This is a genomic window from Rhodopseudomonas palustris, assembly GCF_007005445.1.
Lineage (GTDB): Bacteria > Pseudomonadota > Alphaproteobacteria > Rhizobiales > Xanthobacteraceae > Rhodopseudomonas > Rhodopseudomonas palustris_G.
In genome coordinates this window covers 3,853,962-3,965,346 of record NZ_CP041387.1, presented here as the reverse complement: position 1 = coordinate 3,965,346, position 111,385 = coordinate 3,853,962, and the positions used below count along the sequence as shown (strand labels likewise).

The 111,385-nt window shown below is 65.7% G+C and carries 113 protein-coding genes, 2 tRNA genes and 1 pseudogene (2 of these 116 only partly in view); 77 read left to right on the top strand and 39 right to left on the bottom strand.

The genetic code is table 11. The features are described from left to right. The 20 genes from FLL57_RS18250 to nifW form a co-directional block, all read left to right on the top strand. On the top strand, nt 1-290 hold the 3' portion of the coding sequence (locus FLL57_RS18250) for a nitrogen fixation protein NifZ (protein ID WP_013504441.1). 10 nt of this gene lie to the left of the window's left edge; the window shows 290 of its 300 coding nt (coding positions 11-300); its start codon lies off the left edge, out of view; it ends in the stop codon at nt 288-290. Beyond that, on the top strand, nt 290-523 hold the full coding sequence (locus tag FLL57_RS18245) for a nitrogen fixation protein NifZ (protein ID WP_013504440.1): 234 nt from the start codon (nt 290-292) through the stop codon (nt 521-523). The genes FLL57_RS18250 and FLL57_RS18245 overlap by 1 nt, the downstream gene beginning before the upstream one ends. 37 nt (nt 524-560) lie before the next feature. After that, nucleotides 561-761: a putative nitrogen fixation protein NifT gene (gene nifT, locus FLL57_RS18240; protein ID WP_013504439.1), complete on the top strand. Its 201-nt coding sequence runs from the start codon at nt 561-563 to the stop codon at nt 759-761. A 2-nt stretch (nt 762-763) separates the two neighbouring features. Further along, nucleotides 764-1,042, top strand: a complete 279-nt coding sequence (locus FLL57_RS18235; protein WP_013504438.1) for a hypothetical protein — start codon at nt 764-766, stop codon at nt 1,040-1,042. Nucleotides 1,043-1,057: 15 nt separating this feature from the next. Next, nucleotides 1,058-1,960, top strand: coding sequence for an SIR2 family protein (locus tag FLL57_RS18230; RefSeq protein ID WP_047307717.1), 903 nt, complete (start codon nt 1,058-1,060; stop codon nt 1,958-1,960). 720 nt (nt 1,961-2,680) lie between these two features. Continuing rightward, nucleotides 2,681-3,577: a nitrogenase iron protein gene (nifH, locus tag FLL57_RS18225; RefSeq protein ID WP_142883621.1), complete on the top strand. Its 897-nt coding sequence runs from the start codon at nt 2,681-2,683 to the stop codon at nt 3,575-3,577. A gap of 71 nt (nt 3,578-3,648) precedes the next feature. Next, on the top strand, nt 3,649-5,112 hold the full coding sequence (gene nifD, locus FLL57_RS18220; RefSeq protein WP_013504435.1) for a nitrogenase molybdenum-iron protein alpha chain: 1,464 nt from the start codon (nt 3,649-3,651) through the stop codon (nt 5,110-5,112). Nucleotides 5,113-5,185: 73 nt separating this feature from the next. Then, nucleotides 5,186-6,745: a nitrogenase molybdenum-iron protein subunit beta gene (nifK, locus tag FLL57_RS18215; RefSeq protein WP_013504434.1), complete on the top strand. Its 1,560-nt coding sequence runs from the start codon at nt 5,186-5,188 to the stop codon at nt 6,743-6,745. 38 nt (nt 6,746-6,783) lie between these two features. Continuing rightward, complete coding sequence (nifE, locus tag FLL57_RS18210; RefSeq protein ID WP_013504433.1) at nt 6,784-8,247, top strand: nitrogenase iron-molybdenum cofactor biosynthesis protein NifE; 1,464 nt, start codon at nt 6,784-6,786, stop codon at nt 8,245-8,247. 10 nt (nt 8,248-8,257) lie between these two features. Next, nucleotides 8,258-9,631 carry a nitrogenase iron-molybdenum cofactor biosynthesis protein NifN gene (gene nifN / locus FLL57_RS18205; protein WP_013504432.1) on the top strand — a complete coding sequence of 458 codons (1,374 nt, stop codon included), beginning with the start codon at nt 8,258-8,260 and terminating at the stop codon, nt 9,629-9,631. Between the two features lie 55 nt (nt 9,632-9,686). Then, nucleotides 9,687-10,085: a nitrogen fixation protein NifX gene (gene nifX / locus FLL57_RS18200; protein WP_013504431.1), complete on the top strand. Its 399-nt coding sequence runs from the start codon at nt 9,687-9,689 to the stop codon at nt 10,083-10,085. A gap of 1 nt (nt 10,086) precedes the next feature. Continuing rightward, nucleotides 10,087-10,551 carry a NifX-associated nitrogen fixation protein gene (locus tag FLL57_RS18195; RefSeq protein WP_013504430.1) on the top strand — a complete coding sequence of 155 codons (465 nt, stop codon included), beginning with the start codon at nt 10,087-10,089 and terminating at the stop codon, nt 10,549-10,551. Nucleotides 10,552-10,568: 17 nt separating this feature from the next. Beyond that, complete coding sequence (locus FLL57_RS18190; protein WP_011160145.1) at nt 10,569-10,775, top strand: CCE_0567 family metalloprotein; 207 nt, start codon at nt 10,569-10,571, stop codon at nt 10,773-10,775. Between the two features lie 56 nt (nt 10,776-10,831). Next, on the top strand, nt 10,832-11,143 hold the full coding sequence (fdxB, locus tag FLL57_RS18185) for a ferredoxin III, nif-specific (RefSeq protein WP_013504429.1): 312 nt from the start codon (nt 10,832-10,834) through the stop codon (nt 11,141-11,143). 17 nt (nt 11,144-11,160) lie between these two features. Beyond that, nucleotides 11,161-11,871: a nitrogen fixation protein NifQ gene (locus FLL57_RS18180; protein WP_013504428.1), complete on the top strand. Its 711-nt coding sequence runs from the start codon at nt 11,161-11,163 to the stop codon at nt 11,869-11,871. A gap of 368 nt (nt 11,872-12,239) precedes the next feature. Beyond that, nucleotides 12,240-12,560 carry a HesB/IscA family protein gene (locus tag FLL57_RS18175; protein ID WP_013504427.1) on the top strand — a complete coding sequence of 107 codons (321 nt, stop codon included), beginning with the start codon at nt 12,240-12,242 and terminating at the stop codon, nt 12,558-12,560. 27 nt (nt 12,561-12,587) lie between these two features. Further along, complete coding sequence (nifU, locus tag FLL57_RS18170) at nt 12,588-13,577, top strand: Fe-S cluster assembly protein NifU (RefSeq protein ID WP_013504426.1); 990 nt, start codon at nt 12,588-12,590, stop codon at nt 13,575-13,577. Beyond that, the gene (gene nifS / locus FLL57_RS18165) at nt 13,574-14,806 is read left to right on the top strand and encodes a cysteine desulfurase NifS (protein ID WP_142883620.1); all 1,233 of its coding nucleotides are present in this window, start codon (nt 13,574-13,576) and stop codon (nt 14,804-14,806) included. Before nifU ends, nifS begins: the two co-directional genes overlap by 4 nt. Next, complete coding sequence (gene nifV / locus FLL57_RS18160; RefSeq protein ID WP_013504424.1) at nt 14,799-15,992, top strand: homocitrate synthase; 1,194 nt, start codon at nt 14,799-14,801, stop codon at nt 15,990-15,992. The genes nifS and nifV overlap by 8 nt, the downstream gene beginning before the upstream one ends. A gap of 29 nt (nt 15,993-16,021) precedes the next feature. Then, a complete protein-coding gene (gene nifW, locus FLL57_RS18155; RefSeq protein WP_013504423.1) occupies nt 16,022-16,372 on the top strand; it encodes a nitrogenase stabilizing/protective protein NifW in 351 nt (116 codons plus the stop codon). A gap of 20 nt (nt 16,373-16,392) precedes the next feature. On the opposite strand, the gene FLL57_RS23635 is transcribed toward nifW, so the two are convergent. After that, entirely contained in the window at nt 16,393-16,521 is a 129-nt protein-coding gene (locus FLL57_RS23635; RefSeq protein WP_013504422.1) for a hypothetical protein, read from the bottom strand. Nucleotides 16,522-16,710: 189 nt separating this feature from the next. On the opposite strand from FLL57_RS23635, the gene FLL57_RS18150 reads away from it, so the two are divergent. Genes FLL57_RS18150 through FLL57_RS18135 form a run of 4 tightly spaced genes read left to right on the top strand, consistent with a single transcriptional unit; the run spans nt 16,711 to nt 20,337 of the window. Beyond that, nucleotides 16,711-17,556, top strand: a complete 846-nt coding sequence (locus FLL57_RS18150; protein ID WP_011160137.1) for an electron transfer flavoprotein subunit beta/FixA family protein — start codon at nt 16,711-16,713, stop codon at nt 17,554-17,556. Nucleotides 17,557-17,580: 24 nt separating this feature from the next. Next, entirely contained in the window at nt 17,581-18,687 is a 1,107-nt protein-coding gene (locus FLL57_RS18145) for an electron transfer flavoprotein subunit alpha/FixB family protein (RefSeq protein ID WP_013504421.1), read from the top strand. 12 nt (nt 18,688-18,699) lie between these two features. Continuing rightward, complete coding sequence (locus FLL57_RS18140; RefSeq protein ID WP_142883619.1) at nt 18,700-20,007, top strand: FAD-dependent monooxygenase; 1,308 nt, start codon at nt 18,700-18,702, stop codon at nt 20,005-20,007. Between the two features lie 33 nt (nt 20,008-20,040). Further along, nucleotides 20,041-20,337 (top strand): ferredoxin family protein, encoded by a 297-nt coding sequence (locus tag FLL57_RS18135; RefSeq protein WP_013504419.1) that lies wholly within the window; start codon nt 20,041-20,043, stop codon nt 20,335-20,337. Nucleotides 20,338-20,659: 322 nt separating this feature from the next. On the opposite strand, the gene FLL57_RS18130 is transcribed toward FLL57_RS18135, so the two are convergent. Together FLL57_RS18130 and FLL57_RS18125 are read right to left on the bottom strand one after the other, a co-directional pair. Next, on the bottom strand, nt 20,660-21,247 hold the full coding sequence (locus tag FLL57_RS18130) for a DUF2478 domain-containing protein (RefSeq protein ID WP_142883618.1): 588 nt from the start codon (nt 21,245-21,247) through the stop codon (nt 20,660-20,662). A gap of 180 nt (nt 21,248-21,427) precedes the next feature. Then, nucleotides 21,428-21,883, bottom strand: coding sequence for a cupin domain-containing protein (locus FLL57_RS18125; protein ID WP_142884247.1), 456 nt, complete (start codon nt 21,881-21,883; stop codon nt 21,428-21,430). A gap of 104 nt (nt 21,884-21,987) precedes the next feature. Here FLL57_RS18125 and FLL57_RS18120 point away from each other — a divergent pair. Both FLL57_RS18120 and metA read left to right on the top strand, forming a co-directional pair. After that, nucleotides 21,988-22,481: pseudogene (locus FLL57_RS18120) on the top strand (PLP-dependent transferase); the annotation flags it as partial. Between the two features lie 13 nt (nt 22,482-22,494). Then, the gene (metA, locus tag FLL57_RS18115; RefSeq protein WP_142883617.1) at nt 22,495-23,496 is read left to right on the top strand and encodes a homoserine O-succinyltransferase MetA; all 1,002 of its coding nucleotides are present in this window, start codon (nt 22,495-22,497) and stop codon (nt 23,494-23,496) included. 70 nt (nt 23,497-23,566) lie between these two features. Here the strand turns inward: metA and FLL57_RS18110 are convergent, their stop codons facing one another. Next, complete coding sequence (locus FLL57_RS18110) at nt 23,567-24,925, bottom strand: lipopolysaccharide biosynthesis protein (protein WP_234713243.1); 1,359 nt, start codon at nt 24,923-24,925, stop codon at nt 23,567-23,569. Nucleotides 24,926-25,027: 102 nt separating this feature from the next. Here FLL57_RS18110 and FLL57_RS18105 point away from each other — a divergent pair, with 102 nt between their 5' ends. Continuing rightward, nucleotides 25,028-25,540 carry a hypothetical protein gene (locus FLL57_RS18105; RefSeq protein ID WP_349627439.1) on the top strand — a complete coding sequence of 171 codons (513 nt, stop codon included), beginning with the start codon at nt 25,028-25,030 and terminating at the stop codon, nt 25,538-25,540. Nucleotides 25,541-25,559: 19 nt separating this feature from the next. On the opposite strand, the gene FLL57_RS18100 is transcribed toward FLL57_RS18105, so the two are convergent. Together FLL57_RS18100 and FLL57_RS18095 are read right to left on the bottom strand one after the other, a co-directional pair. Then, on the bottom strand, nt 25,560-27,089 hold the full coding sequence (locus tag FLL57_RS18100) for a glucosamine inositolphosphorylceramide transferase family protein (protein ID WP_142883616.1): 1,530 nt from the start codon (nt 27,087-27,089) through the stop codon (nt 25,560-25,562). Nucleotides 27,090-27,115: 26 nt separating this feature from the next. Beyond that, complete coding sequence (locus tag FLL57_RS18095; protein WP_142883615.1) at nt 27,116-28,312, bottom strand: glycosyltransferase family 4 protein; 1,197 nt, start codon at nt 28,310-28,312, stop codon at nt 27,116-27,118. A 282-nt stretch (nt 28,313-28,594) separates the two neighbouring features. Here FLL57_RS18095 and FLL57_RS18090 point away from each other — a divergent pair, with 282 nt between their 5' ends. From FLL57_RS18090 to FLL57_RS18080, 3 genes are all read left to right on the top strand, one after another. Next, nucleotides 28,595-30,712, top strand: coding sequence for a GumC family protein (locus FLL57_RS18090; protein WP_142883614.1), 2,118 nt, complete (start codon nt 28,595-28,597; stop codon nt 30,710-30,712). A gap of 104 nt (nt 30,713-30,816) precedes the next feature. After that, the gene (locus FLL57_RS18085) at nt 30,817-32,106 is read left to right on the top strand and encodes an O-antigen ligase family protein (RefSeq protein WP_013504410.1); all 1,290 of its coding nucleotides are present in this window, start codon (nt 30,817-30,819) and stop codon (nt 32,104-32,106) included. Further along, on the top strand, nt 32,100-33,134 hold the full coding sequence (locus tag FLL57_RS18080) for a glycoside hydrolase family 5 protein (protein WP_013504409.1): 1,035 nt from the start codon (nt 32,100-32,102) through the stop codon (nt 33,132-33,134). The genes FLL57_RS18085 and FLL57_RS18080 overlap by 7 nt, the downstream gene beginning before the upstream one ends. A 3-nt stretch (nt 33,135-33,137) precedes the next feature. On the opposite strand, the gene FLL57_RS18075 is transcribed toward FLL57_RS18080, so the two are convergent. From FLL57_RS18075 to FLL57_RS18065, 3 genes are all read right to left on the bottom strand, one after another. Further along, the gene (locus tag FLL57_RS18075) at nt 33,138-34,058 is read right to left on the bottom strand and encodes a WecB/TagA/CpsF family glycosyltransferase (RefSeq protein WP_142883613.1); all 921 of its coding nucleotides are present in this window, start codon (nt 34,056-34,058) and stop codon (nt 33,138-33,140) included. Nucleotides 34,059-34,284: 226 nt separating this feature from the next. Then, nucleotides 34,285-35,268 (bottom strand): UDP-glucose 4-epimerase GalE, encoded by a 984-nt coding sequence (gene galE / locus FLL57_RS18070; protein ID WP_142883612.1) that lies wholly within the window; start codon nt 35,266-35,268, stop codon nt 34,285-34,287. 28 nt (nt 35,269-35,296) lie between these two features. After that, nucleotides 35,297-36,562: an O-antigen ligase family protein gene (locus FLL57_RS18065; RefSeq protein ID WP_013504406.1), complete on the bottom strand. Its 1,266-nt coding sequence runs from the start codon at nt 36,560-36,562 to the stop codon at nt 35,297-35,299. Between the two features lie 247 nt (nt 36,563-36,809). On the opposite strand from FLL57_RS18065, the gene FLL57_RS18060 reads away from it, so the two are divergent. Further along, nucleotides 36,810-37,085, top strand: coding sequence for a tripartite tricarboxylate transporter substrate-binding protein (locus tag FLL57_RS18060; protein ID WP_235677166.1), 276 nt, complete (start codon nt 36,810-36,812; stop codon nt 37,083-37,085). Between the two features lie 122 nt (nt 37,086-37,207). Next, complete coding sequence (locus FLL57_RS18055) at nt 37,208-38,173, top strand: S1C family serine protease (protein ID WP_142883610.1); 966 nt, start codon at nt 37,208-37,210, stop codon at nt 38,171-38,173. A 214-nt stretch (nt 38,174-38,387) separates the two neighbouring features. On the opposite strand, the gene FLL57_RS18050 is transcribed toward FLL57_RS18055, so the two are convergent. From FLL57_RS18050 to FLL57_RS18035, 4 genes are all read right to left on the bottom strand, one after another. After that, nucleotides 38,388-39,476 (bottom strand): BMP family ABC transporter substrate-binding protein, encoded by a 1,089-nt coding sequence (locus FLL57_RS18050; protein ID WP_142883609.1) that lies wholly within the window; start codon nt 39,474-39,476, stop codon nt 38,388-38,390. Nucleotides 39,477-39,554: 78 nt separating this feature from the next. Further along, complete coding sequence (locus tag FLL57_RS18045; RefSeq protein WP_142883608.1) at nt 39,555-40,472, bottom strand: ABC transporter permease; 918 nt, start codon at nt 40,470-40,472, stop codon at nt 39,555-39,557. Further along, nucleotides 40,459-41,550 (bottom strand): ABC transporter permease, encoded by a 1,092-nt coding sequence (locus FLL57_RS18040; RefSeq protein ID WP_142883607.1) that lies wholly within the window; start codon nt 41,548-41,550, stop codon nt 40,459-40,461. Before FLL57_RS18040 ends, FLL57_RS18045 begins: the two co-directional genes overlap by 14 nt. Next, nucleotides 41,534-43,099, bottom strand: a complete 1,566-nt coding sequence (locus FLL57_RS18035; protein WP_142883606.1) for an ABC transporter ATP-binding protein — start codon at nt 43,097-43,099, stop codon at nt 41,534-41,536. Before FLL57_RS18035 ends, FLL57_RS18040 begins: the two co-directional genes overlap by 17 nt. Before the next feature lie 171 nt (nt 43,100-43,270). Here FLL57_RS18035 and FLL57_RS18030 point away from each other — a divergent pair, with 171 nt between their 5' ends. From FLL57_RS18030 to FLL57_RS18015, 4 genes are all read left to right on the top strand, one after another. After that, nucleotides 43,271-43,543 (top strand): hypothetical protein, encoded by a 273-nt coding sequence (locus FLL57_RS18030; RefSeq protein WP_235677165.1) that lies wholly within the window; start codon nt 43,271-43,273, stop codon nt 43,541-43,543. Between the two features lie 108 nt (nt 43,544-43,651). After that, nucleotides 43,652-44,140, top strand: coding sequence for a hypothetical protein (locus FLL57_RS18025; RefSeq protein WP_142883604.1), 489 nt, complete (start codon nt 43,652-43,654; stop codon nt 44,138-44,140). Nucleotides 44,141-44,378: 238 nt separating this feature from the next. Beyond that, nucleotides 44,379-45,935, top strand: a complete 1,557-nt coding sequence (locus tag FLL57_RS18020) for a Do family serine endopeptidase (protein WP_142883603.1) — start codon at nt 44,379-44,381, stop codon at nt 45,933-45,935. Nucleotides 45,936-46,243: 308 nt separating this feature from the next. Beyond that, nucleotides 46,244-47,551, top strand: coding sequence for a DUF2254 domain-containing protein (locus FLL57_RS18015; RefSeq protein ID WP_142883602.1), 1,308 nt, complete (start codon nt 46,244-46,246; stop codon nt 47,549-47,551). Between the two features lie 95 nt (nt 47,552-47,646). Here the strand turns inward: FLL57_RS18015 and FLL57_RS18010 are convergent, their stop codons facing one another. After that, nucleotides 47,647-49,869 carry an alpha,alpha-trehalose-phosphate synthase (UDP-forming) gene (locus tag FLL57_RS18010; protein ID WP_013504396.1) on the bottom strand — a complete coding sequence of 741 codons (2,223 nt, stop codon included), beginning with the start codon at nt 49,867-49,869 and terminating at the stop codon, nt 47,647-47,649. A gap of 477 nt (nt 49,870-50,346) precedes the next feature. Here FLL57_RS18010 and FLL57_RS18005 point away from each other — a divergent pair, with 477 nt between their 5' ends. After that, entirely contained in the window at nt 50,347-50,757 is a 411-nt protein-coding gene (locus FLL57_RS18005; RefSeq protein WP_047307467.1) for a BA14K family protein, read from the top strand. Nucleotides 50,758-50,873: 116 nt separating this feature from the next. Here FLL57_RS18005 and FLL57_RS18000 read toward each other — a convergent pair whose 3' ends face one another. Continuing rightward, nucleotides 50,874-52,256, bottom strand: a complete 1,383-nt coding sequence (locus tag FLL57_RS18000) for a hypothetical protein (RefSeq protein WP_142883601.1) — start codon at nt 52,254-52,256, stop codon at nt 50,874-50,876. A 372-nt stretch (nt 52,257-52,628) separates the two neighbouring features. Here FLL57_RS18000 and FLL57_RS17995 point away from each other — a divergent pair, with 372 nt between their 5' ends. The 4 genes from FLL57_RS17995 (at nt 52,629) to FLL57_RS17980 (ending at nt 56,975) form a co-directional block, all read left to right on the top strand. Beyond that, nucleotides 52,629-53,498 carry an ADP-polyphosphate phosphotransferase gene (locus FLL57_RS17995; protein ID WP_013504393.1) on the top strand — a complete coding sequence of 290 codons (870 nt, stop codon included), beginning with the start codon at nt 52,629-52,631 and terminating at the stop codon, nt 53,496-53,498. A gap of 82 nt (nt 53,499-53,580) precedes the next feature. Next, nucleotides 53,581-54,342 (top strand): enoyl-ACP reductase FabI, encoded by a 762-nt coding sequence (fabI, locus tag FLL57_RS17990; RefSeq protein WP_047307464.1) that lies wholly within the window; start codon nt 53,581-53,583, stop codon nt 54,340-54,342. 24 nt (nt 54,343-54,366) lie between these two features. Continuing rightward, nucleotides 54,367-55,782, top strand: a complete 1,416-nt coding sequence (locus FLL57_RS17985; RefSeq protein ID WP_142883600.1) for a bifunctional enoyl-CoA hydratase/phosphate acetyltransferase — start codon at nt 54,367-54,369, stop codon at nt 55,780-55,782. Further along, on the top strand, nt 55,779-56,975 hold the full coding sequence (locus FLL57_RS17980; protein ID WP_142883599.1) for an acetate/propionate family kinase: 1,197 nt from the start codon (nt 55,779-55,781) through the stop codon (nt 56,973-56,975). Before FLL57_RS17985 ends, FLL57_RS17980 begins: the two co-directional genes overlap by 4 nt. Here FLL57_RS17980 and FLL57_RS17975 read toward each other — a convergent pair whose 3' ends face one another. Then, the gene (locus tag FLL57_RS17975) at nt 56,976-58,178 is read right to left on the bottom strand and encodes a GGDEF domain-containing protein (RefSeq protein WP_142883598.1); all 1,203 of its coding nucleotides are present in this window, start codon (nt 58,176-58,178) and stop codon (nt 56,976-56,978) included. Between the two features lie 190 nt (nt 58,179-58,368). Beyond that, nucleotides 58,369-59,280: a PaaI family thioesterase gene (locus FLL57_RS17970; RefSeq protein WP_041807551.1), complete on the bottom strand. Its 912-nt coding sequence runs from the start codon at nt 59,278-59,280 to the stop codon at nt 58,369-58,371. Between the two features lie 127 nt (nt 59,281-59,407). Between FLL57_RS17970 and FLL57_RS17965 the strand changes: the two genes are divergently transcribed. Continuing rightward, on the top strand, nt 59,408-60,160 hold the full coding sequence (locus tag FLL57_RS17965) for a thermonuclease family protein (protein WP_142883597.1): 753 nt from the start codon (nt 59,408-59,410) through the stop codon (nt 60,158-60,160). Here the strand turns inward: FLL57_RS17965 and FLL57_RS17960 are convergent, their stop codons facing one another. Continuing rightward, nucleotides 60,161-61,066: a ketopantoate reductase family protein gene (locus FLL57_RS17960; protein ID WP_142883596.1), complete on the bottom strand. Its 906-nt coding sequence runs from the start codon at nt 61,064-61,066 to the stop codon at nt 60,161-60,163. It lies immediately after the preceding gene. 87 nt (nt 61,067-61,153) lie between these two features. Here FLL57_RS17960 and FLL57_RS17955 point away from each other — a divergent pair, with 87 nt between their 5' ends. Beyond that, nucleotides 61,154-62,197 (top strand): GMP reductase, encoded by a 1,044-nt coding sequence (locus FLL57_RS17955; RefSeq protein WP_047307459.1) that lies wholly within the window; start codon nt 61,154-61,156, stop codon nt 62,195-62,197. Between the two features lie 15 nt (nt 62,198-62,212). On the opposite strand, the gene FLL57_RS17950 is transcribed toward FLL57_RS17955, so the two are convergent. Beyond that, the gene (locus tag FLL57_RS17950; RefSeq protein WP_142883595.1) at nt 62,213-63,070 is read right to left on the bottom strand and encodes an HpcH/HpaI aldolase/citrate lyase family protein; all 858 of its coding nucleotides are present in this window, start codon (nt 63,068-63,070) and stop codon (nt 62,213-62,215) included. 208 nt (nt 63,071-63,278) lie between these two features. Here FLL57_RS17950 and FLL57_RS17945 point away from each other — a divergent pair, with 208 nt between their 5' ends. Continuing rightward, nucleotides 63,279-64,445: an acyl-CoA dehydrogenase family protein gene (locus tag FLL57_RS17945; RefSeq protein ID WP_142883594.1), complete on the top strand. Its 1,167-nt coding sequence runs from the start codon at nt 63,279-63,281 to the stop codon at nt 64,443-64,445. A gap of 159 nt (nt 64,446-64,604) precedes the next feature. Here FLL57_RS17945 and FLL57_RS17940 read toward each other — a convergent pair. Beyond that, nucleotides 64,605-64,679 (bottom strand) — tRNA-Thr (locus FLL57_RS17940). Between the two features lie 185 nt (nt 64,680-64,864). Next, nucleotides 64,865-65,311, bottom strand: coding sequence for a nuclear transport factor 2 family protein (locus tag FLL57_RS17935; protein WP_142883593.1), 447 nt, complete (start codon nt 65,309-65,311; stop codon nt 64,865-64,867). A gap of 74 nt (nt 65,312-65,385) precedes the next feature. Here FLL57_RS17935 and FLL57_RS17930 point away from each other — a divergent pair, with 74 nt between their 5' ends. Then, on the top strand, nt 65,386-65,595 hold the full coding sequence (locus tag FLL57_RS17930) for a hypothetical protein (RefSeq protein ID WP_142883592.1): 210 nt from the start codon (nt 65,386-65,388) through the stop codon (nt 65,593-65,595). Nucleotides 65,596-65,796: 201 nt separating this feature from the next. Here FLL57_RS17930 and FLL57_RS17925 read toward each other — a convergent pair whose 3' ends face one another. Continuing rightward, nucleotides 65,797-66,093: a hypothetical protein gene (locus FLL57_RS17925; RefSeq protein WP_142883591.1), complete on the bottom strand. Its 297-nt coding sequence runs from the start codon at nt 66,091-66,093 to the stop codon at nt 65,797-65,799. A gap of 240 nt (nt 66,094-66,333) precedes the next feature. Between FLL57_RS17925 and FLL57_RS17920 the strand changes: the two genes are divergently transcribed. The 10 genes from FLL57_RS17920 to FLL57_RS17875 all read left to right on the top strand — a co-directional run bounded on the left by FLL57_RS17920 (nt 66,334) and on the right by FLL57_RS17875 (nt 73,557). Further along, entirely contained in the window at nt 66,334-66,627 is a 294-nt protein-coding gene (locus FLL57_RS17920) for a DUF3551 domain-containing protein (RefSeq protein ID WP_142883590.1), read from the top strand. A gap of 158 nt (nt 66,628-66,785) precedes the next feature. Next, the gene (gene murA, locus FLL57_RS17915) at nt 66,786-68,075 is read left to right on the top strand and encodes a UDP-N-acetylglucosamine 1-carboxyvinyltransferase (RefSeq protein WP_013504378.1); all 1,290 of its coding nucleotides are present in this window, start codon (nt 66,786-66,788) and stop codon (nt 68,073-68,075) included. 19 nt (nt 68,076-68,094) lie between these two features. Further along, entirely contained in the window at nt 68,095-68,544 is a 450-nt protein-coding gene (locus FLL57_RS17910) for a DUF2948 family protein (RefSeq protein WP_047307451.1), read from the top strand. A gap of 129 nt (nt 68,545-68,673) precedes the next feature. After that, entirely contained in the window at nt 68,674-69,969 is a 1,296-nt protein-coding gene (gene hisD, locus FLL57_RS17905; protein WP_013504376.1) for a histidinol dehydrogenase, read from the top strand. Further along, nucleotides 69,966-70,457, top strand: a complete 492-nt coding sequence (locus FLL57_RS17900) for a UPF0262 family protein (RefSeq protein ID WP_013504375.1) — start codon at nt 69,966-69,968, stop codon at nt 70,455-70,457. Before hisD ends, FLL57_RS17900 begins: the two co-directional genes overlap by 4 nt. 55 nt (nt 70,458-70,512) lie before the next feature. Beyond that, a complete protein-coding gene (locus tag FLL57_RS17895) occupies nt 70,513-70,980 on the top strand; it encodes a low molecular weight phosphatase family protein (protein ID WP_142883589.1) in 468 nt (155 codons plus the stop codon). A 319-nt stretch (nt 70,981-71,299) separates the two neighbouring features. Then, nucleotides 71,300-72,457, top strand: a complete 1,158-nt coding sequence (locus FLL57_RS17890) for an AAA family ATPase (RefSeq protein ID WP_142883588.1) — start codon at nt 71,300-71,302, stop codon at nt 72,455-72,457. Between the two features lie 93 nt (nt 72,458-72,550). After that, complete coding sequence (locus FLL57_RS17885; protein ID WP_142883587.1) at nt 72,551-73,174, top strand: Maf-like protein; 624 nt, start codon at nt 72,551-72,553, stop codon at nt 73,172-73,174. Then, nucleotides 73,164-73,346: a DNA gyrase inhibitor YacG gene (yacG, locus tag FLL57_RS17880; RefSeq protein WP_142883586.1), complete on the top strand. Its 183-nt coding sequence runs from the start codon at nt 73,164-73,166 to the stop codon at nt 73,344-73,346. The genes FLL57_RS17885 and yacG overlap by 11 nt, the downstream gene beginning before the upstream one ends. 135 nt (nt 73,347-73,481) lie before the next feature. After that, a tRNA-Phe gene (locus tag FLL57_RS17875) sits at nt 73,482-73,557 on the top strand. Between the two features lie 215 nt (nt 73,558-73,772). Here FLL57_RS17875 and FLL57_RS17870 read toward each other — a convergent pair. After that, nucleotides 73,773-74,279, bottom strand: a complete 507-nt coding sequence (locus FLL57_RS17870; RefSeq protein WP_142883585.1) for a DUF6650 family protein — start codon at nt 74,277-74,279, stop codon at nt 73,773-73,775. A gap of 10 nt (nt 74,280-74,289) precedes the next feature. After that, entirely contained in the window at nt 74,290-74,484 is a 195-nt protein-coding gene (locus FLL57_RS23440) for a hypothetical protein (protein WP_142883584.1), read from the bottom strand. Between the two features lie 669 nt (nt 74,485-75,153). Here FLL57_RS23440 and FLL57_RS17860 point away from each other — a divergent pair. Continuing rightward, entirely contained in the window at nt 75,154-76,641 is a 1,488-nt protein-coding gene (locus FLL57_RS17860; RefSeq protein WP_142883583.1) for a sensor histidine kinase, read from the top strand. Nucleotides 76,642-77,048: 407 nt separating this feature from the next. Further along, nucleotides 77,049-77,417 (top strand): response regulator, encoded by a 369-nt coding sequence (locus FLL57_RS17855; RefSeq protein WP_013504370.1) that lies wholly within the window; start codon nt 77,049-77,051, stop codon nt 77,415-77,417. Nucleotides 77,418-77,482: 65 nt separating this feature from the next. Here FLL57_RS17855 and FLL57_RS23400 read toward each other — a convergent pair whose 3' ends face one another. Continuing rightward, on the bottom strand, nt 77,483-77,635 hold the full coding sequence (locus FLL57_RS23400) for a hypothetical protein (RefSeq protein ID WP_155413309.1): 153 nt from the start codon (nt 77,633-77,635) through the stop codon (nt 77,483-77,485). A gap of 115 nt (nt 77,636-77,750) precedes the next feature. Between FLL57_RS23400 and FLL57_RS17850 the strand changes: the two genes are divergently transcribed. Beyond that, on the top strand, nt 77,751-78,497 hold the full coding sequence (locus FLL57_RS17850; protein WP_047308653.1) for an HAD family hydrolase: 747 nt from the start codon (nt 77,751-77,753) through the stop codon (nt 78,495-78,497). A 15-nt stretch (nt 78,498-78,512) separates the two neighbouring features. On the opposite strand, the gene FLL57_RS17845 is transcribed toward FLL57_RS17850, so the two are convergent. Beyond that, on the bottom strand, nt 78,513-78,938 hold the full coding sequence (locus tag FLL57_RS17845) for a PaaI family thioesterase (protein ID WP_047308652.1): 426 nt from the start codon (nt 78,936-78,938) through the stop codon (nt 78,513-78,515). An 86-nt stretch (nt 78,939-79,024) separates the two neighbouring features. Here FLL57_RS17845 and FLL57_RS17840 point away from each other — a divergent pair, with 86 nt between their 5' ends. Both FLL57_RS17840 and FLL57_RS17835 read left to right on the top strand, forming a co-directional pair. Next, nucleotides 79,025-79,651, top strand: coding sequence for an NUDIX hydrolase (locus FLL57_RS17840; RefSeq protein ID WP_013504367.1), 627 nt, complete (start codon nt 79,025-79,027; stop codon nt 79,649-79,651). Between the two features lie 131 nt (nt 79,652-79,782). Then, nucleotides 79,783-80,994, top strand: a complete 1,212-nt coding sequence (locus FLL57_RS17835; RefSeq protein ID WP_142883582.1) for a hypothetical protein — start codon at nt 79,783-79,785, stop codon at nt 80,992-80,994. A gap of 19 nt (nt 80,995-81,013) precedes the next feature. Here FLL57_RS17835 and FLL57_RS17830 read toward each other — a convergent pair whose 3' ends face one another. After that, the gene (locus FLL57_RS17830; RefSeq protein ID WP_013504365.1) at nt 81,014-81,316 is read right to left on the bottom strand and encodes a hypothetical protein; all 303 of its coding nucleotides are present in this window, start codon (nt 81,314-81,316) and stop codon (nt 81,014-81,016) included. Nucleotides 81,317-81,558: 242 nt separating this feature from the next. On the opposite strand from FLL57_RS17830, the gene FLL57_RS17825 reads away from it, so the two are divergent. Further along, on the top strand, nt 81,559-82,056 hold the full coding sequence (locus FLL57_RS17825; RefSeq protein WP_142883581.1) for a hypothetical protein: 498 nt from the start codon (nt 81,559-81,561) through the stop codon (nt 82,054-82,056). A 28-nt stretch (nt 82,057-82,084) separates the two neighbouring features. Here FLL57_RS17825 and FLL57_RS17820 read toward each other — a convergent pair whose 3' ends face one another. The 3 genes from FLL57_RS17820 to FLL57_RS17810 all read right to left on the bottom strand — a co-directional run bounded on the left by FLL57_RS17820 (nt 82,085) and on the right by FLL57_RS17810 (nt 86,301). After that, complete coding sequence (locus FLL57_RS17820) at nt 82,085-83,299, bottom strand: EAL domain-containing response regulator (protein WP_142883580.1); 1,215 nt, start codon at nt 83,297-83,299, stop codon at nt 82,085-82,087. A gap of 239 nt (nt 83,300-83,538) precedes the next feature. Next, a complete protein-coding gene (locus FLL57_RS17815) occupies nt 83,539-84,546 on the bottom strand; it encodes a Bug family tripartite tricarboxylate transporter substrate binding protein (protein WP_142883579.1) in 1,008 nt (335 codons plus the stop codon). 153 nt (nt 84,547-84,699) lie between these two features. Further along, a complete protein-coding gene (locus tag FLL57_RS17810; RefSeq protein ID WP_142883578.1) occupies nt 84,700-86,301 on the bottom strand; it encodes an alkaline phosphatase D family protein in 1,602 nt (533 codons plus the stop codon). A 147-nt stretch (nt 86,302-86,448) separates the two neighbouring features. Here FLL57_RS17810 and FLL57_RS17805 point away from each other — a divergent pair, with 147 nt between their 5' ends. Continuing rightward, a complete protein-coding gene (locus FLL57_RS17805) occupies nt 86,449-87,453 on the top strand; it encodes a PAS domain-containing sensor histidine kinase (protein WP_142883577.1) in 1,005 nt (334 codons plus the stop codon). A gap of 9 nt (nt 87,454-87,462) precedes the next feature. Beyond that, the gene (locus FLL57_RS17800; RefSeq protein WP_185966158.1) at nt 87,463-87,822 is read left to right on the top strand and encodes a response regulator; all 360 of its coding nucleotides are present in this window, start codon (nt 87,463-87,465) and stop codon (nt 87,820-87,822) included. 45 nt (nt 87,823-87,867) lie between these two features. Here FLL57_RS17800 and FLL57_RS17795 read toward each other — a convergent pair whose 3' ends face one another. Next, nucleotides 87,868-89,133 carry an MFS transporter gene (locus FLL57_RS17795; RefSeq protein ID WP_142883575.1) on the bottom strand — a complete coding sequence of 422 codons (1,266 nt, stop codon included), beginning with the start codon at nt 89,131-89,133 and terminating at the stop codon, nt 87,868-87,870. A 151-nt stretch (nt 89,134-89,284) separates the two neighbouring features. On the opposite strand from FLL57_RS17795, the gene FLL57_RS17790 reads away from it, so the two are divergent. The 10 genes from FLL57_RS17790 (at nt 89,285) to FLL57_RS17745 (ending at nt 100,427) form a co-directional block, all read left to right on the top strand. Next, nucleotides 89,285-90,232 (top strand): TAXI family TRAP transporter solute-binding subunit, encoded by a 948-nt coding sequence (locus FLL57_RS17790; protein WP_142883574.1) that lies wholly within the window; start codon nt 89,285-89,287, stop codon nt 90,230-90,232. A 150-nt stretch (nt 90,233-90,382) separates the two neighbouring features. Then, complete coding sequence (locus tag FLL57_RS17785; protein ID WP_142883573.1) at nt 90,383-92,503, top strand: TRAP transporter permease; 2,121 nt, start codon at nt 90,383-90,385, stop codon at nt 92,501-92,503. After that, the gene (locus FLL57_RS17780; RefSeq protein ID WP_142883572.1) at nt 92,500-92,874 is read left to right on the top strand and encodes a DUF1850 domain-containing protein; all 375 of its coding nucleotides are present in this window, start codon (nt 92,500-92,502) and stop codon (nt 92,872-92,874) included. The genes FLL57_RS17785 and FLL57_RS17780 overlap by 4 nt, the downstream gene beginning before the upstream one ends. Nucleotides 92,875-93,022: 148 nt before the next feature. After that, entirely contained in the window at nt 93,023-94,798 is a 1,776-nt protein-coding gene (locus FLL57_RS17775; RefSeq protein WP_142883571.1) for a B12-binding domain-containing radical SAM protein, read from the top strand. Nucleotides 94,799-94,896: 98 nt separating this feature from the next. Continuing rightward, nucleotides 94,897-95,700 carry an SDR family NAD(P)-dependent oxidoreductase gene (locus tag FLL57_RS17770; protein WP_142883570.1) on the top strand — a complete coding sequence of 268 codons (804 nt, stop codon included), beginning with the start codon at nt 94,897-94,899 and terminating at the stop codon, nt 95,698-95,700. 164 nt (nt 95,701-95,864) lie between these two features. Then, a complete protein-coding gene (locus tag FLL57_RS17765) occupies nt 95,865-96,500 on the top strand; it encodes a tetratricopeptide repeat protein (RefSeq protein ID WP_235677164.1) in 636 nt (211 codons plus the stop codon). 299 nt (nt 96,501-96,799) lie between these two features. Continuing rightward, nucleotides 96,800-98,710 (top strand): propionyl-CoA synthetase, encoded by a 1,911-nt coding sequence (locus tag FLL57_RS17760; RefSeq protein ID WP_142883569.1) that lies wholly within the window; start codon nt 96,800-96,802, stop codon nt 98,708-98,710. A 184-nt stretch (nt 98,711-98,894) separates the two neighbouring features. Next, nucleotides 98,895-99,155 carry a hypothetical protein gene (locus tag FLL57_RS17755; RefSeq protein WP_142883568.1) on the top strand — a complete coding sequence of 87 codons (261 nt, stop codon included), beginning with the start codon at nt 98,895-98,897 and terminating at the stop codon, nt 99,153-99,155. Between the two features lie 228 nt (nt 99,156-99,383). Further along, a complete protein-coding gene (locus FLL57_RS17750; RefSeq protein WP_047307914.1) occupies nt 99,384-100,073 on the top strand; it encodes an OmpW/AlkL family protein in 690 nt (229 codons plus the stop codon). A gap of 135 nt (nt 100,074-100,208) precedes the next feature. Beyond that, entirely contained in the window at nt 100,209-100,427 is a 219-nt protein-coding gene (locus tag FLL57_RS17745; RefSeq protein WP_011160033.1) for an alkylphosphonate utilization protein, read from the top strand. Nucleotides 100,428-100,447: 20 nt separating this feature from the next. On the opposite strand, the gene FLL57_RS23395 is transcribed toward FLL57_RS17745, so the two are convergent. Then, a complete protein-coding gene (locus tag FLL57_RS23395) occupies nt 100,448-100,624 on the bottom strand; it encodes a hypothetical protein (protein ID WP_185966157.1) in 177 nt (58 codons plus the stop codon). Between the two features lie 460 nt (nt 100,625-101,084). Between FLL57_RS23395 and FLL57_RS17740 the strand changes: the two genes are divergently transcribed. Continuing rightward, the gene (locus tag FLL57_RS17740) at nt 101,085-102,407 is read left to right on the top strand and encodes an ABC1 kinase family protein (protein ID WP_142883567.1); all 1,323 of its coding nucleotides are present in this window, start codon (nt 101,085-101,087) and stop codon (nt 102,405-102,407) included. A 23-nt stretch (nt 102,408-102,430) separates the two neighbouring features. Next, nucleotides 102,431-103,051: a class I SAM-dependent methyltransferase gene (locus FLL57_RS17735; RefSeq protein WP_142883566.1), complete on the top strand. Its 621-nt coding sequence runs from the start codon at nt 102,431-102,433 to the stop codon at nt 103,049-103,051. A 75-nt stretch (nt 103,052-103,126) separates the two neighbouring features. Here FLL57_RS17735 and FLL57_RS17730 read toward each other — a convergent pair whose 3' ends face one another. Both FLL57_RS17730 and FLL57_RS17725 read right to left on the bottom strand, forming a co-directional pair. Beyond that, nucleotides 103,127-103,333 carry a type II toxin-antitoxin system HicB family antitoxin gene (locus tag FLL57_RS17730; protein WP_013504345.1) on the bottom strand — a complete coding sequence of 69 codons (207 nt, stop codon included), beginning with the start codon at nt 103,331-103,333 and terminating at the stop codon, nt 103,127-103,129. Then, nucleotides 103,333-103,527, bottom strand: a complete 195-nt coding sequence (locus FLL57_RS17725) for a type II toxin-antitoxin system HicA family toxin (RefSeq protein WP_142883565.1) — start codon at nt 103,525-103,527, stop codon at nt 103,333-103,335. Before FLL57_RS17725 ends, FLL57_RS17730 begins: the two co-directional genes overlap by 1 nt. A gap of 295 nt (nt 103,528-103,822) precedes the next feature. Between FLL57_RS17725 and FLL57_RS17720 the strand changes: the two genes are divergently transcribed. Beyond that, nucleotides 103,823-105,982 carry an anthranilate synthase component I gene (locus FLL57_RS17720; RefSeq protein WP_013504343.1) on the top strand — a complete coding sequence of 720 codons (2,160 nt, stop codon included), beginning with the start codon at nt 103,823-103,825 and terminating at the stop codon, nt 105,980-105,982. 154 nt (nt 105,983-106,136) lie between these two features. Then, a complete protein-coding gene (locus tag FLL57_RS17715) occupies nt 106,137-106,682 on the top strand; it encodes an adenine phosphoribosyltransferase (protein WP_013504342.1) in 546 nt (181 codons plus the stop codon). Nucleotides 106,683-106,901: 219 nt separating this feature from the next. Here FLL57_RS17715 and FLL57_RS17710 read toward each other — a convergent pair whose 3' ends face one another. The 5 genes from FLL57_RS17710 to FLL57_RS17690 form a co-directional block, all read right to left on the bottom strand. Further along, nucleotides 106,902-107,567 carry a hypothetical protein gene (locus FLL57_RS17710; protein WP_142883564.1) on the bottom strand — a complete coding sequence of 222 codons (666 nt, stop codon included), beginning with the start codon at nt 107,565-107,567 and terminating at the stop codon, nt 106,902-106,904. 57 nt (nt 107,568-107,624) lie between these two features. Further along, on the bottom strand, nt 107,625-108,398 hold the full coding sequence (locus tag FLL57_RS17705; protein ID WP_011160028.1) for a hypothetical protein: 774 nt from the start codon (nt 108,396-108,398) through the stop codon (nt 107,625-107,627). Between the two features lie 180 nt (nt 108,399-108,578). Further along, nucleotides 108,579-109,760 (bottom strand): M48 family metallopeptidase, encoded by a 1,182-nt coding sequence (locus FLL57_RS17700; RefSeq protein ID WP_142883563.1) that lies wholly within the window; start codon nt 109,758-109,760, stop codon nt 108,579-108,581. Between the two features lie 148 nt (nt 109,761-109,908). Further along, the gene (locus FLL57_RS17695; RefSeq protein WP_142884245.1) at nt 109,909-110,460 is read right to left on the bottom strand and encodes a LemA family protein; all 552 of its coding nucleotides are present in this window, start codon (nt 110,458-110,460) and stop codon (nt 109,909-109,911) included. 115 nt (nt 110,461-110,575) lie between these two features. After that, nucleotides 110,576-111,385, bottom strand: the 3' portion of a protein-coding gene (locus tag FLL57_RS17690) for a small ribosomal subunit Rsm22 family protein (protein WP_142883562.1). Its footprint extends 159 nt past the window's final position; only the last 810 of its 969 coding nucleotides appear in the window; the start codon falls outside the window, past its right edge — the gene reads right to left on this strand; it ends in the stop codon at nt 110,576-110,578.

The following is a 111,385-nucleotide window of genomic DNA, read 5'->3' as shown; positions in this document are numbered from 1 at the left end:
CGCGTGACAGCGACATCGTCGAGCTCGACGGTCCGCCGGAGTTCGAATACGGCCAGAAGGTCCGGTCGCGGCTCAACATCCGTAACGACGGCACCTTCCCGGGCAAGGAGATCGGCGAGGTGCTGGTGAAGAAAGGCGACGAGGGCTACGTCGTCTCGATCGGCACCTTCCTGCAGCAGTTTTACATCTATGGTGTCGACTTCGTGGCGCAGGGCCGCATCGTCGGCATGAAGCGTCGTGAGCTGGTCGCAGCCGAGGCGTTTCAGCCCGAGCAGCAGGAGGCGGTGTGATGACGCCCGAACCGCGATATCAATGGGGGCAGCGCGTCCGCGCCGAGATCGACCTGTTCAACGACGGCAGCTTTCCGGATCAGCCGGAGGACGCGCTGCTGGTGAAAAGCGGCGATGCCGGCGAGATTGTCCGGATCGGCCTGCACACCGAAACCAATCGGCCGGTCTATCTGGTCGAATTCGCCGAACACCGGGTGATCGGCTGCCTCGAAGACGAAATCACCGCACTCTGACCCGTCGCCGCGGCGGCCAAGCAAAGGACCACCCTCGATGAAAGTGATGATCCGCAAGACCGCCACCGGCCATTCCGCTTATGTGGCCAAGAAGGACCTAGAAGAGCCGATCGTCGAAATGGACAACCCTGCACTGTGGGGCGGCAAGATCACGCTGGCCAACGGCTGGCAGCTCGAACTGCCGGCGATGGCGGCGGACACTCCGTTGCCGATCACCGTCGAAGCGCGCAAGCTCTGACCATGGCGCTGTCGCTCGACGATATCGCCCGGCTCGACGCGCTGCTCGGAGGCGATGCGGCCGATGCCGGCGCGCTGAAGACGGTGCGGCAGGAGATCCCCGGTCTGTCGCTGACGCAGTGCGACGCGTCCGACATCGACGCGGAGCAGCCGTTCCGCGACTATCCGCGATTCAGCATCTATCTGGTCGACGGATCGAATCACTGCTGGACCATCACCGGCGATGCGGCTCGCGCGACCGGGCTGGTGGTGGTGCATCACAAGGCTGCAAGAGCAATCTGACAGGGGAGCAGGATCATGCCGGCACGAGCACTCGACGACATTGCGGCGGGCTTGCTGCGCGGGCAGGTGATCCCCTATCTCGGCTCCGCCTGCGTCGCGCTCGGCGAGGCCAGCAGCGTGCCGACCTCGCCGGCCGAACTGGTGGCGCGGCTGATCGCGAAGACCACGGTGCCGCACAAGGTCCGCACCAATCTCACCGGCGCCGCGCAATACATCGAGAACTTCAAGCACCGCAAGACGCTGACGGCGATGATGGCCGAGGCGTTCCGGTCCCCGCCGCAGCCGAACGAGCTGCATCGGATGCTGGCATCGCTGCCCGATCTGCCGCTGCTGGTTCACGCCTGGTACGACGATCTGCCGCAAAAGGCGTTTGTCGGCCGACAGAATTGGGGCATGGCGCAGGGCGTCAGCCAGAGCGAACATCACGGCCATTGGGTGAATTACTATCGGCCGGACGGCAGCGAAATCGCCGAGCCGGCGCCCGGCATCGTCGCCGAGAACGAGATGCCGTTGTACGCGCCGGTGCCGGACGAGGCGCTCGGCTGGAATACCATGCTGTATCAACCGATCGGCTCGGTGGCGCCCGCCGCCAACTTCCTGGTGTCCGACAGCGATTATGTCGAAGTCCTGACCGAGATCGACATTCAGACGCCGATCCCGCTCACGGTACAGGAGCTGCGCAAGGACCGGCATTTCCTGTTCCTGGGCTGCCGGTTCGACAACCAGCTCGACCGCGTCTTCGCCCGTCAGATCATGAAGCGCTCCTCCGCCCGGCATTGGGCCGTGCTGCCCGACACGCCGACCCGCAACGAGCAGCGCTTTCTGGAAGAACAGGCCATCACCCGGATCGATTGGCCGCTCGCGAAGTTCGTCGCCGAACTGGCCGACACGCTACAGGGACAGGTGCTGACGGCGTAGGTCTCCCTTTCACGGTCCGACTCTGGCGGCCTTTCAACTCGGCTGTGAGGCCGAGTGTTTGCCGCAGGCACAGCCTGCTCCTTCTCCCTGCGTGCGGGGAGAAGGGTGGGATGAGGGGGCGCTTCCGCGCCGCAGAGTGCCGATCATCACCTTCGTCCTCATCAACAACTCTCACAAGCGCTCAGATACGCGGAGGCACCCCTCACCCGGTCCGGCTTCGCTTCGCCGGATCAACCTCTCCCCGCGCGCGGGGAGAAGTTGGGCCGTGCCCGCCTCAGTGCTTTCCCGTCACTACGAGCGAAGCAATCCACCTCCATGCACCGGGCGCTGGATTGCTTCACCTCGCTCGCAACGACGCCCTGCAGTCGGTCTCGAGTTGCGACAGAGTCTCGCTTAGCTCGCCCGGCCGGTATCAGTTTGTTTCGTTTCTAACAGCCGCCCCTTGGGATGTCGTCCGCTCGGCAGCGATGTCGGATTCTAAACATCTACGTACATAGTGCCCGGGCATTCTGCATCTCCGCGAAATCACACGCTTTTTCGTCTCCGGCGAGGCTTGGCACGGTCGTTGCAAAACAGGGATCAGCAAGGCGAGGGATGGTTGGCCGAGCAGTCACTGCAAAGGGCAACGTCCGCATCTGAGCCGTGCGACGGTTTTGAACGGAAGAAGGCTGCGCTTCGGCGCAAATCGATCAAACGGCATTAGGTCAACGGAGAGAAAACATGGCACTTCGGCAAATCGCATTCTACGGCAAGGGCGGCATCGGCAAGTCGACCACCTCGCAGAACACCCTCGCAGCGCTGGTCGAGATGGGTCAGAAGATTCTGATCGTCGGCTGCGACCCCAAGGCGGACTCGACCCGCCTGATCCTCAACACCAAGCTGCAGGACACCGTGCTGGCGCTGGCCGCCGAAGCCGGTTCGGTCGAAGACCTCGAACTCGAAGACGTGATGAAGATCGGCTACAAGGGCATCAAGTGCACCGAAGCCGGCGGTCCGGAGCCGGGCGTCGGCTGCGCCGGCCGCGGCGTCATCACCGCGATCAACTTCCTGGAAGAGAACGGCGCCTATGAGGACGTCGACTACGTCTCCTACGACGTGCTCGGCGACGTGGTGTGCGGCGGCTTCGCGATGCCGATCCGTGAGAACAAGGCGCAGGAAATCTACATCGTGATGTCCGGCGAGATGATGGCGCTGTACGCCGCCAACAACATCGCCAAGGGTATTCTGAAGTACGCCTCGTCGGGCGGCGTCCGCCTCGGCGGCCTGATCTGCAACGAGCGCCAGACCGACCGCGAGCTCGACCTTGCCGAAGCGCTCGCCGCGCGCCTGAACACCCAGCTGATCCACTTCGTGCCGCGCGACAACATCGTGCAGCACGCCGAGCTGCGCCGCGAGACTGTGATCCAGTACGCGCCCGACAGCCAGCAGGCCAAGGAATATCGCGCGCTCGCCACCAAGATCCACGCCAACGGCGGCAAGGGCACCATCCCGACCCCGATCACCATGGAAGAGCTCGAGCAGATGCTGCTCGACTTCGGCATCATGAAGACCGACGAGCAGGCGCTCGCCGAACTGCAGGCCAAGGAAGCCGCCAAGGCGGCCGCCGCGTCCACCTGATCATCAGCCAGGCCGGTCGCGCATCGCGACCGGCCGCTCCCCCGGCGGCCCAGAGACACGAGGAACATTCGATGAGCACCGCAGTTGCAGAATCCCCCGCGGACATCAAGGAACGTAACAAGAAGCTGATCGGCGAAGTCCTGGAGGCCTATCCGGACAAGTCGGCCAAGCGTCGCGCCAAGCATCTCAACACCTACGACGCCGAAAAGGCGGAGTGCTCGGTCAAGTCCAACATCAAGTCGATCCCGGGCGTGATGACGATCCGCGGTTGCGCCTACGCCGGCTCGAAGGGCGTGGTGTGGGGCCCGATCAAGGACATGGTCCACATCAGCCACGGCCCGGTCGGCTGCGGCCAGTATTCGTGGGGCTCGCGCCGCAACTATTACAAGGGCACCACCGGCGTCGACACCTTCGGCACGATGCAGTTCACCTCCGACTTCCAGGAGAAGGACATCGTCTTCGGGGGCGACAAGAAGCTCGGCAAGATCATCGACGAGATCCAGGAGCTGTTCCCGCTGTCCAAGGGCATCTCGGTGCAGTCGGAATGCCCGATCGGCCTGATCGGTGACGACATCGAGGCCGTCTCGAAGGCCAAGTCGAAGCAGTACGACGGCAAGCCGATCATCCCGGTGCGCTGCGAAGGCTTCCGCGGCGTGTCGCAGTCGCTCGGCCACCACATCGCCAACGACGTGATCCGTGACTGGGTGTTCGACAAGGCCGGCGAGAAGAACGCCGGGTTCGAATCGACCCCCTACGACGTCGCGATCATCGGCGACTACAACATCGGCGGCGACGCCTGGGCCTCGCGCATCCTGCTCGAAGAAATGGGCCTCCGCGTGATCGCGCAGTGGTCCGGCGACGGCACCATCGCCGAGCTGGAGAATACCCCGAAGGCGAAGCTGAACATCCTGCACTGCTACCGCTCGATGAACTACATCACGCGGCACATGGAAGAGAAGTTCGGGATTCCGTGGGTGGAATACAACTTCTTCGGCCCGTCCAAGATCGAGGCGAGCTTGCGCGAGATCGCGTCGAAGTTCGACGACAAGATCAAGGAAGGCGCCGAGCGCGTCATCGCCAAGTACAAGCCGCAGATGGAGGCGGTGATCGCCAAGTATCGCCCGCGCCTCGAAGGCAAGAAGGTGATGCTCTATGTCGGCGGCCTGCGCCCGCGCCACGTCATCGGCGCCTACGAAGACCTCGGCATGGAAGTGGTCGGCACCGGCTACGAATTCGCCCACAACGACGACTATCAGCGCACCACCCATTACGTGAAGGACGGTACGCTGATCTACGACGACGTCACCGGCTACGAATTCGAGAAGTTCGTCGAGAAAATGCGTCCCGACCTGGTCGGATCCGGCGTCAAGGAAAAGTACATCTTCCAGAAGATGGGCGTTCCGTTCCGCCAGATGCATTCCTGGGACTATTCGGGCCCCTATCACGGCTACGACGGGTTCGGCATCTTCGCCCGCGACATGGACATCGCGATCAATGCCCCGGTCTGGAAACTGACCAAGGCGCCTTGGAGCTGAAACTTCACATCCGGCCTTCCGGCGCCAGCCGCCGGAAGCGCCGCGTCACCGAATTCTTGGGAAAGACACCACCATGACCGAGACCGCAGAGAAGATCCGCGATCACTTCGAACTCTTCCGTGAGCCCCAGTACGAAGAGTTGATGGAGAACAAGCGGAAGAATTTCGAGAACTATGTTGGCGATGCCGAGGTCGCGCGCGTCGCGGACTGGACCAAGACCAAGGAGTACCAGGACAAGAATTTCGCCCGCGAAGCTCTCGTCATCAATCCGGCCAAGGCCTGCCAGCCGCTTGGCGCTGTGTTCGCGGCGGTCGGGTTCGAGAAGACGCTGCCGTTCGTGCACGGCTCGCAAGGCTGCGTCGCCTATTATCGCAGCCACTTCACGCGTCACTTCAAGGAGCCGACCTCGTGCGTCTCCTCGTCGATGACCGAAGACGCCGCGGTGTTCGGCGGTCTCAACAACATGATCGACGGTCTGGCCAACGCCTATGCGCTGTACAAGCCGAAGATGATCGCCGTCTCGACCACCTGCATGGCCGAGGTGATCGGCGACGACCTCAACGCGTTCATCAAGAACGCCAAGGAGAAGGGCTCAGTCCCGCTGGAGTTCGACGTCACCTACGCCCACACCCCGGCGTTCGTCGGCAGCCACATCACCGGCTACGACAACACCATGAAGGGCATCGTCGAGCACTTCTGGGACGGCAAGTCGGGCACTGTCGACAAGCTCGAGCGCAAGCCGAACGAATCGATCAATTTCTTCGGCGGGTTCGACGGCTACACCGTCGGCAATCTGCGCGAGATCAAGCGGATCTTCGAGCTGATGGGCGTCGACTACACCATCTTCGGCGACAACAGCGACGTCTGGGATACTCCGGCCGACGGTGAGTTCCGGATGTACGATGGCGGCACCACGCTGGAACAGGCCGCCAACGCCATCCACGCCAAGGCGACGATTTCGATGCAGGAGTTCTGCACCGAAAAGACCCTGGCGACGATTGCCGATCACGGCCAGGAAGTGGTCGCGTTCAACCACCCCGTCGGTATTGCCGGCACCGACCGCTTCCTGCAGGCGGTGTCGCGGATCACCGGCAAGGCGATCCCGGAAGCGCTGACCAAGGAGCGCGGCCGGCTGGTCGACGCGATCGGCGACTCCTCGGCCCACATCCACGGCAAGAAGTTCGCGATCTACGGCGATCCGGACATGTGCTACGGCCTTGCCGAATTCATCCTCGAACTCGGCGGTGAGCCGGTCCACATCCTGGCGACCAACGGCAATAAGGCCTGGGAAGCCAAGGTGCAGGCGCTGCTCGACTCGTCGCCGTTCGGCGCCGGTTGCAAGGTCTACGCCGGCAAGGATCTGTGGCACCTGCGGTCGCTGCTGTTCACCGAACCGGTCGACTTCATGATCGGCAATACCTACGGAAAGTATCTCGAGCGCGACACCGGCACTCCGCTGATCCGCCTCGGCTTCCCGGTGTTCGATCGCCATCACCACCACCGGTCGCCGGTGTGGGGCTATCAGGGTTCGATGAACGTCCTGGTCAAGATCCTCGACAAGATCTTCGACGAAATGGACAAGTCGAGCAACGTGGCCGGCAAGAACGACATCAGCTTCGACATCATCCGCTGATGCCGCAGTCTCGGAGAACCTGATTACAGGAGCGCCGCATGAGCCGCCTCGCAGACAAGATTCAAGACGTCTTCAACGAGCCCGGCTGTGCGGCCAATCAGGCCAAGTCCGACAAGCAACGCAAGAAGGGCTGCAGCAAACCGCTGCAGCCGGGGGGCGCAGCCGGTGGTTGCGCCTTCGACGGGGCCAAGATCGCGCTGCAGCCGATCGTCGACGTCGCCCACTTGGTGCACGGCCCGATCGCCTGCGAAGGTTCTTCCTGGGACAATCGCGGCACCAAGTCGTCGGGCTCGAAGCTGTACCGCACCGGCTTCACCACCGACATGGGCGAGAACGACGTCATTTTCGGCGGCGAGAAGCGGCTGTTCCGGTCGATCAAGGAAATCATCGAGAAGTACGACCCGCCCGCGGTGTTCGTGTATCAGACCTGCGTGCCGGCGATGATGGGCGACGATATCGTCGCCGTCTGCAAGGTGGCGGCCGAGAAGTTCGGCAAGCCCTGCATTCCGATCATCTCGCCCGGCTTCGTCGGCCCGAAGAACCTCGGCAACAAGCTCGCCGGCGAGGCGATGCTGGATTACGTGATCGGCACCCAGGAGCCGGAGTTCACGACCCCCTACGACATCAACATCATCGGCGAATACAACGTCGCCGGCGAGCTCTGGCAGGTCAAGCCGCTGCTCGACGAGCTCGGCATCCGCATCCTGTCCTGTCTGGCGGGTGATGCGCGCTACCACGAAGTCGCGCAGTCGCACCGCGCCCGCGCCGCCATGATGGTGTGCTCGACCGCGATGATCAACGTCGCGCGCAAAATGGAAGAGCGCTACGGCATCCCGTATTTCGAAGGATCTTTCTACGGCATCAGCGACACCTCGGAATCGCTGCGCCAGATCGCGCGGCTGCTGATCGCCCGCGGCGCCGATCCGGAACTGATGGCGCGCGTCGAGGCGCTGATCACGCGCGAAGAGGCGAGGGCCTGGGCGGCGATCAAGGCCTATACGCCGCGGCTCGAAGGCAAGAAGGTGCTGTTGATCACCGGGGGCGTGAAATCCTGGTCGGTGGTGGCGGCGCTGCAGGAGGCCGGGCTGACCATCGTCGGCACCAGCGTCAAGAAGTCGACCAAGGAAGACAAGGCGCGGCTCAAGGAGATGAGCCCGGACGTCCACCAGATCGACGATCTGCGCCCGCGCGAGATGTACAAGATGCTGAAAGAAGCGCAGGCCGACATCATGTTGTCGGGCGGCCGCTCGCAATTCGTCGCGCTGAAGGCGCGGATGCCCTGGATGGATATCAACCAGGAGCGCACCTATGCGTATTGCGGCTATGTCGGCATCGTCGAGATGGTCCGGCAGATCGATAAGTCGCTGTCCAATCCGATCTGGGCGCAGGTCCGCAGCGCCCCGCCGTGGGACGAGGTGACCTGGGAACAGCGCGCCGATGCCGCCAACGCTGCCGACGATCGCCAGCGCGCGATCTTCGGACGCTCGGCCCAGGTGGCGTGAGGAGGCTGCGATGGCACAGATCGTCACCTCGACCAAATCCTGCACTGTCAATCCGCTGCGGATGAGTCAGCCGCTCGGCGCCGCGTTGGCCTTCATGGGTCTGCGCAACTGCATGCCGCTGCTGCACGGCTCCCAGGGTTGCACCTCGTTCGGCCTGGTGCTGTTCGTCCGGCACTTTCGCGAACAGATCCCGCTGCAGACCACCGCGATGAGCGAAGTCGCGACCGTGCTCGGCGGCTTAGAGAACGTCGAGCAGGCGATCATCAATATCGCCTCTCGCACCAAGCCCGACGTGATCGGGATCTGCACCACGGGCGTCACCGAAATCAAAGGCGACGATCTCGACGGCTACATCAAGATAGTGCGGGCCAATCACCCGGAGCTGGCCAATGTCGCGTTGGTGCCGGTGTCGACGCCCGACTTTAAAGGCGCGTTCGAAGACGGCTTCGCGGCGACGGTGACGCGGATCGTCGAGACCCTGGTCGAAGTGCCGGCCGAAGGCGCCGCGCGGGATGCCGCCAGGATCAACGTGTTGGCCGGAAGCCATCTGACGCCGGGCGACATCGATGAGCTGCGTGACATCATCGAGGCGTTCGGCCTGACGCCGACCTTCCTGCCGGACATTTCCGGCTCGCTCGACGGACACGTGCCGGACGACTTCACTCCGACCACCCATGGTGGCGTTTCGGTTGTCGAAGTCGCCGCGATGGGCTCCGCTGGCTACACGCTGGCGCTCGGCGAGCAGATGCGCAAGGCCGCGGTCGCGCTCGAAGCCAAGGCCGGCGTGCCGTTCACGCTGCTATCGCGGGTCACAGGGCTTGCCGCCGCCGATGAGCTGATGGCGACACTGGCGAAGATCAGCGGCCGTCCGGTGCCGCCGAAGTATCGCCGGCAGCGTAGCCAGCTCGTCGACGCCATGCTCGATGGTCACTTCTATTTCGGCGGCAAGAACATCGCGGTCGGCGCCGAGCCGGACATGCTGCTGAATATCGGCGGCTGGCTCGCCGACATGGGCTGCACCGTCAGCGCCGCTGTGACGACCACCACGTCGCCGATCCTGGCTCAGGTGCCGGCCGATGAGGTGCTGATCGGCGACCTCGAAGATCTCGAACGCCGCGCCGAGGACTGCGACCTGCTGGTGACGCATTCGCACGGCCGCCAGGCCGCGGAACGGCTCGGCGTGCCGCTGTTCCGGATGGGCCTGCCGATGTTCGACCGGCTCGGCGCCGCGCATCAGGTCGTGGTCGGCTATCGCGGCACCCGCGATCTGATCTTCAATATCGGCAACCTGTTCATCGCCAACATCAAGGAGCCGGACGTGAATAGCTGGCGGAGTGCCTCTGCTCGTCCAGATCAGACCGATGCGCCGTCTACGGCTCATTAGCAACGACGATGGTCAAGCGAAGGAGAGCGCCGATGTACAACCCAGGAGAACCGGCATGAAAGTCGCCTTCGCCACCCAGGATCTTGCGCGCGTCGATGCGCATTTCGGCTGGGCCCGGAACATCGCGATCTACGAAGTCACCGCCGACGATTATCGCTTCGTCGAAGCGGTGCAGTTCGCCGAGGAAAAGGAAGACGGCAACGAGGACAAGCTGGTCGCCAAGATCGATGCAATCCGCGATTGCGCCATCATGTACTGCACGGCGATCGGCGGCTCCGGCGCGGCCCGCGTCGTCGCCGCCCAGGTCCATCCGCTGAAGCTGGCGCAACCGGAGCTGATCACCGACCTGATCACCAAGCTGCAGGGCGTGCTGCGCGGCGTGCCGCCGCCGTGGCTGCGCAAGGCGCTGATGAAGGGCGAAGAACGCACTTTCGATTTTGCCGACGAGGCCTGACATGACCGAAGCCGCAACTGCTCCCGACACCGCGTTCGACTCACTGTTCGTCAAGGAACTGGTCAAGCAGCTCCGTGCCCAGGACACCCACGGTGTCTGGGAGGGCAAGACCGATCTCAAGCTGCTGGAGCCGTTCATCGTCGACAAGGCCAAGCGCCGCGAGATCCCGATCATGGGCGATCCGGATCCGGAAACGCTGTGGCGTCTCGAACTGTTCTACAACGCGGTGGCTCTGTCGATCGAACGCGAGACCAAGGTCATGGTGTCGCCGATGATGAAGATGCATCACGAGGGCTTCGGCCGACTGATCCTCAGTGCCGGCCGGCTGATCGTCATCAACAAGCACATGCGCGACGTCCATCGCTTCGGCTTCGACAACCTCGGCAAGCTGGCCGAGGAAGGCGACAAGCTGGTCGCCGCGGGCGTGCAGATGATCCTGAAATATCCCGACGTCGCCAATCTCTGAACCGGAGCGAACGCAGCATGTCCGACATCGAGACGCTGAAGGCCGAGATCAAGAAACTGTCCGCCCGCGCGACGACGATGAAGATGAATCTGCACGACCTGTCCGAGGAGCTGCCGATCAACTGGCAGACCATCATGACGGTGGCGCAGGAAACCCAGGATGCCTACGCGGCCCTTGAAGCCGCGCGGAAGGCCTTGAAGGAGCTGGAAGCGAAAGCCGCCTGATCGCGGCCGACTGCTTCAGCCCGAACGGCGCGGCGAGCCGCGCGCAGGAGCAAGCAATGGCGATCTTTTCCACCCGCGACGGTCAGCCGTGGGAACCGACTTATCTCACCGCGATCGACGACAAGAAGTGCATCGGCTGCGGCCGCTGCCACAAGGTGTGCTCGCGCGACGTGATGCACCTGATGGGGGTCAACGAGGACGGCGAACTGGTCGGGTGTTCGCTCGACGACGACGATGACGACGAGGAATTCGTCCGCAAGGTGATGGTGCTGGACTCGGCCGGCAATTGCATCGGCTGCTCGGCTTGCGTCCGGGTCTGCCCGAAAGCTTGCCAGACCCACGTCAAGGCCAGCGAACTCGGGCTCTAAACAAGGGAGCGACGGACATGCTCGGCGCGGCGGGAATTCAGGCGGCAGGCGCAACGGCAGCGGCGCTGCCGCTGCGGGTCACGGCGTCGAGCTTCGCGTCCTCGCCGGCGGTGGTGTACCGGGCGCTGACCGGCTGCACGCCGGCGGAGGCGCAGATTGATGACGACCGTGCGTTCGATCGTCACGTGCTGGCGTCGATCCTGTCGGTCGCGGTTACCGAGCCGGGCTCGATTACCGAGTCCAGCGGTCTGTCGGCCGACGATTTCGCAGCGCTGATTGTCGGGTATTTTCCGCACATCTCGGTGCTATTGTCGGTGCTGGCGATCGGCGAGCACGAGCAGGACGAGGAGGCCGCGATGGTCCGTGACCTCTTGCTCAAGCATCGCTCGACCGGCGGCGAGGTCGGGCGCTGGCTCGCCGCGATGGTGGCGCGACGGGCGATGCAGCCGGAGCATCTTTGGGAAGATCTCGGTCTGCGCAGCCGCGCCGAGCTGAGCCGGCTGCTGATGCGGCACTTCGAACCGCTCGCTCGCGACAACACCCGCAACATGCGCTGGAAGCGGTTCTTCTATCGCAAGCTCTGCGAAGATGACGGTATGGTGATGTGTAGCACCCCGGTCTGCTCGCAATGCGGCGACTTCGCCGAGTGCTTCGGCGAGGAGACCGGCGAAAGCCGAATGGCGATCCGCCGGCGCGAGGTCGACCTCCGGGCGGCCGGCGTGGCTTGACGGAGTGACGCTGCTCTTCACCCTCCCCTGGAGGGTGAGGGTCGTTCGCGCAGCGAGCTGGGTGGGGTGACGGAGAGTTCATCCGCCGTGCCTGCAGCTCACCCCACCCCACCCCGTCACGCACTTCGCTTCGCGGCCTGCGTGCTGGCCCTCCCGCTCCAGGGCGGGTGAAGTGGGCGCGGTGCGCGCGGCCTTGAGGCGAATAGCTGCGATCCATTGTCGGAAACAGTCGGCTTCACGACGATGTCGGACCTCCGACATTGTCGGGTGCTGATAATTTGGCACGAAATCAGTAGCTTGCTGTTTGTGTCCGTGCTGGCACAGCGGTTGCACTTGTTCATGTCGGACCCAACAGATGGAGGCCGACCATGATCATTCTCACCGAACAAGCCGGGACCGCCGTGAAGGCTGCGATGTCGCGCGCCGGCAAGCTCGAAGCCGGGCTTCGCGTGATGGTCGAGGCCGGCGGCTGCGCCGGGTACAAATATCTGATCGGGCTCGATGCCGAGCCGCGGGTCGACGACGCGGTGGTCGAAGCCGGCGGCGTCAAGGTGTTCATCGATCCGGACTCGCAGCCGCTGCTGTCCGGCATGACCATCGACTTCGTCGAAAGCCTGGAGGGTTCCGGCTTCACCTTCGACAATCCCAATGCCGGCACCAAGTGTGGTTGCGGCAAATCGTTCGGCTAAGCGCAGCGCTAATCATAGGAGCGTGCCATGCTCAGCCTCGGTAAATTCGACCATCATTTCTCCACTTCCGCGAACGCAGGACCGCTGCCGCAAGCCAACGCGGTCGGCCGGTTCGGCAGCATCGGCTGGGGCGATGCCGTCAAGCTGATGTTGAAGGTCGATCCCGACGACGGGCGGATCGCGCAGGCTCGCTTCCAGGCATTCGGTTGCAGCTCGGCGATCGCCGCCTCTGCCGCGCTCACCGATATGATCACCGGTAAGACGATCGACGAGGCCAGCGGCATCAGCGCCGCGACGATCGCCGATTACCTCGGCGGCCTGCCGCGCGACCGGATGTACTGCGCGGTGATGAACTTCGAAGCCCTGCAGCAGGCGATCGGATCGTATCGCGGCAAACCCGCAGTGACCGAGGCGGATGCGCCGCCGGTCTGCAAGTGTCTCGGCGTCGGCCAGATGATGATCGAGCGCACCATCCGCTTCAACCGGCTGACCAGCCTCGACGACGTCACCGCCTACACCAAGGCCGCCGGCAGTTGCAGCACCTGCTTCAAGCAGATCGAGGCTCTGCTGGCGCGCGTCAACGCCGAAATGGTCGAGGACGGCCTGATCGCAGCCGAAGACGCCTACCGGATCGGCTCTGCGACGCCGCGCGCCACCGAATTGAAGCCGCATGGTGCGCCGCCGCCGGCCGCCAATATCTTCGCCGCCAAGGCGACGCCGGCGCATCTGCGCCCGATCGCGAAGGCAACTCCGCCGCGTCCGGCGACTCCGCCGGCCGGGATGGTCGATGCGCCGCCGCAGGAGGCGCTGATCGCCGAAGCGGTCGAGGAGCTGCGCCCCCATCTGCAGCGCGATGGCGGCGACTGCGAATTCGTCAGCCTCGACGGCAACATCGTCTACGTCCGGCTGACCGGCAATTGCGTCGGATGCCAGCTCTCGTCGGTGACGTTGTCCGGCGTCCAGGCCCGGCTTGCGGAGAAGTTCGGCCGGCCGCTCCGCGTGGTCCCTGTGTCATGAGCGAGCCGGCAGACATCGTCTATCTCGACGCCAATGCAACGACGCGGACCGATCCGCGCGTCGTCGAAGCGATGCTGCCGTACTTCTCGCTGTACTACGGCAACCCGTCGTCCAAATACGCGCTCGGCGGCCACGCTGCACTTGCGGTCAAGCGGGCTCGCGAGCGGGTGCAGGCGCTGGTCGGAGCCGCGCAGCCGCACGAACTGATCTTCACCTCGGGCGGCACCGAGAGCAACAACGCCGCGATCCTGTCGGCGCTGGAAGCGGCGCCGCGGCGGCGCGAGGTCATCATCTCGGCGGTGGAACATCCGGCGGTGCTGTCGCTGTGCGCCTGGCTGGAAAAGAACAAAGGCATCCGCGTCCATCTGATCCCGGTCGATCGCCAGGGCCGTCTCGACATCGTGGCGTATCGCGAGGCGTTGTCCGACCGTGTCGCAATCGCTTCCATCATGTGGGCCAATAACGAGACCGGCGTGATCCAGCCGGTGGCCGATCTCGCCGAACTCGCCAAGGAGGTCGGTGCGCTGTTTCACACCGATGCGGTGCAGGCGGTCGGCAAGTGCCCGATCGACCTGCAGTCGACCATGATCGACATGCTGTCGCTGTCCGGACACAAGCTGCACGGCCCGAAGGGCGTCGGCGCGCTGTATGTCCGCAGCGGCCTCCGCTTCAAGCCGCAGATCAAAGGCGGCCAGCAGGAGCGCGGCCGCCGCGCCGGTACCGAGAACGTACCGGGCATCGTCGGCCTCGGCATCGCTGCCGAACTCGCCGCTGGCGCGATGGCCGACGAAGACATCCGGGTGCGCGGCCTGCGCGACCGGCTGGAGCGCGAGATCCTGGCGCGGGTCGATCACTGCGTCGCCGTCGGTGCACGCGCCGAGCGTCTGCCAAATACGTCGAACATTGCGTTCTCGTTCATCGACAGCGAGGCGATCATCACATTGCTCGATCGCGCCGGCATCGCGGCTTCGATGGGCTCGGCTTGCGCGACCGGCTCGTTCGAGCCGTCGCATGTGCTGACGGCCATGAAGGTTGCCGAGGATGCGGTCCGCGGCGGCGTGCGGTTCTCGCTGTCGCGCGACAACTCCGATGCCGACATCGACCGTGCCCTCGAAGTGGTCCCAGCCGTGGTCGCCAAGCTGCGGGCGATTTCGCCGTTCGGCGGCGATGATCCTCCGCAGGCGGTCGGGCTGGCGTCAGGTCGTACGCAAGGAATAAGTCATGTCTGAGTTCAAGCCCGCCGTCGCCCGGCCGGATCAGTCCTGCGGCTTTCAGCCCGCGCCGATCGTGCTCAACGACACCACGCTGCGCGACGGCGAGCAGGCCCCGGGTGTGGCGTTCTCCACCGCCGAGAAGGTCGCGATCGCCCGCGCGCTGGCGCGTGCCGGCGTGCCGGAGATCGAGGCCGGGACGCCCGCGATGGGCGCCGACGAGATCGCCGCGATCCGTGCCATCGTCGAGGCCGGCCTGCCGCTGACGACGATTGCCTGGTGCCGGATGCGTACCGAGGACGTCGATGCCGCGCTGAAAGCCGGCGTCTCGATGGTCAATGTCTCGGTGCCGGTTTCGGACGTGCAGATTGCTGCGAAGCTCGGCGGTCTGCGCTCGAATGCCATCGAGACCGTCAAGCGCGTGGTCGGCTATGCGCGGGACCGCGGCCTCGACGTTGCCGTCGGCGGCGAGGATTCCTCGCGCGCCGATCCCGAATTTCTGGCCGAGGTGATCGCCACCGCAAAGGCGTCCGGCGCGCGCCGGTTTCGGATCGCCGATACGCTGAGCGTGCTCGACCCGTTCTCCAGCCATGCGCTGCTGGCGACACTGCGCGCCTCGACCGATCTCGAGCTCGAATTCCATGGCCATGACGACCTCGGCCTCGCCACCGCCAACACGCTGGCGGCGCTACGCGCCGGCGCCAGCCACGCCTCGGTGACGGTGATCGGTCTCGGCGAGCGCGCCGGCAATGCGCCGCTCGAGGAGGTGGCGGTGGCGCTGAAGCAGCTCTATGGCCGCGAGACCGGCATCGTGCTGTCGGAACTCGGCAACGTCGCCGACCTGGTCGCGACTGCGGCGGCCCGCACCATTCCGCTCAACAAGGCGATCGTCGGCGAGCATGTCTTCACCCATGAATCGGGAATTCATGTCGACGGTCTGCTCAAGGATCAGCGCACCTACCAGTCGCTCGATCCGAACCTGTTCGGCCGCTGCAATCGCATCGTCATCGGCAAGCATTCCGGGCTGTCGGCGATCACCTCGTCGCTCGCCAAGCTGGATCTGCCAGCGACCGCGGACGAGGCACAGGGCATCCTCGCCAAGGTTCGCCGCTATGCGGTCACCCACAAGGGGCCGGTCGGCAACGAGACATTGATCGCGATCTGGCGCGAGGTCCGCGAGCGCACGTTCACCAGCTGCGCCTGAAGCGGCGACAACAGACGAAGGAGACCGAGATGAGCACATCCGCCGCCACCGAAACCGCCGACATCGTGGCCCGGTTGCAGCGCGCCGGCTCCGCCGAGGAGTTCTTCGAGCTGCTCGGCGTCGCCTACGATCCCAAGCTGCTCAACGTGGCGCGGCTGCACATCCTCCGGCGCATGGGCCAGTATCTCGCTGAAGAAGATCTCGGCGGTCTGCCTGCCGACGAAGCCGCCGCCCGCTGCAAGGCGGTGCTGGAGCGGGCCTATGCCGATTTCGTCGCATCTTCGCCGCTCGATCAACGGGTGTTCAAGGTGCTGAAGGATGCTGTGGCGCCGAAGACGCCCAAGCGTCCGGCCTTCGTCCCGCTCGATGCCCTGAAGTAATCCGACGGCCTTGAGCCCTTTCACTCGATCGCTTCGGCCCGTCGCTCTCGCGGCGGGCCGTTTTGCTGCGGCGGGCTGCTGCGTTTTCTCACATCCATGTCGCGTTTGACGGGCGATTTCACGCCCCCGTGAAATGTCTCGTCGGTCATGCTGCTGTCGCCTTCCCGACAAGTGTCGCAGTTGTCGGATTGCAACCCTCGGAAGCGCCGGCCACAATCCCGGCTCCTTGGCGCAACTGATTGGTTTGGCGTGATATTTTGCGCGCCGGAAAAGTTGGTACGGGGCTTGCTCATAAGTCTCCGTCGTCAAGCTTCTGTCAGCAAGCGCGGAGCCACTCCATGCATATCGTCGTCTGTATCAAGCAGGTTCCGGACTCGGCCCAGATCCGCGTGCATCCGGTCACCAACACGATCATGCGCCAGGGCGTGCCGACGATCATCAATCCCTACGATCTGTTCGCGCTGGAAGAGGCGCTGCGGCTGCGCGACAAGTTCGGCGGCGAGGTCACGGTGCTGACGATGGGTCCGCCGACCGCCGAGGACTCCTTGCGCAAGGCGCTTACCATCGGCGCAAATCGCGCCGTGCTGCTGACCGATCGGTTCTTCGCCGGCTCCGACACGCTGGCGACCAGCTACGCGCTCGCCGCGGCGATCCGCAAGATCGGCTCCACCTTCGGTGCCGTCGACGTGGTGTTCACCGGCAAGCAGACCATCGACGGTGACACCGCCCAGGTCGGCCCCGGCATCTGCAAGCGGCTCGACTTCCTGCAGCTCACCTACGTCTCGAAGGTCTCTTCGCTCGACCTCGAAGCCCGAACGATCGAAGTCGAGCGCCGCTCCGAAGGCGGCGTGCAGGTGCTGCGCAGCAATCTGCCCTGCCTGATCACCATGCTGGAAGGCACCAACCAGGTGCGCCGCGGTTCGATGATCAATGCGCTGAATGCCGCCCGCGCCGAGGTGGTGAAGTGGAGCGCGCAGGATGCCGGCGTCGAGGACATCCAGAAGTGCGGCCTGCGCGGCTCCCCGACGGTGGTGAAGCGCGTGTTCGCGCCCACCCCGCGCGCCGAGAAGGCCAAGGTTGTCGAGGCCGCCGGCCAGCCGCCGGCGGAAGCACTGATCGACGAAATCTTCAAGCTCCGGCCCAAGCTCGAGAACGAAATGTTCGAGCTGGCGCGTGGATTCTGACAACCCGAACAGAGAGCCGCTTCGATGAGCCAGCCCGCCAAGCCTGCCCCGCAGCCCGCCGGACGCGCCGCCGCCAAGAAGGAGCTGCCCGAGCATTTCAAAGCCTATAAGCACGTCTGGGTGTTCATCGAGCAGGAACGCGGTCACGTTCACCCCGTCTCCTGGGAACTGATGGGCTCCGGCCGCCGCCTCGCCGACAAGCTCGGGGTCGAGCTCGCCGCGGTGGTGATCGGCCCGACCGGCGAAGCCACCAGGGCCGCGGTGGCGGAATCGTTCTGCTACGGCGCCGACCTCGCTTACGTCGTGGCCGACGACGTGCTGACGGACTACCGCAACGAGTCCTACACCAAGGCGCTGACCGATCTGGTCAACACCCATAAGCCGGAGATCCTGCTGCTCGGCGCCACCACGCTCGGTCGCGATCTTGCCGGAGCGGTGGCGACCACGCTGCTCACCGGTCTGACCGCGGACTGCACCGAGCTCGAGGTCGATGCCGACAATTCGCTCGCCGCGACGCGTCCGACCTTCGGCGGCTCGCTGCTGTGCACGATCTACACGCTGAACTTCCGGCCGCAGATGGCGACCGTGCGGCCGCGCGTGATGTCGATGCCCGAGCGGGTGGAGAAGCCGGTCGGCCGCGTCATCGAATTCCCGCTCGGCCTGGTCGAAGCCGATATCGTCACCAAGATCCTGGCTTTCGTGCCGGATCGCGACAAGGCGACCTCGAACCTGGCTTATGCCGACATCGTCGTCGCCGGCGGCCTCGGGCTCGCTTCGCCGGAGAATTTCCAGCTCGTGCGCCAGCTCGCCGGCGTGCTCGGCGCCGAATACGGCTGCTCGCGGCCGCTGGTGCAGAAGGGCTGGGTGTCGGCCGACCGCCAGATCGGCCAGACCGGCAAGACCATCCGGCCGAAGCTCTACATCGCCGCCGGCATCTCCGGCGCGATTCAGCACCGCGTCGGCGTCGACGGCTCCGACCTGATCGTCGCGATCAATACCGACAAGAACGCGCCGATCTTCGACTTCGCCCATCTCGCTCTCGTCACCGATGCGATTCGGCTGCTGCCGGCGCTGACCGAAGCATTCCGCAAACGGCTGTCTGCGCACACCCGCGACCGGATCGCGAGCTAACAGGAGGCTGCCATGATCGAAGAACGTTTCGACGCCATCGTCGTCGGGGCCGGCATGGCCGGCAACGCCGCTGCGCTGACCATGGCCAAGCGCGGCATGAAGGTGCTGCAGATCGAGCGCGGGGAGTATCCGGGCTCGAAGAACGTGCAGGGCGCGATTCTCTACGCCGACATGCTGGAGAAGCTGGTCCCCGACTTCCGCGAGGATGCGCCGCTGGAGCGGCACCTCGTCGAGCAGCGTTTCTGGATGATGGACGGCAAGTCGCACACCGGCCTGCATCACCGCTCTGAAGATTTCAACGAAGAGAAGCCGAACCGCTACACCATCATTCGTGCGCAGTTCGACAAATGGCTGTCGAGCAAGGCGCAGGAAGCCGGCGCGATCGTGCTGTGCGAGACCACCGTCAAGGAGCTGGTGCAGGACGCCTACGGCAAGGTGATCGGCGTGATCACCGATCGCGACGGTGGCCAGGTGCATGCCGACGTCGTGGTGCTGGCCGAAGGTGTCAACGGCCTGCTCGGCACCAAGGCCGCGCTGCGCGAGCGACCGACGCCGGAGAACGTGGCGCTGGCCGTGAAGGAAATGCACTTTCTGCCGCGCGAGACCATCGAAACCCGCTTCAACCTGAAAGGCGACGAAGGCGTGGTGATCGAGGCGGCCGGCACCATCTCGGCCGGCATGACCGGCATGGGATTCATCTACACCAACAAGGAGTCGATCTCGATCGGCATCGGCTGTCTGGTGTCCGACTTCCAGAAGACCGGCGAGACGCCCTACGGCTTGCTCGAGCGCTTCAAGAAGCACCCCTCGGTGGCGCCGCTGATCGAGGGCTCCGAGGTGAAGGAATATGCTGGTCACCTGATCCCGGAAGGCGGCTACAAGGCGATTCCGCAGCTCTATGGCGACGGCTGGGTCGTGGTCGGCGACGCCGCGCAGCTCAACAACGCGATGCACCGCGAGGGCTCGAATCTGGCGATGACGTCGGGCCGGATCGCCGGCGAGGCGATCTTCCAGGTCAAGTCGCGCAAGGATCCGATGACCAAGGAGAACCTCGCGCTCTACAAAAAGATGCTCGACGACTCCTTCGTCATCAAGGATCTGAAGAAGTACAAGGATATGCCGGCCCTGCTGCACATCCAGTCGCAGAACTTCTTCCTGACCTATCCGCAGCTCGTCAACAAGGCGCTGCAGAACTTCGTCCGTGTCGACGGCACGCCGAAGATCGAGAAGGAGAAGACCACGATCAAGTCGTTCGTTTCGGCGCGGTCGTGGGGCGGACTGTTCGGCGACGCGTTCCGCTTGGCGCGGGCGTGGCGATAAACCAGCGGGAATCGAGAAAGCGGAGAACGGACGATGACAACGGAAGCCCCGGTTCGCGTCGAAGACAAGCTGTATCAGAACCGCTATCTTGTCGACGTCGGCAACGCTCATATCAAGGTCAAGCCGCATACCAAGCCGTCGCCGGAGTTGCTGGCGCTGCTGAAGATCTGCCCTGCGCATTGCTACGAGCTGAACAGCAACGGCCAGGTCGAGGTGACGCCGGACGGCTGCGTCGAATGCGGCACCTGCCGGGTGCTCGCCGAAGGCGGCGGCGACATCGAGTGGAGCTACCCGCGGGGCGGCTACGGCGTGCTGTTCAAGTTCGGTTGAGCACGAAGCCAGGGTCGGCGGCGCGCGCGGACAGCAGAGGCCCGCGCCGCCGAAGCTCATCGCTTCGCCGATAGTTGCTTCATGGCACAACACACACCATGCCCGGGCTGGTCCCGGGCGTTGGCGTTTCTGGATTCGTCCTGCCCTTGTAGCGATGTGTGCTCGCAGCGAGCGCAACCTCATGGTGCGGAGGCGACGTAACGCCGTCTCGAACCATGCGCCACAAGTGATGCGATGAAGCGCGGCGAATAGAGAGCGAAACACCTGGGCAACCGAAGCGCCTCGATCATGAGGCTGCCGAGGATGCCGGTCTGCTATCGCTTCACGCTGCCGAATTGAACACGTGCTGTGGGCCGACAGTGCTGCGCCGAACGCCGAAGCCGCGGCGGGCAAGCCATTGCTGAATGCGGGGCGAGTCCAGGGATGCTTCTTCGGCGAGGCCGCTCGTGAAGCAGCGCCACGGTGCGAGATGTCGCTCCGGAACGCCGACGATGACCGGAATCCCTTGATCCACCGCATCGCTGATCACGTCGCTGAGACCCCCGCCGTCGGCTTCGAGCTTGCCGAATTTGTTGACGATCAGCAACTCCGGCGCGTTACGGAACGATGCCGCGATCAAAGCGGCGGCTTCCTGCACGGCTTCTGGATCGATGCGGCAGCCGTGGGGCTGCTTGCCGCGCTCTTCTGCGAGTTGAAGGATGAAACGGGAGGACAGCTCCTCGACCTCCATGTCGCAGCGCGGCGTGCCATCGTCGACAGCGCCCTGATACGGCACCAGACCCGCGACCACCACGCCGGCGTCGCGCAAGCGGCGGCCGAGATCCGACATCAGCCGGCACGCGGCTGCGCCATCGGTGTACACGATTGCGAGGATCGACGGTCGTCCCGACTTGCCGTGAGAAAAGTCCATCGCGTCTGCTTTGCCCCAAATGCGACTTTCGCCTTAGGACATGCCAGAACCCGCAAACTGCTTCTTTGCGTCAAATCAATCCGACTTCAGTAGGGCTGGCCGAACGAAAACGGCGGATCGCCGCGCGATCCGCCGTCTGATTTGATTTATGCGGCCTTGCGCCGCGGAATCGGGATTGGTTCAGTTGGCGCCGAGCAGCGATTGCGCCGGCCGGTTGGCGGATGGCAGCAACATCGAGCGCAGCTTGACGAACACCCGCACCGCCAGCGCGACCAGCCGCGGCTGGGTGCGGCGGCAGAACGCAATCTTGCGGATGTGACCTTCGACATGCCAGCGCGCGCTGGCGCCGTCCTTGAAAAAGATCACGTCACCCGGACCGTAGCGCTTCGCCGGCATGCCGGCGCTTTCGATCACCACCGAGCCTTCCAGAATGCAGATCGTCTCGTCGATGTCGTAGTGCCAGTTGAACTTGCCCTCGGTGCACTGCCAGATGATCGTCGACGCCATGCCGTCGGCGCTGCGCGACAGCGTGCAGTTGGTGGCGACCGGATTGCCTTCGATGATCCACGATGGCTCGATCGGCGCCGGCTTCAATTCGATGTCGGTGCGCGAGGTGACGATCAGGTCGTTGGGCATCATGGCGTCTCCTGCTGATTGTTTGTTGGATTGCGATGCTGGCATCGGAGACTAGTTCGGAAATCTGCTGCTAAGCGGCCTTGGCATGCTGCCAGCGCAGCACGAGCTGTGCGACGGTCTTCAACGCCTTCCTGCTGCTGCAAGGAATCGAGACGGTAGCGCTGCGGATGGAGCGGCACGTCGAGAACGCCCGCAAGGTCGCCGAATCCTTACGCGACGATCCGCGTGTCGCCTGGGTCACTACACAGGCTTCCGGGACAGCCCGTATTACCCGCTGGTGCAGAAATATCTCGACGGCCGTGTGTCGTCGCTGTTCACCTTCGGCATCAAGGGCGGCATGGAAGCCGGCAACGCGTTCTACGGTTCACTCAAGCTGATCACCCGGCTGGTGAACATCGGCGACGCCAAATCGCTCGCCTGTCATCCGGCCTCGACGACGCATCGCCAGATGTCGGCCGAGCAGCAGCGCCAGGCCGGCGTGTTGCCGGAGACGATCCGGTTGTCGATTGGCATCGAGCACATCGCCGACATTATCGAAGATCTCGATCAGGCGCTCGCAGCGGCCTGCGGTTCGCAGCCGCGTCTGGCTGCCGAATAAGCGGCACCGGCTCATGAGTCTGATGTTCGACAGCGCCGACCCGATCATCAGCCCGGCGTTGACGCCGGATGACGTCGGCGACGAACGACGCAGGCGAGCACTGCGGGATCATCGCAGGCCGATCGAGATCGGTCTCGTCAACAACATGGGTGATGCGGCGCTGCGCGCCACCGAGCGGCAGTTCGCGCGGCTGCTGCGCGACGGCGCCGGCGAGCGGCGGGTTCGGCTGCATTGTTTCGCGCTACGGTCGATACCGCGGTCGGCCACCGCGCGCCACCGAATCGACCGCCTGTATTCCGACATCGGCGATCTCGGCCGCGTGCCGCTCGATGGCCTGATTGTCACCGGGGCTGAGCCGCGTACATCGGCCCTGCGGGACGAGCCGTATTGGGACGAGTTTCGCCGGCTGACGGATTGGGCCGAAGCCAATACGCGCGCGACGATCTGGTCGTGTCTCGCCGCCCATGCCGCCGTCCTGCATCTCGACGGCATCGAACGGCGGCGACTGCCGCGGAAGTGCTCCGGGGTCTATGCGGCCGAGCGGCTGAGCGATGATCCGATGCTGGCCGGTCTGCCGACGACGCTGCGGGTGTCGCATTCGCGGTTGAATGGTCTCGATGCGGACGAATTGTGCGACGCTGGCTACGACGTGCTGACGCGGGCGGAGGGAGCGGGTGTCGATGTGTTCACCCGACGCGACGGCAGCCGCATGGTGTTCTTTCAGGGTCATCCGGAATACGATGCGACGACGCTGCAACGCGAGTTTCTGCGCGATATCGGCCGCTATCTTGCCGGCGAGCGCGACGATTGTCCGGCTCCGCCGGAAAACTATTTCCGTGCTGAGATCGAAGCGCGGCTCGCCGCGTTTTGCGATCGTGCGCAAATCGGTCGCCGACCGGATATGATCGCCGAGCTGCCGTCCTTGGCGCTGCGGCCGGGTCTGGCCGCAACACTCGAAGCCTCCGCGGCGGCGCTGTTCCGCAACTGGCTGTCGGTGATCGCGGCCGAGATCTGAGTTTCGCGACGGTTGGAGACGGCCGGCTTCGATTGTCGGTCCTGGCTTGCGCGAACCACCGTGGTTTGGACTACTCGGCCGGCTGCGATAGCCGGCGCTGCCGCCATCCCGTCAGAAGCCGTAGCACCGAGCCGTCGATCCCAGTGAGGCGAATCGAGGCGCTCCGCATCAGCAGCGCGAGCGCAATGAACGAAATCGCGGTCGCCGCCACTGCGCCGGAAATCCCGAACAGCGGGATCAGCACGAAGAATCCGATTGCCCGCATCAATACCGTGCCGGCGATGATGGCCAGATACCGGCCCTCATGTCCGGTCAGCATCAGGATCGAACCGCAGGGGCCCGCGGCAGCGACCGCGGCGGTGCCGGCGGTCAGGATGCCGAGCGTGGCGTAGTACGGCACGTAATCGGGATTGAACAGATACAGGATCCAGTGACCGCCGCCGAGCACCAGCATCAGTCCGCCGGCGACGATTGCCAGGGTCATCAGGGCCACCGAATCCAGCAGACCGTCGAGTTCGCGGTGCTGGCGGCCGTAGTACAGGTTCGGGATATGGCGGGTGGAGAAGATGTACACCGCCCCGGTCGCCATCGCGAAGGCGTTCGCGACACGCGTGATGACGAAATATGCGCCGGCGACCGTCGGACTCATCAGGTAGCCGATGATCACCACGTCGGCGTATTGATTGGCCGCTTCCAGGCTGACGGAGACCCACAGCTTGGCCGATCGCGCACACCAGGTGCGAAGCTCGAAGGCGGAATGCGCGCGGCCGATCTGCGGGAACTGCCGGCGAACCTGCCGCAGCAGCAGCGCCATCTGAACCATGATGGTCACGCAGGACGCCGCCGCCATGGTCAGGAAGATGGTGTGGATCTCGATCGTCGCGCCGAATGCAACGCAGCCGAGCAGATACAGGATCGGGCAGGTCGCGACCAGCAGATAGGTCAGTCCGTCGCCGACCCCGACGCCGACGGCGCCACGGGCGGCGTGCGCGGATGTCAGCATCAGCGCAAAGCAGAACAGGTAAGCGGTCGCGGACAGCGCCAGCAGCGTATCTTGCTCGGTCGACACCCAGACGAAGAAGGGCAGGCTGACGAGAATGCCGCCGGCGAGGCAGGCGAGCGCCGTGAAGATCACCACACCCTTCAGCATCGCCTCGTTGCCGGCGGTGGTGTATTCGCTCCACGACCGCATGATGAAGATCTGCTGGCCGAAGGTGGCAATGACGCTGAGCAGGCCCGCTGCGCTGAACAGGATCGAATAGGTGCCGAAATCGTGCGCGTTGAGCGTTCGCGCAGCGAGCGTCACAAGTGTCAGATTGACGAGGGTGATCATCACCCGCAGCGCGAGAGCGCCGGTCATCGCGCGAATTCCGGCGTTGTTGCGCAGGTCGATCAATCTTGCGAACGTCGCAGCGAATTTCAAAGTCATCAACCTCGCCGGGACCGATCGGCCCGTCTTCGAGCGGAACAGGATTGTTCCGGCGGCCGGATCCGCAACCGGGTTCACCACGTCGGCAGTGACGCCGCCGCCGTGCTGGCGCGCCAGAACAACTTATCCTATTTGAACGATCTGGGAGCCGATCCCGAACGACAATTGTCGATAACGGTAAAGACGCTCGGGGACGTGATGAAGCAGAGACGCTTCGTCGTTAACCATGGGCTCGCCAGCGCGGACGTCGGATCGATGAACAGCAGTGCCATCAGGTTTGATATTCTCCTGCGGATTGCAGCCTGGGCTTGCCTGGCCGGAATTGCGTTCGCAACCCTGAGCCCGATCGGACTGAGGCCCACCACCGGGGTATCGCCGTCGATCGAGCGGTTCGCCGCGTTCGCTCTGGTCGGCGCGTTGTTCGCTGCCGCCTATCCGCGCTACATCCTGTTCGCCGCCGCCATCGTGATCGGCGCGGCGGTCCTGCTCGAGCTGATTCAATTGCTGGAACCGTCTCGACACGGACGATTGTTCGACGCCAGCGTCAAGCTCGCCGGCGGCACCCTCGGGCTTGCCGCAGGATCGATCGTCGGCCGGTGGTTGCGGCGACGCTGACTGCCGTAGCCAACTCTCTTCAGCGCGCCCCGACCGCGAGGGTGTCGTTCGCTCGTGCAATCATGCGCAGGCTGGCGATCTTGGGCTGGATCACGCTGCCGTCGATCAGTTCGAGTCGACCGCAGCGATTGAGGGTGTGCAGCTTGCGGCCCGGCCATCGCGGGCCCGGTTCTACAACATGTCGCACGGTCTGCGCGAAGGTCTCCGGCGACAGCTCGGTGATCTCGGCGAGGCCCAGTGCGCCGCCATAGCCGCGCGTGCAATCCTGGACCGGCCGCCACAGTCGGCCTCCCTGCCGGACGAAATGCCCCGCAGGACGCGCGCTGGCGCGGTCGACCAGGGCCGGCCGGATCGCGTGCGGACGCCACGGTCCGAACAGGTCGTCGGCGAGATAGATCGAAAGCGTATCGGAGTAGCCGCCATCGCGGTCATCGTCACGGGTCGCGCCGAACAGATAGTGACGTCCGTCGTGCTGCACGATGGTGGCGTCGGCCAGCTCCACGCCCGACAGCAGCGTCGCGTGCCGTTCCCAACGACCGGGAAACGCCACGCAGCGATAGATCGAGACGTCCCTCTGCACGCTGCTCTCCGGAATCATCCACAGCTCGTCGCCGTGGGCGATCAGAAACGGATAGGACAAGTGCCACGGCTCTTCGAGCACCGGAATGGCTCCGCCGATCGGGCCGGATTCACCGAACTCGATCGCCGAGATCGTGCCCTTGCCGACGCGGTGGTCGAGCTCTTCGAAGAAGACGCAGGTGCGGCCCTTCCACGTCACCGCGAACGGATCGGCATAGAACCGGTTGGCCGGGCTCGGTATCGCTTGCCATTCCGGGCCCGACAGATCGGCCGAGCCCCAGATTCCGGCGTCGTCGGTGTGACGCCAGCCGATCCGCCAATGCGGCGCATAGCAACACATCCGGTAGATCGCTTTGGCGACCGACAGCGCGAGGTTGCGGGCCACGAAGCCTGGCGCGGAATGCGCGTGACCGAGATGGCCGCCGTCGCGGCGGATCGTCAGCGGCCGCGCACCGCTCTCCAGCACGCCGTTCATCAGCGTGGCGGTGCGGGCCATGGTCGCACCGAGTGCACCGCCGAGCCCTTGGGCGTTTTCGCCGGAAGGCTGCCCGGACCACATCACTGTGCCGCTGATCTCGTCGCAGATCTCGATGACCGGCAGGTCGCCTGCGAGGATCGCGGCGAATGCCGCATCTTCGCCGGCCTGGCCGTCGAACAGCGGACGCAGATAGAGCCGCGCCGGACATTCGGGTTCACGTGCGACAGCGGTGAAGTCGATGACGATGTCGGGGCGCCCGTGCGCGGCGTTCGGTGCCTGCAACAGCGCAGGATCACGATCGCCGCCGCAGCGGCGGCCACGCCGCAGCAGCATCCGTTCGAGATCGAGCAGCGCCTCCAGGCCGGGCGGACGCTCGGCGCCGGTCGCGATCCAGGAGATCTGCGTCGTCCGCGCCTGGCTCGTCAGAAGATCGATCAGATGGCGCATCCATGATCGTGGACGCTGGCGGTCGAACCGAAGCTCAACGATCATAAGTCAATCCGTCAAAGAACAATTGCTTACATCGCCTGTTCGACAATCCGCACGTAATCGTCGACCATGACGTCGACAGAGTATCTGGTCCTCAAACCTTCGCCACTGCGTTGAAGTCGCACCCTCAGCTCCGGGTCGTCGAGCACCGCGGCGATCGCCGCTCCGAGCGCGTCGTTGTCGGAGGCATCCACGAACACCGCAGCCGGCTCACCCTGATACGCCAGCACCTCGCGCAGCACCGGCAGATCGTTGGAGACCACCGGAATTCCCGCATGCGCGGCCTCGACCGCGGCGAGCCCGAAGGTTTCGGCCAGTGAGGGGAACACGAACACGTCGAGGCACGCCAAGAAATCGGCGATCTGCTCCGGTGAGATCTCTCCGATGAAAGACACCCGGTCGGCGACGCCGAGCTGTTCCGCCAGCGCGCGCAGCCGCGCTTCGTCCGGCCCGTTGCCCGCCAGCGCGAGCCGCCAAGTGGGATGCGCCGGCAGCACGCGGATGCTGGCGTCGAGCTGTTTCAGCGGATGCAGCCGCGCCGCCGTACCGAGTACGACGCTCTCGATCGGCAGAGCGAAGCGGCGGCGCGCTTCAGTTCGGGTCAGGGTCGAGTGCTTCTGATCGAAGCCGTGGGGAACATGGGTCAGGCGTTGGCGGTAGGAAGCCGGATAGTGCGAATAGTCGCGCAGCATGTCCTTTGAGTTCACCGTGATGGTGTCGAACACGCCGAGTCGACCCATCATCCGGTCGAGCTTCTGCAGCCAGCCGGGCATCGTCAACCGGGCCGAAACCTGATTGGCGATCACCGGAGCCGGACTCACCAGCCGCGCGATAGCGCCGCCGATCGCGTTGCCGTAGTGCTGAAATGTCAGGATCGCATCCGGGCGCGTCGTGCGGATCCGGCGAGCGAGGGACACCAGGAAGCGCAGGAACGACAATGGATTGCCGGGCCGGCGCGGCGCGCAATAGGTCGTATTCGCCGGCTCGTCGAAGCCGCGCGACTGCCGGAAGAAGAACAGGTTGTGGACATCGTAGCCGCGCGCCGCCAGCCCGGCACCGACGAGGCGCGAGATCTCCTGTGCACCCGCGTTCTCGGCTTGGGTCTGGATCAGAAGAATGCGTGTCGCAAGCCCCGTCGTGCGCCGGCTCGAACCCGCCGAGGCGGGAGCCACATTCGTGACGAGCGCTGCACCGGTGCGATCTGATCGCGGCGCCTGATCGCTCATCGAAGACATCTCGCGAAACACTCGTACATGGACTGCGTCGGTGACCCCATAAGATTAATAAAACGTGTACCGCTCGGTGCGGCGCCTTCACAGGCGCTGAGTCCCGGAGGACGCGCAATTTCTAAAGACGCGGTTAACCCTCCGACAATATCTGCGCCGCGGCGTTTCTTTGAAGGCACAGTTCAGGATCATGGCGCGGGCGTTGCGGAGTAACCCGCAATTAACCGTAGAAATTTACTTTGCGATGAGCATCCCCGGGTCGGGGACGAGTGGAGCGTTGTAGTGCCCGTTTCTCCGACAGCCAGCGACAAGGCGCCGACCGAGCGGCGCGAGGTGTCGGCGTCCTGGCAAGGCGTCGGCGGCGACGCTCGCGGTGCCGCCGAAGACGGATTGTCGGTCGCGCGTATCGCTGGTTTCTTCTTGGACAATGCCAGGCGGATCGCTGTGGCGGCGGCGGTGCTGTTTGCGCTCGGGATCGTCGGGCTTTGGCTGGTGCCGGCGAAGTATGCAGCGACGGCGCTGGTCATCGTCGATCCACGTGAACAGCGCGTTACCCCGGATCAGGAAGTGCTGCCGGGGATAGGCCAGGACGCTGCGGCGTTGCAGAGCCTGGTGGAGATCGCCAAGTCCGACGGCTTTCTCGAACCGCTGATCGACAAGCTGAAGGTCGCCGACGATTACGAAATCTCCGGTGGGGAAACCGATCGGGCCCGGGTTCTGGAGAAGTTCCGCAAGCATCTCGAGATCGCGCGCCGCGGGCTGACCTACGTCATTGCGATGACCTTCGTCTCGAAGGATCCGCAGCGCGCCGCCGACTATGCCAACGCGATCGCATCGGCATTCGTGGCCAGCCAGACCAACACGCGCACCGTGGCGACCGACGATGCAGCCGCCTGGCTGAACTCCCGCCTCAAGACGCTGAGCGACAAGCTGCGAGCGTCGGAGGATGCCATTGCGGCCTTCAAGACGCAGTACCGTATCGTGGATGCCGGAAAGGAAAGCACCACACGTCAGCTCCGGGTCACCGAGCTCACCCAGCAGGTGTCCGCGGCACGGCTCCAGGTCGAAGAGGCCAGGGGGCGCTACGAGCAGGCGCAGCGCGATCTGAAATCGGATGTCGACGGATCGACCGGCTCGAAGTCGGATCTACTGACCGCGTTGCGGGCCCAGCTCAATCAGCTCAACGACCAGATCGCGCAGAAGCGCGCCGTGCTCGGCGATCGACATCCCGACCTGGTGATGTCCTACAACCAGCTCGCCGAACTCAAGCGGCAGATCGAAGTCGAGCGCAGGCGCAACGTCGCGAACGCGAAGTCCGACTACGAAGCGCTGCTCGACAAGCAGAAGACGCTCGAGGCGCAGTTGAAGCAGCTCGAAGGCGACATGCTGACCGATGCTCAGGCCGCCGTGAAGCTCCAGGAATTGCAGCGCGAGGCCGACGCGAACCGTGCCATCTATGAACAGTTTCTGGCACGCTACAACGCCACCAATCAGCAGCGGCTGCTGCAGGCGACGCAAACCAAGGTGGCGTCGCTCGCAACGCCGCCCAGTCGATCCACCCGGCCCCCGTTGTCGCTGATGCTGGCCGTGCTGACGATCGTGTCGCTGTTCGGCGGGGTGGGGTTCGCTGTGGTCATGGACAGAATTCGGCCGCGTGCCGGGGGCGACGAAGACAAGGCAGAAAGTGTTGCCAGCCAGGGGCCGGCCGCCGCTGAGGTGGCCTCCGAACCTCATCCGATCTCCGGCGGTGCCGCCATCCCGCCGCCGACTCCGATCACCTCGCGGCCGCGCCCTCCCGGGCCGCCGGATGTGAGCGCCGCCGGGGCCGCTGTGCAGCCGGGATTTCCCGACATACCGGTCTCTGTGCAACGGATTCTCGATACCATCGGCGTCAAGACATCGGATCGTGGCAGAGTGGTGCTGGTGACGTCCGCCGACGCTGCGAGCGGTGGTGCGGTGGCGCGTGCGCTCAATCAGGCTGCCGTCGATCGCGGTCTGCTCAGCGTCGTGGTCGAAGTCGCCCCCGACTCGGCCGCGCTGCAGGCGGGGTCTGCAGCCGGACGAAGCGCGGCGGTTCGTACCCTGAAGACGAGCGTGCGCAGCCTGCTTCGGCTGCTGAGTGCAGCGCCTGACGATGCAGCGCAGGATGATATTCGCAGCGAGTTCGACCTGGTGTTGATCGACGCGCCGTCACCGCGGGCGTGCCCGGAGGTCGCCCAGCTCGCCGCGCACACCGACTACAATCTGCTGGCAGTCGGGGCGATCTCGAACGATCCCGGCGCGATCCAGCACGCGCAGGCGAGCCTGTCGCGGTTCGGCCGCGCTCCGATTGCCACCGTCACCAATCAGATCGGCGGTCGACCGGCCGCGGAGCGCTCCGATACGCGGCTCGCCGGCTGACAGGGACAAGGACGACCCGGGGATCTGGTCTCCGGCATCGATCGCGGTTGTCGGGCCTGTCCGTCCGACATCCCGTGCGGGTTACGGGAGCACTGGATCTCGACGTGACGTCAGTGGGTTGGACCGCCCTCGATCAGGGGGCCCTGTTCGAGACGCGCGCGCGAGTCGCGATCCGATGGCTTGTGGCCATGATCGTGCTGGTCTCGATGGGCGTCTTCAGTCCGGCGCTGGTTCCCGAAGAACAGGCCGTCTTGCAGCAGGTCGCGGCGCTCGGGCTCTGGTCGCTCGTGATCGCCGTTAGTTTCCTCGTCACCCCGATCGCCCGCCTCGCACTCACCGCCGACGTCGTCGCAGTGTTGGGATTCTACGTATTTGCGATGTTGTCGGCATTTTGGTCCGATCTGACGCCGCCCACCTTGATGAAGGCGGCGGCGATGTCGATCACCACGTTCGGTGCCTATCGGTTGGCGATGCGGATCGACATCGACGACATCCTCGCCGCGGCGACCTTCGCTCTGTTCCTTCTGGTCGGCAGTTCTGTCCTGGTGGCGTTGTTCATTCCAAGCATCGGCGTCAACGACAGTTGGATGCACGCGGGCCAATGGCAGGGCGTGTTCGCATCCAAGCAGGCTCTCGGCATCATCAGTGCCCACCTGGTGCTGTTTGCGACTTACCGCAAGATCACCGGTGGCGGCTGGCTCGTGTTCCTGCTGATGCTCGCCGTCGGAAGCGCGGGTGCGATCGGCTCCGGTTCTCGTGGCGGTGGCGCGCTAACAGTAGCCGCCTGCGTGGCCCTCTATCTGTGCGGGCGATCGATCACGCTGATGAGAGTTCTCGCCCTGGGACCGCTGCTGCTGAGCGCAGTCGCCTGCCTGATGATCGCCTACATCTATTTTACCGGATACGACGCGTTCCGCATCGGCGACACCAGCATCGACTTCACCGAGCGGACATTCATTTGGCAATATGCCTTGAGCCACTTCAACGATGCGCCCGTTGCCGGATTCGGTCTGAACGGCTTCTGGACCGTCAAGTCACTGTACGACTACTACGAGCAGAGCCACGGCTGGGTGCTGGACAATTTTCACAGCGGCTACGTCGCGGTGCTGGTGGAGACGGGCCTGATCGGGTTCACTCTGTTCCTGACCAGCACCGCACTGGTCACCGTGCGCATCTTGATGTCGATCCGCGACCGAGCGATCATGCGTACGCACTGCACGCTGGCCATCGTGTTTCTGCTTTTGAGCTATCAGATCAATCTCACCGAAACCAACTTCCTGCGATCGACGTCCTTCATGTCGATTCTTCTCATCGTCGTTCAGTTGATGGTTTGTAGTTTTCCTGCCGCGTCGACCCGGCAGGAGAGCGCGGCGCAGGAGCGATCCCGATGCTGAGAGGCGGCGGGATTGCTCGACTGATCGCGACCATGCTGTTGGCCTCCGCCGTCGTTGCGCCGGTTGCCGGCGCCACAAGGGTCTCCGACGATTTTGCAATGGCGTCGCGCATGGCGCGGGGCGTCAACATTCTCGGCTATGACGGCATATGGGAGGGCGGCGTCGATGCGCCGTTCCGATTGGATCATCTCGACAAGATCAGGCAGGCCGGGTTCGACCACGTCCGCATCAATCTGTTCGGGTTCAAGTTCATGGACAGCGCCGATCGTTTGAGCGATGTCTATCTGGAGCGGCTCGATCTGGTGATCCACAGCGCGATTTCGGCCGGGCTCATTCCGGTGATCGACGCGCACGATACCGAGACCTGCCAGATCCAGATCGACGTCTGCAGGCGCAAGCTTGCGGCGTTCTGGCGCCAGGTCGCGGACCGCTATGCGGGGCAGTTTCCGAGTCTGGTGTTCGAGCTGCTCAACGAGCCCGGCGGACATATGACGATCGCGCAGTGGAACAGTCTGTTGCGGGAATTGCTCGCGACCGTGCGCAGCAGCAATCCTGAACGCATCGTCGTCGTTGCTGCGCTGAACACGCCGGAGGCATCGATCGAATCTCTCGAACTCCCTGCCACGGATCGACGGATCATCGTGACCTTCCACTACTACGAACCATTCGACTTCACCCATCAGGGGGCGCCCTGGTCGGAGAGGTTGGCAGGACTGCCGGCGAGGGAGTGGGGCAGCGAACAGGACAGGGCCAAGGTCGCCGCGGATTTCGATCGCGTACAACGGTTTGCCGCACGCGAAGCGCGTCCGGTCTATCTGGGGGAGTTCGGTGTCTATGAGCGGGCGCCGCGGGCCAGCCGGTTGCGCTATCTCGATGATGTTGCGCGGGCCGCGGAGCGGCGCGGTTGGCCGTGGGCTTATTGGCAGTTCGACCACGATTTTGCGCTGTTCGACACCGAGCGCCAGATCTGGCATGCGGACGTCCTGCGCGCACTGATACCCCCGCGCCGGCCGCTGCGGCGCGACTGATCGCTACCGCGACCGTGTGAGCAGCAAATACATCGCATAGGGATTGGTCTTGAGATAGCGCACGCCGAGCCTGCGCGGCTCCAGCGCCATCCGCCATAACCACTCGAGGCCGACCTTCTGCATCCACTGCGGTGCGCGCGGCTTGGAGCCCGACAGGAAGTCGAACAGGCCGCCGGAGGTCTTGATCACGCCGACAGTGGTGAGGCGATGGCGGTTGCGGACCACGAACGCCTGCTCCCGCGGCACGCCCATCGACACCCACAGGATGTCGGGCGCCAGCGCGCCGATCTCACGGCACACCGCGATCTCCTCGGCCTCGTCGGCGAAATACCCGTGGCGATGCCCGACCAAGCGCAGTCCCGGATAGCGGCGTTGCATGCGCTCGACGGCGAGCTTGTTGGACGCCTCGCTGGCGCCCAGCATGTACATCGTCGCGCCGCGCCTGCAGGATTCCCGGGCGACCTCGTGGAACAGGTCGGTGGTGGCGACGCGCTCCGGCAGCGACTGGCCACAGCGGAACCGCGATACGAACACCAGCGGCATACCGTCGGCATGGATGGCGTCGGCCTCCATCACCAATCGACGCTCGTTCTCGTGCACAGCGCAGCGGTAGGTGACCTCGCCGTTGGCCGACGTCATATAGGCCGGGAACCTCCACAATCCGCGGCGGTGCAACGCTTCGTCGACCATGGCGCGCGCCGTCTCGGCTTGATCGCTCACCACGATCGGCAGGCCGCCGAGCAGGATGCGAGGCCATTGGCCGAACCGTTTGCGGCGGCGATCGCCGGAGACGCGGCGTTCGCCGTGCGGCAGATGCCGGTCGAACGGAATCCAGAACGCAGCTTTCCTGCGGTCCGACTTGCGCCGATCGGCGCCCGGCGTCGTCGCAGCCGGCTTGTCGCCGCCATCTTGCGCGTTGGACATTGCTCTTCCCAGCGATCATCAGATCGATCGATTTTGCGGCAGAACAATCGATCATTCGAGCAAGGGAAGCAACCTTCGACGAACCGTGCCCGCTCAACAAGGTAAAGTGGTTAAGGCCGCATCGCCTGGTTCGCAGAAAAGCTGCGATAGCTGTCCTGCGAACGCAGGCGGCTGTGCCGATTTGGCGCGACGTGCCGTGTTGAGACAGCGTTCGGCAGATGCCGGGTCAACCGAGGCGGCGCTCCCAGGCGAGCGCGTGGCGCACGATGGTCTCCAGGTCGTCGTAGCGCGGCGTCCATCCCAGGATGTCGCGCGCGCGCTGATTGGCGGCGATCAGCGCCGCGGGGTCGCCGGCGCGGCGGCCCTTGATCCGAACCTCGAAATCGGAATCAGATACGCGTTTCACCACCTCGATCACGTCGAGCACGGAGTAACCGTTCGCGTAGCCGATGTTGCAGGTGATGCTGGGCTTGCCCGAGCGCAGATAGTGAAGCGCGTCGAGATGCGCTTGGGCCAGATCCGACACATGCACGTAGTCGCGAATGCACGAGCCGTCGGGGGTCGGATAGTCGGTGCCGTAGACGTCGAGCCCCGGCCTCTTGCCGAGCGCGGCCTGTACGGCGAGCTTGATCAGGTGGGTCGCGTTCGGTGTCGACTGGCCGGCGCGGCCCTGCGGATCGGCGCCGGCGACGTTGAAGTAGCGCAGAGCCGCGTAGCTGAACGGATGGGCCTGAGCCACATCGGCCAGCATCCATTCGACCATCAGCTTGGAGCGGCCGTAAGGGTTGATCGGCTGGGTCGGATCGCCCTCATCGACCGGTGTGCGCTCCGGCTCCCCATAGACCGCAGCGGTCGACGAGAATACCACATGCGGAATGCCGCGCTTGATCGCGCAATCGAGTAGCGTGCGGGCGTTGGCGGTGTTGTTGCCGTAATAGGCCAGCGGTTTGGCGACCGATTCCGGCACCACGATGCTGGCGGCGAAATGAACGATCGCCTCGATTGGGTGCTCGTCCATGATCCGGCCGACGAACTCGGCGTCGCCGACATTGCCATCGAACAACGGCACCTCGACCGGCACCACGGCGCGCGAGCCGGAGGAAAGATCATCGATTACCAGCGGGCGTTCGCCGGCGCCGAGGAGCGCCAGCGTCATGTGGCTGCCAATATAGCCGGCGCCGCCGGTCACGAGGATGTAGGGTTTGTCCATCTGGTGCGTCTGGGCCCTGTGCGGGCGATCAGCCCGTGGTGGATGTGGCCGGACTTGATCCGCCGTCCTTGAATCGAGTGCTGGCGATCGCGAGGCTCCAAGTCAAGCCCAGCAGCAGGAAATAGTGCCGCCAGTGGTCGGTGTCGATGATGAAGCTCTCCAGCAGCGTCACGATCATTGCGGTGGCCACGACGATGGTGACGGGCTGCCACGGTGTGCGCACGAACACGGCGCGCAGACCATAGGCAGCGGTCACGAACACGAGAGCCGGATACAGTGTGCCACTGATCCAGCCGCCCGACATGAAGGCGTTGAGGAACGAGTTGTGAGTGTCCTCCGGAAAGTACCGGCGGAATTGCAGCGGCCCGATTCCGGTCGGGTAGTCCAGCGCCATCTTGGCGCCGAGCAAATGGCGGCCGAAGCGGCCGAACCGGCCGCTGTCGTAGGGCTGCGCCAGGCTGGCGCGCTCTCTGAACAGAGCGTCGATGCGATCGAACGACAGCAGCACCGCGACGGTGGCGCCGAGCACCGCGAGAGCGAGTGCCGCGAGCACGACGATCCGCAGCCGCCGCTGTTGTGTGGGTGCGGTGATGAACATCAGCGCCACGGTCAGCAGCGAGGCGCCGGCCAGCATGCCCCAGGCCGCGCGCGAGAAGGCCAGGAAGATCGCCAGCGAAATGATGCCGAACGCGACACCATTGCGCATCATCGTCCAGAACGGGCCTTCGATCGCCCGCTGCAGGCTGTAGATCGCCGGAAAGATCAGAAACGCGCCGAGCACGTTCGGATCCTTGAAGGTGCCCCGGGCGCGGCCGGCGTATGTCAGCAAATCCTGGCCGCCCGGCAGCAAATTGAAATAGCCGGCGATGCCGGCCAGCGAGGCGATGATGCCGCCGATCAGGTAGCCGTTGGCGATCGCTTCTGCACGTTCGCGGGTGTCTTGCAGGCACACCATCGCGAAGAACACCGCGGTCACCGCCATGTACCACGAGGTCAAAATCCAGTTCAGAATGATGGAGTCGTTCATCAGTCCGACCGCGCCGATGCTGTAGCCCAGTTCGATCCCCAGCAACAGGCCGACCGGCACGATCAGAGCCGGTGCAACGCGCAGTCCGCCGGTGACGGCGAACACCGCAAGCGCCAGCACGATGACGATCTCGTAGGGGCTCGGCTCGATGAACACGATCGCGCCGCTGGCGCCGACCAGCCACAGCAGGCCGAGCTGCAGCGCCTTGAGCTGCGGGGCATCGGTCGAAGGGGCGGCGCGGCGCGGCGCGAAGGCAAAGTCGGTCATCGGGTCAACCTTGCATCGCTCGATTTGGAAGGACTTCGTTAACCTTGCCGGAGGCGCTACCTCGGCGCCGATGGCAGCGCTCCGCGCGGACACGGCCGGCCTTCGGTTGCGAGTATGAAACGGCGGAATTAACGACAACTTATCGCTAATGCCGACAACCGCGCCTTCCTATTCGCCGGCCTTCACCGACATCTCGGCTCGTGCGTGCGATCAGGTGCCGGTCTGGGCTGTCGAAAAATCCAGCAGGATGAAATGTGGAGGATTCGATCAGCAGAAGAGCTTTGTTCGGTCCGGCGGCGAGAGCAGCAATGGTGCGCCGCCCGGCACGCCGCAGCCGGTGGTGGATCTGCTCAACCGCGAGATCAACGCGGCACTGGACGAACCGGCGATCAGACAGCGGATCGCCGCTCTCGGCGGGATCGCGCTACAGGGCGACGCCGGGCAGTTCGGCGCCATGCTGGCGGCGGAGACCGAAAGCTGGCGCAGGATCGTCGAGAGCTTGAGCGTCCACAAGGAAGGCTGAGCCCGAAGCGACCGGCGCCTCTCTATTGCGCCACCCGCGGCACTGTGACGCCGGCTTGCAAATCGCCGGGCAGGCCCCGATATTTCCGGTCGCACGCGGTGTTGCGCAACAGGAGACGCCGGATGCCTTCGCTCCCCGAATGGAACGTCCCGGCCGCGATCCGGCCACGCTCGGCCGATTTCGGCTTCGATCTTGATCGCGCTCTGTCCGCAGTGCTCGGGCTGCATGCCATCATTCCGGCGGACGCCTACACGGCCGGCACGCTCGGCACCGAGCGCGCCGGCAACGGCGTGCTGATCGACGATGGCTTGGTGCTGACGATCGGCTATCTGATCACTGAAGCCGAAACTGTATGGCTGCATCTCGGAGACGGCCGCGTCGTCGAAGGCCATCCGCTCGGTTTCGATCAGGAAAGCGGCTTTGGCCTGGTCCAGGCGCTCGGCCCGATCGATCTGCCGCCGCTGTCGCTCGGCCGCTCAACGTACGCCAAAGCGGGTGAGCGCGTCATCATTGGCGGCGTCGGCGGTCGCACGCGCTCCGTCGCCGGCCGCATCGCCGCGCGCCAGGAGTTCGCCGGCTATTGGGAATATCTGCTCGACGATGCGATCTTCACCGAGCCGTCGCATCCGAACTGGGGCGGCACCGCACTGCTGTCCGCGACCGGCGAATTGATCGGCGTCGGCTCGTTGCAGATCGAGCGCAGCGGCTCGGATGAACATTACAATATGAGCGTGCCGATCGATCTGCTGCCGCCGGTCCTCGACGACCTGCGCAAGTTCGGCCGGCCCAACAAGCCGGTGCGGCCTTGGCTCGGGCTGTATTCGACCGAGATCGAGGACAAGGTGGTGGTGGTCGGGATTGCGCCGAAGGGGCCGGCGGCGCGCGCCGAGCTGAAGACCGGCGATGTCGTCCTCGCCGTCGCGGGCGACAAGGTCACGAGCGAGGCCGAGTTCTATCGCAAGGTCTGGGCGCTCGGTACCGCTGGCGTCGAGGTGCCGCTGACGCTGTTCAGCGGCGGCGCCACATTCGATGTGGTGCTGCATTCCTCCGATCGCGCCAAGTTGCTCAAGGCACCGCGGCTGCATTGAGCGAGCAGGCCTGCACGTTGGCCAGGCGTTTCAGATGGACAGGCGTGTCATCAGTCTCCATCAACGTCATTGCCGGACTTGATCCGGCAATCCATCGTCTTCGCAAAGTCGTAGCAAGCCCGCTTCGCGCGCGATGGATACGCGAGTCAAGCCCGCGTATGACGTCAGCATCGGGGAGAGGCACTGCTCTCCTCTCCCCTGGTGAGGCTCTGAATCACTTCCCCGGAATCTTGTCGTCGATGCCTTTGACGTAGAAGTTCATGCTGCGGATCTGGCCGTCGTCGAGCTGATCGCCGCCTTTGCACTCGACCTCTTTGCCCTCCTGATCGACGATCGGGCAGGCAAACGGCTTGATGGTGCCGGCGACGATGCCGGCCTCGGTGTCGGCGGCGAGCCTCTTCAAGTCGTCCGACATGTTGGTGTAGGGCGCCATCTGGATCATCTTGTCCTTCAGGCCTTCCCAGATATCCTGCGACGCCCAGTTGCCGTCCATCACCGCCTTGACGCGCGACACGTAGTACGGTGTCCAGTTGTTGACGATGGCGGTTAGCTGTGCCTTCGGCCCGAACTTGATCATGTCGGAATCCTGCCCGAATGCGTGGATGCCGCGTTCGTTGGCGATCTGCATCGCCGCGGCGCTGTCGGTGTGCTGCATGATCACGTCGGCACCCTGGTCGATCAGCGCTTTGGCCGCGTCGGCTTCCTTGCCGGGATTGAACCAGGAGTTCACCCAGACGATCTTGATCTTGATGTTCGGATTGATCTTTTGCGCCGCCAGCATGGTAGCATTGATGCCGGAGATCACTTCGGGCACCGGAAACGAGCCGATATAGCCGAGCACGCCCTTCTTCGAGACCTTCGCGGCGATCATGCCCTGGATGATGCGGCCTTCGTAGAACCGGCCCGCATAGGTCGACACGTTGGGTTCGCGCTTGTAGCCGGTGGCGTGCTCGAACTTCACGTCCGGATATTTCTTGGCGACCTTGATCACCGAATCCATGTAGCCGAACGAGGTGGCGAAGATCAGCTTGTTGCCGGCGCGGGCGAGCTGCTCGATCGAGCGTTCGCCGTCCGGGCCTTCGCCGACCTTTTCCAGGACGGTGGTTTCGACACGATCGCCGAATTCCTTGATGATCGCCTGGCGCGCCTGATCATGCTGATACGACCAGCCGAAGTCGCCGACCGGGCCGACATAGACGAAGCCGATCTTCAGTTTGTCCGGTTTGCTCTGGGCCGCCGCAGCCGTCAGCCCCATGCTGCTCGCCGTCAGCACCAGCGCCGCCGCCATGATCGCCTTGTTCATCCGATTCTCCGCTTCATCGTTCGGGGATCGTCTTATGAGAGCCCCGCGCCCCCGTCGCGCGGCCCTCGGATCTCGTCTCTAGCGCTCCGGCACGAAAGCGGTTCCGAGCGCCGCTGGCGCCACCGACCCGCCACGACGGACGCGCGAGATCAGCACCAACACCGGCACCGTGGCAAGATAGGGCAGCGCCGACATTAGTTGCGACGGCACGCCAAGACCGAACGCCTGGGCGTGCAATTGCAGGATCGACACCGCGCCGAACAACGCCGCTCCGGCAACCAGCCGGCCGGGCCGCCACGAGGCGAACACCACCAGGGCCAGCGCGATCCAGCCGCGGCCGGCGGTCATGCCGGGGGCGTAGAACGGCGTATAGGCCAGCGTCAGATAGGCGCCTGCGAGCCCCGCGCAGCCGCCGCCGAACAGCACCGCCAGCGTCCGGATCGCCGCGACATTGTAGCCCAGTGCATGCGCCGAGGCCGGATCGTCGCCGACCGCGCGCAGGATCAATCCTGTCCGCGTGCGGGCGAGCACGTAGGCGATCGCGGCGATCAGCCCTATCGACAGATAGACGAGCGTATCCTGGCCGAACAGCAGCTTACCGATCAGCGGCAAATCCGTGAACCACGGCAACGACAGATGCGGCGCAGCCGTGATGCTCTCCCCCACGAGCGGCGCACCGATCAGGCCGGCCAGACCGGTGCCGAGGATCGTCAGTGCCAGGCCGGCGGCCACCTGATTGATCGCGAGCCCGATCGCCGCCGCTGCGAACAGCGCTGCAAGTGCGATGCCGGCCACGATGCCGCACAGCGCGCCGATCGCGGTCGAGCCGGTCGTCCAGGCGCCGGCGAAGCCGCATACCGCCCCGATCAGCATCATGCCTTCGACGCCGAGATTGAGCACGCCGGCGCGCTCGGCGATCAGCTCGCCGCTCGCCGCCAGCAGCAGCGGCGTCGAGGCGGTGACGATCGACAGCAGGATCGCTTCAACGAGGTCCATGCAACGCCTTTCCTTGCGGGCCGCCCCAGCGGACGCGGTACAGGATCAACGAGTCGCAGGCGAGCACGTAGAACAGCAGGATTCCCTGGATCACACCGGTCATATCCTGCGGCAGTTTCAGCGCGATCTGCGCCTGCTCGCCGCCGATGAAGGTCAGCGCCAGGAACAGCCCGCTGGCGAGGATGCCGAGCGGATTGAGCCGGCCGAGAAACGCCACGATGATCGCGGTGAAGCCATAGCCCGGCGAGATGTCCGGCTGCAGATGTCCGATCGGGCCGGCGACCTCGATGATACCGGCGAGGCCGGCCAGGGCGCCGGAGATCGCAAACGTCGTCAGCACCAGGCGGTCGCCATTGAAGCCGGCGAACCGCGCCGCGCGCGGCGCAGTGCCGACCACGCGGATCTCGAAGCCCTTCAGCGTGCGGCCGAGCAGCACCGCTGCGGCGGCGACCGCAATCAGCGTCAGGATCAGGCCGGCATGGACGCGGCTGCCGCCGATCAGCAGCGGTAGCGTCGCGGCGGGATCGAACTCGGCGGTGGTTGGAAAGTTGAAGCCGGCGGGGTCGCGCCACGGCCCACGCACCAGATAATCGAGCAGCAGGCCGGCGACATAAACCAGCATCAAGCTGATCAGGATCTCCGACGCGCCAAACCTCACCTTGCACAGCGCCGGGATCAGGGCGTAGCCGGCACCGGCGAGCGCCCCCGCAAGCAGCATCGCCGGCAGCAGCCAGGGCCCAGGATTAGTCCCGTGCGTCACCACCGCCAGGCCGCTACCGGCGATCGCGCCGATCAGCAATTGGCCTTCGGCGCCGATGTTCCAGGCGTTGGCGCGATAGCAGAGTGCCAGCCCGACCGCGATCATCACCAGCGGCGAGGCCTTCACCGCGATCTCCTGCAGCGAATAGCCATCGGTGAGCGGCGTGATGAAATACACGGCCAGCGCGGTGGCCGGATTTTTGCCGAGCGCGGCAAACACGATCGCCAGGGTCAGCAGCGTCAGCGTGATCGCCAGAAGCGGCGAGGCGAGCGCGATCGCCACCGATCGTTCACTGCGCCTCTCAAGCACCAGCGACATCGCGCACCTCCGTCGGCCAGCCGCTGCCGCCCATCAAAAGCCCGAGCTGATCGCGGCCGACCTCGCCGACGGGACGCGGCGGCGATAGCCGGCCGTGAAACATCACCGCGATGCGATCGGCGATCTCGATCAGTTCGTCCAGATCCTGACTGATCACCAGCACTGCCGCCCCGCGGGCTGCGAGATCGAGCAGTGCCTGGCGGATCGCACTGGCCGCGCCGGCATCCAGACCCCAGCTCGGCTGATCGACGACTAACAGGCGCGGTTCCCGCAGGATCTCGCGCCCGACGATGAATTTTTGCAGATTGCCGCCGGAGAGCCGCGCCGCTTCCGGATCGCGGCTGGCTTTGCGCACGTCGAAGGTCTCGCTGACCCGATCGACCAGCGCCAGCGCAGCGCCGCGGTCGACCAGGCCGAACCGCACCAGTCCCCCGTTTGCATGCCCGGTCAGCAGCGCGTTGTCGGACAGGCTCATCGTTGGCACGGTGGCATGGCCGAGCCGTTGTTCCGGCACGAAGGCGGCGCCGAGCCGGCGCCGCTGGTTGATCGAGAGGCTGCCGGCGGCCTCGCCGACAATCTTGATCGCATCCGATTGCGCGATTCTTGTCTCGCCGGACAGCGCCGCGAACAGCTCGTCCTGACCATTGCCGGCAACGCCTGCGATGCCGACGATCTCACCGCCACGGACTTCGAGGGAGAGGTCGCGCAGCGTCACGCTGTGCGGATCGTCGGGGCGCAGCGCAAGACCGCTGACGCTCAGCAACGGGCCGCCGATCGGATGGCTGGATTGTTTCGGCGCCGTCACGTCGCCGCCAACCATCATCCGGGCCATCGAGGCGGCGCTTTCCTGGCGTGGGTCGCAGCTTCCGACGACGCGGCCGGCGCGCAGGATGGTGGCGATGCCGGCAAGCCGCTTCACCTCGTCGAGCTTGTGCGAGATGTACAGCAGCGCGCGGCCACCCGCCTTCAGCCGTTCCAGCACATCGAACAGCCTGTCGGCCTCGGCCGGCGTCAGCACGGCGGTGGGCTCGTCGAGGATCAGAAGTTGCGGGTCCTGCAGCAACGCGCGGACGATTTCGATCCGCTGTCGTTCGCCGACCGACAATCGCCATACCTCGCGCTTGGGATCGAGCGGCAGGCCGTAGCGTTCGGCGATCTGCTCCAGTTCCGCCGCCAGCCTGCCGATCGAGGTGCTGCGATCGAGCCCGAGGGCCACGTTTTCGACGACGGTGAGATTGTCGAACAGGGCGAAGTGCTGCGACACCGCGGCGATGCCACAAGCCCGCGCCTCCGCTGGGCCTGCGAACGCGATCGGCGTCCCGCGCCAAATCATCCGGCCGTCGTCCGGCTGGAGCAGCCCGGTGATCAGCTTGACCAGCGTCGATTTGCCGGCGCCGTTCTCGCCGAGCAAAGCGTGAACCTCGCCGCAGGCGATGTCGAGATCGATCACCTGATTGGCGACAAAGCTGCCGAATCGCTTGGTCAGCCCGCGGCCCTGAAACAACGGCACTGGCGAATTGCGCTGGGCAGGATCAGAACAGGAGGCCATTCACCATCACATCGGCGGCAGGGTAATTCCGTAAGGTTCACGACACGGCAGGGGGACGCCCGCGCGCAGACAATGTAGTGGAAATCCGCGGCCGCGGCGATCCGTCATCCGTTCGTCGACTCCACGGCGTAGGCCGTCCTCTGTACCCTGGGAACCGTCATGGCCGTCCGTTTGATCATCGCCTGGGTTGTGCTTGCCGCCGCGATCGGGTGGGGTGCTTGGTTCGTTGCGCGCGGCTCGCGTCAGGCGCTGTGGTTTAGGGTCGCGGCTGCCGCGGTCGTCCTGATCGGATGTGCAGCGTCGTTCTGGATGTACGGCGATCATCTCGATAAGACGCTTGGGGCGGTGATCGGCTATTTTCTGTTGTGGGGTTCGGTTTTCGTGCTGTCCGGAGCCTGCGCCGGCGTGGTCGTCGGTACGCTGATCGCGCTGCTCCTCGGATAGGAATGCGGCCGGCAGGCCGATGAAACCGATTGCGGCCACGATCGTTGTGCCAGACCCGCGCGGCGGGGCTCTGCGCCGCATGCTGTCGTTCGCCCTCGGAGGCCCGCCATGACCGTTCGTTTCGCCGCTCCCATTGTCGCTGCCGGTTTCGCCGGTGCGCTGCTGTTCGCTCCGACCGCTGGCGTCGCCGCGGGCGTGTTCGACGGTCTGGCGGGCTACTGGGCCGGGTCGGGACGGGTGCAGATGTCGGATGGCTCGGCGGAACGGATCCGCTGCCGTGCATCCTATGCGGTGGGCGGCGGTGGAAGGCTGATGCAGCAGAAGCTGACCTGTGCCAGCGCCAGCTACAAGTTCGATATCTCCAGCAATGTGGAAGAGACCGGCGGTCGCCTGTCCGGCACCTGGAGCGAGGCGACCCGCAACGTCACCGGCAACGTGTCGGGCACGGCGCGTGGGGGCAGCATCTCGGCGCAGGTCGGCGGACCGGGCTTCAACGCGTCGCTGTCGGTGGCGACCCGCGGAGCGTCGCAGTCGGTGACGATCGTGCCGCAAGGCAATGACGTCCGGCAGATCACGGTGTCGATGAAGCGGCGCTGAGCGTGCCGAAGTCGGCGGGTGCCGCGGCGCGCGCCATCGCTCTCTCGTCGCCATGTCTTACGAGTCCGTAAGTAACCGGTTTGCTGCAGACGCTGCGCCGCGCTGATCGACGTCGTCCCTCGCGCGCGCGTGATAGCAGCTTGCCGAACGTTAATTTCCGGAACAGCTCGCCGTAAGGTCGCTCTCCTATATTCGGTCGCATCATTCACGCTGAGATCGACCAGATGGAGACCATGTCATGGAAGGCGACCACTTCGACCACGTATCAGTTCAAACCGAAGCTCATATCCGCAAAGTGTTGAGGCCGCGGCGTCTCTCGCTGCTGGCTTCCGCTGCCGGCTTGAGCATGGTGGTGGCGCTCGGCGGCACCGGATTTCTCAGCCGCGAGATGCCGTCATTGACTTCGCCGGCCTTCGCTGCCGAGGGTGGCAAGCCGGCGCCGGCCGGCTTTGCCGATCTGGTCGCCAAGGTGAAGCCCGCGGTGATTTCGGTCCGGGTCAAGATCGACGAGGATCGCCAGGTTACGCCGCTGGTGCGCGACGATGGTGACGGCGATCAGATGCGCCTGCCGCGCGGCTTCCAGCAGTTCGAGCGTCAATTCGGTTTCCGTGGCCCCGAAGGCATGCCGAAGGGGCATCAGACGATCACCGGCGAAGGTTCCGGCTTCTTCATCACCGCCGACGGCTACGCGGTGACCAACAATCATGTGGTCGATCACGCCAAGTCGGTGCAGGTGACCACCGACGACGGCACCATCTACACCGCCAAGGTCGTCGGTATCGACCCCAAGACCGATCTGGCGTTGATCAAGGTCGACGGCAAGAGCGATTTCCCGCACGTCAATTTCGCCGATTCCCCGGCGCGGGTCGGCGATTGGGTGATCGCGGTCGGCAATCCGTTCGGCCTCGGCGGCACGGTGACGGCCGGCATCGTTTCGGCGCGTGGTCGTGACATCGGCTCGGGCCCGTACGACGACTACGTGCAGATCGATGCGCCGATCAACAAGGGCAATTCCGGCGGTCCGGCGTTCGATACCAACGGCAATGTGATCGGCGTCAACACCGCAATCTACTCCCCGTCCGGCGGTTCGGTCGGCATCGGCTTCGACATCCCGGCGGCGACGGCGAAACTCGTAGTATCTCAGCTCAAGGACAGGGGCTATGTCAGCCGCGGCTGGCTTGGCGTGCAGGTGCAGCCGGTGACGGCCGAGATCGCCGACAGCCTCGGCATGAAGCAGGCCCGCGGCGCACTGGTCGATAGTCCGCAGGATGGCAGCCCGGCCGCGAAGGCCGGCATCAAGGCCGGCGATGTGATCACCGCGGTCGATGGCAAGGAGGTCAAGGATTCGCGCGCGCTTGCCCGCACTATCAGCACGCTCACGCCGGGCTCCTCGGTGAAGCTCGACGTGCTGCACAACGGGCAGTCCAGGACCATCGATCTGACGCTCGCCGAAATGCCCGGTGATCATCAGAAAGTCGCGGACAACGGCGGCGCCGAGCGCGACCCCGGACGACCCTATCTCGGCCTGCGCGTAGTGCCGGCCGGCGAGGTCGACGGTGCCGGCAAGGCCGGGGTGGTCGTCACCGGCGTCGATCCCGAAGGCCCGGCCGCCGACAAGGGCCTGCGCACCGGCGACGTGATCCTCGATGTCGGCGGCAAGACGGTCGCCAACACCGGCGATGTTCGGAGCGCGCTGGTTGCGGCCAGTAAGGACGGTAAGAAGACCGTGCTGATGCGGGTGAAGACCGCGGACTCGGCGGCGCGCTTCGTTGCGGTGCCTATCGCCAAGGGCTGAGTGACCCATCCCTGACCTGTTGGATGAGGGGGGCTCCGCGCCGCCCCTCATTCGTTTGTCCCTCGCTGCGAGCCGCCGAGATTTCACCTGCCGCAGAGCAACCTGGAACGCTGCCCCCGCGCTGTCGACACAAATTGTATGTGTCCGAATAGCAAAGGGGATTTCTGATGACCAGGCGCGACGTCATCGAAATCGTGGTGGGCTAGCCGCTTCTGTTCCGCGACGGGAACCCTTGCGGAGGTCTCGACTTATGACTCGTGACCCGCCTTAGTCTCGCCGGCCCTAAGGCGACCCAGCGAGGAACTGGATTGAGCGCGCGCCTTCGAAAATTGATCGACGATCTCGCCGAATCGTTCTGGCTTCTCCCGGCGCTGCTGGTGGCGTTCGGCGTGATCTCGGCCTGGGCATTGGTCGGGGTCGACCGCGATGGCATCGTCCCCAATTGGGCGGAGGGGTGGCTATACAACGGCGGCGCCACCGGGGCGCGAACCCTGCTCGGCGCCGTCGCCTCCTCCACCATCAGTGTCGCCGGCACGGTGTTCTCGATCACCATCGCGGCACTCTCGCTGGCGGCAGGCCAGATGGGACCGAGGCTGCTACGCAACTTCACCCGCGACCGCGGCAATCAGGTCACGCTCGGAATTTTTCTTGGGACCTTCTGCTATGCGCTGGTGGTGCTGCGCAGTGTCCGGATGCCGGACGAGGGCGCCTTCATTCCGCACCTCGCGGTCAGCGTCGGCATCGCGCTCGCCTTCGTCTGCGTCGCGACACTGGTATACTTCGTCGGCCATATGTCGGGCCGGATCAATGTCGATACGGTAATCGGCCTGGTCAGCGAGGATGTCCGCAACGTGATGCGGACGCTCGCCACCGACGACCGCCAGCCTGCTCCGCCGCCGCCCGCGTTCTGGCACGGCGCGGAGCCGGTCGAGGACGAGCGTCGTGGCTACTTGCAGCAGCTCGACGAGGACGGGCTGGCGGAATGGGCCTGCAAACACCACACCGCGATCAGGATGTTGGTACGGCCGGGAGACTACGTGTTTCCCGGTGCGCCGATCGCGATGATCAAGCCGTTGCGGGACGGGGCGGCCGAAGCGATCCGCAACGCGACCGCGCTGAGCCCGCAGCACACCAGCTCGACCGATCTGCTGTTCGCAGTCCGCCAACTGGTCGAGGTCGGCGTACGCGCGCTGTCGCCCGGCATCAACGATCCGCACACCGCGATCAGCGTACTCGATCGGCTCGGTTCGGCGCTGTGCGAGATGAAGCCGCTCCGACTGCAGACCGGTGTTTCGATCAGGAATGACCATACCGTGCTCGTCGTGCCACACGTCTGCTACGAGGAACTGGTCGACGCGATGTTTCACATGATCCGCCAGAACGCAGCCGGCAAGCCGTCGATTCTGATCCGGATGATCGAGGTGATGACCTCGGTGGTGAGTTGCGAGCGGGATCCGGATCGGATGGAGGCAGTGCGCAAGCACGCCGATCTGGTGATGCGCGACGCCGAACGCGATGTCGGCTCGCCCAGCGACCTCAGCGACATTCGTGCCCGACATCGCGCCTTCGTCGACAAGATTGCGGAGGGGCCCGCCGGCCGCTTCGAAATGGCTTAGTCCGTTGCCGAAGAAGTGGAAACCGGTTCGCGTGACGAAGACGTGTCAAAGCAAACAACCAGAGCTGCGGTCCTGATTCAATCAGAACCCGAGCCCTAGCGTGCGCCACCTGCGAGGTCGAGAATTCGTTGCCGGTGCCGGCTCGCGGCAGCGTCGATCAGCATCCGCGCGGCCCAGCGATACACGTTCCACTCTCGGATCTGCTGCCGCATCGCCCGCATCCGCTCCTGCTGCTCGCGGTCCGGCATCCGCAGCGCGGTATCGAGCGCGGTAGCCATCTCGTGAAGATGGTACGGATTGACGATCAGCGCCGCGGCCAGCTCGCGGGAAGCGCCGGTGAAGCTCGACAGCACCAGCACGCCGCGCTCGTCGTCGCGCGCGGCGGCGAATTCCTTGGCGACCAAATTCATGCCGTCGTGCAGGCTGGAGACGACGCAGCAGTCGGCGGCGCGGAACAGCTTGAACACTTCGCCCGCGCCGTGGTGGCGGATCAGCAGCCGGATCGGCGTGTAATCTGCCGCGCCGTGGCGCGCATTGATTTCTTCGGCGAGCGCGACGGCGTCGTCTTGCAGCGACGAGTAGCTGGACAGTTTGCTGCGGGTCGGCGCCGCCACCTGCACGAACACCAGTCGGCCCTTCCAGTTCGGCTGCCTGGTCAACAGATCGTCGACGGCACGCATCCGGTCCAGAATGCCTTTGGTGTAGTCGAACCGCTCGATGCCGACGGCGATCCGGGTCTCGGGTGCAAGGCCGAGTGCCTCGCGCACCTCGGCACGGCAGACCTCGACCGGCGGCTGGCCTTCGAGCGCCGCCGGCGGCCACTCGATCGAAATCGGATAGGCGCGCACCATGGTCTCGTGGCCGCCGAGCGTCACCGTGGCGTGCTCGCGATCGATCCGGCTCTCGATGAAGCGGTCGACGGTCTCGAAGAAGTTGTTGCAGTGGAATTGGGTGTGGAAGCCGAGGATGGTCGAGCCGAGCATGCCGTCGATGATCTCTTCCTTCCACGGACAGATGCTGAAGGTCTCGGCGTTCGGCCACGGGATGTGCCAGAAGGTGATGATCGTCGCCTTCGGCAATTTGTTGCGGATCATCCGCGGCGCCAGCGCGAAATGATAGTCCTGCACCAGCACAATCGGGTTGTCGGTCCTGGCTTCCTGAACCACGGCATCGGCGAAACGCTCGTTGATCGCCTGATACAGGCGCCAGTCGTTCTCGCGGAAAGTGGGGCGCACGAAGGCGATGTGGCACAGCGGCCAGAGTCCTTCGTTGGCGAAGCCGTAATAGAATCCCTCCTGCTCCTCGTCGGTGATCCAGATTCGCCGCAGGCTGTAGGCGGGGCGATCCGGCGGAACCTCGATTCGGTCGTGGCGATCGACCGTCTCGCGATCGGCGCTGCCGCTGCCGTGCGCGATCCAGGTGCCGCCGCAGGCGCGGATCACCGGCTCCAGCGCGGAGACGAGACCGCTCGCCGGCACCTGGACCGACACCACGTCGCCGTCGCGATTGTGGATGTAAGGCTCGCGATTGGAGACGATCAGCACCTCCGCTTCGGGCAGCGAGTCGCGTAGCAATTGCTGCAACGTCGTGGGCGACCATTCGATCTGCGTGGCGTTGATCGCGCTGCGGCCGACCTCGACATCGCTGAGCAGCTTCTTGATCTGCATATCGATCGCACTGTGGTCGCGCGCCGCGGCGAGCGAACTGGTTCCGGTGCGGACGTCGTCGACGGCGCGACGCAGTGATTCCATCCAGCCGCGCAGCGTCATGAAGACGAAAACCATCGCGCCGCCTGCAATCGCGACGGCGACGCCGAGCAGTGCGGCGATGATCAACGCGCGCGCTTCGCCCGAGCGTTTGTCGATGAAGCTCAGATCGTGCAGGATGACGAGATAGGACTTCGCGCTACCGTGCGTGATCGGAAACGCGCCGACCATGATGCGGTGGCTGTCGATCGCGATCGTCGAAAAACTCTCGGCGTCCGAGCGCGCAACCTTCTCGCAGGAGAACGCCGCCGGCATCATTTTGGTCGGCGAGATCAGCCGGTCCTGAGGTCCACACAGGCCAACCGCGAGAATGCGTTGATCGAGCGCGATGGCGCTGAACAGCAGCGAGAGTTGAACGTCGTCGTTCTCGACCATTGCGGAGATCACTTGGGTCTGTACGGCGTGGTACACAAGCCGTGACCGTGCTTCGACATCGTTACGAGACCACTGCTCGATCAGGCGCTTCGAGAACGGCGCGATCGCCAGCCCGAGCACCACGGTCACGGCGATTCCGAGGCCGAGATATTTCAGAGCGGTCTTGGTGCGCTGCATCTGCGGCCGATCTCCTGTCGCGGTTCGCAGGCTGTCTACACCACGGGGCGCCGGGCGTCAGGCCCGTTTCTGCACCGCGCTGGAAGCGCTGGCTCGCATCGCAATCGCTGTAAGCCCGAACGAGATGGATCGATCGGTCGTGTGCTGCCGAAGCACGGCAGCGCCGCAACGCTCTCCAGCAAGATCAGCTACTCGCCGAGTCGCGTCGCGTGTGTACTTCGATGAAGCTCATCTCGGTCTCGACCGGACGGAGGCAGCCGCTCAGCCGCTCGAACGACGCGTGCGGTCGCGTCGATTATTGGAGGTCTCCCTCCATCTATTTGTGGAACCGAGTTGTGTGCGGTCGCAGACGGAGCCACTGGGTCGCACCCGGTTGACGGAACGGTCGCTGGTATCGGTCGTTGTCGCCGCACATCGTCTGCCGGCGCCGACCTGTCGCAGACGTCTCGATCGCTTGAAAGCCAGGGAGAATTATTGATGAAGATCTCGCATTTGCTACCCGCAGCCGCGCTGGTGATCGGTTCACTGGCAGTTGCGTCCGCCGCGGCGGCTGCTGCGCCGACGATGGCCGGTGCGGCCGCGCATCAGGCGCCCGCGGCCGCTCAGCAGGTGCAGTGGCGCCCCCACGGTCCTCGTCACGGCTGGCACGGCCACCATCGCGGCGGACGCCACGGTGGTTACTACCACCGGCACCACGGCGGCTACGGCTGGGGCCCGGCAATCGGCGGGTTGGCAGCGGGCGCCATCATCGGTGGTGCGATCGCCAACAGTCAGGCCCAGGCACGCGGAGCGGATGCCCACGCCTACTGCTCGCAGCGTTTCCGGTCCTATGACCCCGCGTCGGGCACCTATCTCGGCTATGACGGTCGCCGGCATGCCTGCCCGTAACGGGTAGGTTTCTCGGAGCGTCTTGGAAGTCGAGTTCGGGTTCGAACCGGAATTGATCTAGCTGAGTGCGAACAGCCGCCCGGGCAATTGTCCGCGCGGCTGTTTGCGTCCGAATCTTATTCGGCGCCGTCGTCGGCCGGGCTGCGGTTGGCGAGGAAGTGTTTCACCGCGGCGATCATCACCACGAAGGTGGCAGTCCAGACGATCCGCGAGCCGTAGCGGTCGTGCGGGCCGGAGATGATGCCGCAGATCAGGGCGTTGCCGAACAGCGCCAGGGCCACGGTGCCGGCAAGCAGCGTCACGTCGTGGAGCCGGCGCTGCCATGCGGCGTGGCCGAGGAGCCCCAGCAACAGCAGCATCGAGCCCAGCGCGACCGGCACGTGCACCCAATTGACTGCGTTGAAATTGATATCCCAATGCTGCTGCTTTGCAGCACGCATGGCGGGCGCCTGATCGGGCATGTAGCGTTCGATGATGCCGTAGGTGTGCGGCAGCCAGCCGTTGGTGCCTTCGCCGGTGGCGACGTGCACGAGCTGGTCCCAGGTCGCCTTGGCGGCAGCCTTGAACTGCATCCACGGGTATGTCGTCAATGCCTGACGCGAGATGAACTCCATCTCGCCGCTCATTCCCTCGAAACGGCCGAGCTTGTCGAACATATTGTTGCCGCCCCAAAGAAAATCGTCGCCCGTTGGCGGCAATTCGTCCTTGTAGGGGCACAGCTTGAGCTGTTGCCGCGGGCAGTGGTCGTCGAGATAGCGTTTGACGATACCATCCTGCAGCATCCGACCGAACGCCACGCCGGAGCCGCCCGGCGTCCAGGTCAGCTTTCCGGACAGCGCATAGTTGCAGCCGAGCACCAGCAGCGCGCCGACCACCAGCGCCGAGCTGGCCTGGGTCAGACCGGCCGCGCTGATCCGGCCGCGCAACCAGGGCAGCAGCACCCAGCCGGCGGCGCACACGCCGGCGAGCACGATCATGGTGGCGCTGTGGGTCGAGGCCGCGAACGCTGTGAAAATGAACAGCAGGATCTTTTCGAGCGTCGTGGTCCGGTCGCGATAGGCGATCAGCAGGAACAGCGACAGCAACGACAGCCCGGCAAAGATATCGGTCAGCAGCATGCTGGTGATCCACGGCAGCGCCGTGGTGGCGATCAGGCCGACCCCGATCGCGGCGAGCCGAAACGGCCCGGTGATGCCGAACACCCGCAGGGTCAGTTGGATGATCCACAGCGAGACGATCGCCTGGAAGGCGAGGTTGAGCCAGAATTGGGTCTGCTCGCCGAGATGAAGATAAATACCGTAGGAGGTCGACCGGTTGATAACCAGATAGCCCTCGTACCACCGGGCGAGGTAACCGCCGGTGTCGTATTGCAGTAGCGGGTAGCCGTTCCAGATGGCGGGAGCCAACAGCAGGAGCGGCAGCACGAACAGCGCGAGCCGTGCCGCATGGCCCCGGCGCAGTTGCGCGGTGAGAACTTTATTAGGAATGGACGTTTCCATCTCGACCGCTCTTGTCAGCGCTGCGCACCGTGCGACGTGGGCTACGGCTCCAATCGTGCCTCCCACAGCGTCCGCGGCGGCCCGCACCATAGTGATTTCCGTAGGCTTCACAAGCGCTTCGGGGGATCGTGCGGGGTCGCCGGTCGGCGCAGATGAAGGACGAATGAGGTAGCTTTATGTCCCCATCCGCACCTTCCGGCGCTCCTGAGGCTTCGGCCGCAACCATAAGTCGCCGATGATGAACGAAGCCTGACTGATCGTGATGCCCGCAGAGACCCGGTGTTCGCAGCCCTGCCGAGATGGTTATAATTCGTGGACCGGTGCGGTCGTCTCCGGCGGGCGACCGCCCGTTCAGCGCCCGAAAGGACAGGAATGAAGATCAGGACCAAGCAATTCCGGGTCGAGGAGGGCACCAGTGTCGACCTCGCCAAATGGCCCACGAGGGTCGATCCGTTCTATGAATCCAAGGAGCATTACCAGGAAATGCTCCGCGCCCAGGTCCAGCGTCTCGCCGATCTGCAGCAACTGCTCTACGCCAGCAACCGCCATGCGGTCCTGCTGATCTTCCAGGCTATGGACGCCGCCGGCAAGGATGGGGTGATCCGCCACGTGATGTCGGGGATCAATCCGCAGGGCTGCCAGGTGTTCAGCTTCAAGCACCCCAGCGCGACCGAGCTGCAGCACGATTTCCTGTGGCGGACCACCCGCGACCTGCCGGAGCGCGGCCGGATCGGCGTCTTCAACCGGTCGTACTACGAGGAGGTGCTGATCGTCCGTGTCCACCCGAACATCCTGCAGAGCGAGGCGGTGCCGAACGGCACGCATTTCGGCAAAACGTTCTGGCACAAGCGCTACCGTTCGATCCGCAATCTGGAGCAGCATTTGCACGCCAATGGCACCCGGATCGTGAAGTTCTTCCTGCATCTGTCGAAGGACGAGCAGCGCAAGCGCTTTCTGGCCCGGATCGACGAGCCCAAGAAGAACTGGAAGTTCAGCGTCGCCGACCTCGAAGAGCGGCGCTACTGGGACGACTATATGGAGGCCTATGAGAAGTGCCTCAGCGAGACCTCGAGCGCGGACTCTCCGTGGTATGCGGTTCCGGCCGACGACAAGGAGAATGCGCGGCTGATCGTCTCACAGGTGATCGCCGAGACCATGGAATCGCTCAAAATGAGCTATCCGGAGACCTCGCCCGCCCGGCGCAAAGAGCTATTACGGATGCGTCGGCAATTGTTGAAGTGAGGGGCGACGTCCGGCCGCCGCCGGCGGCTGGCCGCATGTGCCTGTCATGGTGATGACACGGTGCTGAGGTTACGGAGATCGAATGAGCTTGCAAGGTAAGAAGGGGCTGGTCGTCGGGATTGCCAACGACCAGAGCATCGCATTCGGCTGCGCGCGCGCGTTTCGCGATGCCGGTGCCGACATCGCTGTCACCTATCTCAACGACAAGGCCGCGCCTCACGTCACGCCGCTGGCCGAGCAACTCGGCAGTCCGATCGTGGTGCCGTGCGACGTTCGCGAACCGGGGCAGCTCGAGGCGGTGTTCGAGCGGATCAGGACGCAATGGGGCCGGCTCGACTTCCTGCTGCATTCGATCGCGTTCGCGCCGAAGGAGGACCTGCACGGCCGCGTGGTGGATTGCTCGCAGGCCGGCTTCGCGATGGCGATGGACGTGTCGTGCCACTCCTTCATCCGGATGGCCAGACTCGCCGAGCCGCTGATGCCGGACGGCGGCTGCCTGCTCACCGTGTCGTTCTACGGCTCGGAGAAAGTGGTCGAAGACTACAATCTGATGGGGCCGGTCAAGGCCGCGCTGGAGAGCTCGGTGCGCTACATGGCGGCCGAACTGGCGCCGAAGAAAATCCGCGTCCACGCGCTGTCGCCCGGGCCACTCATGACACGCGCCGCATCCGGCATCGCGCGGTTCGACGAACTCTTGGAGCGCACCCGCGCCCGGCTGCCGGCGCATCGGCTCGTCAGCATCGAGGACGTCGGCGCGGTCGCCGCCTTCCTGGTCGGCGACACCGCGCGGTCGCTGACCGGCAATATCGAATACATCGACGCCGGCTATCACGTGATCGGCTGATCGCTGTTCCGGCTGGAGAAAGACATGGAGTACATCCAAAATCGCACCTTCGACGAGATCGCGATCGGCGATACCGCGAGCCTGGTGCGAACGTTGACCTATCGCGACATCGAGGTGTTCGCGGTGATGTCGGGCGACGTCAATCCGATGCACGTCGATGCCGCCTTCGCCAAGAGCGATCTGTTCCATCAGGTGGTGGCGCACGGAATGTGGGGCGGATCGCTGATCTCGACGCTGCTCGGGACGCAACTGCCGGGGCCGGGCACGATCTATCTCGATCAATCGCTGCGCTTCGTCAGGCCGGTCGTGCTCGGCGATACCGTCACCGTCACGGTAAAGGTGACAGAGAAGAATGTGGCCAAGAAGCGGCTGTTGCTGGATTGCCGCGCCACCAATCAGCGCGGCGAAGAGGTGATCACCGGCCTCGCCGAAGTGATCGCGCCTGTCGAAAAGATCTCGCGACCGCGCGTCCTGTTGCCCGAGATCGATCTCAACCGCACCGCGCAGCGCTACGAACGGCTGATCGAGATGACGCGCGGACTGGAGCCGATCCGTACCGCGGTGGTGCATCCGGTCGATACCGCGTCGCTGCTCGGCGCGGTCGAGGCGGCGCGTGAAGCGTTGATCGTCCCTGTGCTGGTCGGCCCGGAGGCCAAGATCCGCGCCGCCGCGACCCAGGCGGCGCTGGACCTGTCGCGTTACGAGATCGTGCCTGTCGAGCACAGCGATGCCGCCGCCGCGGCCGCCGTGGCGATGGCGCGATCCGGCGAAGTCGAGGCGTTGATGAAGGGCGCGCTGCATACCGACGAGCTGATGCGCGCGGTGGTCGACGGCGCTCGCGGCCTGCGCACCGCGCGGCGGATCAGCCATGTCTATGTGATCGACGCGCCCGACTATCCCCGCGCCCTGCTGGTCACCGATGCTGCGATCAACATCTATCCGTCGCTCGCCGACAAGCGCGATATCATCCAGAACGCGATCGATCTGGCTCATGCGCTTGGTATCGCCGAGCCGCGGGTGGCGATCCTGTCGGCGGTCGAGACCGTCACCGAGAGCATCCGCTCGACGCTGGACGCTGCGGCGCTGTGCAAAATGGCCGAGCGCGGCCAGATCAAAGGCGGCATTCTCGACGGGCCGCTGGCGTTCGACAACGCAGTGTCGGAAGAGGCCGCCAAGACCAAGGGGATCGTCTCGCCGGTCGCCGGCCGTGCCGATGTCTTCGTGGTACCGGACCTCGAGGCGGGTAATATGCTGGCCAAGCAACTCGAATATCTGGCGCACGCCCGGGTCGCCGGGATCGTACTCGGTGCGCGGGTGCCGATCATCCTCACCAGCCGCGCCGACAAGACGCTGGCACGGCTCGGCTCCTGCGCGATCGCGCTGCTGCTCGCCCGGCACAAGGCCGCGGCGCTGCCGAGCCTGTCCGGAGGTGCCGCGTGAGCGATGCCCTGCTGATCCTGAACGCCGGCTCTTCGAGCGTCAAATTCGCGTTGTACGACGCTCATGCCGAACCGACCGCCGAGTGCCTGATCTGTGAGGGCGGCATTGGCAGCCTGGGCCATCGCCCGCATTTCAAGGTGGTGAACAGCGACGGGACCACCAGGCACGACGCCTATCTGCCCGAGGGCTCCAGCCATGACGATGCGATGGCGGTGCTGCTGGACTGGATCGGGTCCACGTTCCCGGAGCAGCGGTTGGCGGCGGTCGGCCATCGCGTGGTCCATGGCGGGGCGCTGTTCGACGGGCCGGTCGAGGTCGATCCGGCGGTGATCGCCCAGCTCCGCGGCTTCGATATGCTGGCGCCGCTGCATCAGCCGCACAACGTCGCGGCGATGGAGGCGCTGGCGAAGCTGCATCCGAACCTGTCGCAGGTCGCCTGTTTCGATACCGCTTTTCACCATCCGCTGCCGGAGCTTGCCACCGCCTTCGCGCTGCCGCGCTGCCTGACCGAGCAGGGCGTGCGGCGCTACGGTTTTCACGGACTGTCCTATGAATATGTCGCCGGCCGGCTTCCGGACGTCGCCGGACAGGCCGTCGCGGACGGCCGGGTGGTGGTCGCGCATCTCGGCGCCGGCGCCAGCATGTGCGCGATGCAGCGCTGCCGAAGCATCGCCACCACCATGGGCTTCACCGCGCTCGACGGCCTGATGATGGGTAGCCGCTGCGGCGAACTCGATCCCGGCGTGGTGCTGTATCTGCTCGACGAGAAAGGCATGACGCCGCGTGAGGTCGAAGACCTGCTGTATCGAAAGTCCGGCCTGCTCGGCGTTTCCGGTATCAGCGACGACATGCGGACGTTGCTGGCGAGTGACGATCCCAGAGCGTGCGAGGCGATCGAGCTGTTTGTGTATCGGGTCGCACGCGAGCTGGGTTCGCTGGCGGCTGCGCTCGGCGGGCTCGACGCGCTCGTGTTCACCGGCGGTATCGGCGAGCACGCCGCGGAAATCCGCCGCCGGGTGTGTGCCCAGGCGGTGTGGCTCGGCGTCGCGCTCGATGACGAGGCCAATGCGAACCTGTCCGGCGCCGGGCGAATCAGCATGCCCGGCAGCAAGGTGTCGGTCTGGGTGATCCCGACTGATGAGGATCTGATGATCGCCCGCCACGTCTGGCGGCTCGCCGACGGCGGGCGCTGATCAGGCGACGTCGGCGCTGGTCTGTCCTATCGCCGGGACGGTTTGGTCATGCTCGGGCATGGTGCCGATCTCCGGCGCCAGCGGCGCATCATCGGTGCAGGAGGTGACCTCGCGAACTCGGCTCGGCCGGTTGCGCTTCACCGCATACAGGGCCTCGTCGGCCCTGCGCAGCAATTCGTCGAGCGTGAAGCCGTCGGTCGGTGCCAGCGCGCTGCCGAAGCTGGCGCCGAGCATCACCGCCTCGCCGGCGACCGCATAGGGCTCCGACAGCGACGCGACGATCCGCCGGCCGAGCCGATCGGCGTCCGCCGGATCCGAGACGTTGGCCCGGACCACGACGAATTCGTCACCGCCGATCCGCGCCGCGAGATCGTTGTCGGCGAGCAGTTCGGTCATCCGCCCGGCGACGATGCGCAGGATCTCATCACCGGCGGCGTGGCCGAACCGGTCGTTCGCCTCCTTGAAGAAATCCAGATCGAGGCTGATCACCGCAAAGCCCTCGCCGTGGCGCGCGAGCCGCCGGGCGAGCTCGTCGAAATGTTCGACCAGATGCCGCCGGTTCGGCAGGTTGGTCAGCGCATCTGCTCGGGCGAGCCGCGTCGCTTCGGCGCGCAGCGTCAGTTGCTCGGCGGTGGTGGCGTGAATGTAGTCGATCAGTTCGAGACCGCCGAATGCGAACAGCAGGAACAGCAGCGCCTGCGCGCCGTGCATCAGGTCGAAATTCCACAGCGCCGCTGCGATCGCCGGCGTCACCGACACCACCAGCGAAGTCTGCACGATCCAGGGCCGGATCGAAAACCGCGTGGTGGTGCCGGCGCAATAGCCGAACACCAGGCCCCCGGCGATCATGTGCGCGGCGAGGTCGGGCAATAGGAAGCAGCGCGTCGCGAAGGCGCCGACGCAGACCCCGGTCGAGATCACGCCGATGGCGAGCCGGCGCTCCCACAACTTCGCCGTCGCGACATCGAGCGAACGCCGCGCCACGGCACGGTCGAACGCGAAGCACAGCGCCAGCCGGCCGAGCGTCACCGCCATGCCGGTGACGCCGATCACCGCCATCACCGCGTCGCGGGTCTGCCAGGCGACGGCGAGGCCCGTGCTCAGCGTCGCGCAGCCGACCACCACGATCGGCCAGCGCGCGGTGTACAGCAACCGAACGAATTCGATGTAGACGGCGTTCGCGATCTTGCTGTTCGCGGTCATCGGAGGGTGTCGATCTCGCAGCAATGTGCCGCGAGAGGCCAGTGCCCGTTGCGACAGCGCGATACCTATTCCTGCAATGCTGAATCCGGGGTGAAACCGGTTCCGCCGGGCGAAGCGTGGTGAATCGCCGCTTAATCGCGGCTCCGTTGCCCTGGTGTCGGCGGTGATTGTTGCAGGCCGAGTGCGGGATCTACTCGGCCACGCCGGAGCGCAGTTTGAAATGGCCGTAGCACGATGCGATCGGCTCGGCAGGATCGCGCTGATAGGCCTGTGCTTCGAACGCCACCACGCGGCGGCCCTGCTTGACGATCGAGACCTTGGCGAAGGTGTCGAGCGGCCGGCCGGAGCGCAAGTAGTTCACCGTCAGACCGATCGGCTTCGGCGCGGCGGCGAGGCCCATCTCGCGCCGAACGCTGACGATCGCCGCCGTCTCGAGGAATGCACCGATCACGCCGCCGTGAAGCGCCGGGAGGATGGGATTGCCGACCAGCTTCGGATTGTAGGGCATCATCGCCCGCGCGTCGTCGTCGACCCGGATGCCGAGGAAGCGCGGATACGGGCTGATCGCCAGCGGCCCGTCGGGATCGTCCGGCGCCACCAGCTCCGGTGGGGAGTCCATCGTCACCTTCGGCGTCTGCCGTAGCATGTCGGTGCGGTTGGCGCCGATCATGAACATCGCGGTGGCGGTGGCGATCGGGACGTCCTCGGCGTCCTGATAGGCGGTGGCGCGAACGAACGCGATCGAGCGCGTGATGTGATAGCAATGGGCGTGGGCGCGCATCTCTTGTCCGGGCGTCGCCGGCCGCAAGTAATCGATCCGCAGATCGAGCGTGGCGATCGCGGCTGTCCCGGGCAGTGCGAGCTGCACCGCCATGCCGCAGCTTTCGTCGAGCATCGCGGTGACGACGCCGCCGTGGATGACCCCGGTCGAGACGTCGCCGACGAATACCGGGTGATACGGCAGGCTGCTCCACGCCTCCGCCGGCGCATAGCGGTCGAGCTGCAAGCCGATGATGGCGCCGTGGATCGAACGACGGTTCTGAATCATCCGCGCCTTGTCGTCGAACGACATCGCCGGACCGTGGATCGCTGGATCGGACATGAAGCGGTTCTAGCAAGTGCCCGCGCGCTCGCAAAGCGCTCCGGCGTTGGGCGACTACCATTTCGGCGCACGGCTGGTATGACTGTGAATGGCCGGAGTGGCCGCCAGGCGGGACGAGGATTTGAGAATGCGTCGACTGATCGTGATGGTGCTGGGGCTGGCGATGATGACGTCGCCGGCGGTCGCCGCCGATGCGGTGGTGAAGGACGGCGATACGGTGCAGCTCGGCGACAAGGTGTTCCGGCTGGAGGGGATCGATGCGCCGGAGCTCGATCAGCGCTGTGTCAACCAGTTCGCCGATCCGTCGGCCTGCGGGATCGAGGCCCGCGATGCGCTGGTCAAGCTGATCGGGGGCCGCAGCGTCGCTTGTCGCGATCTGGGACCCGACCCCGTGTTCAAGGGAAGACGTCTCGGCACATGCGCGATCGCCGGTGAGACCGACAGTCTCAGCCGCCGCATGGTGCAGGACGGCTTTGCACTGAACGCCGTCACCGGCGGCAAGGATCGTTTCGCCGGCGACGAGGCCAAAGCGAGGGATGAGCACAAGGGATTGTGGCAGGGCTGCTTCGTGGCGCCGAACGACTTCAGGCGCTGGAACAGGGACGCCGCGCTGCGCGGCGCCGCTTGTCGTGAGGACAAGCGCGCCGCGCTGATCGACGCGATGTTTCCTGATACCCCGGCGATGCTGCCGGGCTGCACCATCAAGGGCAAGATCGCCAGACGAGCCCGCATCACCGGTAATGTCGGCCTGTATCAGATCCGCGGTTGTCCGAGCTACGCCAGCCTGACCAAACCGAACCGCTGGTTCTGCTCGGAGGACGACGCGCGCGCCGCCGGCTTCCGCAAGGCCTACAACTGCCGGATCAAGACGACGCCTTGATCAGTGCGAGGCGGTGCCGCGGCTGGTTTCGATCAGCTTGACCATCACCGTCAGCGCCAGATTGGTCGGGGTCGGCACGCCGCGCGCGGCGCCGAGCCGCGCCACGGTGCCGTTGAGAAAATCAATCTCGCTCGGCTTTCCGCGTGTCAGATCCTGCGCGGTCGACGATTTCTGACTCGGCATTGCTGCCGGCAGCGCCAGCGTCCTGGTCATGACGTCGTCGGGAATGCTGACGCCGCCTGCATGTGCGACGGCAATGCACTCGTTGACGACATTGATCACGACCTCCCGGGCGCCGTCGACCGCAAGCAGCGGACCGTAGGGCAGGTCGGCGATTGCCGACAGCGCATTGTAGGCGCAGTTCAAAATCAGCTTCGACCACAGCGCCTGATCGATGTCGGCTGCGACCGTGGTGGGAATCTTCGCCGCCGTCAGCATCGCAGCGATCGCCTCGCTCTGCGCCGAGGCGCCGATCAGCAGGTCACCACGACCGTGATGCCGCACATGGCCGGGGCCGGCCATCTCTGTGCCGACATAGACCACCGAGGCGATCACCGGATGACCGATCGCTGCTTGCAGCCGGGTCGCGTTGTCGACGCCGTTCTGCAGACTGAGGATCACGCTGTCCGGCTTCAGGCGAGGCTGCAGCGCGCGGCCCGCGCTCTCGGTGTCGGCCGACTTGACGCAGAACAGCACCAGATCGGGCGGGGCGATGGTGCCGGGTTCGGTGACGGCGCGCACCGGGATGGGCTGGATGCCGTCCTTGGTGTCGAGCAGCAGGCCGTTGGCCTCGATCGCATCGACATGGCTTTGTCGTCCGATCAGCGTCACGTCGTGGCCGGCCAGCGACAGCAATCCGCCGAAATAGCACCCGACCGCGCCGGCCCCCATCACTGCCACTTGCATTCCGTTCTCCCTTCCCGTGCGCCAACCAATGCGCAATGATTCCTTTCTAAGGTCGACGTTCGGCCGATGAAACCGGGAGTGGCGCGCGTGCACATCGATTTGAACCCGAAGCTCGACTTTCGCGACGTGCTGATCCGGCCCAAACGCTCGGTGCTGTCGTCGCGGTTCGAGGCCAACATCACCCGCAGCTTGCGTTTTCGCCATTCCAGCCGCGCCTGGACCGGGTTTCCGCTGATCGCCTCCAACATGGATACCATCGGCACGTTGGAGATGGCGCGCGCCTTCAAGCCGTTCGGCGCGCTGGTCGCCCTGCACAAGTTCCATGATCCGGATCGGTTGGCCGAGTATCTGTCGAGCGACGAGGACGCCAACGTGTTCGTCACTGTCGGCACCGGCGCGGCCGATTGGGAGCGGCTCGCCGCCGTGAAGGCCAAAGTGAAGGTGCCGATGCTGAACATCGACGTTGCCAACGGCTACACCGAGGCGTTCGTGCGCGCGGTGGCCAAGCTGCGCGAGGAGAATCCGGACGCGATCATCATGGCCGGCACGGTAGTCACCGCCGAGATGACCGAGGCGCTGGTGATCGCCGGCGCCGACATCGTCCGCGTCGGCATTGGCTCCGGCTCGGTGTGTACCACGCGCGATCTCACCGGCGTCGGCTATCCGCAGCTCTCCGCCGTGATCGAATGCGCCGATGCCGCCCACGGGCTGAAAGGCCACGTCTGCTCGGACGGCGGCTGTGTCGTCCCCGGCGATCTCGCCAAGGCGTATGGCGGTGGCGCCGACTTCGTGATGCTCGGCGGCATGCTGGCCGGGCACGACGAGTGCGGCGGCGAACTGAGATGCGTCGAACAGGATGGCCGGCAGGTGCCCACCAGCATGGTGTTCTACGGCATGTCGTCGGAGACCGCGATGAACAAATATCACGGCGGCGTCGCCGATTATCGCGCGGCGGAAGGCAAGACCGTCGAGGTGCCGTATCGCGGCGAGGTGCGCGCCACGGTGGAGAAGATCGCCGGCGGCCTGCGCTCGGCGATGACTTACATCGGCGCCGAGAACCTGAAGGAAATCCCGAAGCGGACGACGTTCATCCTGGTGAACGCCCAGCGCAACACGGTGTTCGATCGCTGAGCGTCGTCGCGGGCATCAGTGAGGCAGCCGGCCGAGGATGTTCTCGGCCGCGCGCAGATGCGGTCGGTCGATCATGCGGCCGTCGAGCCGCAGCGTGCCGGCATCGCGATTGGCCGCGAACGCGGCGACAACTTTTTCGGCCCACGCGCGCTCCTCTGCGGTCGGCGCAAACGCGGCGTTGACGATCTCGACCTGCTTGGGGTGGATCAGCGCCTTGGCGCCGAAACCGTCGCGCCGCGCGGCGCGTGTCTCCTGCTCCAGCCCGGCGAGGTCGTCGATGTCGGTGTACACCGCGTCGATCGCGGTGACGCCCGCCGCTGCAGCGCCCATCAGGCACAGATCGCGCGCCAATCGGTAGGGCGAGTGCAATTCGCCGCCGCTGCGGTTCTGGCTGGCGCCGAGCGAGGCGGCGAGATCTTCCGCGCCCCACATCAGCCCCTCGAGCCGCGGCGAGCAATCCTGGTAGCTGCCGAGACCGAAGATCGCGCCGGCGGTTTCGGTTGCCACCACCACGATGCGGGTTGTGCCCGCCGCAAGCCCGGCCACGGCTTCGAACGCATCGAGCCACAGCGCCAATCTGCGCACATCCTCGCCACCGCGTGACTTCGGCAGCACGATGCCGTCCGGCGCCGCCGGCATCACCGCCGCGAGATCGTCGAGAGTGCGGCCGCTGTCGAGCGCGTTGACGCGAACGTAGAGTTGCTGCCCGGTGCGCGGGGCCTGCAACATCGTGCGCGTCAGCGTGCGGGCTTCGTCCTTCTTTTCCGGCACGACGGAGTCTTCGAGATCGAGGATCAGCGCATCGGCTGCGCCCTGTACGGCCTTGTCGAATTTGCGCGGGCTGTCGCCCGGAACGAACAACATCGAACGCATCGGGCGTGCTCCGCGATTCCGGCGCATCGCATTGCGGATGCGATTGTTGACAGTGGATTCGACCTATAGGAACGTTTTGCCGCACAAACAACAATGATGGCGCCCCGCGGAAGGCGCGCCGCTCCAGGCAACGCCGTTCCGTGCGACGGAATCTGTCGTCGCGCATTCGCTGAATGGCTCCGCCGGCACCCAAGGATATCGCCTCACCATGGACTTCGCTCTCACCGATCAGCAGGAAGCCATCCGCGACGCCATCGTCAGGGTCTGCGCCGGCTTCGACGACGCCTATTGGCTGAGGAAGGATCGCGAGGGCGGCTTCCCGCACGACTTCCACAAAGCGCTGGCAGATGCCGGCTGGCTCGGCATCTGCGTGCCGGAGGCCTATGGCGGTTCCGGCCTCGGCATCACCGAGGCGGCGATCATGATGCGCACGATCTCGGAATCCGGTGCCGGCATGTCGGGTGCTTCGGCGGTGCATATCAACGTGTTCGGCCTCAATCCGGTCGTCGTGTTCGGCACCGAGGAGCAGCGCCGGCGGATGCTGCCGCCAATGGTCGAGGGCCGCGACAAGGCCTGCTTCGCAGTCACCGAGCCGAACACCGGCCTCAATACCACGCAGCTCAAGACCCGCGCCGTGCGGAAAGGCGACCGCTACGTCGTCAACGGTCAGAAGGTGTGGATCTCGACCGCGCAAGTCGCGAACAAGATCCTGCTGCTGGCGCGCACCACGCCGCTCGAAGAGGTGAAGTCACCGACCCACGGCCTCAGCCTGTTCTATGCGGATTTCGATCGCACCAGGATCAAGGTCCACGAGATCGAGAAGATGGGTCGCAAGATCGTCGACTCCAACGAACTGTTCTTCGAGGATTTCGAGATCCCGGTCGAGGACCGGATCGGCGAGGAAGGCAAGGGCTTCCACTACATCCTCGAAGGCATGAACCCGGAGCGCATCCTGATCGCCGCCGAAGCGGTCGGGCTCGGCAAGCTGGCGCTGTCGCGCGCCGCCGACTACGCTAAGACCCGCATCGTGTTCAACCGCCCGATCGGCCAGAACCAGGGAATCCAGCATCCGCTCGCCAAGAACTGGGTCGAGCTGGAAGCCGCCTGGCTGATGGTGATGTCGGCGGCCTGGCAATACGATCAGGGCATGGCCTGCGGCGCCGCCGCCAATGCGGCGAAGTATCTCGCCGGCGAGGCCGGCTTCACCGCCTGCGAGCAGGCGGTGATGACCCATGGCGGCTTCGGCTACGCCAAGGAGTATCACGTCGAGCGCTACTTGCGCGAGGTGATGATCCCGCGCATCGCCCCGGTCAGCCCGCAACTCGCGCTCAGCTTCATCGCCGAGAAAGTGCTCGGGCTGGCGAAGTCCTACTGAGGCGCGCAGACGACACGTCGTCGCAAGCTATGCCTCGCTGTCGCGTTCCTTGGCGCGTCTGCTCCCGGCGTCCCCACCTGGGGATCAAGGACGAGCGGCTTCAGAGACACGCGCCGAGCGCAAGATTCGGTCGAATTGGGGAAGAGTTGTGAAAATCGCTGGTGCTGCCGGACAGGATTGAACTGTCGACCTCTCCCTTACCAAGGGAGTGCTCTACCACTGAGCTACGGCAGCATCGACCGGGCGGGGAATCAGCCAGTGGGGCTCCCGCGCGGCGCGGCCGTTCCTTGCCACAGGGCATCATCCGGCGCAAGCGGATCACGCCGGATGATGAGGAAAAACCGGTCCCCGCCATGGCGAATGGGGCGCATCGCCCCTTTGGGCGCTCCCGTTCGGGCGTTCGCGCCCTGCAGGAGAGCTCAGTGGATCGGTGTGGAACGTTTGATTTGCATGAGTTGCGGGCCGATGCGGCGGCCGATTTCCTCGCCGAGCGCCGACAGCGCCCGCAGCGGGCGGATCAGGACCTCGAATTCGGCGATTTCGCCGTCGTCGTTGAACCGCATCAGGTCGATACCCTTGAGATCCCAGCCGTCGATCGCCGCGCTGAACTCCAGCGCGATCTCCTGATGACCGCCGACATAGGTGCGATGGTAACGGAATCCTTGAAAGATGCTGGAGACGGTGCACAGAACCAGCAGACAGGCGGTGCGCCCGCCAATCGGCGATCGGACAACGGGCGAGTGCAGCACGACGTCCTCAGCGAGCAGCGGTCGCATCCGGTCGGAGTTCCGGCTGACGAATACGTCATGCCAGACGGCCAGCGTCCGCTGCGCCGCCGGCGCGATCCCCGAAGCATCGATTGTCATAGCTGTCTCACTCGCGGCAATATGCCGAAACCATTATGTCGAAGAATAGAAGCTGGAGTTCAGTGGTATTCACCATGGCCGATATGCAGGATTCGCGACCTAGGGGAGCCAGTCGTGAGCAGCGGCTGGCCGACGCGCTGCGCGCCAATCTGAAGCGCCGCAAGGCGCAGGCTCGCGGTCGCGCCGAGCCGGTGGCCGCATGCCCGGTCGGGATCGTTCAAGACGCGCCGGATGGCCGCAGTCATGATCCTGCCGGCCGGCGTGGCGACGCTGGCGGCAACTGACATAGCCGGCCGCCGGATTGCGATGGCGGACCCGACGCGGCGGACGATCGGCCGGATGTCCCCGGACCACGCGGCTCTCCATTGTCGCCTAGCATCCTCCGCGCCATCAACATCAGCTCGGCCGCTGTCTAAAATGAAAAGAGGCCCCGGTCACACCGGAGCCTCCAATCGCCAGGGCTTTGCAAACCAGGCCGTCGTGCCTTAGCGGCCGACGCTTCCGGCCGGCGCACCATTGTAATTGGTGTTGCCGCGCGTTCCGACCTCGCCCTGGGCTGCGGGCGGAGCGGCCGGGGTGTTGGGGGCGTTCATGCGGTCGCCGCCCATGCCGGTGGTGGTGCCGGGCGCCATGGTCCCGGCGCGCGGTGCGCCCTTGTCGACATTCTGGGACCCCATCGCGTTGCCGCGCGAGTCGGTCTGGCTCTGGGCAGCCGCGGCCATCGTGGTTGCGAGCAGCGCAGCAGTGGCAACACCGGTCAGTCGGGTAAGTCGGGATTTCATAGGACCTCCTTGGGTAAATGGTGCGATCGCACCGATAAGGTCCCAACGAACGGCTGTTCGGGCCGTTCCTGTTGCGCGCCGCCGAGGCGATAACTTCCGCGTCGGCAGGGTATCAAATCGTGATCCCCCGAACAGGGAGCAAAAAGGGCCTGTCGTGCCGCGAAGGGGGCGAACCGCTGGCGTGGCAGGAACGACAAATCCGGCGACGGGTTGTCACCGCGCATCCAAGGAGGAGCTTCCATGTTGTCCAAGGTCAAGACTGCCGCGCGTTCGCGGGCTGCTGCGCTCGCATTGTCGTCGGTTGCGGTCGTTGCGGCCGCCCTGTTCGCGGTGACGCCGGCGGCGGAAGCGCGCACTTACGGGTATTGTCTGACCTCCCCGGGCTACGGCTATCCTGGCGATTGCAGCTATGCTTCATACCGTCAGTGCCGTGCGGCGGCTTCGGGGCGTCTGGCCGACTGCATCGTCAATCCGCGCGCGGCGTTCCGAGAGCCCCGCCATCGCGATTACCGCACTTACGGCCAGGGCTGGTAACGCCCGGAGTGCGCGGCGAACGGCACCCGGCCCCTGATTGGGCGCTGAAAGGCGCGCTGCGCCGTTGCTGGCGCCCATGAAATCGCCTCAAATTCCACGCTTTTGCCACGGGCGGCGCTTCTGCCGTATAATTCCAAGGCAAATCAGCGGGAATCGGCATGGATCGGATCAGGATCATCGGCGGCAACGAGCTGCGGGGCACCATCCCGATTTCGGGGGCCAAGAACGCGGCGCTGCCCCTGATGATCGCTGCCCTGCTGACCGACGAGACTCTGATTCTCGACAATGTGCCGCGCCTCGCCGACGTCGCGCTGCTGCAGCGGATTCTCGGCAACCACGGCGTCGACATCATGGCGGCCGGCAAGCGACCGGGCGACCATGAATATCAGGGCCAGACGCTGCACATCTCCGCCAAGACCATCGTCGACACCACCGCGCCATACGATCTGGTGTCGAAGATGCGCGCCAGCTTCTGGGTGATCGCGCCGCTGGTGGCGCGGATGCACGAGGCCAAAGTGTCGCTGCCGGGCGGCTGCGCGATCGGCACCCGGCCGGTCGATCTTCTGATCATGGCACTTGAAAAGCTCGGAGCCGAGATCACGATCGACGGCGGCTACGTCATTGCCAAGGCGCCGGGCGGCCTGAAGGGCGCCACCATCCCGTTCCCCAAGGTCACGGTCAGCGGTACCCATGTGGCGGTGATGGCGGCGGCGCTCGCCAACGGCACCACGATCATCGACAACGCTGCTTGCGAACCCGAGATCGTCGACGTCGCCGACTGCCTCAACAAGATGGGCGCCAGGATCACCGGCGCCGGCACGCCGCGGATCATCATCGAGGGCGTCGCCAAGCTGCACGGCGCCCGCCACACCGTGCTGCCGGACCGGATCGAGACCGGCACCTATGCGATGGCGGTGGCGATGGCCGGCGGCGAGGTGCAGCTCTCCGGCGCCCGACCCGAGCTGCTGCAGGCAGCGCTCGACGTGCTGACCGAGGCCGGCGCCACCATCACGGTCAACAACGACGGCATCAAGGTGTCGCGCAACGGCGCCGGCATCAGCCCGGTGACCGTCACCACCGCGCCGTTCCCGGGCTTCCCGACCGATCTGCAGGCGCAACTGATGGCGCTGATGACCCGCGCCAAGGGCGCCTCGCATATCACCGAGACGATCTTCGAAAACCGCTTCATGCACGTCCAGGAGCTGGCGCGGTTCGGCGCCAAGATCTCGCTCGACGGCGAGACCGCGACCATCGACGGCGTCGAGCGGCTGCGCGGCGCGCCGGTGATGGCGACCGACCTGCGCGCCTCGGTGTCGCTGGTGATCGCCGCGCTCGCGGCCGAGGGCGAGACCATGGTCAATCGTATCTATCACCTCGATCGCGGCTTCGAGCGGCTCGAAGAGAAACTGTCGGCCTGCGGCGCCAATATCGAGCGCATCAGCGGCTGACGCCGCAAAGGGGCCGGCTGTGGCTGATCTCAAACTGCTCGCCTTCGATCCCGACGATCTCGCGGTGATTTCCGCGCACGTCCAGGATGCTCGTGTCGAGATCGGCGACATCGTCTGGCGTCAGGCCGAGAAGCGTCTGGTGATCGGGCTGCACCGGCTGGACTGGGAGCAGACGTTGTCCGGCGAGCCGGTGCCCGGCCGGCTGATCGCGGCGCTGCGGTTCGAACGGGTACTGGCCTGCAAGTCCCGCGCAATCGACATGACCGCCGGGACCGAAGCGCTGGAATTGATCGGCCTTGAATTCTATTCCGCGCCGGAGCCACCGGGCGGCAGCGTGGTGATGATGTTCTCCCGCGGCGGCGTGCTGCGGCTCGACGTCGAATGCCTCGAATGCGCGCTGACCGATCTCGGCCCGGATCCGGTCGGTGGCCCCGGGACTTTGCCGGATGATCGTGATGGGCTCGGCTGATCCGGCGGCCCGTGGCAGACGTCGCGCTAGCCGCCGAAAACCGCGCGGGTTATGAGGGTTGACGACGGTAAGACGCCGCGCCATTGAGCAGAGGCCGCCCCGCCGCAGCCGCCCGCCGGATCAATCGACATGCCCCTTCGTCTCGACAACGCCAGTCCCGATTTCGCTCCCAAATTCAAAGCCTTCCTGGCGATGAAGCGGGAGGTTGCGGCAGATATCGAGGCCGCCACCCGCGCCATCGTCGACGATGTGGCGCATCGCGGCGATGCTGCCCTGCTCGAGGCGACCGAGAAGTTCGATCGGCTGACGCTGGATGCAGCCGGGATGCGGGTCGGCGAGGCAGAGGTCGAAGCCGCCGTGAAGGCGTGCGATTCCGAGACGATCGACGCGCTGAAGCTGGCGCGCGACCGCATCGAATTCTTCCATCGCCGGCAGTTGCCGAAGGACGACCGCTTCACCGATCCGCTCGGCGTCGAACTCGGCTGGCGCTGGAGCGCGATCGAGGCGGTCGGCCTGTACGTGCCCGGCGGCACCGCGGCGTATCCGTCGTCGGTGCTGATGAATGCGATTCCGGCCAAGGTGGCTGGCGTCGAGCGCGTGGTGATGGTGGTGCCGTCGCCCGGCGGCACGCTCAACCCGCTGGTGCTGGCCGCGGCGCAGCTCGCCGGCGCAACGGAGATTTACCGCATCGGCGGTGCGCAGGCGGTGGCCGCATTGGCCTATGGCACTGCGACGATTGCGCCGGTCGCCAAGATCGTCGGCCCGGGGAACGCCTACGTTGCCGCTGCCAAGCGGCTGGTGTTCGGTCGCGTCGGCATCGACATGATCGCCGGCCCGTCGGAAGTCGTGGTGGTCGCCGACAAGACCGCCAATCCGGACTGGATCGCGGCCGATCTGCTGGCGCAGGCCGAGCACGACGCCAACGCGCAATCGATTCTGATTACCGATAGCGCCGTATTGGCTGCAGACGTCGAGCGTGCGGTGGCGTCGCAGCTCATCACCTTGTCGCGGGCCAAGATCGCGCGCGCCTCGTGGGACGAGTTCGGCGCCATCATCAAGGTCGCCAAGCTGGACGATGCGGTCCCGCTCGCCAACGCGATCGCGGCCGAGCATCTCGAGATCATGACCGCCGATCCGGAAGCGTTCGCGGCCAGGATCCGCAATGCCGGCGCGATTTTCCTCGGCGGCCATACGCCGGAAGCGATCGGCGATTATGTCGGCGGCTCCAACCACGTGCTGCCGACCGCGCGGTCGGCGCGGTTCTCGTCGGGGCTCGGCGTGCTCGACTTCATGAAGCGGACCTCGATCCTGAAATGCGGTCCCGAGCAGCTCGCCGCGCTCGGGCCGGCCGCAATCGCGCTCGGCAACGCCGAAGGCCTGGACGCGCATGCGCGATCGGTGGGACTGCGTCTGAATCAACGATGAGCAATCCGGAACCAGACGATTCCAACAATCGCATCGTCGCGGTCACGCTCGACGAGGAATCGATCGGGCGCTCGGGACCGGACATCGAGCACGAGCGCGCCATCGCGATCTACGATCTGGTCGAGAAGAATCTTTTCGCGCCGGAGGGCGCGGGCGAGGGGCCGTTCACGCTGCACATCGGCATCACCGGCAACCGGCTGATGTTCGACATCCGCCGCGAGGACGGCGCGCCGGTGATCACCCATCTACTGTCGCTGACGCCGTTCCGCCGTATCGTGAAGGACTACTTCATGATCTGCGACAGTTACTATCAGGCGATCCGCACCGCCACGCCCGACAAGATCGAAGCCATCGACATGGGGCGCCGCGGCATCCACGACGAAGGTTCGCGCACGCTGCAGGAGCGGCTCGCCGGCAAGGTGCGGATCGATTTCGACACCGCGCGGCGGCTGTTCACGCTGATCTCCGTGCTGCACTGGAAGGGCTGACGATGCGCGGCGCGCGCGGGGCAACCTGGCGTGGGCCGAGCGGCGGACGGCGGCGATGACCCCGCCGTCGCGGACCGGCCTGCCGCACGCCGTGCTGTTCGCCTGCGGCATGAACAGCGTGCGCTCGCCGATGGCCGAGGCGATGCTGCGCGGCATCGCGCCGCGGACGATGTATGTGCGCTCCGCCGGAGTGAAGACCCACGAGCTCGATCCGTTCGCGGTGGCGGTGATGGCCGAGCGCGGCCTCGACATCTCCAAGCACAAGCCGACCACCTTCGAACAGCTCGACGACTACGAAGGGCTGAACTTCGACCTGATCGTCACGCTGTCGCCGGAAGCGCATCACAAGGCGTTGGAGCTCACCCGCACTCACGCGATCGACGTCGAATACTGGCCGACCTACGACCCCACCGGCACCGAGGGCAACCGCGAGCAGAAACTCGCCGCCTATCGCGAAGTCGCCGACTCCCTGATGCAACGCATCTACAAACGCTTCGGCAGGCACAACGGCGGGAACGAGTAGTTGTGAGCTGGTGATCTGTTCCGGCCAAGCGTTACCCTCTTTCGCACTGCACATTGAGTAATCTCGCCTCTTCACCTCCGTCATTCCGGGGCGCGCCGCCAGGCGCGAACCCGGAATCCCGAGCTTGTGGATCACGGCCTCCTGCACATCGAGATTCCGGGTTCGCTCGCTGCGCGAGCGCCCCGGAATGACGTTCCGCGGCGGAGGGGCGCAAGCATGCAAGGAGAAGATCGCTCATGTCGCAGGCCGCGGCTCCATGCTTTGGCCGCTCGCTCGGTATCTGCTATCCATCAAGCGTGAGTACACTGCGGAAATCCCAATGATCACGCGACTTGCTGTTTCGGGCTACCGATCGCTGCGCGACGTGCGGCTGTCGCTCGGGCCGCTGAATGTCGTCACCGGGGCCAACGGAACCGGCAAGTCGAGCTTGTATCGCGCGCTGCGGCTGCTCGCCGAGATCGCGCAGGGGCGGGTGATTCAGTCGCTCGCCGCCGAGGGCGGCTTGCCGTCGACGCTGTGGGCCGGGCCGGAGACGCTGTCGCGCAGCATGAAGCGCGGCGTTCATCCGGTGCAGGGCACGACGCGCAGCAATCGCGTCTCCCTCAAGCTCGGCTTCGCCGGACCTGATTACGGCTACGCGATCGATCTCGGGCTGCCGCTGCCGGATGCGACCTCGCTGTTCGGACGCGACCCGGAGATCAAGGTCGAGAGCGTGTGGACCGGGGAACTGCTCGGCCGCGCCAACGCATTTGCCGAACGGCGCGGTCCGCTGGTGCGGGTGCGCGACGACGGCGGGCAGTGGCGCGAGGTGTATCGGTCGCTGAGTCCCGCCGACAGCATGATGACCCACGGCGCCGATCCGCGCGAGGCGCTCGAACTGTTGTTGCTGCGCGACCGGATGCGGGACTGGCGGTTCTATGATCAGCTCCGTACCGACCGCGACGCCCCGGCGCGGCGGCCGCAGATCGGCACCCACACGCCGGTGCTCGGCGGCGACGGCGCAGATCTCGCCGCCGCGATCCAGACCATCCTGGAGATCGGCGACCCCGCCGGGCTCGAAGCGACCATCGACGATGCGTTTCCGCGGGCGCGCCTGGAGGTGTCCGAGGCCGACGGCTATTTCGAGCTGGCGATGCAGCAGCACGGCCTGCTGCGTCCGCTGAAGACCGCAGAACTGTCGGACGGCACGCTGCGTTATCTGCTCCTGGTCGCCGCGTTGCTGTCACCGCGGCCGCCCGAACTGATGATCCTCAACGAGCCCGAGGCCAGCCTTCATCCGGATCTGTTGGCGCCGCTCGCCCGGCTGATCGCCGCAGCGGCGACGCGCTCGCAGATTGTGGTGGTGTCGCACGCCGACGGACTGGTATCGGCGCTGCGCCGGCAGGCCGACAGCCGCGAGATCGTGCTGGAGAAAGAGCTGAGCGAGACGCTGGTCCGCGATGCCGATTCCCCGTCCTGGAACTGGCCGGCGCGTTGAGTGTCGTGATCTGTGCCGGGCTGTTGTCCCGGCACCCGCCTTCCGATAGGTTCCGCGTTCCTTTCCCACCATCCGTCCGAATCGAAGTTCCGCATGTCCGGCCGCCCCAAACTCGTTCTCGCCTCCGGCTCGCCGCGACGGCTCGCGCTGCTCAATCAGGCCGGCATCGAGCCCGATGCGCTGCGCCCGGCGGATGTCGACGAGACGCCGACCCGCGGCGAGCTGCCGCGCGCCTGCGCCAACCGGCTGGCCCGCGCCAAGGCCGAGGCGGCGCTGCAATCGATCCAGCTCGACGACGATCTGCGCGGCTCGTATCTGCTCGCCGCCGACACCGTTGTGGCGGTCGGCCGCCGCATCCTGCCGAAGGCCGAGCTGACCGACGAAGCCTCGCAGTGCCTGCGGCTGCTGTCGGGCCGCAATCACCGCGTCTATACCGCCGTCTGCCTGGTCACGCCCAAGGAGGCGTTCCGGCAGCGTCTGGTCGAGACCCGGGTGCGGTTCAAGCGGCTTTCCGAAGAGGACATCGCCGGCTATGTCGGCTCCGGCGAATGGCGCGGCAAGGCTGGCGGCTATGCGGTGCAGGGCATCGCCGGCTCGTTCGTGGTCAAGCTGGTAGGCTCCTACACCAACGTGGTCGGGCTGCCGCTATACGAGACCATTTCGCTGCTCGGCGGCGAGGGCTTCCCGATCCGGCATGGCTGGCTCAATGCCGGCTGATCCGGCAAAGCCGCCCGCGCGCGGCGCCAAGCCCTGCCCGGTGTGCGGCAAGCCGGCGACCGCCGAATCCCGCCCGTTCTGCAGCGAGCGCTGCCGCGACGTCGACCTCAATCGCTGGCTGTCCGGCTCCTACGCCATTCCCGGCCGGCCTGCCGACGACGAAGAGGATTGAGCCGGAATTCCGGGCGGCGGCTGTGCGACGATCCGGTGAATTTTTCCCCGGCAAAACACCGTCACGACGGGTGGACAGCGCCGCCGTGTCTGACTATAACCCGGCGCTCCCCCGGTTTCGAACCGGGCGGACGACGCCCAGGTAGCTCAGTTGGTAGAGCATGCGACTGAAAATCGCAGTGTCGGTGGTTCGATCCCGCCCCTGGGCACCATGACTTCTACCCACCAATGTCGGTGGTTCGATTCCCGATCTCACGCCCCATGGAACGCGGTGAACAATCGCTAGGTTCTCTCGCATGGGTAGGAATCTGGGTAGCGAGCAAAACCGAACTGGCCTCCTGCCCACCCGATTGCGAACTGTCATCGGTGTTTGTTTGCCGATCGTAGACCGATCTACGTCCTGGATTTAAGAGCCGTAGTTCCAATGCTAGCCTTCTGCTTCCGGCGGGAGGATCGTAGCCAAGTCAGCCTCAATATCCACCCCGTACAGATAGCCAAGCACAGCAAGCTGTTGTCCGAAGGTTGCTCGGAGTTTCCCAAGACCAACAAAGAACTCTTCCTGTTGGTAGCCCATATTCCGCATCATGCCGCGACTATGTTCTTGTTCTTGAACGCTGTGCAGCGTGAGGAAATCACGACACGCCGCACGCATAATGCGAAATGCTTCTTTGGCGGGGGAGTTGTCACCGGCGCGCTTCAGACCATTGGTGAGTTCGTCTCGAATCTTAAAAAGAGATTGGACGACATGCGCTGGTTCTTCCCAAACGGCTTGGGAATAAAGCGCCCGCCTATCTTCAAGCATCGTGATAACATCACGCACGACGACACGCTCCGGTTCCGGTGCCTTCCAGCTTGCGCCAAACCCTAAAATGGAAACGCCAGCAAGTCGGCTGGCAAGGGACTGCGATTGAACCCTAGCTTTCTTTACACGCATGTCCTGACCGCTATAGCAGCGTCCCCTTGATGATCTTTTCGACCGCCTTGTTCAGCCCCTTTTCTAACGCCTTCGAAACACCAATTGCAGATGAGCAGACAACGATACCTGTAGGGACTGTGAGCAGCATTAGCATGGAGGTGTCGCCTGCCGCTTTCATGCCGACCATAGTACCGATGGCGACACCTGGCGCTTTCGCAAGCAAACTCCGAAACGTGACAGCATCAGGCGGGAGTTCTCAATAACGATGTCCCCGTTCATGACGCTCTGAACGATGCTTTGGTTATAGGCAGCGCCGAAATAGGCATTTGACTGAGAAATGATCTCGCTTCTCTCGTAGCCTCGGATAGCTAGATCTAGGAAAGCCGTCGCTGCTCCCTCTTCCCGGTCGAAGTAGCGGTGTTCCAATAGTTGCTCGTCGATGCCATATGCGGGTCGACCGGTGCGTAGCCAAGCGAATCCCAATCCCGGATTGCGCGCGTGACTTGTCCGTCTCCTGTTGAGTCCGAAAACTATTTCTTCAGAAAAATACATTTCGGTCCGAATTACCCGCATAACCAATCCCCCTCGCCACGATGCACCATAGCGTATCGTGGCAACCCATGCGCGCATGGGTAGGAGCAGGGGTGCGCAATATTCGTCGTCTGGATTATTCGGTGTTTGCAATAGCTTAGAAGATAAGATGGGGTCTTCCCCTGGGCACCATTTCTCCAGCAAGCCTCGGCTCGCCCACAGACTTCCACCGGCCCCTTTGCTTGCATTAGCCTTGCGCCGGATGATACCGCTGGGACGAGCGCGCGGAGCGTGATGTTTGGCGGCTTCGCGCGGGTCGCTGTATGCCGTCGGTGGACGGCGGTTCCGTTGTGCATCCTTGATGTCATCGAGCGAACGATCCGACAGCCGTGCAGCGCCGCTCCCCGTCGCGACCGTGGCGGTGCCGCGCCGTCAGTGGCTCCACGATCTGTTGAAGGCCGCCGGCCTGCGGTTCGACGATCCGGCCGAAGAGCGCCGCTTCGTCGACAGCTATGTCCGGTCCCATGTCGGCTGGACTCAGGCAGCGATGGTGCTCGGCGCGCTGACCTATGCGGGCTACACCTTCTGGGACTGGATGCTTTACCCCGAAGTCGTGCCGATCACGCTGGCGATCCGCGGCGGCACGGCGCTGCTGGTGCTGTTGCCGCTCACGCTGCTGCTCGGGATGGCGCGGCGCTGGGCCGAGACCATCCTGCTGCTTTACTGCGTGATTCCGGGCTGCGTACTGCCGTCGGTGTATCTGGTGCTGCCGTCCGGCTTCACCTACGCGTCCGCCGGGATGATCATTGTCATCCTGTTCGTCTCGACCATGCTGCCGCTGCGGATCGGCTCGCTGCTGATCTTCTGCGTGACGACCTGGCTGGCCTTCGCCTTCGCCGAGCGGTTGGCGCCGGAGATGTCGCCCGGGCTCGGCTTCATCAATCACTTTCTGATCGGCAATTCCTATCTGCTGTCGCTGTATGCCGTCGGCGCCCGCGAACATCGGGCGCGCCGGCAGTTCGCCACCACCGAGGCGCTGCAGCGCGAGACCGCGCGGTCGGAGGCATCGCTGCGCGAGCTCCGCGCCACCCAGGCGCATCTGGTGCAGGCCGAGAAGCTGGCGGCGCTGGGACAGCTCGTCGCCGGCGTCGGCCATGAGGTCAGCACGCCGATCGGGCTGGCGCTGACGACCTCGAGCGCGATGCAAGCCGACGTCCGCGACCTTGCCCGCGCCCTTGAAGGCGGTGCGGTGCGGCGTTCCGATCTGACCCGCGGCATCGGCCGGCTCGACCAAGGACTGGGGATGACCCAGCAGAACCTGCTGCGCGCCTCCGAGATGATCCACGCCTTCAAGCAGGTCGCGGTCGATCAGGCCAACGAGCAGCGCGAAAGGTTCGAGCTGCGCGGCTGGCTGTCCACCAGCTTCGACAAGCTGAGGCCGCTGCTATCGCGCCGCGGCCTCACGGTGGAGCTGAACGTGCCGGAGGGGATCACGTTGATCAGTCGCCCCGGCGCTCTCGGTCAGGTGCTCGGCATCCTCGCCTTCAACGCGGCGATCCACGCCTACCCGGGCGACGCCGAGGGCGTGCTGCATGTGGAGGCCGCACGGATCGCGCCGGACCGGGTCCGGATCACACTGGCGGACGACGGCGTCGGTATCCCGGCCGATCGCGCCGAACGGATCTTCGATCCGTTCTTCACGACCAAGCGCGACGGCGGCAGCATCGGCCTCGGCCTGCACATCGCCTTCAACCTCGTGGCCTCGACGCTCGGCGGCACGATCGAGCTGATCGGCCGCGAGCACGGCGCCGCGTTTCAGATCGATTTGCCGACCATGTCGCCCTCGTGATGAGCCGCTTCGGCAGCGTCTCATAGCGGGGCTGCTTCTTTCAGAAGGTGACTTGCCGCGATGAGTTGAACGCGCGCCCAATTGCCTCGCGCGATGCGCATGTGAGGCCTGCTCGACGCCGCCTACCGGCAGCCGCGCCGCGGAGCGTGATCCCGCGCTGATCACGGACGACTTCCCCACTGACATCGACCCCATCTCCGATGAGCTTGTGGTGCAGGAGGTCGGGAAGCACGCGCTCGGCTCCGGAGGGGATGACGTATGTTCGCTCTGTGCAGAGGTTGCCCGCGCTCGTAGCGTTACCAGTTGCCTTCGTTTTGCAAACTGCGGCAGTCTGACACCGTCATCGCCGGTCAGGTCATTGTTCTGCGTCGCGGCGCTCACGGTCCTAACCCTGCCGAGAGGTGGTGATGGAGGTGCTGGTCGTCGACGACGAGCCCGCGGTGCGCACGGTGCTGACCCTGGTGCTGAGCAAAGCCGGTCACCGGGTCACGGTGTGCGACAGCGGTGCGGCCGCGCTCGATCTGCTCTCCCGCAGTACGCCGGCGATCGTCCTGATTGATCTCAGCCTGCCGAAGGTGAACGATCTCACCGTCCTGGCGGCTGTGCGGGCCGCCGAGCCGCGCCTGCCGATCATCGTGATCAGCGGCATGCTGCCGGAATTCGATGCGGCGATGCTGGAGCGCGAGGGAATGACGGTTCAGAATCGCGTGTACTGTCTTGCCAAGCCGTTCACCGCCAAGCAGCTCGAGGGGCTGATGCAGGCCGCGCTGGCGTGAAGTCTGCGAAACCGCAGAGGATCCTCACCGGATCGACAGCGGATTCGGGCTGCAACGCAACCGGTCTACTCTTGCACCACGTTGTCGCAGGCGCCGCAGCGGAACACGGTCCGCGGCGGGTGCTGAGGACGCCGCGGCAGGCGGCCGATCAGCTTCATTTCACCGCCGCACTTCTCGCAGCGGCGCGGAGCCGAATAGTCGTGTTCGATATCTGACATCGGGACGCTTGCTGGTAATTGTAAAGTTTGCTTTACACCTTGCCTAAGGCATTGTCAGGGGTGTTTTTTGTTCATTTTTTGAACGCCGGGCACAGCCGGGGAGTGAAGCGGTTCTATGTTACCTGTAGCCCTGATCTTCGACGTCGATGGAACCCTCGCGGAAACCGAAGAACTGCACCGTCAGGCCTTCAACGCCACCTTCGCGGCCGAGCAACTGCCGTGGCATTGGGACGAGGCGCTGTATCGCAAGCTGCTCGACGTCACCGGCGGCAAGGAGCGGATCGCGCACTTCCTGAAGTCTGGTCCGGACGGCGCGGCGCGCGCGGCCGATCGGATCCCCGAATTGCACCGGGCCAAGACCGACCGATACACCGCGCTGGTCGCCGCCGGCACGGCGCTCCGCCCGGGCGTGGCGCGGCTGATCCGCGAGGCCAAGGCGGCCGGCGTGAAGCTCGGCATCGCCACCACCACCAGCCTGCCGAATGTCGAGGCGCTGCTGCAGTCCTCGCTCGGGCCGGACGCGATGGCGCTGTTCGATGCGGTCGGGGCGGGTGACGTGGTGCCGGCCAAGAAGCCGGCGCCCGACATCTATCTCCATGTCCTGGACGCGCTGAAACTGCCGGCCGCCGCTTGCGTCGCGTTCGAGGATTCAACCAACGGGGTGCGGGCCGCGCGCGCCGCCGGGCTGCCGACCATCGTCACCCCGGGGCTCTATACCGAGGGCGACGATTTTCCCGGCGCACTCGCGGTGCTGAGCGATCTCGGCGAGCCGGACGCGCCGTATCGGCATCTCGCCGGCGTCGGAGCGGAGGACTCGCTGGTGACGCTGGACGCGCTGGCGCGGTGGTGCCGCGCCGCCTGAGACGCAGGGCGGCCGTCAGCGCGGCCGCACGATCTTGAACACGCCGTGGGCGAGGATGATGCAGCGGCGGTCGACGCTGATTTCGGTCGAGGTGAAGATCAGGCTGCGCGTCGATCGCACCACCCGCGGCCGCGAGATCAGCAGGTCGCCGATCTCGGCGGCATCGACGAAATGCGTGTCCATCTGCACCGTGGCGAGATGCGGCGCGCCGGACTGATCGCGCGCCGCGATGCCCGAGGTGCGGTCCGCCAGCGTCATCATCAGCCCGCCCTGCACCAGGCCGCGCTTGTTGCGGTGCTTGGCCGCGGTCGCGATCGCGTATTCGTGGGTGCCGTCGACGCAGCGGTGCCACAGCGGCCCGACCAGATCGATGAAGCCGTCGTCGTGGATCACGCTCCAGCCATCGGCCTTCATGCTGCGGGCGGTGGTGGTCTCGGTCATCGATCGGCTCTCCGTCGCCGCATGGCCTATCTTTTTGCGGCGCGGCGACGGTTTCCTCGGTCAGGCGCGCAGTGTAGTCAAGACGGATGAGCCACGCGCACGACGCCGCCACCCGAGCCCTGATCGCCGCGCGCTGCGCGGATTTTCCGCGTCACGATCACGGGCTGACGCCGGCCGGATTGAAGCGCGCCGCGGTTGCGATCGCGCTGGTGGCGGCGGACGACGGCAGCGCGGCGTTCCTGCTGACACGGCGCTCGCCGCGGCTGCGCTCGCACGCGTATCAATGGGCGCTGCCCGGCGGCCGCTGCGATGCCGGCGAGACCGCGCCCGAAACCGCGCTGCGGGAATTGCACGAGGAGCTCGGCCTCGCGCTGCGCGCCGGCGACGTGCTCGGCATCCTCGACGACTATCCGACCCGTTCCGGCTATCTGGTGACGCCGGTGGTGGCGTGGGCCGCCGCTGCGGGACCGCTTGCGCCGAACCCCGACGAGGTTGCCTCGGTGCATCACGTCGGCCTCGGCGAGATCGCGCCGCCGGATGCGTTCGACTTTACTTCGATCCCGGAGAGCGACCGCCGCGTGGTCCGGTTCCGTTACGACGGCGACTTCATCCACGCCCCGACCGCGGCGCTGATCTATCAGTTCCGCGAAGTGCTGGCCGGCCGCGTCACCCGCGTCGCCGAGCTGGAGCAGCCGGTGTTCGCCTGGAAGTAGCCCGCGCTGTGCGCTGTCGCACGAATGCGGAACGGTTTTCTCAAACAAACAATCGCCGGGTTCACAGCTTGTGATGCGGCTCGCAAACTGTGAGGCAACGGTTCATTCACCCTATCGGGCGAGGATGCGGCATGGCTCATTCGATCATCCATCTCGCCCGGCTCGCGCCGGTCGCGCTGCTCGCTTTTGGATCCCACGCGCTCGCCCAGACCGCGGTGCCGCTGCCGTCATCGGTGGCTAACGCGATGGCGCAGGCCGCCTCGCCGCAGGCGATCGCCGAATATCGCTACCGGCTGCAGCAGTATCAGGCCGCCCGCGCCGAATTCGAGCGTGACGCCGGCGCCTATTGGGATGCGATCGCCGAGCGGCGCCGCATCCGCAACGCCAAGCGCCGCACCGGCGAGCAGATCACGATGGACGACTACGTTCTGGTGCAGCCGCCGGTCTATACCGGGCCGAAGCGGCCGATCGATCCGGAGCCGTCGACCGAGCCGCCACGCGAGCGCAAGTCGCTGCCCGTGGTCGCCGATTTCGTGCGCGCCGCCGCCGAACACTATCAGTTCACGCCGCAGCGCCCGTCGAGCGAGGCCGAGTTCAAGCGCGCTTATGCCCGCGCCGCGCGCGAGGCCGGCCTCACCCGCGATCAGGCGGTGCGGGTCTATGCGTTCGAGACCGGCGGCAACGGCGATCACGACATGCAGTCGGGGCTCAGCAAGACCCGGCCGGGTTCGCGCGCGATCTCGACCGCGATCGGTTACAATCAGCTCCTCACCACCAACACCCTGGTGCTGCTGGCCGAGCAGGGCAATCAGATCCTCAAATCGCTGAACGACAAGGCCGCGACCATGTCGGGCCCGCGGCGTCAGGCGCTCGACCGCAAGATCGCGGTGGTGAAGCGGATGGTGGCGTTCGCGCGCTCGATCCCGGGCACCTGGAGCGAGCACGAAAAGCTCGGCCGCACCCCGCAAGGTTGGGGCGTGCACGCGCTGGTGCTGGACGTCGACGTCGGACCGCTGCTGCAGACCCACAAGCTCCTGACCTCGGTGGTGTTCGCGCAGCGCAAGGGCTATCGCGATCGGCTCACCGCGGCCGAACTCGAAATGATGAATCTCACCGGCGACAGCACCGGGCTCGACATGGTGACGATGCCGCAGGAGATGCGCGAAGTGGTGCCGACCGCGAACTTCTTCCAGCGCTCCGGCTACGAGCGCAATCCGGTGGCGATCCGTCACAACACGGTGGCGAAGCTGCTCGCGATCACCGATGCGCGGATGGACGCCAACAGCAACAATCCCGGCGCGCGTGAACTATTCGCCGCGTTCGAAACCGGCGCACAGCGCTGAAGCGCAGTCGAGTTCGGCGCTACTGATCGGCACCGAACCTGAAGTGGCCGTCGCCTTCGAGGAACGGTCCGGAGCGCATGTAGAGCTGGCCGTTGGCGCCCATGAAGAACAGCGTCTCGCGCGGCACCTTCTTGGCGCCCTTGAACAGATCCTTGGCGTTGTTGGTGCCCATCCGGTACGTCATCGTCTTGCCGTCGCGGGTATAGCCGTAGCCCGTGTCGGTCGACAGCATCCACGGCTCGCCGGTGTCGGCGCGGACGGCCGGGATCGGCACCGCCAGCGTCACGGCGGTCAGCAACAGGGCGATGCGAGAGGCAGTCATCGGTGGGCTCCGAGGCGGGCGCGTCGGCGGCGATTCGAAATGGACCGTCCATCGCCACCCATGACGCGCGGCTTGAACAAATCACGAACGACGATCCTGCGTCAAGATTGCCGAACCTCGATGTCGGAAGCGTGTCGTCGCGGCGCGATGCGACTTTGTGATTTTGCGGGCACCGGCGCGCCGCTATGGTCCGCTCACGCGAGTCGCGATCGATGCCCGACGACCGCAGCAGGAGGATGACGATGCACGGACGCGCCATGCGAGCTGGATGGATCTGCGCCGGGCTGGCCGTCACGATGCTGTCGCCGGCCGCAGCGGTGCCGGCTTCGGCCGACGAGTACCGGCTGAGCAGCAACCAGCGAATCTCGTGCAGCCGCGGCCTGAGCCCCGGCAAGCTGGTGACCGCCACCTGCCGGTCCTACGCCTATCTGTTCAACGTCAAGACCTCGGAGAACTTCCGCTGCGTCATCAGCCTGGCGATGACGCGCGACAACAAGGAAGTGATCAACGTCCAGACCGACGGCGGCTGTTTCAGGCGGCCGCGGATCTTCGATGCCGACGGCGATTATCAGTTCGACGGCGCCGAGACCGAGCCGGCCAACACCAACGCGTTCTTCGGCGCCGGCGGCTATGTGGTGTGGGCGGCCGACACCAAGCAGCGCCGGGTGCGCGGCTGCGTCACCATCGCGTCCGGCCTCGGCGACGACGTGTCGAAGTGCCTGGAAATGGCGTTCGACTAGGCGATGCTGTCCTGATGGTGGCAGGCGCTCAATCGTGCATCGCGACGGGCCGCGCATGCGCGGCGCGGGCGAACTTCTTCAGTCCCATCGGCTTGCCGAACAGATAGCCTTGCATTTTGTCGAAGCCGAGCTCGTGCGCGGCCTGAAAGTCGGCGCGGGTCTCGATTCCCGTCGCGGTGCAGCGCGCGCCGTAGTCTCCGGCGAGCTCGACGATCCGCCTGCATACCGAACGCTTCAGCCGGTCGTCGGCGCAGCCGGTGACGAATGAGCGGTCGACCTTGAGTTCGACGAACGGGAAGGCGTCGAGATGCATCAGGGCCGGCCACTCGGCACCGACCTTGTCGATCGCGATCGCGACGTTGCGCAGCCGCAGCCGGTGCGCGATCTCGGTCAGTTCGACCAGGTGATCGACGACCTCGGCGGCGTCGACCTCGACGATCAGCCCGCCGAATGCCGGGTGCTGCGGCATCCACGCGCCGAGGTCGGCGAGCGCCTGCTCGTTGCCGAGGAAACTCACCGGCAGGTTGATCGACAGGTCGATCGGGCCCTGATGCTCGAGCAGATAGTGCCAGTCGGCAACCACGCGCGTGATCACGAATTCCGACAACGCCCGGAAATGCGGATCGCTGCCGTCCGGCAGGAAAGCCGAGGGCGACACCACCCCCCAGTTCGGATGTCGCATCCGCAGCAGCGCTTCGGCGCCCTGCGGCGTCAGCGAGTGCGCATCGACGCAGCGCTGATACCACAGTTCGAGCCAGCCCGCCTTGAGCGCTTCGGTGGCGTCGACCTCCGGTTCGGGCGGCGGTTCCTGCGGCAGCAACGGCGCGAGACTGAGGCCGAGCGTGTGGGCGCTGAACGGCGTCGCCAGCGGCGACAGCATCGTCAGGCCGCGTGCGGCGCCGTGCCGGCGGATCGCGTCCGACATGATGGTTTCGCGCGGCGCGATCGTCAGTACGCTGCCGGTAAAGCAGGTCGCCGCGAGCGTATCCAGGATCGCCTCCGCCTCGATGCCGTCGATGGTCGAGCCGATCACCAGCAGGTCGGGCCGATGCTCGGCCAGCCGCGCCGGCAGTTCGAGCGCGCCGGCGCATTCCGCGGCCACGAATCGAAACTCCTCCAGCGCGTCGGCCAGGAAAGCTCGCAAGTGCGGCTTGCGATCGACGATGCAGACGCGCGGCGCCACCTTGCGGCGGCCGAAACCGCCGGCAAGTACGCACACGTCCGCTTCTGTCGTTGCTCTCATGGTCCCACCCCCCGAAATAACGCGCCAAACTTTACGGGTTGGAGAGCGTTCAAAATGTGGAATTAAACCGAAACCCACACTAAGTCCCGGGTAGGGTTAAACGGATGCCTATGATTCAAATGCGATCTTTTGAAACGCGCACGATTGGACGGGGTTAGGTTCATGCTGCCGTCGCGATTCAGATCTCCGGCCGGGCGAGGGCTGATCCATCTTGCACGTCTGCAACGCGTGGCCAGCAATTACAGCGGAGAGATTCCGGCGATCTTCGCCACTTTGTCCCAGCGGGCGACCTCTGCCAGCACGTGATGGTGCATATCGTGCGGCGAGCCGCCGCCGGGCTCGGCTCCGATCCGGCGGAGTTGTGCTGTCCCGGCGTCACTGCCGAGAAAGGCCGCGATGGTGGCGTTGAGGTTGGTGATGATTTCGCTGGATGTCCCGCGTGGCGCGCCGATGGTGAACCAGGATGCGGCTTCGAAGTTGGCCACGCCAGCCTCTGCGACGGTCGGCAGGTCGGGTAGCGGCGACCAGCGTCTGGCGGTGGTCACCGCCAGCGGACGGATCTTGCCGGCGTCGAGCAGCGGCTTCGACGCCGGCAGATTGTCGATGGTGAGATGCACCCCGCCTTCGGCGAGATCGCGCAGCATCGGCGCCGATCCCTTGTAGGGCACCGGCGTGATCTCAATCCCGGTCAGGGTCTTGAGCAATTCGGTCGACAGATGGCCGGTCGAGCCCAGCGCCGAGACGCCGTAGAACAGCTCGCGCGGACGCTGACGCGCGTAGCTGATCAGCTCAGCGACGCTGTGGACCGGCAGCGATCTGGTAACCGATAGCAGGTTGGGGACGTGAGCGATGACGATCACCGGCGCGAAGTCGGTCACCGGATCGTAGCTCATCGAGCGATACACCAGCCGGTTGGTGGCGTGAATGCCGGGGGTGCCGACGATGAAGGTGTAACCGTCTGCGGGCGCCTTGACGACGAAGGACGCGGCGATGTTGCCGCTCTCGCCGCCCTTGTTGTCGATGACGAAGTCCTGCCCGTAATGCGTGGTCAGGCGCGCGGCGATCACCCGCGCCAGCATGTCTGTGGTGCCGCCCGGCGAGAACGGCACCACCAGCCTCACCGGCCGAGCCGGCCAGTCGGCGGCACGTGCAGTGCGGGGCAGCAGCGGCAGCGCGACCGCTGCGGCGCCCCCGCACAGCAGGCTGCGCCGGTCGATATGCGATCGCGGAGGGATGAATTCGATCATCGATTCCTTTGGCGCTGATTGCCTTCGGCTGTTGCGTACGGCGCCTCCCTGCAGCGCAGCCGGCGACATCAAGCAGCCAGCATGATCCTACGCGCGCGATTCGGCGAGGACCAGCGCGGCCGCGCGCGGCGGTGCTACGTCCTGTGATCGTCGTTAGCGAGTGATGAGTCCGGGCCGGCCTGCTTCGGCCACGAGCGAGCGGACGGTCCGTGCAGGGTGTCCGGGTACGGCGATGGTGTCGACGGCGCGGAATTCCGCCAGCCATTGCTGCGGCGTCACGGTGTGCCTTGTGTAGCCCCGCTGATCGCTGAAGAACTTCAGATGCGGATTGTTGCGATACATTGTGGCCAGTGCGGCTTCGGTCTGGGGCGCGCCGCCGGCGGAGGAAATCGACGTCGAGAGAAATTCCACGCCGACGCACCGCGAGCCGGGATCGCGCCAATCGCGACGCAGCTCGAGCGCGAACGCCCGGTGCAGGTCGCCGCTCAGTACCACGACATTGCTGGCTCCGGCATCGCTCAGCATCGCGACCACCCGGTCGCGCGCCGCGGCGGCGCCGCTCCAGGTATCGACATCGGTCACCGGAACGCCGGTGTCGGCGATCCTGGGAAAGCCGCGCCAGTCCAGCGGCGCGAACAGCACCTGCTGCGCCAGTACCCGCCAGGTGGCGTCGCTCTGCTTCAGCCGGGCGGCGAGCCATTGCTCCTGCGCGGCGCCCAGCATGGTGCGGTCCGCCGCTTCGGCCTCGGTGCAGTTCGTCACGAGACCGTCGCCGCAGGGCTGGCGCGAGCGATATTGCCTGGTGTCGAGCACTGCGAGGTCGGCGAGCGCGCCGAACCGGAAGCCGCGATACGCGGTAACGTCCGGTCCGCGCGACCGCTGCGCCCGGCGCACCGGCATGTGCTCGTACCACGCCTGCAGCGCCATCGCCCTGCGAAACAGAAAGGCCTCGGGCGGGGTGTGTTTCGGGTCGCTGTCGCCGGCCCAGTTGTTGGCGATCTCGTGGTCGTCGAAGCTCGGCAGAAACGGGCAGGCGGCGTGCGCGGCCTTGAGATCCGGATCGGACTTGTAAAGCGCGTAGCGCCGGCGATAGTCGGTCAGCGTGTAGCAGGCGGCGAAGTCTTTCGGCATCGTGCGCGGCCACGGTGCGCCGACCTTGTCGGTTTCCACGAAGCCGTATTCGTAGATGTAGTCGCCGTAGTGAAACACGAAGTCGAGCTGATCCTCGGCGATCGCACGCCACGCCGAATAGTAGCCGCCCTCCCAGCGCTGGCAGCCGGCTGCGGCAAAGCGAAGCTGCTGCAGCTTTGAGTCGGGCGCAGGCAAGGTGCGGGCGCGACCGATCGGGCTGTCGGCGCCGCCGGCACGGAAGCGGTAGAAATAGTCGCGCGCCGGCGACAGCCCCTCGACCTCGAGGTGCACCGCATGCGCCAGTTCGAGATAGGCGATGGTCCGTTCGCTACGCAGGATGCGGGTCATCGCTGGATCGTCGGCGATCTCCACTGTCACGTCGACCGGGTGGGCCGGCATGCCGCCGCGAGCCTTCAGCGGCTCGGGCGCCAGCCGGGTCCACAGCACGAAGCCATCCGGCGCTGGGTCGCCGGATGCGACACCGAGCGTGAACGGATCGGAACTGAACGATACCGGCTGCGCCGCATCGGAGCGGCGCGAAACCAGCCCCAGCGCGCCGGCCCCGAGCAAGCCGCGCAGGAGCGCGCGGCGGTCGAAGTCGGGCATGTTAGGGAAGCGGAACATCGCAGTCTGACTCTCGGTTGCACGCCGAAGGCGTATCCTGATCTGACTATCATCGCGATATGAAGCGCGGCCGACGGCCACTACGACACCGGATTGTGATTGTTGGATTTTATCGATAGCCTGCGCCGTCATTGCCGAGTAGCCAGTATGAATATGGAAGATCTTTATCGGCTGCTGCGCACCAGCCACGTCCAGGCGCAGGGCATCGTCGACACGGTCGCCGACCCGATGCTCGTGCTGGACGCCAGTCTCACGGTCCAGAGTGCCAGCCGGTCGTTCTTCGAGACATTCAAGGTCGACCGTTACGAGACCATCGGCCAGCCGCTGTTCGAACTCGGCAACGGGCAATGGGACATCCCGGACCTGCGCCGGTTGCTGCTCGAGGTCATTCCCAAGGCGACAGCGATCATCAACTACGAGGTCGAGCACGACTTCCCGGGGCTCGGGCCCAGAACGATGCTGCTGACGGCGCGGACGCTGGTGCACCCGGACAATGCCAGCCATGCGATGCTGCTGTCGATCGTCGACGCCACCGAGCGCTACAAGCGCGACGCCGCCAAGGACATCCTGCTGGGCGAGATTCGGCACCGGATGAAGAACCTGTTCGGCGTCATTCAATCCATCGCCCGCCGGACCGCGGTGGACGGGCGCTCCGCAGCCCAGTTCCGCGACGATTTCCTGGGCAGGTTCACCGCGTTGATGGAGGCCGAGGATCTCGCCTTCTCCAAGCAGGACGAGACCGCGCTGATCAGCCTGTTCGATCGCGTGCTTGCGCCGTATCGGTCCAGCCCGGCGGCGATCGCGATCGAGCCCGGTCCCGCCGTCGAGCTCGCCCCCCGTACCCTGGTGTCGCTCAGCCTGATCATTCACGAACTGGCGACCAACGCCGTCAAATACGGTGCGCTGGCGGCCGGCCGCGGTCAGGTCCGCGTGAGCTGGCGGATCGATCCGGCCACCGACGAACTCCGGCTCGAATGGATCGAGACCGGAGGGCCGGCCGTGACGCCGCCGGAGACGACCGGGTACGGAACGGAGCTGATCCGCGCGGTCGCCGGCTACAGCCTCGGCGGCCGGGCGGAACTGGATTATGCGGTCGATGGTTTGAAAGCCGAGATCGCCATCCCGCTGAGGAGTGCACCGCTCCCGAGTTGAAAGTTGCTCGTGCAGAAGACCGTTCTGATCGTCGAGGACGAATTCCTGATCGCCATGGACCTCGCTCGGATGATCGAAGGCGACGGCTGGACGGTCATTGGTCCGGTGCCGAGCGTTCAGCAGGCGCTGCGGCTGCTGGAAGACGGCCTGCCGACGGTGGCGATGCTGGACGTCAACCTCGCTGGCGAGCTCGTTACTCCGGTGGCGGAGATGCTGAAGGCCCGTAACGTGCCGTTCGCCGTCGCCAGCGCTTACGACAAGCCGGAAAACGTCGGCGGCGCGATTTTTCTGGCGGGGGTGCCCAATGTCGGTAAGCCCACCAATGAACGGCGCCTGCTCGCGACCTTGAGGTTGTTGACGGAGCCGTGAGCGTCGGCAGCAAGTATCTCGTCCCCGCGTTCTCGTTGTTTTGCTCTATTCGGCGGGCGCTGCCTGGGTGGCGGGCGCTGCCGGCGGCGCGGCGGTGCCGCGACCGCGGGTCTCGGGCATCAGCGCAAGAAACAGCACCAGAGCCGCGGCCGCGATCCCGGCCAGAGTGAAGAACGCCGCGCCGTAACCGGCGCTGACCACGATCAGGCCGGCGAAACCGGTCGACAGCGCGGCGCCGAGGCCGGCCGCCGTCGCGATCGCACCCTGGCTGATGTTGAAATGCCCGGTGCCGTGGGTCAGGTCGGCCACCACCAGCGGAAACAGCGCGCCGTAGATGCCGGCGCCGACGCCGTCGAGCAGTTGCACGCCGACCAGCCAAAACGGAGCATCGGACAGCGGATACAGCGCGCCGCGCAGTGCGAGGACGCCGAGCGCGACTGCGAAGATCGGTTTGCGGCCCCAGACGTCGGCCTTGTGTCCGACCAGCGCCGCCACCGGCACCATCACGACCTGCGCAGCGACGATACACACCGACATCAGCGTGGTGCCGATATTCTTGTTGACCAGCGCCAGCTTCTGCCCGACCAGCGGCAGCATCGCCGCATTGGCGAAATGAAACAGCACGGTGGCGCCGGCGAAGATCAAGAGCGGCCGGCAGGTCAGCAGCACCTTGAAGCCGGAAGGCTGCTCGTGATGCGCGCCGGGCGCGGGGGCGTCACCAAGGCCGCGGGCGACCTCGTCGTCGATCGCGTCGGCCGGAATCGACAACGTGGCGAGGATGCTGGCCACCGCCATCGCGGCCATCAGCCAGAACACCACGCCCGGGCCGAACCCGTAGGCGAACGCGCCGGCGAGCGTCGCGGCCACCGCATTGCCGGCATGGTTGAAGGCTTCGTTGCGGCCGGTCCGGCGGGCGAAGGCGCGGGGACCGACGATGCCGAGCGTCAGCGCCGCCACCGCGGGGGCAAAGATCGCGCCGGCCGCAGCCGCCACCGCCTGGGTGGCGGCGACCAGGGCGAAGCTGTCGAGCCATGGCAGCAGCACCGACGCCACCGTAACTACGACCGCCGCCGCGACGATCAGGCCGCGCTTGGCGGTGGAACGGTCGATCAGGGCGCCGGCCGGAGTCTGGGCCACGATTGCGGCCGCGGCGGCGATCGACATCACCAGTCCGATCGAGGCTTCGTCCCAGTTCTGTACCGCCAGCAGATAGATCGCCAAATATGGGCCGAGACCGTCGCGGACGTCGGCGAGAAAGAAATTGAGCGCGTCCAGCGGCTGCGTCGACGGCTGGGTCGAGGGAGGCGGCACGGCGACCTCTCGGCTGGACAGAACGGGACCATACAAACCGCGCTGGCGCCTTCGGGTTCCGCCGTCGGCCGGGATCGCCGATTTGGCGGGTTGACCGCGGCTGTCCGGGCGGTCAGGTTTGTATCAAACAACCCAGGGGAGAAAACTGTCCATGAAGGTCCGATTGTTCGGTGTCGCCGCGGCTGCGGTCATGATCCTGGCGGCGCCGCAGGCCCGCGCTCAGCAATTCGTCAATGTGCTGACCGGCGGCACCTCGGGCGTCTATTATCCGCTCGGCGTCGCACTGTCCAAGATCTACGGCGAGAAGATCCCGAACGTGAAGGCGCAGGTGCAGGCCACCAAGGCGTCGGTCGAGAATCTCAACCTGTTGCAGCAGGGCCGCGGCGAGATCGCCTTCAGCCTCGGCGATTCGTTGAAAGCCGCCTGGGACGGCGATGCCGAAGCCGGCTTCAAGGCCAAGCTCGACAAGCTGCGGGTGATCGGCGCGATCTATCCCAACTACATCCAGATCGTCGCCTCCGCGGACACCGGCATCAAGACCCTCGCCGACCTGAAGGGCAAGAGTCTTTCGGTCGGTGCGCCGAAGTCCGGTACCGAGCTGAACTCGCGGGCGATCCTGAAAGCGGCCGGAATGGACTACAAGGATCTCGGCAAGGTCGAGTATCTGCCATTCGCCGAGTCTGTCGACCTGATGAAGAATCGCCAGCTTGCCGCCACGCTGCAGTCCGCCGGCTTAGGCGTTGCCTCGCTCAAGGATCTGTCGAACTCCACCGAGATCAACGTCGTCGCGGTGCCGAAGGAGGTGGTCGACAAGATCGGCCCGCCGTTCGTTGCCGAGACGATCCCGGCCGGCACCTACAAGGGGCAGGACAAGGACGTGCCGACCGCCGCTGTGGTCAACTATCTGGTGACCTCGAGCGCGGTGTCCGACGATCTCGCCTATCAGATGACCAAGCTGGTCTATGAATCGCTGCCGGAACTCGCCACCGCCCATGCGGCCGGCAAGGGTATCAAGCTGGAGGCCGCTGCCGCCGACAGTCCCGTCCCGCTGCATCCCGGCGCGATCAAGTACTTCAAGGAAAAGGGCGTGCTGAAGTAAGCGCGACCTCGAACACCCGTGATATCGTCATGCGCGGGCCTGACCCGCGCATCCATCGCTCTTCGAAGAGGACGGATGGCCGGGTCGAGCCCGGCCATGACGCCGATATAACAAACCCCACAACGAACCACGCGGCGGAAACGGGCGTCCATGCTGAAGGCTGAGGTTGCGGTCGAACAGGCTCCCGGAGCCGTCAAGGTCGAGTTCGACAATTTCGAGCACGGGTTTCCGGCCGGGTTCGGTCCGCGCGGCTGGCGTCATCTGGCCTATGCGGTGGCGATCGCCTTTGCCAGCTTCCAGCTCGTCATCGCGGCCTGGAACGTGCTGCCGAGCCAGGTGGTGCGCGGCGTTCATGTCGGCTTCCTGTTGCTGCTCACCTTCGGGCTGATCGGCAATTTCACCGCCCGCACCGATCTCGGCCGCGCGATCGCATGGTCGATCGGCGCGCTCGGCTTTCTGTGTGGGCTGTATCAGTGGATCTTCTACGCCGACCTGATCCTGCGCGATGGCGACCCGACCCATCTCGATCTGGTGGTCGGCACGCTGCTGGCGGTGCTGATCTTCGAGGGCACGAGGCGGCTGATGGGACCGGCGCTGCCGATCATGTGCGGCGTCTGCCTGCTGTACTGGTTCTTCGGCCAGTATCTGCCGGCGCCGCTCAATCATCGCGGCTATGATTTCGATCAGGTCGTCACCCATCTGTCGTTCGGCACCGAGGGCTTCTACGGCGTGCCGATCTACGTCTCGGCGACCTACATCTTCCTGTTCATCCTGTTCGGCTCGTTCCTCGAGCGCGCCGGCATGATCCAGCTCTTTACCGACGTGTCGCTCGGCCTGTTCGGCGGCAGCCGCGGCGGTCCGGCCAAGGTGTCGGTGTTCGCCTCGGGGCTGATGGGCACGATTTCCGGGTCCGGCGTCGCCAACGTCGTCACCGTCGGCCAGTTCACCATCCCGCTGATGATCAAGTTCGGCTACCGCCGCGCCTTCGCAGCCGGCGTCGAGGCCACCGCCTCGATGGGCGGCCAGATCATGCCGCCGGTGATGGGCGCGGTCGCCTTCATTATGGCCGAGACGCTCGGCGTCGATTACTCGGTGATCGTCAAGGCGGCGGTGATCCCGGCGTTCCTGTACTTCGCCTCGGCGTTCTGGATGGTGCATCTCGAGGCCGGCAAGCATGGCCTGGTCGGGATGAAGAAGTCAGAGATCCCGAGCGCGTGGCGCGCCGTGGTCGCCCGCTGGTACCTGGTGTTGCCGCTGGCGGCGCTGGTGTTCATGCTGTTCGAAGGCTTCACCCCGCTGTATGCCGGCTCGATGGGGCTGGCGCTGACGGTGGCGCTGATCCTCGGCGCTTCCATCGTGCAAGGCTTCTCCAGGCCGGTGCTGCGTTATGTGTTCTGGATCGGGCTGGCGCTGGTGGTCGGCGCGGTGTCGCGCGACGGCCTCGACATCATGCAGATCCTGATCGTGGTCGCGGTGCTGGTGGCAATCACGGCGATCACCCGCGGCGGCCGCGCGACTTTGGTCGCGTGCCGGGATTCGCTGGCGGACAGCGCCAAATCGGCGCTCACCGTCGGCATGGCCTGCGCCATCGTCGGCACCATCATCGGCATGATGACGCAGACCGGCGTCGGCACGGTGTTCGGGAGTTGGGTGATCGGGCTCGGCGAGCACAGCCTGTTTCTGGCGCTGGTGATGACCATGCTGCTGTCGATCCTGCTCGGCACCGGCATCCCGACCATCCCGACCTACATCATCACCGCGGCACTGGCTGCGCCGGCGCTGGCCAATCTCGGCGTGCCGCTGATCGTCAGCCATATGTTCGCGTTCTACTACGGCATCATGGCCGACCTGTCGCCGCCGGTGGCGTTGGCCGCGCTGGCGGCGGCGCCGATCGCCAAGGAAAAGCCCGACAAGATCGGCTGGGAGGCGATGCGGATCGCGCTCGCCGGCTACGTCATCCCGTTCATCGCGGTGTACTCGCCGGCCCTCATGCTGCAGCCCGGCGACGCGATGGCCGCGGAGCTCGGCTTCTACGGCGCCGTGCTGTATGCGACGCTGAAGGCGCTGCTCGCGATCGGGCTGTTCGGCATGGCGTCGATCGGTTTTCTGTTCACCCGCATGACCGTGGTCGAGCGGCTGGTGGCATTTGCGGCGGCGGTCTGCCTGCTCGGCGAATTTCGCTACAGCGACTATGCGGGTTTCGTGATCGCGGCGCTGATCGTCGGCTGGCAATGGCGGCAGCGGCCGCGTAGCGCGGTAGCCGCGGCATGAGCCTCTGCGTCGCGTCCGCCGGCGTGATCAAGACGCTGGCGGTCGCCGCCTTCACGTTGGCCTGGACGCACTCGATCGAGAAGACCGAATGGCAGGAAGACTGGCGGGTGACCCCGCAGGGCCTTGAGCTGATCGCCGCCCGCGTCAAAGGCAGCGGTGCCGGCATGGAGCCGGCGCCGGAGGCGCGGTTGGTCGATGGCTGGTTTCAATGGCGGGTGACGCGCCCGCCGCAGCGCGAGCTGATGCTCGGCAACTCCGGGATGGCGGGCGAATGGCGGCTGTGCGCGGAGGGAGGCTGCCGCAGCTTCTCCGAGATCGTCGGACACCCCATTGGCGCGCAGCCGATCACGCTCATTAGCTGCCCGGACTAGCCTTTCAGCGCATTGCTGCCGGTTGAATAACGCCCCCCCTGCTTCCGAATAATCGCTTGCGGTCTCAGCGGAAGCGCAGGCACAGTGCAGGCGATACAGATCGCCCGCTCGGCGGGCGCTCGGCCGGTTCCAGGGAAAGGTGTCACCGATGGGTCCGGTCGCATGCGCGAAGCGGAAGTTCATACTGCTGCTGATCAAGCCGTCGCATTACGACGACGACGGCTACGTCCTGCGCTGGTGGCGCGGGATCATCCCCTCCAATTCGCTCGCCACGCTGTACGGCATCGCAGCCGATGTAGCCGCACGCCAGGTGCTCGGCGCCGATGTCGAGTTCGAGATCGAGGCGATGGACGAGTTCAATACCCGGATCGATGTTCCGGCGCTGCTCGACCGTTTCGCCCGCAACGGCAATTTCGGTCTGGTGGCGCTGGTCGGGGTGCAGTCCAACCAATATCCGCGCGCGCTCGACATCGCCCGGCCGTTCCGCGTCCGCGGCGTGCCGGTGGTGATGGGCGGGTTTCACGTCTCCGGCTGCCTGGCGATGCTCGACGGCAAGGCGATCGGGCTCGACGACTGCCGCGACATGGGCGTGGCGATGTTTGCCGGCGAGGCCGAGGGCGGCCGGTTCGACGGCGTGCTGCAGGATGCGGCGGCCGGGCAGTTGCAGCCGGTCTACAACTTCCTCAACGATCTGCCCGGGATCGAGGGCGTGCCGGCGCCGTATCTGCCGCTCGCCACCATCAAGCGGACACTCGGCCTGTCGACCAGCGTCGATGCCGGGCGCGGCTGTCCGTATCAGTGCTCGTTCTGCACCATCATCAACGTGCAGGGCCGCAAGTCGCGCTACCGCACCCCCGACGACATCGAGGCGATGGTGCGCCGAAACTGGGCGCAGGGCATCAGCAAGTACTTCATCACCGACGACAACTTCGCCCGCAACAAGGATTGGGAGGCGATCCTCGACCGGCTGATCCAGATACGCGAGACCGAAGACATCCCGCTCGGCTTCATGATCCAGGTCGACACCCTGTGTCACAAGATCCCGCGCTTCATCGAGAAGGCCAAGCGCGCCGGCGTGACGCGAGTGTTCATCGGGCTGGAGAACATCAATCCGGCCAATCTGCTCACCGCCAACAAGCGGCAGAACAAGATCACCGAATATCGCACGATGCTGCTGGCCTGGAAGGATCACGGCATCATCACGCTGGCCGGTTACATCCTCGGCTTCCCGGCCGACACGCCGGAATCGATCCGCGCCGACATCGACATCATCAAGCGCGAACTGCCGATCGACGTCATGGAATTCTTCTGCCTGACGCCACTGCCGGGTTCGGAGGACCATCAGGCGTTGTGGCGCGCCGGCGTTGCGATGGACCCGGATCTCAACACCTACGACGTCGAGCACGTCTGCACCGCGCATCCGTTGATGTCGCGGTCCGAATGGGAAGCGATCTATCGCGAGGCATGGAGTCGTTACTACACGCCCGAGCACATCGAGACACTGCTGCGACGTGCGGCGGCGACCGGGATCAAGATCAGCAGCCTGGTCAAGCTGCTGGCGATCTTCTCGACCGCCGTGCGGGTGGAGGGTGTGCACCCGCTGCAATGCGGGCTGTTCCGGCAACGGCACCCGTCGGAGCGGCGGCCCGGTCTTGCCGCGCCGAATGCGCTGCTGTTCTGGCCGCGTTTTGCGCTCGATAGCGTACGCAAGACCGGCGCCATTCTGGCTGCGTTCACCAAAGTCGCGGCGATCGGCATCCGCGTCGCGCGCGATCCGCAGCGGCTGGCCTACAGCGATCAGGCGCTGACGCCGGTGTCGGACGACGATGCGGATTCGCTCGACCTCTTCACCCAGAGCGCCAGCGCCAAGCAGGCCGTCGCCCACCAGAAGAAGGTGTTTGATCTCACGCACGGGACGCCGTAATCAGCCCTCGTCGCGGGTGCCGAGTTGCCCGACGGCGAGGGCGGAGTAGGCCCGCGCCCGTGATGGCGCGGCCGTAGCGTGTAGTGGAACAACAGAATATGCCACGACTTGAAGGCAAAACTGCGCTGGTGGTCGGCGCCGGTTCGATCGGTCCCGGCTGGGGTAACGGCAAGGCGACCGCGGTGACGTTCGCCCGAGAAGGCGCGCAGGTGTTCTGCGTCGATCGCAATCTCGCCACCGCAGAGGAGACCGTCGACATCATCAAGGCCGAAGGCGGTCGCGGCATCGCGTTTGCCGCCGACGTCAGCCGCGCCGCCGACGTCGAGGCGATGGTCGCGGCCTGCGTCAAGGCCTGGGACGGCATCGACGTGCTCGACAACAATGTCGGCATTGCGGAGACCGGCGGCGTCGTCGACGTCTCCGAGGCCGATTGGGACCGGGTGTTCGCGATCAATCTGAAGAGCGCCTATCTGGCGATGAAGTACGTCGTGCCGGTAATGCAACGTCAGGGTGGCGGGTCGATCATCAACATCTCGTCGATCGCGTCGATCAGATATCTCGGCATCTCCTATGTCAGCTACGCGGCCTCGAAGGCGGCGATGAACGCGCTGACCCGCAACACTGCGGGGGAATATGCCAAGGACCATATCCGCGTGAATGCGATCCTGCCGGGGCTGATGAAGACCCCGATGGTGGCGCACTCCGCCGGCCTCGCCGCCAGCTATGCGGGCGGCGATGTCGACGCGATGTGGCGCGCGCGCGACGCCCAGGTGCCGATGGGCCATATGGGCGAAGCCTGGGACGTTGCAAATGCCGCATTGTTTCTCGCCAGCGACGAATCCAAATACGTCACCGGCATCGAACTGGTGGTCGACGGCGGCCTGACGCTGAAGGTGAACTAAGCAGCAGCGCTTCACGCTTCCCCACGTCATGGCCGGGCTTGACCCGGCCATCCACGGACAAGTGCACGGCGCGCTTGAAAGACGTGGATGCCCGGGTCAAGCCCGGGCACGACGAAGAGGAATGAAACGACGCTGATTTGAAGTACGAAGCGGTAGTTCTATCGATGCGCGTTGTTTTCATTGCCGCGAGTCTCCTGATCGCAGCGGCTGTCGCCGGGCCCCCGGCGTTCGCCACCGGTGGCGAGCCGCCGGACGATCCGACCGCTGATCCGGGCGCGTGCCTGGCCGCGGCGAACCTGCCGGACGATCGGCACACCATCGCGCTGTGCAGCAAGGTGATCGACAGCCGCGAGACCGATCGGGAGCAGCGCGTCAAGGCGTTGCTGGCGCGGGCCGCCGCCCACGCCCGGATCGGCCAGGTCGATCGCGCCATCGCCGACTACGACGATGCGCTGCGGGTCGATCCGAAACAGCCCGACGCGCTCAATGCCCGCGGCGAGCTGTGGCGCGGCAAGGGCGATGCGCGCAAGGCGTTGACCGATTTCGCCGCCGCCCTGAAGCTGCGGCCTGGTCACGTCGCGGCGCGTGCCAACCACAAGGCGCTGGCGCTCGAGGTCGAACGCGCCGGAATGCAGCAGGCATTGGCCGGCAGGCCGAGCTTCGACTGCCGTGGCGCCCGCAAGGCTGTGGACAAGGCGATCTGCGCCGATCCGGCGCTGGCCGATCTCGACCGGCGGATCGACGCTCTGTACCGCCGGGCGCTCCGCGACAGCGCCGGCCAGCCGGCGGTACTGCGCTGAAGAAGGCACACACTTCCTTCGTTGCCGCGCGCGACGCCGGCTTCGGCCGTCCCGGCTACGATCTGCGCGCCGCTCTGGAAGCACGCCTGCGGCAATTGTCGGGAGCGGGCGGCAGCTAGACGTCGACCCCAGCTCTCCGGCAGGCGCTTGCAACCCGTTGGCAGCTCGCCACAATGCCGCCCGGGCCGGACCGAACCAAAGGATGCGGCTTGATTAGGAACAAAGGCGGGGTTGCGTACCGCGCCTAAAAGCCGGACATGGCGGGCAAACCGCCTTGAGATCCACGGGAGCGTGACGCCATGACTATCCATGACAACAGCCGTTACCGCGAAGTTCATGCCCGCTCGCTGGCCGACCCGGAGGGTTTCTGGGGAGAGGTCGCGCAGAGCATCGACTGGATCGAGCCGCCCACCAAGGTGTTCGATGCCTCGCTCGGCCTGTACGGCCGCTGGTTTCCCGGCGCCAAGGTCAACACCTGCTACAACGCGCTCGACCGCCACGTCGCCAGCGGCCGTGCCGATCAGCTCGCGCTGATCCACGACTCGCCGCTGACCGGCACGACGTCCAAATTCACCTATGCCGAGATGCTGCGCGAGGTGCAGACGCTCGCTGCGATCATGCAGGATTTCGGCGTGCAGAAGGGTGACCGCGTCATCCTCTATATGCCGATGGTGCCGGAATCGATGGTGGCGATGCTGGCCTGCGCCCGTATCGGCGCGGTGCATTCGGTGGTGTTCGGCGGCTTCGCCGCCAAGGAGCTCGCCACCCGTATCGAGGATGCAAAGCCGAAGCTGATCCTGTCGGCGAGCTGCGGCATCGAGCCGGGCCGCATCGTCAAGTACAAGCCGCTGCTGGACGAGGCGATCGAACTCGCTTCGGTGAAGCCGGAAGCCTGCATCATCCTGAAGCGGCCGCAGCAGGATTGCGAGCTGAAGCCGGGCCGCGATCACGACTGGGCAGGCCTGCGCGAGCAAGCGCTCGCCGCCGGCAAGAAAGCCGAGTGTGTCGCGGTCGACGCCACCGATCCGCTGTACATCCTCTACACCTCGGGCACCACCGGTAAGCCGAAGGGCGTGGTCCGCGACAATGGCGGCCATCTCGTCGCGCTGAAATGGACGATGGAAAACCTCTACGGCATCAAGCCGGGCGAAGTGTGGTGGTGCGCCTCCGACATCGGCTGGGTGGTCGGCCACAGCTACATCATCTACGGCCCGCTGATCCACGGCGCGACCACGATCATGTACGAAGGCAAGCCGGTCGGCACCCCCGACGCCGGCGCGTTCTGGCGGGTGATCGCCGAGCACGGCGCGGTGGCGCTGTTCACGGCGCCGACCGCGTTCCGCGCGATCCGCAAGGAAGACGGCGACGGCAGCTTCATCCGCAAATACGATCTGTCGAAATTCCGCACCCTGTTCCTGGCGGGCGAACGCGCCGATCCGCCGACGGTGGAATGGGCCGAGCAGCAGCTCAAGGTGCCGGTGATCGATCACTGGTGGCAGACCGAAACCGGCTGGTGCATCGCCGGCAATCCGGTCGGCCTCGGCCTGTTGCCGGTCAAGCACGGCTCGCCGACGGTGCCGATGCCCGGCTACAAGCTCGAAGTCGTCGACGAAGGCACCAAGCCGGTGCCGGCGGGGACGATGGGCTCGATCGTGATCAAGCTGCCGCTGCCGCCCGGCAATCTGCCGACGCTGTGGCAACAGGACGAGCGCTGCCGCGAGAGCTACTTCGCCGACTTCCCCGGCTACTACAAGACCTCCGACGCCGGCTATGTCGATGACGACGGCTACGTCTTCGTGATGGGTCGCACCGACGACATCATCAACGTCGCCGGCCACCGGCTGTCGACCGGCGGCATGGAGGAGATCCTGGCCTCGCATCCGGACGTCGCCGAATGCGCCGTGCTCGGCATCAACGATCCGATCAAGGGCGAGGTGCCGTGCGGCCTGATCGTGCTGAAGAGCGGCGTTGCCCGCGATCCGGCCGAGATCGAGAAGGAGATCGTCAAGCTGGTGCGCGACAAGCTCGGCCCGGTCGCGGCGTTCAAGCTGGCCGTCACCGTGCCGCGGCTGCCGAAGACCCGCTCCGGCAAGATCCTGCGCGGCACCATCAAGAAGATCGCCGACGGCGACGCCTGGACGATGCCGGCCACGATCGAAGACCCCACCGCGCTCGACGACATCTCCTCGGCGCTGAAGAGCCATAGCTGAGCCTGGGGAGGGGCCGACTTGCGGACTTACAAACTCCGCAATTCGGGTTAGACAAAGCCTCGCAACGTCATTCCGGGGCGCGCGTGTCACGCGCGAACCCGGAATCCAGACGTTGTTGCCACGAGAGTCCGGGTTCGCTCGCTTCGCGAGTGCCCCGGAATGGCCCGTGCTCTGGGGACCTTGGATGCCATCAACCTCGAAACGCCTGATCGTCCTGGCGGTCGTCGCGCTCGCGCTCGCCGGCTGCGCCAGCCGCAACGATGCGCCGGCCGATCTCGGCGACGACGACACGTTCTGCCGGCAGAACGGCGTCGCGGCCGGTTCGCCCGAATACGTCGCCTGCCGCAAGGACCGCGACGTGCAGCGTTCCAACGCCCTCAGCCGTGCCAACCGCGCCCAGCGCAACCTCGGCGAATACATGATGCGGAATCCCGAGCGCCCGTAAGCCCTTGCGACGGCTTGGCTATGCCCGAAGCCTGGAATTCAGGGCGCGAGCTGGCGGTATTTTGCGCGCTGCGGTAAGCGAATCCGTGACCCAAAAGTCACGCGCGGCCCAATGTCGCAGCAATTGCCTTGTCGTTTGATTCAGATCAAACCCGCCCCTCCCTCACAGGCATTTGTGCACCTCAGCGTGAACTCCCGCTCACGCGAACGAGCTTCAAAAGGGGCACCTATGACCAAATTTCTGACTGCAGTGTCGGCGCTGGCTTTGGCGGCGGCGTTCAACCTCGCGCCGGCCTCCGCCGACGCCGCCGATCTCGCCACCCGTCCGATCTACAAGGCGCCGGTGGTGGCGGAATCCAGCCCGTGGATGATCCGCCTGCGCGCGCTGGGCGTGGTGCCCCGTGACTCGGGCTATGTCGATCAGATTGCCGGCTCGTCGCTGAAGACCTCCGACGCGCTCGTGCCCGAGCTGGACATCACCTACTTCTTCACCAAGAACATCGCCGCCGAACTGATCCTCGGCGTCACCCGCCACAGCGTTTCCGGCGCGGGCTCGCTCACCGGCATCGACGTCGGCAAGGCCTGGCTGCTGCCGCCGACCCTGACGCTGCAGTATCACTTCACCGAGTTCGGCGCGTTCAAGCCTTATGTCGGCGCCGGCGTGAACTACACCTTCTTCTTCAGCCAGAGCGCGGCCTGCTGCACCGTGATCGACAGCCACCTCAAGGACGCGTTCGCGCCGGCGGTGCAGATCGGTTTCGACTACATGATCGATCAGCACTGGGGCATCAACGTCGACGTCAAGAAGCTGTGGCTGCGTCCCGAGTGGAGCGGCACGCTCGCTGGCGGCACGCCGATCACCGGCAAGGTCAATCTCGATCCGTGGCTGATCGGCACCGGCATCACCTACCGGTTCTGAGCTTTTCAGCCTGCGACGAAGCGCGGGGCGGAGCAATCCGCCTCGCGCTTTTCGTTTGAATGCGCCCGCCGCAGCATTGCGCCGGGACGGCATTCCTGCTTTGGCTTTGCGCCACCAAACTGAAGGAACCGACCCATGAGCATCGAAGTCAGGGATTGCAACGGCGCGCTGCTCGCCGATGGCGACAACGTCTCCCTCATCAAGGATCTGAAGCTGAAGGGCTCGTCCACCGTGCTGAAGCGCGGCACGATGATCCGCGGCATCCGCCTCACCGACAGCGAAGACGAGATCGAGGGCCGCACCGACAAGATCAAGGGTTTGGTACTGCGGACGGAATTCTTGAAGAAGGCATGAACGCCGCCGGGAAGCTGGCGCTAGTGGAGTTGCCCGCTGTCGCCCACCGCGTAGCTGAAAATCACCGCGGCGTGGAGCCGGGCCAACTCGGCCTCGAGGTGTTCGTTGACCTGCATCAGCGCGCGTAGCGCCTCGTGAACGCTGCCGCCGCTTTCCGCGACGATCCGGTCGATCTGCTTGTCCAAGGGGGTCGGCATGAGAGTGTCCCGCTGATCATGCTGGCGATGGCATCAACAAGGACACCAATCCGTCGATCAGGGCGCGAGTTCCTTCTGATCGCGGCGGGATCGCGATTGCCGGGAGTTGTCACCGTTATCCCCAGCCTTCCTTGGGGCCGGAGAGGATGCATGCCGGGAACGGGTTAGGCGTCAGCGCGTACCGATGCGTTGGTGTCGTGGCCAGAAACCGGCAAAATGAGCCACGTCCGCCATCTCCGTTGCGGCCGGTTGTCACCCGGCATGCGCAGCATCAATGCACGAGCGGCGCCGGCGTTCCGTGGACAATCGGCGAGGCGGTGGGCGGCGATCGGGGTGACATGATCACAGACGGTCAGAGCCGCAGGCGGCAATGAAGGCTCAGCCGGAGCAGGGTCCCGAACCCGCTCGTCCCCCGCGCCACCCCATTCATTGCAGTTGGCGCCGCCCTGAAGGAGCCACGATGCCGCATCGGAAGATCGAGAGGAAGGCGCTCGCCGTGCCGAGCTCGCGGCTGTCGCGGCTCGCCAAGCTGGGCGGGCTGGCTTCCTCCATCGCTGGCAACGTCGCCGCCGATGTTGCCGGTCAGCTCGTCCGCGGGCAGCGCCCCCGGATGGACGAACTGCTGCTGACCCCGGCGAATGCGCTCAAGGTCGCCGACCGGCTGGCGCAGATGCGCGGCGCCGCAATGAAGGTTGGCCAGCTAATCTCGATGGACGCCGGCGACATGCTGCCGCCGGAACTGGCCGAAATCCTCGGCCGGCTGCGCTCGGAAGCGCACCACATGCCGGTGCCGCAGCTCAGGCGGGTGCTGACCGAAGCGTGGGGCCGTAACTGGCAGCAGCGCTTTGCCGAATTCGACGCCGAGCCGATCGCGGCGGCCTCGATCGGCCAGGTCCATCGGGCGCGGACCAGGGACGGCCGCGATCTGGCGATCAAGGTGCAGTATCCCGGCGTCCGCCGCAGCATCGATTCCGACGTCAACAACGTCGCCTCGCTGATGCGCGTCGCCGGCCTGGTGCCGGGCGGCGTCGACATCGCGCCGATGATCGCCGAGGCCAAGCGCCAGTTGCACGAAGAGGCCGATTACGAGCGCGAGGGCCGCTGCCTGTCGACCTTCGGCGCGCTGCTCGCCGACCGGCCGGAATTCCGCGTGCCCGAGTTGCACCCCGATCTGACGGCGCCGAACGTCCTGGCGATGAGCTATGTCGACGGCAGCCCGGTCGACAGCCTCGCCGCGGCGCCGCAGCCGGAGCGCGACCGGGTGCTGACGCTGCTGATCGGGCTCTTGTTCCGCGAGCTGTTCGAATTCCGGCTGATGCAGACCGATCCGAACTTCGCCAACTACCGCTACGCGCCGGCGACCGGGCAAGTCCTGCTGCTGGATTTCGGCGCTACCCGCGCCTTCCCCGCAGAGTTCGCCGAGCTGTATCGCCGCCTGCTGCGCGCCGGGCTGAGCGGCGATCGCCCCGGCATCCGCGCCGCTGCGCGCGACATCGGCTTTCTCGCCGACGGCGTGCCGGCGCGGCTGGAGCAGGCGATGCTCGAGATGTTCGAAATGTCGCTGCAGCCGCTGCGGCAGGATGCGCCATTCGATTTCGGCGCCAGCGATCTGGCGGTGCGGATGCGCGAAGCCGGCATGGCGATGGCGTCGGACCGCGCGCATTTCCGGATCCCGCCGATGGACACGCTGTTTCTGCAGCGCAAGTTCGGCGGCATCTACATGCTGGCGACGCGGATGCGGGCGCGGGTCGACCTGCGCGGCATCGTCGAGCCGTATCTGTGACGACTGGACGGGAGGAGCCGCGAATGGCCGAGGCCGCAAACGCCAAATTCTGGGACAAGGTCGCCGACCGCTACGCGGCGCGGCCGATCAAGGATCCGGCCGCGTTCGACGCGATGCTGGCCGATGCGGCGGGTCGGCTGCGGCCGACCGACCGGGTGCTGGAGATCGGCTGCGGCACCGGCTCCGCCGCGATCCGGCTGGCGCCGCATGCCGCCGAATGGATCGCCACCGACTTCTCGGCCGAGATGCTGCGGATCGCCCGCGCCAAGCCGGCGCCGGCCAATCTGCGCTTCGTGCAGGCCGATGCCGCCACCGCCTTCGACGGCGGTCCGTTCGATGCGATCTGCGCCTTCCAGGTGCTGCATCTGGTGCCGGACATGCCGCGCACTCTGGCGCAGATCCACGCTCACCTGAAGCCGGGCGGGCTGTTGATCAGCAAGACCTGGTGCTTTGCCGAGATGGGCTTCAAGTTGCGCGCGCTGTTCTTCGTCCTCCGCAGCATCGGCCTGTTCCCGCGTGCCCAGACCCTGACCCGCAGCGCACTGCGCCAGGCGATCCGCGATGCCGGCTTCGAGATCGCCGACGAGCGGGTGTTCGGCACCAACCCGCACGGCCCCTACATCGTGGCACGCAAGACGGGTTAACGGGCGCGGTGTGCGTGAGTAAGACGCGCCGACCTGCCAAGTAAGCGCTCCAGTTGGGCAGCCGTGGACCGACCTTCAGGTCTCGACGTACTCGGCCAGACTGGTCGGCTGCGGCACAGGCAATCCGTCCTCTCTCAAGCCGTCGATGTGAAACCGGATCGCCTCCCGGATCTCGGCCTCGACGGCAGCGACGCTGTCGCCGGTCGCGACGCAGCCGGGAAGGTCCGGCACATAAGCCGAATAATTACCTTCGGCTTTTTCGATCACCACCGCGTAGCGCATCAGCGCCGCTCCTTTAGACCTGCCTGTTTGAGGATACTGGCAAATGTGCCCGGGGCAAGATCATCGGAGGGCTTGCCGGCGACCGTAACACGGCCTGGCTTCCAAGGGTGCTTGAATTGCCGGTGGCTTCCGCGGGTAGCGATGTGGATCCACCCATCCGCCTCGATCAGCAGAATGACGTCTCGAACCTTCATCGGAGCGCTCCGCCAGGGTGACCAGCATAGTCCAGCCCCGGCCATGTGCCCTGCTGCTTTGGTTGCAGGCGGCTGGCGCCGGCCGGCCCTTGACTCCGCCCGGCCGGAGTGATGGTCTGCCGCTCATGCGCACGTTCCGCCCGACCCCGCAGCTCAGACGTCGTTGGTGGCGCACCTCGTAACCAGAGGTGGCCGTGCGATCCCGTTGATTTCCGATCGTCCTGAGGCCGCCACGCGAGGCGGCCTTCGTTTGTCCTGTGTGGCGTTCCTTCGGCAAGTTGCTTAAGAGGATGCCATGAACAGGACCGTTTTTTCGCTTCCCGCGACCAGCGACTACAAGACCGCCGCGGGCCTCGCGGTGACGCGCAGCGCCCAGCCCTTTGCCGGCGGCCAGGCGCTCGACGAGTTGATCGACCTGCTCGATCACCGCCGCGGCGTGATGCTGTCGTCCGGCACAACCGTGCCGGGCCGCTACGAGAGCTTCGACCTCGGCTTCGCCGATCCGCCGCTGGCGTTGACCACGAGGGCCGAGAAATTCACCATCGAGGCGCTGAATCCGCGCGGCCGGGTGCTGATCGCGTTCCTGTCCGACAAGCTGGAAGAGCCCTGCGTGGTGGTCGAGCAGGCCTGCGCAACCAAGATCAGGGGGCACATTGTCCGCGGCGAGGCCCCGGTCGACGAGGAGCAGCGCACCCGCCGCGCCAGCGCGATCTCGCTGGTGCGCGCCGTCATCGCCGCGTTCGCTTCGCCGGCCGATCCGATGCTCGGGCTGTACGGCGCCTTCGCCTACGACCTGGTGTTCCAGTTCGAGGACCTGAAGCAGAAGCGCGCCCGCGAGGCTGACCAGCGCGACATCGTGCTGTACGTGCCGGACCGCCTGCTGGCCTACGACCGCGCCACCGGCCGAGGTGTCAGCATCGCCTACGAGTTCGCCTGGAAGGGACAGTTCACCGCCGGGCAGCCGAACGAGACCGCCGAGAGCGTCTACACCCAGACCGGCCGGCAGGGTTTCGCCGACCACGCCCCGGGCGACTACCCCAAGGTGGTCGAGAAGGCGCGCGCGGCGTTTGCCCGCGGCGACCTGTTCGAGGCGGTGCCGGGCCAGTTGTTCGGCGAGCCGTGCGAGCGCTCGCCGGCCGAAGTGTTCAAGCGGCTGTGCCGGATCAACCCGTCGCCCTATGGCGGCCTGCTCAATCTCGGCGACGGCGAATTCCTGGTGTCGGCCTCGCCGGAAATGTTCGTCCGCTCCGACGGCCGCCGGATCGAGACCTGCCCGATCTCCGGCACCATCGCCCGCGGCGTCGACGCGATCAGCGACGCCGAGCAGATCCAGAAGCTCCTGAACTCGGAGAAGGACGAGTTCGAGCTCAACATGTGCACCGACGTCGACCGCAACGACAAGGCGCGGGTCTGCGTCCCGGGCACCATCAAGGTGCTGGCGCGGCGGCAGATCGAGACCTATTCGAAGCTGTTCCACACCGTCGATCACGTCGAGGGCATGCTGCGCCCCGGCTTCGATGCGCTCGACGCGTTTCTGACCCACGCCTGGGCGGTGACGGTCACCGGCGCGCCGAAACTGTGGGCGATGCAGTTCGTCGAGGACAACGAGCGCAGCCCGCGGCGCTGGTATGCCGGCGCGTTCGGGGCGGTTGGCTTCGACGGCTCGATCAATACCGGCCTGACCATCCGCACGATCCGGATGAAGGACGGCCTCGCCGAGGTCCGGGTCGGCGCCACCTGCCTGTTCGACAGCGATCCGGTGGCCGAGGACAAGGAATGCCAGGTCAAGGCCGCGGCGCTGTTCCAGGCGCTGCGCGGCGATCCGGCCAAGCCGCTGTCCGCGCTGGCGCCGGACGCCACCGGCTCGGGCAAGAAGGTGCTGCTGGTCGACCACGACGACAGCTTCGTGCACATGCTGGCCGACTATTTCCGCCAGGTCGGCGCCCAGGTCACCGTGGTGCGCTATGTCCACGGCCTGAAGATGCTGGCCGAGAACAGCTATGATCTTCTGGTGCTGTCGCCCGGTCCCGGCCGGCCCGAGGACTTCAGGATCAAGGACACGATCGACGCCGCGCTTGCCAAGAAGCTGCCGATCTTCGGCGTCTGCCTCGGCGTGCAGGCGATGGGTGAGTATTTCGGCGGCACGCTCGGCCAGCTCGCGCAGCCTGCGCATGGCCGCCCGTCGCGGATCCAGGTGCGCGGCGGTACGCTGATGCGTGGCTTGCCCAACGAAGTTACGATCGGCCGCTACCACTCGCTCTATGTCGACATGCGCGACATGCCGAAGGAACTGACCGTCACCGCCTCCACCGAAGACGGCATCGCGATGGCGATCGAGCACAACACCCTGCCGGTCGGCGGCGTGCAGTTCCACCCCGAGTCGCTGATGTCGCTCGGCGGCGAGGTCGGGCTGCGGATCGTCGAGAACGCCTTCCGGCTCGGCCAGCCGGCCTAAGCCGAATGGCCTGCGGCGCCGATTGATCCAGATCGAAGGCCCGCCGGGGGAGCTCTGCTACCAACCCCCGGCGGCAACTCAGCCGAATTGCCCGACTTGCGCCTCCCGCCCGCCAATGACGAATTGCGCCATCCGTAACGAAAGACCCGCGCCGATGACCCCCGAGTTCGCCCAAGATTTGAAGGCCAGTGTCCGGGCTATTCCGGACTATCCCAAGCCCGGCATCATGTTCCGCGACATCACCACGCTGCTCGGCGAGCCGCGGGCATTCCGCCGCGCCATCGACGAACTGGTGCAGCCCTGGGCGGGCTCGAAGATCGACAAGGTCGCCGGCATCGAGGCGCGCGGCTTCATCATCGGCGGCGCGATCGCCCATCAGGTCTCGTCGGGCTTCGTCCCGATCCGCAAGAAGGGCAAGCTGCCGCACACCTGCGTGTCGATGGAATACGCGCTGGAATACGGCACCGACCACATTGAGATTCACGTCGATGCGGTAAAACCAGGCGAACGGGTGATCCTGGTCGACGACCTGATCGCCACCGGCGGAACCGCCGAGGGGGCGATCAAGCTGCTGCGCCAGATCGGTGCCGAAGTCCTCGCCGCCTGCTTCGTCATCGATCTGCCCGAACTTGGCGGCGCCGCCAAGATCCGCGCCATGGGCGTCCCGGTCCGGACGTTGGTCGCGTTCGAAGGGCATTGACTTAACCTCTCGCCGCATGGCGGGGAGAGGTCGGATTGCGCAGCAATACGGGTGAGGGGCCGGGCACTGCATCAGCAAGCTGCGGCATCCGCTGGGAGGCCGTAGCCCCTCACCCCAGCCCTCTCCCCGCAAGAGCGGGGCGAGGGAGCCCGCCGCCTGCAAGGCGAGATCGCGGATGAACGCTCAAGCTGCAACACCGTCTGTGGTGCGATAGCCGCACTACCGCCCCTGGGTCAGCTCAAGCTCCAGCGCGCGGAAGGTCGTGTAGTTGCCACGGATCCACTGGTTGAGTTCGGTGGAGGCGTCGGGCTCGGCGCGCAGGTAGCCGGTGAACGAGAAGTTCACGCGGTCAATGTAGGTCTTCAGAAACGGTGGCAGCCCTCGGATTCGCATCACCCGGCCGTGGCGGTACACCGCCGGCAGCTCGCCGAGCAGGATGTGCTCGTTGTCGATGGTGATGAGCTGCCGCGGCGGCACGATGTCCTGCAGGCGGTCGTAGGCGCGCGCCGAGTTGCGGTCGGTGTCGGCGAGGAACAGCACCACCGGTGCCACCCGGCGCCGCGCCGCTTCCTTGATGAAGCCGATCTCCGCGAACGTGTTGAAGAACTCGTCGAAGGCATGGAAGCCGAGGTCGACCACCTTGGCGAGGTCGTCGTCCAGGATCAGCCGGTCCATCAGCGCCATCTTGCCGAAGGTGTCGTCGACCTGTGCGGTCTCGGTGACGCGCGGCAGATAGTCGAGCAGCGACGGCTCCTTGACGTTGACGTCGAACGCCAGCACCGCGCCGCGCTGCAGCAGCAGATATTCGGTGAGCACGCGAGCGATCAGGGTCTTGCCGACGAACGGCCGCGGCGAACAGACAATGTAAACCGGGGTGCGCGACATCAGGCTGGATCGGTCGGGAATGCCGTCCGATATAGCCGGATTCCGCAGCGATGCGAACTATTTCTCGCCCGGCTCGTCGGTCACCGGGGTGCCGCGCCCGTTCTTGTCCTTGCCGACGATGTCGGTCAGCTTGATCCGGTCGAACTCGCTCCAGACGTTGGCGAGCCAGTGCCGGACATAGCCGCGCAGCACGAACGAGTAGTTGGCCGGCTCGCCGCTGACGCCCTTGTTGGCGACGAACTTCAGGAACGGCACCGACGACACTTCGACCTGCTCGTAGGCCATTTCGTTGAGCTTCGGAATCGTCAGCTCGGTGGCGTCCTTGATGCGGTGGAAGTACGAATTGTAGGTCGCCTGGTCCCACTCGAAGAAGCTGGTGTTGTTGATGAAGTTCTTCGTCAAGAAGTACTTCGCGCCGATCATGAAGTTGGCGGTCTCGGCAATCTCGTCCAATGACGCGATCGAGGGCCCCAGGATGTGGAACACCGCGAAGGTGATCTGGCCGGAGCGCGCCGCGTCGAGGAAGCCGATGTCGCGGAGCGAGGCCAGCGCCGGCGACAACAGGCCGGCGCGGACGTCGATCACCGTCACCGACGGCACCGCCGAATTCAGCGTGTCGAAGATCTTCATCTGGTCGGCCGTCGACGTCATGTCGACGATCTCGGTGATGTCGGGATGGAAGCGCTTCAGCGTGCCGCGCGGCGACTCGGTGTCGAAGGCGCGGGTCGGGACGTTGTTGGCGCTGAAATAGTCGAGCAGGGTGCGCGACACCGTGGTTTTGCCGACGCCGCCCTTGTCTGCGCCGACGACGATCACTGCTGGCTTCGCCATGAGATTCCTTTTCGGGCCGGTTCGATCCCCCACCGCGGCCGCGGAGGCCGGGGTGCAGACCTCTGCTTTGGGCGCGAACATGGCAGAAACAAGGGATAATTCAATCGGCGCGGCGATGACGCCTGAAGGTCCTCAACAAATTCCTTCAGATGCGAGGCGATGGCGGCTGCGCGTCCCGGATCAGCTCCGCCAGCCCCACGGCCCGCGCAGCAGCGACCGCTTGGGCGCAGGCGCGTCGCCCCACGGACCATGCACCTGCCCGGCTGCGACTGGCGCCGCAGCGTCGTCCTTCGGACCGTCCGGGGCTGCCGCATTGGCGCCGTCCTCCCCGTCCGCCGCCGGCAGAGCGGGCAGCGGCGGCAGGTAATGCCCGCCGGCGAATTTCACCAGCGCATCGACGCGGGATTCCACCGACGGGTGGGTGGCGAACAGATCGGAGAAGCCGGAGCGCGGATTGTCGAGGCACATCTCCATCACCGCCGAGGTCGCGCCCGGCAGCTCGCCGCGGTTCTCGATCTTGCGCAGCGCCGAGATCATCGCATCGGGATTCTTGGTCAGCTCCACCGATCCGGCGTCGGCGAGAAATTCGCGCGACCGCGACAGCGCCAGCTTGACCACCTGCGACAGCAGCCAGGCCAGCAGGATCAGCACGATCGCCAGAATCACCACGACGATCGCGCCGCCGCCCTTGCGGCCGCTCGACGACGAGGACGACGACGACGAACCGCCGCCCGACCAGCCGCCGCCGATTCTGACTCCGCCCTGGAAGAACAGCCGGAACATCAGCTCGCCGAAAAACCCGACGACGCCGGCGATGATCACCGCGATCACCATCATCTGCACGTCGCCGTTTTTGATGTGGGTCAGCTCGTGCGCCAGTACCGCTTCGATCTCGGCATCATCGAGCCGGTCGACCAGCCCCGACGTCACGGTGATGGCGTATTGCTTCGGATTGAGGCCGCTGGCGAAGGCGTTCAGCGCCGCGCTGTCCATGATCTTCAGCTTCGGCATCGGGATGCCGCGCGAGATGCACAGGTTCTCCAGGAGATTATACAGCCGCGGCTGTTCGGCCCGCGTCACCGCATGTCCGCCGGTGACGGCGTCGATCAGCTTCTGGTGAAAGAAGTAGGCGATCACGATCCACAGCGCCGCGCCGACGGTGGCGAACGGTGCCGCCTGGATCAGGTCGGCCGCCGCGGCCCGCAGATAGTCCGGCACCGTGCGCCCGCCGTCGACCACCACCTCGGCGATCAGTGCGCCGGCATAGACCAGCACATACACCAGCACGAACAGCCCGATCAGCAACACGATCGACCGGGTCTTGTTGGCGGCGATGTGGGTGTAGAGACCGTAGGCGGCCATGATGGCGATCCGATCGGGTCCGAACCTATCCCCGTCATTCCGGGGCGCGAACGCAGTTCGCGAACCCGGAATCCCGAGGTGAGGTGTCCTTAGAAACAGCGCGAGATTCCGGGTTCGCCGCTTTGCGGCGCCCCGGAATGACCAGGGGCTAGAACTTTACCTGCGGCACCTGCTCGACCTGGGTGCGGGTTTCGCCGAGGTCGAAATAGTCCTTGTGGGTGAAGCCGAGCGGGGCGGCGAACAGCGCGGCGGGCATCTGCTGGATGCCGGTGTTGTACTCCTGCACGGCGTTGTTGAAGAACCGGCGGCTGGCCGCGATCTTGTTCTCGATGTCGCTGAGTTCGCTTTGGAGCTGCTGGAAATTGGCGTTGGCCTTGAGGTCCGGATACGCCTCGCCGAGCGCGATCAGCCGGCCGAGCGAGGCGGTCAGCGCGTTCTCGGCGGCCGCCATCTGGCCTGGCCCCTGCGCCGAGATCGCGGCGTTGCGCGCCTTGACGACGTCGTCGAGCGTCGAGCGCTCGTGCGCCGCGTAGCCCTTCACTGTTTCGACCAGGTTCGGAATCAGATCGTGCCGCTGCTTGAGCTGCACGTCGATATCTGCGAACGCCTGGCCGACGCGCTGGCGCAGCGCCACCAGGCGATTGTAGGTCAGCAGCGCATACAGCGCGAGCGCGGCGATAATGCCGAGAAAAATCCACATATTGGCGGCTCCCATCCAACCAAGATCCTGCTCCGTCTCGCTGGAACATCAGGCGCGCAACAGGGCCCGCGCAACCGGCGCGGTCCCGATTGGTCGCCCCTGCAGGTGCGAACGTTCAATCGAGCGTATCGCCCCATGCCAGTCGCCGAAACCGCGCATAGGCCGGTTTGTCGCGGCGAGGCGCGACGGCGAGGTCGAGCCGGCCGCCGGGCGTGCACAGCTTGGCGGTGATTGCCGCCTTGGTCTGTTCGGGCTGGGTCAGCACCCGCGCCGGCCGCTCCGGCAGGCTGGCGCGAGTCAGCACCACATAGCTGAACTTCTCGTCTTCGAACGGCACGTCGGCGGCCTTGAGCTGCAGATGCAGCTTCGAGCGCGGCAGCCGTTGCACGAAGTGGCACCAGTCCGGCGCGCTCAGCGGACAGGCGTTCTCATGCGGGCACGGCGCGATGACGCGCGCCCCTTGCGCGATCAGCCGGTCGCGCAGATCGAGAATGCGCCGATACCCGGTGGGCGTGCCGGGCTCGACCACCAGCAGCGTATCGGTGGTCTTGCGCCACAGCATGTCGGCGAACGGCGCGCGCGCCGCCTCGGAGAGCTCGTTGATGACGTAGCTGGCGATCACCAGCGCCGCCTCCGGCGCATCGGCCAGCGCCTTGCAGGCGTCGCCGAGCCGGTAGTCGATCGCAGGCAGCCGCGTCGCCTCGGCCAGTTGCAGCGCCAGCCTGCGCAGTGCCGGATTGGCGTCGAGCAGCGTGAAATGTTGCAGCGTTTCGAACGCCTGGGCGGCGGCCCAACTCGCGGTGCCGGGGCCGGCGCCGACGTCGAGCAGCGTTGTCGGCGCGAAGCCGGGCCGGATCGCGGACATCGCGTTGAGGCAGGCGATCACCGCCGCATAGGTCGCCGGCATCCGCGCGCCCGCATAGGC

Bases quoted from the DNA above. Each gene is read 5' to 3' on its own strand.
- FLL57_RS17845 (WP_047308652.1), bottom strand. From the start codon at position 78,938: ATGACCGAGACCACCACCGCCCGCAGCATGAAGGCCGATGGCTGGAGC.
- FLL57_RS17825 (WP_142883581.1), top strand. From the start codon at position 81,559: ATGCACGGACGCGCCATGCGAGCTGGATGGATCTGCGCCGGGCTGGCC.
- FLL57_RS23400 (WP_155413309.1), bottom strand. From the start codon at position 77,635: ATGTCAGATATCGAACACGACTATTCGGCTCCGCGCCGCTGCGAGAAG.
- FLL57_RS17730 (WP_013504345.1), bottom strand. From the start codon at position 103,333: ATGCGCTACGCGGTGGTGATCGAAAAAGCCGAAGGTAATTATTCGGCT.
- FLL57_RS17860 (WP_142883583.1), top strand. From the start codon at position 75,154: ATGTCATCGAGCGAACGATCCGACAGCCGTGCAGCGCCGCTCCCCGTC.
- FLL57_RS17740 (WP_142883567.1), top strand. From the start codon at position 101,085: ATGCCGCATCGGAAGATCGAGAGGAAGGCGCTCGCCGTGCCGAGCTCG.
- FLL57_RS17965 (WP_142883597.1), top strand. From the start codon at position 59,408: ATGCGTCGACTGATCGTGATGGTGCTGGGGCTGGCGATGATGACGTCG.
- FLL57_RS18100 (WP_142883616.1), bottom strand. From the start codon at position 27,089: ATGATCGTTGAGCTTCGGTTCGACCGCCAGCGTCCACGATCATGGATG.
- FLL57_RS18245 (WP_013504440.1), top strand. From the start codon at position 290: ATGACGCCCGAACCGCGATATCAATGGGGGCAGCGCGTCCGCGCCGAG.
- FLL57_RS17780 (WP_142883572.1), top strand. From the start codon at position 92,500: ATGAGCCTCTGCGTCGCGTCCGCCGGCGTGATCAAGACGCTGGCGGTC.
- FLL57_RS17830 (WP_013504365.1), bottom strand. From the start codon at position 81,316: ATGACTGCCTCTCGCATCGCCCTGTTGCTGACCGCCGTGACGCTGGCG.
- FLL57_RS17985 (WP_142883600.1), top strand. From the start codon at position 54,367: ATGGAGTACATCCAAAATCGCACCTTCGACGAGATCGCGATCGGCGAT.
- FLL57_RS17805 (WP_142883577.1), top strand. From the start codon at position 86,449: ATGAATATGGAAGATCTTTATCGGCTGCTGCGCACCAGCCACGTCCAG.
- FLL57_RS17850 (WP_047308653.1), top strand. From the start codon at position 77,751: ATGTTACCTGTAGCCCTGATCTTCGACGTCGATGGAACCCTCGCGGAA.
- FLL57_RS17820 (WP_142883580.1), bottom strand. From the start codon at position 83,299: ATGAGAGCAACGACAGAAGCGGACGTGTGCGTACTTGCCGGCGGTTTC.
- nifV (WP_013504424.1), top strand. From the start codon at position 14,799: ATGTCTGAGTTCAAGCCCGCCGTCGCCCGGCCGGATCAGTCCTGCGGC.
- FLL57_RS18045 (WP_142883608.1), bottom strand. From the start codon at position 40,472: ATGGACCTCGTTGAAGCGATCCTGCTGTCGATCGTCACCGCCTCGACG.
- FLL57_RS18065 (WP_013504406.1), bottom strand. From the start codon at position 36,562: ATGACCGACTTTGCCTTCGCGCCGCGCCGCGCCGCCCCTTCGACCGAT.
- FLL57_RS18035 (WP_142883606.1), bottom strand. From the start codon at position 43,099: ATGGCCTCCTGTTCTGATCCTGCCCAGCGCAATTCGCCAGTGCCGTTG.
- FLL57_RS17870 (WP_142883585.1), bottom strand. From the start codon at position 74,279: ATGCGTGTAAAGAAAGCTAGGGTTCAATCGCAGTCCCTTGCCAGCCGA.
- FLL57_RS18140 (WP_142883619.1), top strand. From the start codon at position 18,700: ATGATCGAAGAACGTTTCGACGCCATCGTCGTCGGGGCCGGCATGGCC.
- FLL57_RS17840 (WP_013504367.1), top strand. From the start codon at position 79,025: ATGAGCCACGCGCACGACGCCGCCACCCGAGCCCTGATCGCCGCGCGC.
- fdxB (WP_013504429.1), top strand. From the start codon at position 10,832: ATGGCGATCTTTTCCACCCGCGACGGTCAGCCGTGGGAACCGACTTAT.
- FLL57_RS17785 (WP_142883573.1), top strand. From the start codon at position 90,383: ATGCTGAAGGCTGAGGTTGCGGTCGAACAGGCTCCCGGAGCCGTCAAG.
- FLL57_RS17700 (WP_142883563.1), bottom strand. From the start codon at position 109,760: ATGGCCGCCTACGGTCTCTACACCCACATCGCCGCCAACAAGACCCGG.
- FLL57_RS17715 (WP_013504342.1), top strand. From the start codon at position 106,137: ATGACCCCCGAGTTCGCCCAAGATTTGAAGGCCAGTGTCCGGGCTATT.
- FLL57_RS18075 (WP_142883613.1), bottom strand. From the start codon at position 34,058: ATGTCCAACGCGCAAGATGGCGGCGACAAGCCGGCTGCGACGACGCCG.
- nifX (WP_013504431.1), top strand. From the start codon at position 9,687: ATGAAAGTCGCCTTCGCCACCCAGGATCTTGCGCGCGTCGATGCGCAT.
- FLL57_RS18000 (WP_142883601.1), bottom strand. From the start codon at position 52,256: ATGGAAACGTCCATTCCTAATAAAGTTCTCACCGCGCAACTGCGCCGG.
- FLL57_RS18050 (WP_142883609.1), bottom strand. From the start codon at position 39,476: ATGAACAAGGCGATCATGGCGGCGGCGCTGGTGCTGACGGCGAGCAGC.
- FLL57_RS17720 (WP_013504343.1), top strand. From the start codon at position 103,823: ATGAACAGGACCGTTTTTTCGCTTCCCGCGACCAGCGACTACAAGACC.
- FLL57_RS17810 (WP_142883578.1), bottom strand. From the start codon at position 86,301: ATGTTCCGCTTCCCTAACATGCCCGACTTCGACCGCCGCGCGCTCCTG.
- nifE (WP_013504433.1), top strand. From the start codon at position 6,784: ATGAGCCGCCTCGCAGACAAGATTCAAGACGTCTTCAACGAGCCCGGC.
- FLL57_RS18110 (WP_234713243.1), bottom strand. From the start codon at position 24,925: ATGACTTTGAAATTCGCTGCGACGTTCGCAAGATTGATCGACCTGCGC.
- FLL57_RS17790 (WP_142883574.1), top strand. From the start codon at position 89,285: ATGAAGGTCCGATTGTTCGGTGTCGCCGCGGCTGCGGTCATGATCCTG.
- FLL57_RS23635 (WP_013504422.1), bottom strand. From the start codon at position 16,521: ATGACCGACGAGACATTTCACGGGGGCGTGAAATCGCCCGTCAAACGC.
- FLL57_RS18040 (WP_142883607.1), bottom strand. From the start codon at position 41,550: ATGTCGCTGGTGCTTGAGAGGCGCAGTGAACGATCGGTGGCGATCGCG.
- FLL57_RS17970 (WP_041807551.1), bottom strand. From the start codon at position 59,280: ATGTCCGATCCAGCGATCCACGGTCCGGCGATGTCGTTCGACGACAAG.
- FLL57_RS17770 (WP_142883570.1), top strand. From the start codon at position 94,897: ATGCCACGACTTGAAGGCAAAACTGCGCTGGTGGTCGGCGCCGGTTCG.
- FLL57_RS18025 (WP_142883604.1), top strand. From the start codon at position 43,652: ATGACCGTTCGTTTCGCCGCTCCCATTGTCGCTGCCGGTTTCGCCGGT.
- FLL57_RS17765 (WP_235677164.1), top strand. From the start codon at position 95,865: ATGCGCGTTGTTTTCATTGCCGCGAGTCTCCTGATCGCAGCGGCTGTC.
- nifW (WP_013504423.1), top strand. From the start codon at position 16,022: ATGAGCACATCCGCCGCCACCGAAACCGCCGACATCGTGGCCCGGTTG.
- FLL57_RS18150 (WP_011160137.1), top strand. From the start codon at position 16,711: ATGCATATCGTCGTCTGTATCAAGCAGGTTCCGGACTCGGCCCAGATC.
- FLL57_RS18005 (WP_047307467.1), top strand. From the start codon at position 50,347: ATGAAGATCTCGCATTTGCTACCCGCAGCCGCGCTGGTGATCGGTTCA.
- FLL57_RS18195 (WP_013504430.1), top strand. From the start codon at position 10,087: ATGACCGAAGCCGCAACTGCTCCCGACACCGCGTTCGACTCACTGTTC.
- hisD (WP_013504376.1), top strand. From the start codon at position 68,674: ATGCCCCTTCGTCTCGACAACGCCAGTCCCGATTTCGCTCCCAAATTC.
- FLL57_RS17885 (WP_142883587.1), top strand. From the start codon at position 72,551: ATGTCCGGCCGCCCCAAACTCGTTCTCGCCTCCGGCTCGCCGCGACGG.
- yacG (WP_142883586.1), top strand. From the start codon at position 73,164: ATGCCGGCTGATCCGGCAAAGCCGCCCGCGCGCGGCGCCAAGCCCTGC.
- galE (WP_142883612.1), bottom strand. From the start codon at position 35,268: ATGGACAAACCCTACATCCTCGTGACCGGCGGCGCCGGCTATATTGGC.
- FLL57_RS18060 (WP_235677166.1), top strand. From the start codon at position 36,810: ATGAAATGTGGAGGATTCGATCAGCAGAAGAGCTTTGTTCGGTCCGGC.
- FLL57_RS17890 (WP_142883588.1), top strand. From the start codon at position 71,300: ATGATCACGCGACTTGCTGTTTCGGGCTACCGATCGCTGCGCGACGTG.
- FLL57_RS18145 (WP_013504421.1), top strand. From the start codon at position 17,581: ATGAGCCAGCCCGCCAAGCCTGCCCCGCAGCCCGCCGGACGCGCCGCC.
- nifN (WP_013504432.1), top strand. From the start codon at position 8,258: ATGGCACAGATCGTCACCTCGACCAAATCCTGCACTGTCAATCCGCTG.
- FLL57_RS17735 (WP_142883566.1), top strand. From the start codon at position 102,431: ATGGCCGAGGCCGCAAACGCCAAATTCTGGGACAAGGTCGCCGACCGC.
- FLL57_RS17745 (WP_011160033.1), top strand. From the start codon at position 100,209: ATGAGCATCGAAGTCAGGGATTGCAACGGCGCGCTGCTCGCCGATGGC.
- nifS (WP_142883620.1), top strand. From the start codon at position 13,574: ATGAGCGAGCCGGCAGACATCGTCTATCTCGACGCCAATGCAACGACG.
- FLL57_RS17960 (WP_142883596.1), bottom strand. From the start codon at position 61,066: ATGCAAGTGGCAGTGATGGGGGCCGGCGCGGTCGGGTGCTATTTCGGC.
- FLL57_RS17815 (WP_142883579.1), bottom strand. From the start codon at position 84,546: ATGATCGAATTCATCCCTCCGCGATCGCATATCGACCGGCGCAGCCTG.
- FLL57_RS17895 (WP_142883589.1), top strand. From the start codon at position 70,513: ATGACCCCGCCGTCGCGGACCGGCCTGCCGCACGCCGTGCTGTTCGCC.
- FLL57_RS17710 (WP_142883564.1), bottom strand. From the start codon at position 107,567: ATGTCGCGCACCCCGGTTTACATTGTCTGTTCGCCGCGGCCGTTCGTC.
- FLL57_RS17925 (WP_142883591.1), bottom strand. From the start codon at position 66,093: ATGAAATCCCGACTTACCCGACTGACCGGTGTTGCCACTGCTGCGCTG.
- FLL57_RS17975 (WP_142883598.1), bottom strand. From the start codon at position 58,178: ATGACCGCGAACAGCAAGATCGCGAACGCCGTCTACATCGAATTCGTT.
- FLL57_RS17695 (WP_142884245.1), bottom strand. From the start codon at position 110,460: ATGTGGATTTTTCTCGGCATTATCGCCGCGCTCGCGCTGTATGCGCTG.
- FLL57_RS18010 (WP_013504396.1), bottom strand. From the start codon at position 49,869: ATGCAGCGCACCAAGACCGCTCTGAAATATCTCGGCCTCGGAATCGCC.
- FLL57_RS17725 (WP_142883565.1), bottom strand. From the start codon at position 103,527: ATGAAGGTTCGAGACGTCATTCTGCTGATCGAGGCGGATGGGTGGATC.
- FLL57_RS18130 (WP_142883618.1), bottom strand. From the start codon at position 21,247: ATGGACTTTTCTCACGGCAAGTCGGGACGACCGTCGATCCTCGCAATC.
- metA (WP_142883617.1), top strand. From the start codon at position 22,495: ATGAGTCTGATGTTCGACAGCGCCGACCCGATCATCAGCCCGGCGTTG.
- FLL57_RS18080 (WP_013504409.1), top strand. From the start codon at position 32,100: ATGCTGAGAGGCGGCGGGATTGCTCGACTGATCGCGACCATGCTGTTG.
- FLL57_RS18020 (WP_142883603.1), top strand. From the start codon at position 44,379: ATGGAAGGCGACCACTTCGACCACGTATCAGTTCAAACCGAAGCTCAT.
- FLL57_RS17755 (WP_142883568.1), top strand. From the start codon at position 98,895: ATGCCATCAACCTCGAAACGCCTGATCGTCCTGGCGGTCGTCGCGCTC.
- nifK (WP_013504434.1), top strand. From the start codon at position 5,186: ATGACCGAGACCGCAGAGAAGATCCGCGATCACTTCGAACTCTTCCGT.
- FLL57_RS17750 (WP_047307914.1), top strand. From the start codon at position 99,384: ATGACCAAATTTCTGACTGCAGTGTCGGCGCTGGCTTTGGCGGCGGCG.
- FLL57_RS18190 (WP_011160145.1), top strand. From the start codon at position 10,569: ATGTCCGACATCGAGACGCTGAAGGCCGAGATCAAGAAACTGTCCGCC.
- FLL57_RS17935 (WP_142883593.1), bottom strand. From the start codon at position 65,311: ATGACAATCGATGCTTCGGGGATCGCGCCGGCGGCGCAGCGGACGCTG.
- FLL57_RS17775 (WP_142883571.1), top strand. From the start codon at position 93,023: ATGGGTCCGGTCGCATGCGCGAAGCGGAAGTTCATACTGCTGCTGATC.
- FLL57_RS17930 (WP_142883592.1), top strand. From the start codon at position 65,386: ATGGCCGATATGCAGGATTCGCGACCTAGGGGAGCCAGTCGTGAGCAG.
- FLL57_RS18135 (WP_013504419.1), top strand. From the start codon at position 20,041: ATGACAACGGAAGCCCCGGTTCGCGTCGAAGACAAGCTGTATCAGAAC.
- FLL57_RS18235 (WP_013504438.1), top strand. From the start codon at position 764: ATGGCGCTGTCGCTCGACGATATCGCCCGGCTCGACGCGCTGCTCGGA.
- FLL57_RS18230 (WP_047307717.1), top strand. From the start codon at position 1,058: ATGCCGGCACGAGCACTCGACGACATTGCGGCGGGCTTGCTGCGCGGG.
- FLL57_RS17920 (WP_142883590.1), top strand. From the start codon at position 66,334: ATGTTGTCCAAGGTCAAGACTGCCGCGCGTTCGCGGGCTGCTGCGCTC.
- FLL57_RS18125 (WP_142884247.1), bottom strand. From the start codon at position 21,883: ATGCCCAACGACCTGATCGTCACCTCGCGCACCGACATCGAATTGAAG.
- nifH (WP_142883621.1), top strand. From the start codon at position 2,681: ATGGCACTTCGGCAAATCGCATTCTACGGCAAGGGCGGCATCGGCAAG.
- murA (WP_013504378.1), top strand. From the start codon at position 66,786: ATGGATCGGATCAGGATCATCGGCGGCAACGAGCTGCGGGGCACCATC.
- FLL57_RS17945 (WP_142883594.1), top strand. From the start codon at position 63,279: ATGGACTTCGCTCTCACCGATCAGCAGGAAGCCATCCGCGACGCCATC.
- FLL57_RS17705 (WP_011160028.1), bottom strand. From the start codon at position 108,398: ATGGCGAAGCCAGCAGTGATCGTCGTCGGCGCAGACAAGGGCGGCGTC.
- FLL57_RS17995 (WP_013504393.1), top strand. From the start codon at position 52,629: ATGAAGATCAGGACCAAGCAATTCCGGGTCGAGGAGGGCACCAGTGTC.
- FLL57_RS18175 (WP_013504427.1), top strand. From the start codon at position 12,240: ATGATCATTCTCACCGAACAAGCCGGGACCGCCGTGAAGGCTGCGATG.
- fabI (WP_047307464.1), top strand. From the start codon at position 53,581: ATGAGCTTGCAAGGTAAGAAGGGGCTGGTCGTCGGGATTGCCAACGAC.
- nifU (WP_013504426.1), top strand. From the start codon at position 12,588: ATGCTCAGCCTCGGTAAATTCGACCATCATTTCTCCACTTCCGCGAAC.
- FLL57_RS17760 (WP_142883569.1), top strand. From the start codon at position 96,800: ATGACTATCCATGACAACAGCCGTTACCGCGAAGTTCATGCCCGCTCG.
- FLL57_RS17855 (WP_013504370.1), top strand. From the start codon at position 77,049: ATGGAGGTGCTGGTCGTCGACGACGAGCCCGCGGTGCGCACGGTGCTG.
- FLL57_RS17900 (WP_013504375.1), top strand. From the start codon at position 69,966: ATGAGCAATCCGGAACCAGACGATTCCAACAATCGCATCGTCGCGGTC.
- FLL57_RS18055 (WP_142883610.1), top strand. From the start codon at position 37,208: ATGCCTTCGCTCCCCGAATGGAACGTCCCGGCCGCGATCCGGCCACGC.
- FLL57_RS23395 (WP_185966157.1), bottom strand. From the start codon at position 100,624: ATGCCGACCCCCTTGGACAAGCAGATCGACCGGATCGTCGCGGAAAGC.
- FLL57_RS18180 (WP_013504428.1), top strand. From the start codon at position 11,161: ATGCTCGGCGCGGCGGGAATTCAGGCGGCAGGCGCAACGGCAGCGGCG.
- nifT (WP_013504439.1), top strand. From the start codon at position 561: ATGAAAGTGATGATCCGCAAGACCGCCACCGGCCATTCCGCTTATGTG.
- FLL57_RS18095 (WP_142883615.1), bottom strand. From the start codon at position 28,312: ATGAGCGATCAGGCGCCGCGATCAGATCGCACCGGTGCAGCGCTCGTC.
- nifD (WP_013504435.1), top strand. From the start codon at position 3,649: ATGAGCACCGCAGTTGCAGAATCCCCCGCGGACATCAAGGAACGTAAC.
- FLL57_RS17950 (WP_142883595.1), bottom strand. From the start codon at position 63,070: ATGCGTTCGATGTTGTTCGTTCCGGGCGACAGCCCGCGCAAATTCGAC.
- FLL57_RS17835 (WP_142883582.1), top strand. From the start codon at position 79,783: ATGGCTCATTCGATCATCCATCTCGCCCGGCTCGCGCCGGTCGCGCTG.